We start from the raw sequence: 110237 nt of genomic DNA on the forward strand, positions 1-110237 counted from the left end.
CCGGCCTTCAGGCTCTCCCAGGGCACGTCGGCCAGGCTGGCGAGCTGGCCCGCGTTCGGCCCCACCTGGTAGTCCGTACCCTTGCCCGAGGGCTGGCACGCCGTCAGGCGCACCATCGCCGCGGCGGGGGCCTCAGTGGGGGAAGGTGCGGGCGCGGGGCGCGACACCGGCTGGTCCGAGCCGGTGTCGGCACCCGTGTCGAAGTCGGCCGCGCCCGATCCGCCGCCACCGCAGGCGGTCAGGCTGATCATCGCGACAGCGCCCATCAGGTGGCGCAGGTGGTGGAAACGGGGGAGCGAATACGTCATCTTGGAATCCGAAAGTACAGCAAGTGCTCTGTTGCCTCCCGGCGACGAGCTGGCGGTGATTCTCCCCGCAGATGAGGGGTGATCGGTAACAGGATGAGTAACCGAGCGCGGGAACTTGTAACGGCCGCCGCGCTTGGCCATTTCAGGGCTCCAGCGCACCCAGCGTACCGCTGTTTCCGCTCGAATTCCGCGGGAGGATCTCCCCGCGGGGCCCGATCTGCCATTTCACTTCGTGCAACCGAGCGCTTTCCGGCCCGACGACGCCGGCGCCGACCAGCGGCGAGCTCGCAATGGGCTTCAAGGTGGCCGCGTCGACGGGGGGGCGCGCGCCGCTCAGCAGGCGGCTCGCCCCGTGCAACTGGCCACCGACCTTGTGCCATGGCCCGGCATCGCTCCAGCGCGAGACGATCCAGTTGCGGTCGAGCCGGACGATGCCACCCGACTCGATGCCGGGTGCGTTGTCCTGGCCGTCACGCATGCGTGGATGCGGGATCGTGGCGTCGAACAGGAAGACGTTGTTCCACACCTGCGCCGTCTCCTGCGTCGTCGAGAGCTGGAACAGCACGCCGTAACCGTCGCCGGTCAGCCGCACCGTGTTGTGGAAGAAGTACAGCGTGCCCTTGCGGTAGTTGTCTTCGCTGCCGGCGTGGTCGCCGCCGTAGTGGATCGTCGAGCCTTTGCGGCCGTCCTTGACGATCACGTTGCCGTAGACGAAGGTCTCGCGGTAGCGCGGGTCCTGGCGTGCCACGTCCGCATAGTCTTCCGCCTCGACAAGGTCGATCGCACGCGCGCCGTCCTCAATGCGGTTGTAGCGCACCACGGCGCCGACCGAGCGGTCCTTGATGGCGTTGCCGCCCGCGCCGTCGCGCATTCGGCCGAAGCGGTTGAACTCGTAGACCACATCGACGCTTTGCACGTAGGCGGCATGTTCGCGGTCGCTGCCCGCGATGCCGTTGTCGTGCAAATGGTTGCCGGCGACGCGCAGCCGCTTGGTGACGGCGAAGTCGCCGTCCATTGTCGAGCGGCTGAAGATGCCTTGGCTGCAATCGCTGATCTCGTTGTCGGCGATCGTCACGCCGTCGCCGCGCTCGATCCAGACGCAGGCGCCGAATTTTTCGTAGCGCTGCGGCTGGCCTTTCGAGTCGGTGAAGCCGTTGTCCGGATGCGCGCCGCGGATGTGCAGGCCGCTGATCACGACGTTCTCGGGGAAGGCCTGCCAGGCCTGCGAGCCGAGGCGGTTGACCAGCACCACCGACCGCGCCTCGTGCAAGGGGTGCCCGTAGGCGAGGCCGCGGCGCGCCTGTGCGCCGTTGCCGTCGATCACCGGCCGGCGCCCCGCGTCGTCGCGCACGCCGCACACGCGCACCGGCGCATCGGGCGTGCCGCGGCCGGCGACGAGGATCTTGCCGCGGTAGGGCTGCGGCCGCGCGAAGATGCGCACCGTGTCGCCGCTGCCGAGGCGTTCCCACGGGACGTCGTCGAGCGTCGCGAGTTGCCCCGGCCCGGGCCCGACCTGGTAGTCGGTACCCTTGCCGGAAGGTGCGCACGGCTTGACGCCGGCCAGCGGATCCGGCTCGGCCGCGTTCGCGATCAGCGGCCAGGCGACCAGCAGCGGCGCCAGCAGGCGGGCGAGGGCGCGTGGTGCCGGCACGGTCAAGCGGCCGAGGTGTGCAGTCTGCGCGTGCGCTGCCCGACGGCGGCCAGCCGCAGCATGAACCCGCGCGTGCTCATCTCCCACGGCGCGACGCGCGGGATCTGCATCAGGTCGGTCTCGGTGCCGCCGCTGCCGTAGGCGGTGTTGACCGCGGCGCGGTAGCCGCATTCGCGCACGATCGCCGCGTGCCGCGCTGTGTAGTCCTGGTTCGGCTTGCCGTTCGGGTAGGCGAACAGCGTCAGCGTGCGGCCCGTGATCGATTCCAGCCGGCGCCGGTTGATGAGGATCTGCTCGCGCACCTCGTCGTCGCCGATCGACGTCAGGATGGGGTGGTCGTGCGTGTGTCCGCCGATCTCCATGCCGCTGGCGACGAGTTGCCGCACGTGGTCTTCCGTCATCATCAAGTCGGTCGGCAGCGCGATGCCGGCACTGTCGGCGAGCTTGCGGGTGATCTCGGCGCGCTGCGCTGGCGCCACCGGCTTGATCGCACGTGCGATGCGCTCGATCGCCGCACAGCGCGAGCCCGGCGCGTCCAGCTTCAGCGTGCCCAGGCCGAGCCAGGCCAGGTCGATGTGGTCGGACGGACAGCGGCGGATTACCTCGGAGACGGCGTCGTGGAACATGATGCCGCCGTCGAGCATGGCCGTGGCGATGAAGAAGGTGGCCGTCAGCCCGTGGCGGCGCAGGATCGGGCAGGCCACGTCGACGTTGTCGCGGTAGCCATCGTCGAAGGTGATCGCCACGGCGCGCGGCGGCAGGTCGCCCGCGTGCATGCGCTCCACGGCCTCGGCGAGCGGCAGCACGTTGAAGGCCCCGGCCAGCGCGGCCATCTGTGCGTCGAAGGTCGCCACCGGTGTGCCGAAATCGTGGATAGGGTCGGCCTGCGCGAGCACGCGGTGATACATCAGCACGGCCAATCGCCCCTGCCTGCCTCCCGGCGCGATCACGTTGCCGAGCCCTCGAATCAGCGCGTGCTCCAGTGTCATTTCCTGCTGTACTGCTCTTTGCCTTGCTCGTTCAGCGGCTCTGCGGACCGGTGCCACGCCCCTCGATCCAGCGCGCCAGCCATCCCAGTTGTTTCGGCCTGCGGCGCGCGAACTCGAGGATCAGTCTGGCGTCGTTTGCGGTCCAGGCGCCGAAGCTGATCGACGCGGCCGTGAGCAACAGCACATAGCCGGCCCCGACGGCGAACTTGACCAGCATGTGCGGCCACGCGAACGCCACGGCCGCGGCCACGCCGGCGGCCAGCGTGGCGGCGAGTGCCTGGCGGGTCAGTTCCTTCCACGGCAGCCGCGCACCGATGGTGCGGTTGACGATGCGCGCAACCACTGCGAGCGAAAGCACGCTGCCGATGGCGACCGACGCGGTCGCGCCCATCAGGCCGAACTTGGGCACCAGCGCCAGCGCCAGCCCGGCGCCCAGCGCCACCAGGATGCCCGCCGAGGTGGCGCGCACGCGCTGGTTGTCGGTGGTCGACAGCACCGCGCCGAACGCGCCCAGGCTGAGGCCGAGGCCGGTGGCCACCACCATCACCTGGAACACCGGGATGGCGGCCTGGTACTTCGCACCATAGATCAGTGTGATCAGGCCTTCCGCCCAGAACGCGCCGATACCGGCCAGCACCAGGCCGGCGAAGGTGAAGTAGCGCACCGAAGCGGCGAGCATCTCGCGCACGCGACCGACGCCGTCCTCGCCGTAGCCCTGCGCCATCAACGGCATCAGCACCGAGTTCAGCCCCGAGGTCAGCATCTCGGCGCCGCCGCGGCACAGCGCAGCGGCGATCGCGAAGTAACCGACGTCGGCGGCCGTCCACAGGTGGTTGAGCAGGTAGGTCTCGGCGGCGCGATTGCCGAAGGCGGCGATCAGGCACAGGATGATGGTCCAGAACAGGTGCTGGCCGAGGCGTGCGCGCAGCGCCGGGTCGACGGCTTCGCCGCTGGCCGTGATGCCGCGCCGCCGCACCAGCCAGCGCGCCACGACGGCGTAGCCGATGCTGACCGCGACGAAGGCCCACAGGAAGGGCAGCAGCCCCGCGTGCAACCAGTACAGCGCGGCGACCACGGCGATGTTGAGCACGCTGAGCGCGACCGTCGAACTGGCCTCGACGCCGAACTCGCGGTGGCCCTTCGCCGCCGAGACATCGAACAGGTAGACCGACTTGGCGAACACCGTGATGGCGACGACCACGGCGAAGACCACCAGGCCGGCCTGCCAATCGCTCGGCGTGAGCAGCGCGGCGCCCAGCCCCATCGCCGCGACGGTCGCCAGCGAACTGGCGAGCTGGCGCTTCCACAGCCAGCCGTGCACCGCGCCGACGTCGCCGGCGCGCCCGGCGCCGCGCAGTTCCGAGATGAAGCGGATCGCGGTGGTCGTCAGCCCGTTGTTGGCGATGATCACCAGCACGCCGCTGAGCCAGACGACGTAAGCGTAGCGCCCGAAGTCGTCCGGTCCGAGCGTGCGCGCGGCCAGTGCGTTGGCGACCAGGCCGAGGGTGAAGGCGATGTAGGTCGAGCCCGTGATGAGCAGCGCCGCGCCGATGATCGTTCCCTGGCGCGTGGGTGCGACCTTGCTCATCGGCTCTTGGGGGTTCGTGGAAGCGGCAGCGTCGGACACGGCAAATCGAAGGGAGCAGGCGGCGTGATTGAGGTTTTGGCAAGATGGCGCATCACTTCTGATCTATGACGGAACATGACGAACCCGACGCGCGGACTATGCCTGCGGCATGGCCGCTGAGGCAGCCCGCATCCGTGGGTTTCGGTTTCAGATGTCGGTTGTGCACGGGACAACTGTGCAGGAAGTCCATGTGCGCTAGCGTTCCACGCGCAGCAGGCGCCCATCGGGGCTGTCGGTCAGCACATAGAGCCAGCCGTCGGGGCCCTGGCGCACGTCGCGGATGCGCTCCGACAGGCCGGTCAGCAGGTGCTGCTGTTCGACGACGCGGTCGCCGTCGAGGCGTATGCGCAGCAGCGAACGCAGTCGCAGGCAGCCGACGAACAACTGGCCTTCCCAGCCCGGATAACGCGCGCTGGTGAGGAAGGCCATGCCGCTGGGCGCGATCGACTTCGGGCCCCACCAGGCGACGGGTGGCTCGATGCCTGGCTTGGCCGTGCCTTCCCCGATCGGGGCGCTGGTGTCGTACTCGGTGCCGTGGGTCACGACCGGCCAGCCGTAGTTCAGCCCGCGGCGGATCAGGTTGAGTTCGTCCCCACCCTGCGGCCCGTGCTCCAGCGCCCACAGTTCGTCGCTGCCGGGGCGGAAGGCGAGCGCCTGGATGTTGCGGTGGCCGATCGTCCAGATCGCGGCCCGTATGCTGTCGGGTTCGATGCGCACCAGCTTGCCGAGCAGGCTGGCCTCGCCCTGCGCGGCGTGGCGCTCGCCACGATCGCCGAAACCGACCAGCAGCGCGCCGTCCGGCGCGAATGCGAGGCGCGAGCCGAAGTGCAGGCCGTTGTCGCTCTTCTCCTGCTGACGCAGGATCACCTCGGCGCCGACGATGCGCTGCCCGTCGAGGCGGCCGCGCGCCACCGCCGTGCCGAGCTTGGTGGCGTCGCCGGGTGCGGGCTCGGCGAAGGTCCAGTAGATCAGGCCGTTGGTGGTGAATTGCGGGTCGAGGGCGACGTCCATCAGCCCGCCTTCGCCGTTCACGCCGACCGGCGGCAGCCCTTCGAGCGGCGCTGACAGCTCACCGTCCGGCGAGACGATGCGCATGTGGCCAGGCCGCTCGGTGACGAGCATGCGGCCGTCGGGCAGGAAGGCCAGCGCCCAGGGGTGCTGCAGGCCTTTGGCGACGGTCGCCGGGCGCAGGCCCTGATTGTCCAGGCGGCGCAGCAGTTTGGGCGTGGCCCAGATCGCCGCGGCGGCCAAGGCCACGACCACGGCGGCGAGGACCACGCGGCGGGTGCGAGTCGACAAGAGGCTTGCTCCTTCGGCCGGATGTGTGCTGGTGTGCTGGTGTGCAATAGGCCGCGATTCTTGCGTGATCGTGTCCCAGGCGGCCGCGCCGGGCCTGAACCCTGGGGGGTTGCGGTCCGCCCGGCGCGCCTAAACTGCGCTGCTTCATGTCAAGCACTTACCGCACGGAGTTGGCCGACCTGCGCGAGCACGACCGCGAGCTGCAAGGCCTGTGGGCGCGCAATCTGGACGGCTGCGACACCGCTGCGGCAGCGTGGAAGCTCGCGCACGGCTACCTCGGCAACCCGGCTGGGCAGGGTTTGACCGTGCTGCTGTTCGACGGCGACTGCGGCGCCGCGCTCGGCGCGCAAGGCCTGCATGAACGCCGTCTGCACCTCGGGCGCAAGGTGCTGCGTGCCGCCTGCATGGCCGACTTCGTGGTCGATGTCGCGCACCGTTCGCTCGGTCCGGCTCTGATGCTGATGAAGCGTGCCACCGAGCAGGCCGGCCAGGGCTTCGATCTGGTCTACGGCCTGCCCAACCGCAAGGCTGCCGCGGTGTGCGCGCGTGCCGGGTTGGTCAAGGTCGCGCAGGTGCATCGCTACGTCAAGCTGCTGCAGACGCGCGAGCGCTTCGCTTCGCGGCTGCCGTCGCCGGCGGCCAGCGCGGCCAGCGTGCTCGCCGACGGGCTGCTGACCCTGGCCGACCAGGGGCGGCGCTGGGGCCAGGCGTGGCGCTGGGCCGGCGTGGAACTCGCCTGGGGCGACGGCCGCGCGGCGGCTTTTGTCGATGCGGTGTGGGCGCGCCGTCGGGCGGGCCTGCTCTTGTCGGAGCGCTCGTCGGCGCTGCTCGCATGGCGCTTCGACGGCGGGCGGCGGGGCGGCTGGCGACTGTGCGGCGTCGCCGATGCTGCCGGCACGCCGGTCGGCTGGGCCGTCTGGCGCCCCGAGGGGAACGACGCCGAGATCGGCGATTTTTTCGTCGCCGACCCGATGAACGACGCAGCCGCATCGCTCACCGTGGTCGCCGCCGAGTTGCGCAGGCAGGGCCTGGCCGGGATCTCGATGGAGATGCTCGCGCCGCCGGCGGTGGAGGCGGCGCTGCTGGCCGCCGGGATGTCGCGCCGCGACGACGCGATGCCGGTGTTCGCGCGCGTCGCGCCGAGCGGCGTACTGCCGCAGGCCGGTCACTGGTACCTCACCCGTTTCGACAACGACTCCGACTGACCCTTTCATCTCCCATGTGCGGCATCGCAGGACTGTTCAGCTTCGGCGCGGCCGCGCCGCCGGCCCGGGACGAGCTGGCGCGCATGATCGGCGCGCTGCACCACCGCGGCCCGGACGGCAGCGCGACCTTCGTCGACGGGCCGCTCGGCCTGGCGCATGCGCGGTCTGGCCATCATCGACCTGGCCACCGGTGGGCAGCCGATCGCCAACGAGGACGAGTCGCTGCACGTCGTCTTCAACGGCGAGATCTTCAACTTCGTCGAACTGCGCGCCGGCCTGGAGCGCCGAGGCCACCGCTTCCGCACGCACTCGGACACCGAGGTCATCGTGCATCTGTACGAGGAACGCGGCGACGACTTCGTCGACGAGCTGAACGGCCAGTTCGCGATCGCGCTGTGGGACCGCCGCCGCCGCCGCCTCGTGCTGGCGCGCGACCGCACCGGCATCCGGCCGCTGTTCTACACCCGCGATCGCGGCCGGCTCGCCTTCGCTTCCGAGGTCAAGGCGCTGTTCACGCTGCCCGGCGTGACGCGCGCGCTCGATCCGGCCGGCCTGGCCGCCACCTTCAGCTACTGGGCGCCGCTGGCGCCGGGCTCGATCTTCGCGGGCGTGTCCAGCCTGCCGCCCGGGCACCGCATGATCGTCGACGACGCCGGCGTGCGCACCGAGCGCTACTGGGACTGGACCTTCCCCGAAACCGTGCCCGAGGCGCGCCCGGAGGACGAGTGCGCCGAGGAACTGCGCGCGCTGCTGATCGACGCGGTGCGGCTGCAACTGCGCGCCGACGTGCCGGTGGGCGCCTACCTGAGCGGCGGGCTCGATTCGTCGATCATCACGACGATCATCCGCAAGCACACCGCGACGCCGCTGCGCAGCTTCTCGCTGGCGTTCGAGAACCCGGAGTTCGACGAAAGCGCGCACCAGGACGAGCTGGTGCGCCACCTCGGCACCGACCATTCGCGCCGGCTGTGCCGCACCGGCGACATCGGTGCCGCCTTCCCGCGCGCCGTCTGGCATGCCGAGGCGGCGCTGGTGCGCACCGCGCCGACGCCGATGATGCTGCTCGCGCACAGCGTGCGCGAGGCCGGCTACAAGGTGGTGCTGACCGGCGAGGGCGCCGACGAGGTGTTCGCCGGCTACGACCTGTTCCGCGAGGCCAAGGTGCGGCGCTTCATGGCGCGCGCGCCGGGTTCGCGCTGGCGTGGACGCATCCTCGAGCGGCTCTATCCCTACCTGCGGCATTCGCCGGCGGCGGGGCGCGCCTTCACGCAGCGCTTCTTCAGCGAGGGGCTGGACGAGATCGGCGAACCCTGGTTCGCGCACCTGCCGCGCATGGCGACGGCACGCCGCGCCTTGCAGTTCCTGCGTCCCGAGTGGCACGAGCGGGCGATGGCCTGGGACGCACGCGCCGCGCTGCGCGCCACGCTGCCCGAGGCGATCGACCGCTGGCCGCCGCTCGGGCGCGATCAGTACGTCGAGGCGCACACGCTGATGTCGGGTTATCTGCTGTCCTCGCAAGGCGACCGCATGGCGATGGCGGCGTCGATCGAGGCGCGCTTTCCGTTCCTCGACCACCGCGTCATCGAGTTCGCCAACCGGCTGCCGCCGCAGTACAAGCTGCGCGGGCTGGCCGAGAAGCACATCCTGAAGAATGCGATGGCGGCCGAGCTGCCGGCCTCGATCACCCAGCGCGTCAAGCAGCCCTACCGGGCGCCCGACAGCGCGAGCTTCTTCGCCGACGGCAAGCCGCTCGACTACGTCGCCGAACTGCTGAGCCCGGCGGCGATCGACGCGGCCGGCGTGTTCGACGCCGCCTCGGTCGGCCGGCTGCTGGAGAAGTGCCGCAGCGGCCGCGCCGTCGGCTTCGGCGACAACATCGCCTTCGTCGGCGTGCTGTCGACCATGCTGCTGCACCGGCAGTTCATCGCGCCGGCCGACGGCCCGCGTGCCATGGTGGCCTGAACCATGCTGCTTCACCACGCCTTCGAAGCGACCTGCGAGCGCGTGCCGGGCAAGACGGCGATCGTCTGCGGCGCCGAGCGGGTCAGCTACGGCGAGCTGGCCGCGCGCGTGACCGCGCTGGCCGCGTTGCTGAAGCGCCGCGGCGTCGAGCGCGGCGACCGTGTCGCGCTGTTCCTCGAGAGCGGCGTCGAGTTCGCGGTGGCCGTGCACGCCGTGCTGCGGCTCGGCGCGGTGTTCATGCCGCTGTCGCCGCTGATCAAGGCCGACAAGCTCGCCTACATCCTGGTGGACACGCGCGCCAAGGCGCTGCTGACGCAGGCCCACCTGCGCGGCGTGTGGCACGACGCGCTGCGCCGCAGCCCGTGCGTGGAAAGCTGCGTGGCGGCCGGCGAGAGCGGGCTCGACGAGCGCCTGCTCGGCTGGCCCGCAGCGGGCGAGGCACGCGGCGCCGAAGCGCGCTGCGACGAACTGATCGACCAGGACCTCGCCGCCATCATCCACACCTCCGGCACCACCGGCCTGCCCAAGGGCGCGATGCTCACGCACCTGAACATGTGCAGCGCCTGGGCCTCGGTGCAGGCCTACCTCGGGCTGCGCGAGGACGACGTGATCGGCCTGATGCTGCCGCCGGCGTTCAGCTACGGGCTCTATCATGTGCTGATGGGGCTGGGCCTGGGCGCGACGCTGGTGCTGGAGCGCTCGGTGGCGTTTCCGGTCAGGGTGGCCGAGACGCTGGCGCGCGAGCGCGTCAGCATCTTTCCCGGTGTGCCGACGCTGCATGCGGCGCTGCTGGAGCTGTCGGGCATCGCGGGTTACGACCTCTCGGCGATGCGCATCGTCACCAATGCCGCCGCGGCGCTGCCCGACGTGCACCTGCACCGCCTGCGCGAACTGCTGCCGCAGGCGAGCCTCTATTCGATGTACGGCATGACGGAGTGCAAGCGCATCAGCTACCTGCCGCCCGAGCAGCTCGCGATCCGGCCCACAAGCGTCGGCCGCGGCATGCCCAACCAGGAATGCTGGCTGGTCGACGAGTTCGGGCGGCGCCTGCCCAACGGCTCGACCGGCGAGCTGGTGGTGCGCGGCAGCCACGTGATGCGCGGCTACTGGGAGAAGCCGGTCGAGACGGCCGAGCGCCTCAAGCCGGCCGGTGCGGTGCAGGGCGAGCGCGTGCTCTACACCGGCGACGTGTTCCGCACCGACGCCGAGGGCTGGCTGTACTTCGTCGCGCGCAGCGACGACATCATCAAGACGCGGGGCGAGAAGGTCGCGCCGCGCGAGGTCGAGAACGCCATCCAGGCGCTCGACGACGTGCTCGAATGCGCGGTCGTCGGCGTGGACGACGCACGGCTCGGCCAGGCGGTCAAGGCCTTCATCACGCTCAAGCCGGGCGCGGCGCTGTCCGAGCGCGACGTGATCCGCCACTGCCTGGCCCGGCTGGAAAGCTACATGGCCCCCCAAACGGTGGTGTTCCGCGACCACCTGCCGCGCACGGATTCCGGGAAAATTCGCAAGAGGGGCCTGCAGTGAACGCGGCCCGCACCACCACACGAAGACGCTTCACGAGGATCCGATGTCTCAGACCAAGGCCACGCTGCGCCAGTACATCCGCGACAACTTCATCCTGGGCAGCCAGGCGATGAATTTCGCCGACGGCGATTCGTTCATGGAGCTGCACATCCTCGACTCGACCGGCTTCCTCGAACTCGTGTCGCACCTGGAAGAGGCCTACGGCATCACCGTCGCCGACGAGGAGATGGTGCCCGAGAACCTCGACTCGCTCGACGCGCTCGATGCCTTCCTGCTGCGCAAGCGTGCCGCGTGAACATGAGCGAGCCGACCACCGCAGGAGCGGCCGAGCTCTCGCCCGACGTCCTGAGGATCGACCTCGCCGCCGAGGCCGACCGCATCGCGCGCTGGATGGTCGACACGCTGTCGACGAAGCTGCACCGCCGCGGCGTCGTCGTCGCGATGTCCGGCGGCATCGACAGCTCGTGCTGCGCGGCGCTGGCCGTGCACGCACTCGGGCCGAAGAAGGTGTTCGGCCTGCTGCTGCCCGAGCGCGACTCCAGCGACTTCAGCACGCGCCGCGCGCGGCTGCTCGCCGAGCACCTGGGCATCGAGTACCAGGTCAACGACATCGCCCCGGCGCTGGAAGGCCTGGGCTGCTACGCGCAGCGCGACGAGGCGATCCGCCGCGTCTTCCCCCAGTACGGCGAGGGCTGGAAGAACAAGATCGTGATCGCCGGCGGCACCGAGCGCGGCATCAACTACTTCAAGCTGGTGGTGCAATCGCCCGGGGGTGAACTGCTCGACAAGCGCCTGCCGCTGAAGGACTACCTGCAGATCGTCGCCGCCACCAACTTCAAGCAGCGCGTGCGCAAGACGATGGAGTACTTCCACGCCGACCGGCTGAACTACGCCGTCACCGGCACGCCGAACCGGCTCGAGTACGACCAGGGCTTCTTCGTCAAGAACGGCGACGGCGCGGCCGACCTCAAGCCGATCGCGCACCTGTACAAGACGCAGGTCTACGCGATGGTGCGCCACCTCGGCGCGCCGGAAGAGGTGTGCAACGCCGTGCCGACCACCGACACCTACACGCTGGCGCAGGGGCAGGACGAGTTCTACTTCGCTCTGCCGCACGCGCAGATGGACCTGGCGCTGTGGGCGCACAACCACGGCCGCCCGGCGGCCGAGCTGGCGCGTGCGCTCGGCATCGGTGAAGCGCGCGCGGCGCTGGTGTACGCCGACATCGAAGCCAAGCGCCGCAGCACGCACTACCTGCATGCGCGGCCCGAGCTGGTGGCGCCCATCGCCGAGATCCACGCCTGAGATCGCCGCGCCGGCCGGCAACATTCCGGCCGCAAAGCCACGCCACTGAGGGCTTTTACCGTTCCGGCCCGAGCCCGGGCGCGCTAGGGCTGCCCGGCGCGGCATACTCGACGGATGTACGAGAGTCACTTCGGGATCAGCGGGCCGCCGTTCCAGCTCAGCCCCGACCCGAGCTTTTATTTCGACAGCCAGGGCCACCACGACGCGCTGGCGGCGCTGCGCCGCGGGCTGGCCGAGCCGGCCGGCTTCGTGGTCGTCAGCGGCGAGATCGGTGCGGGCAAGACCACGCTGGCGCGCACGCTGCTGTCCGAATTCGATGCGGCCAAGCTGGTGGTCGGCCAGGTTCTGACCACGCAGCTCGACGATGCCGAGCTGATGCGTGCCGTCGCGATGGCCTTCGGCATCGAGGGCGACGCCGCCAACGCCACGGCCAGCGCCGAGGACATCGAGCGCGACCTGCAGGCCTTCCTGCTCGCGCTGGCCAAGGAAGGGCGGCGCGCGGTGCTGATCATCGACGAGGCGCAGAACCTCGAGCGCAGTTCGTTCCACTGGCTGGCGCGGCTGGAGAAGGGCCATTCGCCGACGCGCATCCCGCTCAAGGTCTGCTTGGTCGGTCAGCCCGAGTTGCGCGAGCTGATCGCCTCCGGCGACCTGCTCGACGTGCGCGAGCGCGTCGCGGTGCAGTGCCACCTCGGCCCGCTCGCGCCGGCCGAGACCGGCGCCTACATCCACCACCGCCTCGCCAAGGTCGGCTGGAAGGGCGTGCCGAGCTTCGAGCCCGGTGCCTTCGAGGAGATCCACCGCTGGACCGGCGGCATCCCGCGCCGCATCAACCTGCTGTGCAACCGGCTGATGCTGTCGCGCTTCCTGAGCGCGACGACCAGCATCGACGCCGCCGCGGTCGCCGAGATCGCACGCGACCTGCGCGCCGAGATCGGCGACAACTCGCCGCTGCCGGCACCGGCTGCCGCGCCGGCCGCCGCGGCGCCGGCGACGGCGGCGCTGCCGGTGCTCGACGACCTCGTCGCGACGCCGCCGTCCGAGCCGCTGGACATCCAGTTGCTCGATCCGGTCGAGCCGCCGCCCGCACCCCCGCTGCGGCCCAAGCCGCGCAAGGACAAGGCACCCGCGTCAGCAGCGCCGGTGCCGAGCAGCGTCGACGTCGAGATCGACATCGGCCTGGAAACCACCATCGACGAGCACCAGCCGCAGCCGACCCTGCCGACGCTGCGCGGCGGCGCCGGTGGCGCCGAATCGCGCCCGCTGCTGTGCGTGGTGGGCGGGCAGGGCGAGCACGTCAAGGCCGCCGCGCTGATGCACGCCATCGCGGCGCGGGCCGAGCTGCCGGTGACGCTGCTGGTGCGCTGCTACGCGAACAGCGCCTTCGAGCGCCACAAGGAGATGTTCTCCGGGCTCGACGTGGCCGGCCGGCTCGTCAACCTCGGCATCGCCGGCGGCACCTACGCCGGCCGCGCCGCCGAGCTGATGAAACGCTTCGAGTTCGTCGTCGACCACTGCCAGCCCTCGGCGGTGGTCGTGTTCGACGGCAGCGACGCCGCGCTGTCCTGCGGCCTGGTCGCCAGCCGCAAGGGCCTGCCGGTGCTGCACGTCGGCGCCGGGCTGCGCAGCGGCGCGAGCGGCGATGCCGCCGACATCACGCGGCGCCTGGCCGACCAGCTCTCCGACGTGCTCTACACCACCGAGGCGCAGGCCAACCAGCAACTGGCGCAGGAAGGTGTTGCCGCCGACCGCATCCGCTTCGTCGGCAACACGCTGGCCGACGCGCTGCAGATCGCGCTGCGCAGCAAGCTCGCCGTGCCCAACCCGCGCGAGCGCCTCGGCCTGCCGGCCAACCTGCTGAACGACCGCAACGGCTACGGCGTGGTGGTGCTCGACGCCGCCGCCAACGTCGGCGACCGCCAGGTGCTGGCCGAGCTGATCAACATCCTGCGCGCGGTGGCGCGCGACGTGCCGCTGGTCTGGCCGATGCACGCGCGCACGCGCGAGCTGCTCGCCAAGTTCAAGCTCGACGCGATCGTCGCCAGCGAGCGCATCGCCACGCTGCCCTCGCAGAGCTATCCCTCGCTGGTGCAACTGATGTCCAACGCCACCTGCGTGCTGACCGATTCGTGGAGCGTGCAGGAGGAGGCGACCATCCTCTCGGTGCCCTGCCTGAGCATCGGCCTGGGTCGCGAGCGCGCCATCACCGCCGCGATCGGCTCCAACCAGGTGGTCGGCCGCAACAAGGCGCTGGCCACGCGCGCGGTGTGGGACTGCATCTTCAACGGCGGCAAGCGCGGCCGCGCGCCCGACCTGTGGGACGGCAAGGCGGCCGAGCGCATCGCGCAGCACATGGCGGGTTTCCTGGCCGCGCGGCGCGGCGCGCCGGAGCGCCTCGACGCCTGACAGATTCCGCTCGGGCTGAGCCCTTCGACAAGCTCAGGGTGAACGGAGGCGTGTGAACTTCAGCACGCCGGTGGCCAGCGCGGTGCCGAACAGGATCACCGCGCAGCCCAGCGCCATCGCCGGCGTCAGCGCCTCGGCGAGGAACAGCCAGCCCCACAGCACCGCGAAGGCCGGGATCAGGAAGGTCACCGCGATCGCGTTGGCGGCGCCGACGTGCGCGATCAGCCGGAAGTACATCAGGTAGGCCAGACCGGTGCACAGCAGCGCGAGCAGCGCCACCATCAGCCAGGCCTTGGCCGACGGCATCGTGGCCGGCCACCACAGCAGCGCCGGCAGCGCCAGCAGCAGCGCCGCGGAAAGCTGGCTGCCCGCCGCCACCGCGAGCGGCGCCGCGCCGTGCAGGCGCTTCTTCGTGAAGTTGGCCGAGAAGCCGTAGAGCAGCGTCGCCGCCAGGCAGGCGACGATGGCCCAGCCCGAGCCGCCCGGCTTGAACGAGGCTTTCTCCCAGGCCAGGCCGATCACGCCGGCGAAGCCGATCGCCAGCCCGAGCGCGCGCGACGGCGTCGGCCGCTCGCCCAGCCACCAGGCCGCGATCAGCGCGCCCCACAGCGGCGTCGACGCGTTGAAGATCGACGCCAGCCCGGCGCTGATCGACAGCGCCGCGTAGCTGTAGAACAGAAAGGGCAGCGCCGAGTTGGTGACGCCGACCAGGAAGATCGCGCGCCAGTGGCGGCGCAGTTCGCCCGCCTGTCCGCGCCACAGCAGCAAGGGCATCAGCACCAGCGCCGCGCCGGCGACGCGCACCGCGGCCAGCGCCACCGCGCCGAACTCGCCCGCGCCCAGGCGCATGAACAGGAAGGACGCGCCCCACAGCGCGGCCAGCGCCACCAGTTCGGCTCCGTCGGCCGTCTTCATGCTGCGCGCGCTTCCAGCGCCAGCAGCGCGCGCTTGCGCTCGACGCCGCCGGCGTAGCCGGTCAGCGAGCCGTCGGCGCCGAGCACGCGGTGGCAGGGCACCACCAGCGAGGCCGGGTTGCGGCCCACCGCCGCGCCCACCGCGCGCACCGCCGCCGGCGCGCCGAGCGCGCGGGCCAGTTCGCCGTAGCTGCAGGTGCGGCCGCTCGGAATGTTCAGCAACGACCGCCACACCGCGCGCTGGAAGGGCGTGCCGTGCAGGTCCAGCGGCAGGTCGAAGCGCGCCAGCGTGCCGGCGAAGTAGCGCTGCAACTGCGCTGCCGCTTCGCGCAGCAGCGGGTCGTCGGCATCGTGCGGCGCGGCCAGCGCGCCGGGGTGGTGCTTCTGGCCCTCGAACCACAGGCCGGCCAGGCCGTTTGCGGTGCGCGCCAGCAGCACGCGGCCGAGCGGCGTGTCCATGATCGCCTGCGCGGTGCAGGCGGCGTTCAGCGTGTTCGTCAACGTGTTCATCGGGCCGTCTCCAGGCTGTTCCACAGGCGCAGCACCGCGTAGGCGCGCCACGGCCGCCAGGCCTGGGCGCGCGCGTCGGCGCCGCGCTGGTTGGTCGTGCCGAACAGGCGCCGCATCGCCTTGAGCACCGCGACGTCGTTGGGCGGAAAGGCATCGGGCCAGCCGAGCGCGCGCATCGCGATGTAGTGCGCGGTCCAGGGGCCTATGCCGGGCAGCTCGCACAGCGCGGCGATGAACTCGTCGGGCGCGGCCGCCGGCGTCGTCAGCGTTTCGAATCGGGGCCAGGCCTGCGCCAACGCGATCAGGGCGCCGGCGCGCTGGCGCACGATGCCCAGGCTCGCGATGTCGCCCGGCGCCGCCGCGGCGAGTCGCTCGGGCGCGGGGAACTGGTGCGTGACGTCCGGCCACGGCGTCGCCAGCGGCTCGCCGAATCGCATCACCAGCCGGCTCGCCAGCGTGCGCGCCGCCGCCACCGTGACCTGCTGGCCGAGCACCGCGCGCACCGCCAGCTCGAAGGCATCGACGCTGCCGGGCAGGCGGCTGCCGCTGGCGCCGGGCAGGTCGGCGAGCGCGCGGTCGATGGCCTCGGGTGCGGCGTCGAGGTCGAGCCAGCGGCGCGCCGCCGCCGCGACGCGCGCGCTCGCCGCCGCCAGCGCCGGCGCGAAGCGCAGCCGCACACGGGCGCGCTCCGCGTCGAAGCTCGCCTCCATCCAGCCCGGCGCTTCGGCCAGCGCGCCGGCGCGCACGCTGCGCCGCACGCAATGTTCACTCACCGTCTCGACGCCCGGCACCGCGCGCTGCGCGAGAAAGCGCATCAGCAGCGTGTGCTCGAACGGCGGGCGGTAGGCGAGCGTGATGCTCACCGCGTCGAGCGCGGCGTCGCCCGGCGCGTCGCGTTCCGCCGCGCCGCGCAAACGGCTCGGGCTCATGCGGTAGCGCTGCGCGAAGGCCGCGTTGAAGCGCCGCAGGCTGCGAAAGCCGCTGGCCAGCGCCACCTGCGCAACCGGCATCGCGCTGTCGCTCAGCAACTGCTTGGCGAGCAGCAGGCGGCGCGTCTGCAGGTACTGCATCGGCGTCACGCCCTGCTCGGCGGCGAAGATGCGGCGCAGGTGCCGGTCGCTGACGCCCAGGCGCGCCGCCAGCGCCGCGAGCGACGCCGGCTCGCCGCTGGCCGCCTGCGCGTTCAGTTCGAGCGCCGCCTGGCGCGCCAGCGTGCGCGAGGCGTCCATCACGCTCCACGGCAGCCCGGCGCCGGGCGCGATCTCGGGGCGGCATTTCAGGCAGGGACGGAACGCCGCCGCCTCGGCCTGCGCCGGCGTCTCGAAGAAGCGGCAGTTGCGCCGCTGCGGCGTGCGCACGCGGCAGATCGGCCGGCAGTACACGCCGGTGCTCGTGACGCCGACGAACAGGCGTCCGTCGAAGCGCGCATCGCGTGCGGCGAGGGCTTGCCAGGCGGCGTCGGCATCGAAGGTCATGCGAGGCATTATCGGCCGCGCCCGCCGCGGCGCTGGCCGTTTTCGGACATGCCCCCGGGCGCGCGCCGGCGGCGCGACGCAGGCCTCGGCGTGACGGCCTCAGGCGACCATGTAGGCCGCGGCGCCGGTGGAGAGCAGCTTGCCGTCGGCGCCGAGGAACTCCATGCGCGTGGAGGCGACGCGCGAGCCCAGGCGCAGCACCTGCGCGGTCAGCTCGAAGCGCTCGCCGATGGCCGGGCGCAGGTAGTCGATGCGCAGGTCGATGGTGCCGAGCTTGCCGAAGCGGTGCAGGCGCTGCGCCGGCGCCTCGTCCATGTGGCGCGCGCCGATCGCGGCCATCACCGCCAGGCCGCCGAGCCCGTCGAGCGCGGCACTGATCACGCCGCCGTGCAGGCGGTTGTAGGTGAAGTGGCCGATGAGCTCTTCGCGCATCGCGATCGCGCCCCTGACGCTGTCGCTGGACACGGCGACGATGCGCAGGCCGAGCATGCGGTTGAAGACGATGCGCTGCTCGAAGATCTCCTTGAGGCCGGCGATGAACTCGGGCTCGAACGCGGGCGGGGGGGGCGGGGTGGGGGAACGCATGACCGCCGATGATAGGGGCGCAGAAGCTGACCCCTGCCGCGCTTGACGCGGTGGCGTGTTGAACAGATACTTTCCTAAATTGGAAAGTATTGCCGACGCCATGAACGCTCTCACGCTGCACTACCACCCACTCTCGTCCTATTGCCACAAGGTGCTCATCGCGATCGACGTGCTGGGCATCGAGGTGGAGAAGCGCTTGCTCGATCCGGGGGATCCCGGGGAGCGGGCGGACCATCTGTCGCTGTGGCCCACGGGCAAGATCCCGCTGCTGATGGACGGGCTTCGACCCGTGCCCGAGTCGAGCATCATGATCGAGTACCTTCAGCGCCGTCACGCAGCGCCCGGCCGCACGCTCATCCCGGACGAGCCGGACGCCGCGCTCGACGTGCGCTTGTGGGACCGCGTTTTCGACCTGCACGTGATGACGCCGATGCAGGCGCTGACCGCCGACCTGCTGCGTCCGGAAGACGAGCGGGATGCACGGAGCGTGGCCCGGGCGCGGGAAGGGCTGTCGTCGGCCTATGCCTTCATCGACCGCCACCTGGAAGGGCGCACCTGGGTGTCGGGCGGCGCATTCAGCATGGCCGACTGCGCCGCCGCACCGGCCCTGTTCTATGCGGTGACCCACGTGCCCTTGTCGCCGCAGCATGCCCACCTGACGGCGTACTTCGAGCGCTTGATGGATCATCCGTCGGTGGCGCTCGCCGTCGATCAGGCGCGGCCTTACTTCAAGTTCTATCCCGGGCGCGCTGGGCTGGCCCGGCGCTTCTTCGACGCGACAGCCGTCTGAGATGCGAGCGATCTCCGAACCGGCAGGCCTCGACCGCATGTTCTTTGCGCTGGCCGACGTGCATCGCCGCGGCATGCTCGATCGCCTGAGCCGCGGCCCGGCGTCGGTGTCCGAACTGGCCGAGCCGCTGGGCATCGCGCTGCCCTCGGCCGTCAAGCACCTGGCCGTGCTCGAGGCGGGCGGCTTCGTCGTCTCGCGCAAAGTCGGCCGCGTGCGCACCTACAAGGCCGAGTCCAGGGCGCTCGATGCGATGGAGGCCTGGGTCACGAAGCGCAAGATGCTGCTCAACGCACAGTTCGACCGGCTCGATGCCTACCTGGCCGGGCACAAAGGCAAGGCCGCGACATGAAGCACCACCCGAGCACGCACACCGACTTCGTCATCGAGCGCCGGTTCGACGCCACGCCCGAGGCGGTATTCGAGGCCTGGGCCGACCCGGAGGCCAAGCGACGTTGGTCCGACTGCCACGCCGAGCACACGACCGACTACCGCCTGGACTTCCGGCCATTCGGGCACGAGACGCACCGCGTCGCCTATCCCGACGGACGTGTTCAGCAGATCGAGAAGGTGTTCTTTGACATCGTCGCCGCGCGGCGCATCGTCTTCGCCTACGACATCCAGCTCGACGCTCGCCGGCTGTCGGTTTCGCTCGTGACGGTCGAGTTCTTCGCCTACGAGCGCGGCACGCGCATGGTCTACAAGGAACAACTGGCTTACCTGGACGGACACGAGGATCGCGCCCGGCGCCTGCGTGGAACGGAAGAAAGCCTGGACCGGCTGGGCCTGGAACTGATGGCCCCCGGCGGGCAGGGGCAAGCCGGGGGCCGGCAATGAAAAAGCCCCGCATTCGCGGGGCTTCTCGCTCGTGCTGCGGGCCCGTGGCCCGCGCACTCACTTCAGGCTGAGGATCCAGGTGACCAGCTTCTTCGCTTCGGCGTCGTTCACCTGCGCGTTGGCCGGCATCGGGATCTGGCCCCAGGCGCCCACGCCTCCCTTGATGACCTTCTGCGCCAGCTTGTCGACGGCGTCTTTCTGACCGGCGTACTTGGCGGCGACTTCCTTGTAGGCGGGGCCGACGACCTTCTTGTCGACCGTGTGGCAGGCCATGCAGTTCTTGGCCTTGGCGAGGGCTTCGTCGGCCAGCGCGGGAGCGGACACGGTGACCGCGGCGGCGATCAGCGTGAGGGCGGGAACCAGCTTCATCGTCTTCCTTTCGAGATCAAACGGGGAAATCTGCGGAGGTTTCGACACCCCGGCAGCCACGCGGTCGGCTACAGTGGCATCAACGGATTGTAGGGGCAGCGGTTGACGCGCGAGCCCAAAAACAGTGCCGTGACGAAGGAGCAGCGGGAATGATTTTCATCATCATCGGCGTCGCGATCATCGCGCTGCATTTCCTCGGCTTCGGGCCGATGGCCGCCTGGACCTGGAACCTCGGCGGCGACCTGTGGAAGTTCTGCGTGCCCTTCGCGCTGGCCGCGGTGTGGTGGGCCTGGGCCGACGGCACCGGCATGACCAAGCGGCGCGAGATCGAGAAGATGGAGCAGCGCAAGCGCGACCGGCGCGAGAAGAACCTCGTCTCGCTGGGCATGGACAAGGTGGCCAAGCGCGCGAGGAAGGCCGGCAAGTAGTCGACTCCGCCGGCCCGCTCGCTCACGTCACTTCGGCTCGAATTTGTCGAGCACCGCGCCCGAGCTGGCGCTCGACGCGTTCATCGCGAACTTCGCCAGCACGCCGCGCGTGTAGCGCGGCGCCGGGCGCCGCCAGGCGGCGCGGCGTTTGGCGATCTCGTCGTCGGGCACGTTGAGCTGCAGCACCAGCGTGTGCGCGTCGATGGTGATCGAGTCGCCTTCCTTCACCAGCGCGATGGTGCCGCCCTCGTAGGCCTCCGGCGCCACGTGGCCGACCACCATGCCCCAGGTGCCGCCGGAGAAGCGGCCGTCGGTGATCAGGCCGACCGATTCGCCCAGGCCCTGGCCGATCAGCGCGCCGGTGGGTGCGAGCATCTCCGGCATGCCCGGGCCGCCCTTGGGGCCGAGGTAGCGCAGCACCATCACGTCGCCGGCCTTGATCTTGCCGGCCATGATCGCGGCCAGCGCCGACTGTTCGTCGTCGAACACGCGCGCCGGGCCGGTGATCTTCGGGTTCTTCAGGCCGGTGATCTTCGCGACGCAGCCCTCGGGGCTGAGGTTGCCCTTCAGGATCGCGAGGTGGCCTTGCGCGTAGATCGGCCCGGCCACGGGCTTGATCACCTTCTGCTCGCGCGACAGCTCGGGCACCTCGGCGAGGTTCTGCGCCACCGTCTTGCCGGTGATCGTGATGCAGTCGCCGTGCAGCAGCCCGGCCTTCAGCAGTTCCTTCATCACCGCCGGGATGCCGCCGGCGCGGTGCAGGTCGACCGCGAGGTACTGGCCGCTGGGCTTGAGGTCGCACAGCACCGGCGTGCGCTGGCGGATGCGCTCGAAGTCGTCGATGGTCCACTCGACGCCGGCGGCGTGCGCGATGGCCAGGAAGTGCAGCACCGCGTTGGTCGAGCCGCCGGTGGCCATGATCACCGCCACCGCGTTCTCGATCGCCTTCTTGGTGACGATGTCGCGCGGCTTGAGGTCGTTCTTCACCGCCTCGACCAGCACCTTCGAAGCACGCTCGACCATGCCGACGATCTCGCCCTCGACGTTGGCCATCGTCGAGGCGTAGGGCAGCGACAGGCCGAGCGCCTCGAAGGCCGAGCTCATCGTGTTGGCGGTGTACATGCCGCCACACGAGCCGCTGCCGGGGATGGCGTGGCGCTCGATCTGGCAGAAGTCCTCCTCGTTCATCCTGCCGGCGGTGAACTGGCCGACCGCCTCGAACACGCTGACGATGTTCAGGTCCTGGCCCTTGTAGCGCCCCGGCAGGATGGTGCCGCCGTAGATGTAGATCGCCGGCACGTTGGCGCGCAGCATGCCCATCATGCCGCCGGGCATGTTCTTGTCGCAGCCGCCGATCACCATCACGCCGTCCATCCACTGGCCGCCGACGCAGGTCTCGACGCAGTCGGCGATCACCTCGCGCGACACCAGCGAGTACTTCATGCCCTCGGTGCCCATCGCCATGCCGTCGCTGATGGTCGGCGTGCCGAAGATCTGCGGGTTGGCGCCGGCTTCCTTCAGCCCCGTCACCGCCGCGTCGGCCAGGCGCTGCAGGCCGGAGTTGCACGGCGTGATCGTCGAGTGGCCGTTGGCCACGCCGATCATCGGCTTCTTGAAGTCGCCTTCCTCGTAGCCGAGCGCGTAGTACATCGAGCGGTTGGGCGCGCGCGCGACGCCCTCGGTGATGTTGGCGGAACGGCGGTTGATCTTGCTGCTCATCGGGGGCTCCTGGCGTGCGGCTGGGGTCGAGGGCGGCATTGTCGGCGCCCGAGTGGGCGTGCGTCCAATCGAATCCGCGCGGCCGATTGATATGCTCGGCATATGAGTCGCGAGCTGCCCGCCCCGGACATCGAGCTGCGCGTGTGGCGCCAGTTCCTCGCGCTGGCCGAGACGCTGCACTTCGGCCGCGCCGCGCAGCGGCTGCACATGACGCAGCCGCCGCTGACGCAGGCGATCCAGCAGCTCGAGCGCCGCCTGGGCGTGCCGCTGTTCGAGCGCACGCGGCGCAGCGTCGCGCTGACGCCCGCCGGCGCGGCGCTGGTCGAGCCGGTGCGCCAAGTGCTGCGGCAGGCCGGCGCGCTGGCGCTGCGCGCGCGCGACGCGGCCGGCGGCGAGCTGGGGCGCATCCGCCTGGGCTTCGTCTCGACGGTCGGCTTCGGCCCGCTGCCCGGCTGGCTGCGTGCCTTTCGCGAGGCGCACCCGGGCATCACCGTCGAACTGCGCGAGGCCACCGGCGACGTGCAGGCCGAGGCCTTCGCGCAGCGCGAGCTGGACGCCGGCTTCGTGCTGCACGCGCCCGGCATCGCGCCGCCGCCGCCCTTGCAGCGCCTGTCGCTGGGCGTCGAGCCGATGCTGCTGGCGCTGCACGACGCGGCGCCGCGGCGCCTGGGCGCCGCGCAACTGCTGCGCGAGCCGCTGGTGATCTTCCCGCGCGCGATCGCGCCCTCGCTGTACGACGCGGTGCTGGCCTTCTATCACCGCCACGGCGCGACGCCGGCGATCGCGCAGGAGGCGATCCAGATGCAGACCATCGTCAACCTCGTCTCGGCCGGGCTGGGCGTGGCGCTGGTGCCGCGCGCGATGCGGCAGTTGCAGCGCCCGGGCATCGTCTACCGCGCGCTGCCCGCCGCGCTGGCCGACGGCGCGCCGCGCGCCGAGACCAGCCTGGTGTGGCCCAGCGACGCCTCGCCGGCGGTGCGGCGCTTCGTCGCCTTCGTGCGCGAGCAGGGGCCGCGCGAGCGGTAGGTTATCGTTCGCGCATGCTCGTTCATCCGCAGTTCAACCCGGTCGCGCTGCAGCTCGGGCCGGTGGCGATCCACTGGTACGGCCTGACCTACCTGGTCGCCTTCGGGCTGTTCCTCTGGCTGGCCGGCAAGCGCGCCGCGCTGCCGCAGTTCGCGCAGGCCGGCTGGACGCGCCGCGAGGTCGAAGACCTGCTCTTCTGGGGCGTGCTCGGCGTGGTGATCGGCGGGCGGCTGGGCTACGTGCTGTTCTACAAGCCCGGCTATTACGCGCAGCATCCCTTCGAGGTGTTCGCGGTGTGGAAGGGCGGCATGGCCTTCCACGGCGGGCTGCTGGGCGTGATCGCGGCGATGGCGCTGTATGCGCGCGTCAAGGGCAGGCCCTTCCTGCAGGTGATGGACCTGATCGCGCCGGCCGTGCCCACCGGCCTGGCCAGCGGGCGCGCCGGCAACTTCATCAACGGCGAGCTGTGGGGCCGCGCCGCCGACCCGGGCCTGCCCTGGGCGATGGTGTTCCCGCAGTCGGGCAGCCTGGTCCCGCGCCACCCCTCGCCGGTCTACCAGTTCCTGATGGAAGGGCTGCTGCTGTTCGTGATCCTGTGGCTGTACGCGCGCAAGCCGCGCGGGCCGGGGCAGGTGTCCGGGCTGTTCCTGATCGGCTACGGTGTTTTCCGCTTCATCGCCGAGTTCTTCCGCGAGCCAGACGCCTTCCTCGGCCTGCTGGCGCTGAACATGAGCATGGGCCAGTGGCTGTGCGTGCCGATGGTGCTGGCGGGCGCGTGGCTGTGGTGGCGCGGCGCGCGGCGTACCGCTTACTGACCCGACCCGATGCGACAGATCTTTCTCGACACCGAAACCACCGGCCTGAACGCCGAATCCGGCGACCGCATCATCGAGATCGGCTGCGTGGAGATGCTGAACCGGCGCCTGTCGGGCCGCAACCTGCACTTCTACCTGAACCCCGAGCGGCCGAACCACGAAGACGCGGTACGCATCCACGGCCTGACCGACGAGTTCCTCGCCGACAAGCCGCTGTTCGCCTCCATCGCCGACGAGCTGATGGACTACCTCGCCGGCGCCGAGATCCTGGCCCACAACGCGGCCTTCGACGTCGGCTTCCTGAACGCCGAACTGAAGCGCCTCGGCCGGCCGTCGTTCGAGTCGCAGGTGAGCCAGGTCACCGACACGCTGCTGATGGCGCGCGAGATGTTCCCCGGCAAATCGAACTCGCTGGACGCGCTGTGCAAGCGCCTCGAGGTCGACAACGCCAGCCGCAGCCTGCATGGCGCGCTGCTCGACGCCGGGCTGCTGGCCGAGGTCTACATCCGCATGACGCGCGGGCAGGACTCGCTGGTGATCGACGAGGTCGAGGCCGCCGGCGCCGAGGTGACGCTGGAGAGCATCGACCTGTCGGCCTTCGCGCTGCCGGTGATCGCCGCCGACGCGGCCGAGGCGCAGGCGCATGCGAAGCTGATCGCCGAGCTGGACAAGGCCAGCGGCGGCAAGACGGTGTGGAAGGCGCCGGGTGCCGAGCCGGCTATGGCATAATGTGCGGCTCTGCGGATCGCGAGGGCGGCTAGCTCAGGGGTAGAGCATCGCATTCACACTGCGGGGGTCGGGGGTTCGAAACCCTCGCCGCCCACCACCGATCCAGACAGACCATCGCGCACGGCCGGGACATCCCGGCCGTTTGCTTTTGCGGCTTTGCAGTTCGCGGCTTCGCGGCGCGACACAATCGCAGGCATGGACAGTGTCGATGCAGTGGTGATCGGTGCCGGCGTGGTCGGCCTCGCGGTGGGCCGGGCGCTGGCGCGCTCGGGCCTGGAAACCGTGGTGCTCGAACGCGCCGACGCCATCGGCACCGCCACCAGCGCGCGCAACAGCGAGGTGATCCACGCCGGCCTGTACTACCCGGCCGGTTCGCTGAAGGCGCGGTTGTGCGTGCAAGGGCGCGCGCAGCTCTACGACTTCTGCGCCTCGCACGGCGTGGCGCACGCGCGCTGCGGCAAGCTGGTGGTGGCCACCTCGGCGGCCCAGCATGCCGAGCTGGAAGCGACGCGCGCCAAGGCCGCGGCCAACGGCGTCGAACTGCAATGGCTGGGCGTGGACGAGGCGAGGGCGCTCGAGCCCGCGCTGCGCTGCACGGCCGCGCTGCTGTCGCCCGAGACCGGCATCGTCGACAGCCACGGCCTGATGCTCGCGCTGCAAGGCGATCTGGAGGCGGCCGGCGGCGCGCTCGCGCTGTGCTCGCCGGTCACGGCGCTGCGCTGCGGCGGCGCCGAGGGCCACGTGCTCGCCGTCGGCGGCCAGGCGCCGATGGAACTGCGCGCGCGCATCGTCGTCAACGCCGCCGGGCTGTGGGCGCCGGCGCTGGCGGCGGCCACGCAGGGCCTCGCGGCGCGGCACGTGCCGGCGGGCCGCCACGCCAAGGGCAACTACTTCTCGCTGGCCGGCCGCTCGCCGTTCTCGCGCCTGATCTACCCGGTGCCCGAGCAGGCCGGCCTGGGCGTGCATCTGACGCTCGACCTGGCCGGCCAGGCGCGTTTCGGGCCCGACGTGCAGTGGCTGCCCGAGGGGCCGCCCGATGCGATCGACTACCGCGTCGACCCGGCGCGCGCCGAGGGCTTCTACGCCGAGATCCGCCGCTACTGGCCGGACCTGCGCGACGGCGCGCTGCAGCCGGCGTACAGCGGCGTGCGTCCCAAGCTCGGCGGGCCGGGCAGCGCGGCGGCGGACTTCGTCGTGCAAGGCCCCGCGGCGCACGGCGTGGCCGGGCTCGTCAACCTGTTCGGCATCGAGTCGCCGGGGCTGACCTCGTGCCTGGCGCTGGCCGACGAGGTGTTGCGCTCAATCGGCTGAAGGCGTGGTCGAAGAAGGGGCCGAAGGCGGCGCCTGCCAGCGCCCGTCGAGCAGCACCTCGTGCGGGGTGAAGCGCGCCTTGTAGGCCATCTTCTCGCTGCCCGCGATCCAGTAGCCGAGGTAGACGTGCGGCAGCTTCAGCGCGCGCGTCTGCTCGATCTGCCACAGCACGTTGTAGGTGCCGTAGCTGGCGGCGTCGCCGGGCTCGTAGAAGGTGTAGACGGCCGACAGCCCGTCGTTGAGGATGTCGAGGATGGAGACCATCTTCAGCGCACCGGGCGAGCCGTCGGCGCCCGGCTCGCGGAACTCCACCAGGCGGCTGTTGACACGGCTTTGCAGCAGGAACTGGGTGTACTGGTCGATCGAGTCGTGGTCCATGCCGCCGCCGCTGTGGCGGCCGGCCTGGTAGCGCAGGTAGAGCTGGTAGTGCTCGGGCACGAAGCACAGGCGCAGCACGCGCGCCTTCAGGCTGGCGTGCTGCTTCCAGGCGCGCCGCTGGCTGCGCGTCTGCGCGAAGCCCGCCACCGGCACGCGCAGCGGCACGCAGGCGCGGCAGCCGTCGCAGTAGGGGCGGTAGGTGAACATGCCGCTGCGCCGGAAGCCGTTGGCCACCAGGCCCGAATAGGCGTCGGCGTGGATCAGGTGCGAGGGCGTGGCCACCTGCGAGCGCGCCATGCGCCCGGCCACGTAGCTGCACGGGTAGGGCGCGGTGGCGTAGAACTGCAGCGAGGCGAGCGGAAGCTCTTTCGGGTGCGTCACGGGCCGGAATCCTGCTCGGCGCCGGCGGCCGAAACATCCAGCCGGCGCCACAGCGACGCATCATAGGTCCAATCGGAAACCGGCTGCGCCGCCACGGCCGGCGCGAGGCGGCGCTCGAACTCGGCGCGCGGCAGTTCGCGCGCGCCCAGCGAGGCGAGGTGGGCGGTGCGCTGCTGGCAGTCGATCATCGCCACGCCGTGCGCGCGGCAGAAGCACACCAGCGCGGCCAGCGCGATCTTCGAGGCGTCGCTGCGCCGCGAGAACATCGACTCGCCGAAGAACATGCGCCCGAGGCCGACGCCGTACAGGCCGCCGACGAGTTCGCCGTCGATCCAGGTCTCGACGCTGTGCACCGCGCCTAGCGCGTGCCAGGCGGCGTAGGCCTCGACCATCTCGGGCACGATCCAGGTGCCGTCCTGCCCCTCGCGCGGCGTGCCGGCGCAGGCGTCGACGACGCGCCGGAACGCCGAGTCGAAACGCAACTCGCAGCCGGGCGTGCGGATGAACTTCGTGATGGTCTTGCGCAGCGAGCGCTTGAGGCGGAACTCGTCGGTCAGCAGCACCATGCGCGGGTCGGGCGACCACCACAGCACCGGTTGGCCCTGGCTGTACCAGGGGAACACGCCCTTCGAGTACGCCTCGTTCAAGCGCCGCGGCGTCAGCTCTCCGCCGGCGGCCAGCAGCCCCGGCGCGTCGGAGCCGGGGCCGAGCGCGCGGCGCGTGTCGGGCAGTGCATCCTGCGGGCCGCGCAGCCAGGGGACCACGTCGCCTCAGTTGCCGAAGGCCGCGATGCCGGTGATCGCGCGGCCGAGGATCAGCGCATGCACGTCGTGCGTGCCCTCGTAGGTGTTCACCACCTCGAGGTTGACGAGGTGGCGCGCCACGCCGAACTCGTCGCTGATGCCATTGCCGCCCATCATGTCGCGCGCCATGCGCGCGATGTCCAGCGCCTTGCCGCAACTGTTGCGCTTCATGATCGAGGTGACTTCCACCGAGGCCGAGCCCTCGTCCTTCATGCGGCCCAGGCGCAGGCAGCCTTGCAGGCCGAGCGTGATCTCGGTTTCCATGTCGGCCAGCTTCTTCTGGATGAGCTGGTTGGCCGCCAGCGGGCGGCCGAACTGCTGGCGGTCGAGCACGTATTGCCGGGCGCGCGCGAAGCAGTCCTCGGCCGCGCCGAGCGCGCCCCAGGCGATGCCGTAGCGCGCGCTGTTCAGGCAGGTGAACGGGCCCTTCAGGCCGCGCACCTCGGGGAAGGCGTTCTCCTCGGGGCAGAACACGCGGTCCATCACGATCTCGCCGGTGATCGAGGCGCGCAGGCCGACCTTGCCGTGCACCGCCGGCGCGCTCAGGCCCTTCCAGCCCTTTTCGAGCACGAAGCCGCGGATCTGGCCGCCCTCGTCCTTGGCCCAGACCACGAACACGTCGGCGATCGGGCTGTTGCTGATCCACATCTTCGAGCCGGAGAGTTCGTAGCCGCCGGCGACCTTCTTCGCGCGCGTGACCATGCCGCCGGGGTCGGAGCCGTGGTTGGGCTCGGTCAGGCCGAAGCAGCCGATCCACTCGCCGCGCGCCAGCCTCGGCAGGTACTTCTGCTTGGTCGCCTCGTTGCCGAAGGCGTGGATGGGCACCATCACCAGCGAGCTCTGCACGCTCATCATCGAGCGGTAGCCGGAGTCGACGCGCTCGACCTCGCGCGCGATCAGGCCGTAACAGACGTAGTTCAGGCCGGCGCCGCCGTAGGCCTCGGGGATGGTGGGCCCGAGCAGGCCCAGCTCGCCCATCTCGCGGAAGATCGCCGGGTCGGTCTTCTCGTGGCGGAACGCCTCCAGCACGCGCGGGGCGAGGCGGCCCTGGCAGTAGTCGCGCGCGGCGTCGCGCACCGCGCGCTCGTCGCCGCCGAGCTGCTGGTCGAGCAGCAGGGGGTCGTCCCACTGGAAAGCGGCGTGCTTCGTGGCCATGATCGAATCTCCATTTTCTCCAGACTGCGGGCATGGTATCGCAGCGACCATGAGCAACAGCACGAGCATCATCACCAGCACCTTCATCGCCGACACCGCGTTCGCCACGATCGCCGAGTGCATACGCCGCCATGCGCGCGAGCGGCCGGACGCGCCGGCGCTGGCCGACGACGAGCGCGCGCTGAGCTATGCGCAGCTCGACGCGCTGATGGACCGCGCCGCCGCCGCCTTGCAGCGCGACGGCATCGCGCCGGGCGAGGCCGTCGCGCTGTGCGCGGCGCCGTCGGCGATGCAGGCGGCACTGTTCCTCGGCGCGCTGCGCGCCGGCGTGGTGGTGGCGCCGCTGGCGCCCGGCAGCACGCCGGCCGCGCTGGCGCGCATGCGCGCCGATGCGCAGGCCAGGCGCCTGTTCACCGACGACGACGATCTGCAGGCCTGGCTCGCGCCGCAGGGCGCGACGCCGGCGCCGGTCGACATACGCCCCGAGTCGCCTTTCAACATCATCTATTCCTCGGGCACCACCGGCGAGCCCAAGGGCATCGTGCAGCCGCACGGCATGCGCTGGGCGCACGTCAAGCGCGGGCTGCCCTACGGCTACGGGCCCGGCGCGCTGACGCTGCTGGCCACGCCGCTGTACTCCAACACCACGCTGGTGGTGTTCTTCCCCTCGCTCGCCTTCGGCGGCGCGGTGCGCCTGATGGGCAAGTTCGACGCGCGCCGCTACTGCGAGATCGCGCAGGCGCAGCGCGCCACGCACACCATGCTGGTGCCTGTGCAGTACCAGCGCCTGATGACGCTGCCGGACTTCGACACCTTCGACCTGGGCGCCTTCCGCATGAAGTTCTGCACCAGCGCGCCGTTCCCGGCCGCGCTGAAGGCCGACGTGCTGGCGCGCTGGCCGGGCGGGCTGGTCGAGTTCTACGGCATGACCGAAGGCGGCGGCACCTGCATCCTCGAAGCGCACGCGCATCCACACAAGCTGCACACCGTCGGCCGTCCCGCGCCGGGCACCGACATGCGGCTGATCGACGAGTCCGGCCGCGAGCTGCCGGCGGGTGCGACCGGCGCGGTCGGAGAAGTCGTCGGCCATTCCCCCGGCATGATGGCCGGCTACCACGGCCGCCCGGAGGCGACGCGCGAGGCGGAGTGGTTCGATGCGCTCGGCAAGCGCTTCATCCGCACCGGCGACATCGGCCGCTTCGACGAAGACGGCTTCCTGACCCTGCTCGACCGCCGCAAGGACATGATCATCTCCGGCGGCTTCAACATCTACCCGAGCGACCTGGAAGCGGCGCTGCGCGAGCACCCGGCGGTGGCGGACGCGGCCGTGGTCGGCGTGCCGTCACCCGAGTGGGGCGAGACGCCGGTGGCCTTCGTCGTGCGCCGCGGCGATGTCGGCGCCGAGGCGCTGCGCGAGTGGCTCAACGCGCGCGTCGGCAAGACACAGCGGCTGGCGGCGCTGCACCTCGTCGACGAGCTGCCGCGCAGTGCGATCGGCAAGGTGTTGAAGCGGGAGCTGAAGGAGCGGGCTCAGACGCCGACGTCGTCCAGATCCCGATAAACGTCTCGCAGCCACATCTTCACGCGTTGCCGGTCCATCAGGCCGAGTGCGATCGGGCTGTCGGTGTGGGTGGCGTGCCAGAAGCTGCTGCTGTTGATGTCGATCTTCTGGATCGCGCTGTCGTGCAGCTTCTTCACCGAGACGATCTTGGCGCCCAGGCCGAGCGCGCGCGCCTGCTCGCCGGACTGCTCGAGCGCCGCGAAATCGGTGCCGCGCACCTGGTTGCGCACCAGCACGTACTTCAGGCTGGTGCCGAAGCGGTCGAGCAGCTTGCGCAGCAGGTCGACCGAGTCGCGGCCGGTGTCCATCACGTGCCAGTAGTGGATCGCGATGCCGCTTTCGTCGGCGAGGTTGAGCACGCCGGAATCGTCCATCCAGCGCACCAGCGGGTCGTGCGTCTGCGCAGCGAGGTCGACCAGGATGCGGCGCTCGGGCTGCTCGACGGCGGCTTCCATGATCGCGTCGAGCGCCTCGTAGCGGTCGACGATCACCGGCGAGGCGTAGCCGGCGTAGAAGCGCATCAGCGCGCCGTGCGAGCGGTCGGTGTCGAAGCCGAGGAAGGGCATCTGGTGGTCGATCAGGTATTGGGCCAGCACGCGCGCCAGCAGCGACTTGCCGACGCCGCCTTTTTCACCGCCGATGAAGTGGATCTTCGCCATCCCGCTTGCCTCTGCTCAGTGTTCGACCGGGCGATTCTGTCACGCCGACGGCCGGGTCAGAATCACGCCATGCGGAGGCTGCCGTGATCGAGAAAGTGCCCGCCGGCGTCGTGCTGGCCTGCTGCGCCGTGATGCTGCTGCGCCTGGCCCTGGGGCCAGCGCGGCGGCAGCGCTTCGACGCCTTCTTCGTGCGGCTGTGGCGCTGGCCGCGCTCGCGGCGCAAGGCCCGCAAGCTCGCCGACGACGCCATCGCCCGCGCGCGCGGCGTGCGCCGCGAGGGCAACGTCTACACGCCCGACTCGTTCGAGAACAAGCCGCCGCGCGACAGGATGCACTGAGCCCGGCGGCCTCAGCCGCGGCCGACGAAGGGCATGGTGGTGGCCATCACCGTCATGAACAGCACGTTGGCCTCCAGCGGCAGGCTGGCCATGTGCACCACCGCGTCGGCCACGTGCTTGACGTCCATGCGCGCCTCGACCTTGGTGCTGCCGTCGGCCTGCAGGATGCCGGCGGCCATGCGCTCGGTCATCTCGGTGGCGGCGTTGCCGATGTCGATCTGGCCGCAGGCGATGTTGTGGCGGCGGCCGTCGAGCGCGGTGCTGCGCGTCAGGCCGCTGATGGCGTGCTTGGTGGCGGTGTAGGGCGCCGAGAACGGCCGCGGCGCGTGGGCCGAAATCGAGCCGTTGTTGATGATGCGGCCGCCCTGCGGGCTCTGGCTCTTCATCAACCGGATCGCCTCCTGCGTGCACAGGAAGGGGCCGGTGAGGTTGACGTCGACGACGGCCTTCCACTGCTCGACGCTCAGGTCTTCCATCGGGACCGGCGGCGCGCCCATGCCGGCGTTGTTGAAGAGCAGGTCGAGGCGGCCGAAGGCTTGTTGCGTCCGGGCGAACAGCGCCTTCACCGAGGCCGGGTCGGCCACGTCGGTGGGCACGGCGAGCAGCCGGGCCGCGTCGCCGCCGGCCCGGGCGATGGTGTCGTTCAGCGCGTCGAGGCGGCGCCCGGCGAGCACGACGTGGTAGCCCGCCGCATGCAGGGCCAGTGCGCAGGCGCGGCCGATGCCGCTGCCGGCGCCGGTGACGAGGGCGACGCGGGGGGTGTTGCTCATGGTGGGTTTCCGTTGGGGGGAGGAAGCGCCGCCGCCGGGCTCGCTGCGCCATCGGCGAAGCAGTCGGCGAAGCTGAAGTACAGCGAGACGTAGAACACGGTGGACAGCAGCAGCGAGGCCGGCATCGCCAGCACCGCCACCACCTGCGGCGCCCCGAGCAGCGCGCCGGCGAGGTTGGCGGCCGCGCCGGTGGCCAGCACCAGCGCGCTCCAGGCGAGCGCGAACACCGCGAACGCGCCCTTGTTGCGCCAGATCGCCAGCGTGCTGGAGAACAGCGACTGCGCCGCGCCCTGCGCGCCCCAGTGCACCAGCGCCGGCGCATGCCAGAACGGGATCGACAGCAGCCCGGCCAGGCCGAAGCGCAGCGCCACGCCGAAGGCGAGCTGCGGGTCGGCGATGCGCCCGGCCACGTCCTCGGGCGTCGCCTTGCCGTCGGCCAGCACGTCCATCAGCCGTTCGAGCGCGCCGCCGTCGGCCCACTCGGCGAGGTTGATGATCAGCACGCTGCCGACCGCGTAGAGCACGCCCAGCGTGAGCATCGCGCGCAGCGGGCGCCGCCCGCGCCGCAGCGGGTCGACGAATACGCGTGGCAGCGGCACGCGGCCCTGCAGCGCCTCGCGCGTGCCGATCATGAAGCCGAGCGAGCCCAGCGGCAGCAGCGCGAGCAGCAGCAGCGGGCCGACCAGCGGCAGCAGCGTCAGCGCGAAGATGCCGAACAGGAAGGCGGCGAACAGCCCGCTGAAGGCGAGTGGCTGGCGGGCGAAGACGCGCCAGCCCTGGCGCACCCAGGCGTGGCCGGCCGTGGCGGGAACGGTCTGCAGTCTCATGGTCTGCTCGTCATGGCCGGGTGTAGTGCCACGGTGCGTCGCGGCGCGCGCGCAGCACGCGCTCGAAGTGCGCGGGGTCGTGCGGCGTCAGCAGTTGCGCGTCGCGCGGCAGGTGCAGGTCCCACAGGCGCGAGACCCAGAAGCGCAGCGCCGCGGCGCGCATCAGCGCCGGCAGCGCGCGCAGCTCGGCGCCGTCGAGCGCCCGCACCGCGTCGTAGGCGGCGACGAAGGCGTTGGCGCGGTCTTCGGCGAGGCGGCCGCTTTCCAGGTCGATGCACCAGTCGTTCAGGCACACCGCGAGGTCGAACAGCAGCGCGTCGACGCCGGCGAAGTAGAAGTCGAAGAAGCCGGCGAGGCGGTCGGCGCCGTCGTCGCCGGCCTCGAACATCACGTTGTCGCGGAACAGGTCGGCGTGGATCGCGCCGCGCGGCAGGCTCGTGCCGGCGGCCGAGGCGGCGAAGCGCTGCTGGAAGGCCAGTTCGTCGCGCAGCAGCGCGGCGAGGTCGGCCGTGACGAAGGGCTCGATCACCGGCACCGTCTCGGCCCACCAGGCCAGGCCGCGCAGGTTGGGCTGGGCGGGCGCGAAGTCGCGCGCGGCGAGGTGCATGCGCGCCAGCATGTCGCCCACCAGCGCGCAATGCGCCGCGTCGGGCGCGAGGCGGTGGCGGCCGCGCAGCCGGTCGACCACCGCGGCCGGCTTGCCGGCCAGCGTGTGCAGCAGCGCGCCGCTCGTGTCGGCATGCGGGCGCGGCACCGGGATGCCGCGCTCGGCCAGGTGCTTCATCAGCACCAGGTAGAAGGGCAGTTGCGCGTGCGTCAGGCGCTCGAACAGCGTCAGCACGTAGCGGCCACTGGCGGTGTCGGCGAAGTAGTTGGTGTTCTCGATGCCGGCGGCGATCGGCTGCAGGGCCGTCAGCGCGCCGGTGTCGAGCCGGGCGAACAGGCCGGCTGCCTCGTCGAACGAGACCTCGGTGTAGACCGCCATCCCGGTCAGAAGCTCAGCACGCTCCACACCCGCTTGCCGGCCGCGCCGCGCGAGGTGTTGACGCCCTCGCCGAGGTCGCGCGAGCCGTCGCCGGTGAGGATCTCGTAGCCGCGTGTCGTGCCCAGCTTGGGCGTCACGGTGATGCGCTGCGTGGCGCCGCGCGCGCGCAGCTCCTCGATGCGCGTGGCGTTGTCCTCGTGCACGATGTGCTGCACGCGCGGCTCGCCCTCGGCGGCGTTGGGCGTGGCGACGGGCGCCGCGGCCTGCGCGAACACGGTGGTGGCGGGCGCCGCGAGGGCCAGGGCGCTCAGCGCGGTCATCAAGGCGTGGCGGGCGTTCATGCGCTCATTCTAGGCGGCACCCTTGCTCCACAATCCCGCCATGACGACCAAGACCCTGCTGCTGGTGGATGGCTCCAGCTACCTGTATCGCGCCTACCACGCGCTGCCCGACCTGCGCAGCGCCGACGGCTTCCCGACCGGGGCGATCCACGGCATGGTGGCGATGCTCAAGCGCGCGCTGGCCGACGTGCAGCCGGCGCACGCGGCCTGCGTGTTCGACGCCAAGGGCGACACCTTCCGCAACCAGTGGTATGCCGAGTACAAGGCGCAGCGTGCGCCGATGCCGGAAGACCTGGCGCGCCAGGTCGAGCCGATCCACGAGGTGGTGAAGCTGCTCGGCTGGCCGGTGCTGGTCGTGCCCGGCATCGAGGCCGACGACGCGATCGGCACGCTGGCGCGCATCGCCGCGCGCGGCGGCCACGAGGTGGTGATCTCCACCGGCGACAAGGACCTGGCGCAGCTCGTCGACGAGCACGTGACGCTGATCAACACGATGAGCAACGAGAAGCTCGACGTGGCGGCGGTGAACGCCAAGTTCGGCGTGCCGCCGCAGCGCATCGTCGACTACCTGACGCTCACCGGCGACGCGGTCGACAACATCCCGGGCGTCGACAAGGTCGGCCCGAAGACCGCGGCGAAGTGGATCGCCGAGCACGGCTCGCTCGACGGCGTGATCGCCGCGGCCGGCTCGATCAAGGGCGTGGCCGGCGAGAACCTGCGCAAAGCGCTCGACTGGCTGCCCACCGGCCGCAAGCTGGTGACGGTGGCGACCGACTGCGACCTGAGCGCCGAGATGCCGGGTTTTCCGGCGCTGGACGCGCTCGTGCTCAAGCCGGTCGACAAGGCCGGGCTGCTCGACTTCTACACGCGCTACGGCTTCAAGAGCTGGAAGCGCGAGCTGGAAGGCGACGCCGAGCTGGCCGCCGAGGCGCCGCCGCCGCCCGCCGCGGCCGCCGTCGAGAAACGCTACGAGACCGTGCTGACGCGCGAGGCGCTGCACGCCTGGATCGCGCGCATCGAGGCGGCCGGGTTGAGCGCCATCGACACCGAAACCGATTCGCTCGACCCGATGCGCGCGCGCATCGTCGGCGTCTCGCTGTCGACGCAGGTCGGCGAGGCGGCCTACATCCCGCTGCGCCACGACTACGCCGGCGTGGCCGAACAGTTGCCGGCCGACGAGGTGCTGGCCGCGCTGAAACCCTGGCTGGAGGACGGCGCGCGCGCCAAACTCGGCCAGAACATCAAGTACGACACGCACGTGTTCGCCAACGCCGGCATCACGGTGCGCGGCTACGCGCACGACACGCTGCTGCAGAGCTACGTGCTCGAAGCGCACAAGCCGCACAGCCTGGAGAGCCTGGCGCTGCGCCACCTCGGGCGCGCCGGCCTGAGCTACGAGGACGTGTGCGGCAAGGGCGTGCACCAGATCCCGTTCGCGCAGGTCGAGATCGCGCGCGCCTCGGAGTATTCGTGCGAGGACAGCGACATGACGCTGCACGTGCACGAGGTGCTGTGGCCGCAGTTGCGGCAGCAGGCCGGCCCGCTCTACGTCTACGAGAAGATCGAGATGCCCAGCGCCGCGGTGCTCGGCCGCGTCGAGCGCAACGGCGTGCTGATCGACGCCGCCGTGCTGGCGCGCCAGAGCCAGGAGCTGGCCGAGCGCCTGATGGCGCTCGAACGCGAGGCGCACGAACTGGCCGGCCAGCCCTTCAACCTCGGCAGCCCGAAGCAGATCGGCGAGATCCTGTTCGGCAAGCTCGGCCTGCCGGTGAAGAAGAAGACCGCCAGCGGCACGCCGTCCACCGACGAGGAGGTGTTGGCCGAACTCGCCGCCGACTACCCGCTGCCGGCGCGGCTGCTCGAACACCGCGGCCTGGCCAAGCTCAAGGGCACCTACACCGACAAGCTGCCGCTGATGGTGAACCCCGACACCGGTCGCGTGCACACCAACTACGCGCAGGCGGTGGCGGTGACCGGCCGGCTGGCGAGCAACGACCCGAACCTGCAGAACATCCCGATCCGCACGCCCGAGGGCCGGCGCGTGCGCGAGGCCTTCGTCGCGCCGAGCGGGCACGCGATCCTGAGCGCCGACTATTCGCAGATCGAGCTGCGCATCATGGCCCACATCAGCGAGGACCCCGGGCTGCTGAAGGCTTTCGCCGACGGCATGGACGTGCACCGCGCCACCGCGAGCGAGGTCTTCGGCATCCCGCCCGATCAGGTGACCAGCGAGCAGCGCCGCTACGCCAAGACCATCAACTTCGGGCTGATCTACGGCATGGGCGCCTTCGGGCTGGCGCAGAGCCTGGGCATCGAGCGCGCCGCGGCGCAGACCTACATCGAGCGCTACTTCCAGCGCTTCGCCGGCGTCAAGCGCTACATGGACGAAACGCGCGCCTCGGCCAAGGCCAAGGGCTACGTCGAGACGCTGTTCGGCCGGCGCATCTACCTGCCCGACATCAACGGCGGCAACGGCCCGCGCCGCAACGGCGCCGAGCGCCAGGCGATCAACGCGCCGATGCAGGGCACCGCGGCCGACCTGATCAAGCTGGCGATGATCGAGGTGCAGGCGCTGCTCGACCGCGAGCGGCGCGCGACGAAGATGATCATGCAGGTGCACGACGAACTGGTCTTCGAGGTGCCCGACGGCGAGATCGGCTGGGCGCGCGAGGCGGTGCCGCGCGTGATGGCCGGGGTGGCGACGCTGAAGGTGCCGCTGCTGGCGGAAGTCGGCGTCGGGCCGAACTGGGACCGGGCGCACTGACGCCGCGGGGTGTCACGCGGCTGTCGCAATTCCTTCATAGACTGCCCGGATGAATGATCGGGCTCTCGTCGCGCTGCCCGCACTGCTCAGCCGCGAGCGCGCCATCCTCGCCTTCAACCGCCGCGTGCTGGCACAGGCGCAGCGCGCCGACGTGCCGCTGCTGGAGCGGCTGCGCTACGTGTGCATCGTCTCGTCGAACATGGACGAGTTCTTCGAGGTGCGCCTCGCCGACTTCCTCGAGGTGGCGCGCGAGGGCGAGGCGGGCGCCGGCACGGCGCTGCGGCGCGACCTCGCCGCGGTGGCGGCCGAGGCGCACGCGCTGATCGACGAGCAGTACACGGTGTTCAACGACGAGCTGACGCCGCTGCTGCAGCGCGAGGGCATCGTCATCCTCAACCACGCCGAGCGCGACGCCGCGCAGCGCGAGTGGGTCGACGGCTTCTTCCAGAAGCAGGTGCGGCCGCTGCTGGTGCCGGTCGGGCTGGACCCCTCGCACCCGTTCCCGCAGGTGGCCAACAAATCGCTCAACTTCATCGTGCGCCTGTCGGGCCACGACGCCTTCGGGCGCGCCAACGCGATCGCCATCGTCAAGGTGCCGCGTGTGCTGCCGCGCGTGATCCGCCTGCCCGACGCGCTGGCGCCGGGCCACCAGGCCTTCGTGCTGCTGACCAGCGTGATCCGCGCGCACCTGGCCGAGCTGTTCCCGGGCCGCGAGGTGGAGGCGTTCTCGCAGTTCCGCGTCACGCGCGACTCCGACCTCGAGGTCGACGAGGCCGACGTGAGGAACCTGCGCCAGGCGCTGCGCAGCGGGCTGACGACGCGCCACTTCGGCCAGGCGATCCGCCTGGAGGTGGTGAACACCTGCCCCGACGAACTCTCGGCCTTCCTGCTGCGCCAGTTCGCGCTGCCCGAGGCGGCGCTGTACAAGGTCAACGGGCCGGTCAACCTGGTGCGGCTGAACCAGCTCATCGACCAGGCCGACGCGCCGGCGCTGCGCTTCGCGCCGTACGAGCCGGCGTGGCCCGAGCGTCGCCTGCCGCGCGAGGCGTCGATCTTCGCGCGGCTGCGCGAACGCGACGTGCTGCTGCACCATCCCTTCGAGTCCTTCGAGCCGGTGGTGGCCTTCCTGCGCGAAGCGGTGGCCGACCCCGACGTGCTGGCGATCAAGCAGACCATCTACCGCACCGGCAGCGAATCGCCGCTGATGGAGGCGTTGATCGAGGCGGCGCGGCGCGGCAAGGAGGTGATGGTGGTGGTCGAGCTGAAGGCGCGCTTCGACGAGGAGGCCAACATCAACTGGGCCGAGCGGCTGGAGGCGGTGGGCGCGCAGGTCGTCTACGGCATCGTCGGCCTGAAGACGCATGCCAAGATGCTGCTGGTGACGCGCCGCGAAGGCAGCGCGCTGCGCCGCTACGCGCACCTGTCGACCGGCAACTACAACCCGAAGACGGCCAGGCTCTACACCGACGTCGGCTACCTGACCGCCGACCCCGACCTGACCACCGACGTCGACGCGGTGTTCCAGCAGCTCGCCAGCCTGGGCCGCACGCGGCCGCTGCGCAAGCTGCTGCAGGCGCCGTTCACGCTGCACCGGCGCACCGGCCAGATGATCGACCGCGTCGCCGAGGCGGCCCGCGCCGGGCGGCCCGCGCGCATCGTCGCCAAGATCAACGCGCTGACCGACGAGGCGCTGATCGAGAAGCTGATGCTCGCCTCGCAAGCCAGCGCGAGCATCGACCTGATCGTGCGCGGCGCCTGCATGCTGCCGCCGGGCGTGCCGGGCGCCACCGATCGCATCCGCGTGCGCTCGGTGGTGGGGCGCTTCCTCGAACACAGCCGGGTGCTGTACTTCCGCTGGGGCGAGGGCGAGGACGACGAGGCGCTGTGGCTGAGCAGCGCCGACTGGATGGGCCGCAACATGTTCCGCCGCATCGAGGTGGCCTGGCCGGTGCGCGACGCGGCGCTGCGCCAGCGTGTCATCGACGAGTGCCTGGTGCCCTGCCTGCACGACCGCCAGGACGCCTGGGCGCAGCGCGCCGACGGCAGCTACGAGCGCATCGCCGCCGACGGCGTCAGCGCGCAGCAGGCGCTGATGCGCCGCTACGCCGCCGGCGGGGCCTGAACGTGGACCTGATCCTGTGGCGCCACGCCGAGGCGGTCGAGCGCGAGGGCCTGCCCGATCTCGAACGCATGCTGACGAGCAAGGGCGAGCGCCAGGCGGCGCGCATGGCCGACTGGCTGAACCAGCGCATGGCGCATTCGACGCGCGTGCTGGTCAGCCCGGCGCTGCGCTGCCAGCAGACCGCCAAGGCGCTCGGGCGCAAGTTCCGCACCATCGAGGCGATCGCGCCCGAGGCCGGCCCGGGCGCCGTGCTGGCCGCGGCGCGCTGGCCCGACGCGAGCGAGCCGGTGCTGGTGGTCGGCCACCAGCCGACGCTCGGGCTGGTGGCCGCGCTGCTGCTGGCGGGCCAGGCGCAGCCCTGGTCGGTGAAGAAGGGCGCCGTCTGGTGGCTGCGCAGCCGCGACCGCGAAGGCAGCGCGCAGGTGGTGCTGCACGCGGCGCTGGGGCCGGACGCGCTGTAGCGGCCTTCGGGCCTCAGTCTCGCAACACCAGCTTCAGCACCCCGCCGCGCGCCCAGGCCTGCGCCTCCTCCTGCAGCAGGAACAGCGTGCGTGGGTGCGCTTCGGCCCAGCGTGCGCCGCAGGCCAGGCGCGCCTCGGTGCCGTGGCGCTCGATCCTGAGCGCGTCGTCGCGCACCTCGCCGCGCGCGTGGCACTTGATGATCGCCAGCCTCAGGCACAGCACCTGCCACGCGAAGGCTTCCTGCGTCAGCCCGGCCTCGACCTTGCGCAGCCCGCCGCGCTGGCCCAGCACCAGCTCGGCGACGCGGCGCTGCTGGCTCTGCGAGAAGCCCGCCGCGTCGACGTGCGCGAGCAGGTAGGCGCTGTGGCGGTGGTGGTCGTGGTGCGAGACCATCATGCCCATCTCGTGCAGCGCGCAGGCCCACAGCAGCTCGCGGCGCGCCTCGCGCCCGGCGCGCGGCTGCACCCGGGCGTAGAGCGCCTCGGCCACGCGCGAGACGCGCCGGGCCTGCTGCGCGTCGACCATGAAGCGGCGTTGCAGCTCGCGCACGGTGGCGTCGCGCAGGTCGTGGCCGTCCTGCGGCAAGGCGGTGGCGTGCAGCCGCTCGTCGAGGTCGAAGATCACGCCCTGGCGCAGCGCGCCGCGCGCCGGGTGCAGTGCCTCGATGCCGAAGTGCGCGGCCAGCGTGTAGAGGATCGCCAGGCCGCCGGCGATCACCGCGCGGCGGTCTTCCTTCAGCCCGGGCAGGTCGAGCCGGTCGATGCGGCCGCACTCGATGCAGCGCTCGATCAGCCAGCGCAGCCCGGCCGGCGTGATGCGCCCGTCGCTGACGCCGCCGGCGGCGAGCAGTTGCGACACCGCGCCCACCGTGCCCGAGGAGCCCAGCGCCTCGCGCCAGTGCGCGGGGGCGAAGGGTTCGAGCGCTTCCTCCAGCTCGGCGCCGGCGGCCACCTGCGCGGCGCGGAAGGCCTGCGCGGTGAGCCGCCCGTCGGCGAAGTAGCGCATCGACAGGCTGACGCTGCCGACCTGGAAGCTCTCGGCGCGCAGCGCCTTGCGGCCGTGGCCGAGGATCATCTCGGTGGAGCGCCCGCCGATGTCGATCACCAGGCGCGGCGCGTTCGAGGGCTGCAGCCGCGCCACGCCGGCGTAGATCAGGCGCGCCTCCTCGCGGCCGGAGATCACCTCGATCGGGCGGCCGAGCACGGTCTGCGCGCGTGTCAGGAAGACGTCGCGGTTGCGCGCCTCGCGCAGCGTCTGCGTGGCCACCGCGCGCACCTGCTGCGGCGCGAAGCCCTCGAGGCGCCGCGCGAAGCGCTCCAGGCAGGCCAGGCCGCGCGCGCTGGCCTCCTCGGTGAGCAGGCCGTTGGCGTCGAGCCCGCCGCCCAGGCGCACCGTCTCCTTCAGGTAGTCGACGCGCCGGTAGCGGTGCTGCGTGACCTGCCCGATCTCGAGCCGGAAGCTGTTCGAGCCCATGTCGATCGCGGCAAGCTGACCCGGCCAGCGGGTTTCGATGTCGTGCGGCTGCGCCGATGTCTTGGTCATGCGAGGATTGTCACCCGCTTCACCGCTTCACCCGGAGGTTCGTCCCATGCTGAAACAGGAACTCGACAGTCTGGTCCCGTCGCGCGACTTCTCGCGGCGCGGGTTCGTCAAGACCGCCGTGGGCAGCGGCTTCGCCGCCGCGGTGCTGCCGGTGACGGCGCAGGCCATCAAGACCGACAGCGATGGCCTGAGCGTCGGCGAGGTGATGATTCCGGTGGGCGACTTCAAGATGCCCGCCTACCGCGCCCAGCCGGCCGGCAAGAGCGGCCTGCCGGTGATCCTCGTGATCTCCGAGATCTTCGGCGTGCACGAGTACATCGCCGACGTGGCGCGGCGCTTCGCCAAGCTCGGCTACCTGGCGATCGCGCCGGAGCTGTTCGTGCGCCAGGGCGATGCGCAGTCGTACGGCGAGGTGTCGCGGCTGATCACCGAGGTGGTCGCCAAGGCGCCCGATGCGCAGGTGATGGGCGACCTCGACGCCTGCGTGGCCTGGGCCGCGGCGAACGGCGGCGACACCCGACGGCTGGGCATCACCGGCTTCTGCTGGGGCGGGCGCACCACCTGGATGTACGCCGCGCACAACCCGGCGCTGAAGGCGGGGGTCGCCTGGTACGGCGCCGTGGCGCGTGCCTTCCACACCGGCGACAAGACGGCGCTGGACGTGGCGGCCAAGGTCAAGGCGCCGGTGCTCGGCCTGTACGGCGCGGCGGACGAGGGCATCCCGGTCGACACGGTCGAGAAGATGATGGCGGCGCTGAAGGCGGCGGGCAACACCAAATCGGAGCTGGTGCTGTACCCCGACACGCCGCACGCCTTCCACGCCGACTACCGGCCGAGCTACCGCAAGGCGCCGGCCGAAGACGGCTGGAAACGCGCCGTCGCGTGGTTCAAGGCGAACGGCGTGTGAACGTCGGCCTCTCGCCCGACGGGTACGTCGGGCGATCCCCCGAGGGGAACGACGGCCGCGGCTCCATGCCCGCCTGCGCGGGCATGGACGGCCGAAGTGCCGGCCCCTTCTCGGGGCCGGCGGGGCCGGCTTGGGGGCGGCCCGGCGCTCGGCCCGCCGTTGCGCCGTCGCTCCGTCGCGCTGTCGTCGTGTCAGCGAACGACCAGCACCGGCACCGTCGAGTGCGTCAGCACCTTTTGCGTCTCGCTGCCCAGCAGCAGCGCGGTGACGCCGCGCCGGCCGTGCGAGGCCATCACCACCAGGTCGCACTCGGTGCGCTTGGCGTGGTCGATGATGGCCTCCCAGGGGTGCAGCGCCTCGACGCTGTGCGCCTGGCAGTCCACGCCGGCGGCCCTGGCGGCGTCGGCGACGTCGGCCAGCCGCTTGGCGGCGATGCGCTCCTGCGCGTCGAAGAACTCCTGCGGCGGCGTCGGCTGCATCTCCGAGATCGCGCTGTACGGAAAGGGCTCCTTCACGCTGATGGCATAGAGCTGCGCGCCGACCGACTTGGCCAGCGCCAGCGCGGTGTCTACGGCCTTGCGGGTGATGTCGGAGCCGTCGGTGGGTACGAGGATGCGCTTGAACATGCGTGTTCTCCAGTCGTGGTCGAATGGAACCAGTGTTCAACGCCAGCGTAGGCAAGCGCTTGACGATGGTCAACCGGTGGCAATCGGGCGCGCAGGGTCGCTGCACCACTCGCTCCACGAGCCGGGGTACAGGCACGAGCCGTCCAGGCCGGCATGCTCCATCGCCAGCAGGTTGTGGCAGGCGGTCACGCCCGAACCGCATTGGTGCACGGTCCGCGCCGGCGCGTCGCCTCCGAGCAGCGCCTCGTACTCGGCGCGCAGCGCGGCGGCGCTCTTGAAGCGCCCGTCGGCGCCGAGGTTGTCCTTGAAGAAGCGGTTCAGCGCGCCGGGGATGTGGCCGGCGGCCGGGTCCAGCGGTTCGACCTCGCCGCGAAAGCGCTCGCCGGCGCGTGCGTCGATCAGGCGCACGCGGCCGAGCCGCTCCAGCAGCGCGTCGGCGTCGAGGGTGGGCGCGAGCGGCGCACGCTCGGGGTAGGGCGCGCCGGCCGTTGCGGCCGGCGCGAGGGCATCGACGGCGCCGCCCGCGGCGCGCCAGGCGTCGAGGCCGCCGTCGAGCACCGCCGCCGCCTCGTGGCCCATCCAGCGCAGCATCCACCACAGCCGCGCGGCATACGGGCCGCCCTGGCGGTCCAGCGCCACCACCTGCGTCGCCGGCGTGATGCCGAGCCGGCCCAGCGTGGCCGCGAAGGCGGCGCGTTCGGGCAGCGGATGGCGGCCGTTGCGGCCGTTCTTCGCGCCGCTCAGGTCGCGGTCGAGGTGCAGGTAGAACGAGCCGGCGGCATGCGCCTCGCGCCAGGCGCGCTCGCCGGCCCCGGTGTCGGCGAGGTCGAAGCCGCAGTCGACGATGACCGGCGGCGCGCCGCCGGCCGCGAGCAGCGCGCGCAGCTCGGCGGCGGCGATCAGGGTGGTGAAGACGGGATTCATGGTGTCAGCCCTCCAGGGTCGATTGGCGCGCGTCCGGCGGCGCGGTCTGCTGGCGCAGCAACGAGGCGCCCAGCCCCGCGCCGACGATCAGCCCCATGCCGGCCACGGCCATCCAGGTGACGCGGTCGCCGAACAGCGCCACGCCGTAGACGAACGCGAAAGCGATGCCGAGGTACTGCAGGCTGGCGACCACCAGCGTGCGCCCGGTGGCGTAGGCGCGTGTCATCAGCAACTGCGCGACGCTGGCCAGCAGCCCCACCGCCAGCAGGGAGGCCGGGCCTTCGAGCGTGCGGTGCGGCGTGGCGCCGGTCCACAGCATGCTCAGCGCGCCGGCCGCCACGCCGCCGGACGAGAAGTAGAAGACGATGCGGTACTCCGGCTCGCCGGCGCGGCTCAGCGCCGTCACCTGCAGGTAGGCGGTGGCCGCGACCATGCCCGAGAGCAGGCCGATCAGGCCGTGCCAGAGCTGGTCCTGCTCCATGGTCGGGCGCAGGATCAGCGCGACGCCGGCGAAGCCGGCCAGGATGGTGGCGATCAGGCGCGTGTCGACGCGCTGGCCGCCGAGCATGACCGCGCCGCCGACGAGGAACAGCGCCATCCACACCGACGACATGTAGTTCAGCGTCATCGCCGTGGCCAGCGGCAGGTTGCCGATGGCGTAGAACCACAGGCACAAGGCGCTGACGCCGCTGATGCTGCGCCAGAAGTGCATCGCCGGCACGGCGGTGCGCAGCGTGCCGCCCCGCCAGCGCGCCATCGCGCCCATCAGGGCCATGCCGAGCAGGCCGCGGTAGAAGACGATCTCGCCGGTGGCGTAGTGGGCCGAAGCCAGCTTGACGCACACGCCCATCGTCGCGAACAGCAGCGACGCCACGACCATCAACCAGGGAGCAGACATGCGGGCGATTGTGCCCGCAGGCCTGCGGCGTTCAGCCCTTCAGCCTGTCGCCCATCGTCCTGCGGTACCACTCGTGGAAGTGCTGCATGCCGTCTTCCATCGGGCTCTGGTAGGGGCCGACCTCGTCGTCGCCGCGCTCCAGCAGCGCGCGGCGGCCGGCGTCCATGCGCTCGCCGATCTCGTCGTCCTCCTTGCAGGTCTCCCAGTAGGCGGCCTGCTCGGCCTCGATGAACTCGCGCTCGAAGGCGGCGATCTCCTCGGGGTAGTAGAACTCCACCATGTTGAGCGTCTTGGTCGGGCCCTTGGGCAGCAGCGTGGAGACCACCAGCACGTGCGGATACCACTCGACCATGGTCGTCGGGTAGTAGGTCAGCCAGATCGCGCCGTGGCGCGGCGGCTTGCCGTCGCGGTAGGCGAGCAGGGCCTCGTGCCACTTGCGGTAGGCCGCCGAGCCGGCCTTGGCGGCCAGCGCCTGGTTGGGGCCGACGGTCTGCACCGAGTGGTGCCGGCCGAACTCCCAGCGCAGGTCTGCGCAGGTGACGAAGCCGCCCAGCCCGGGGTGGAAGGGCGCGACGTGGTAGTCCTCGAGGTAGACCTCGATGAAGGTCTTCCAGTTGTAGTTGCACTCGTGCAGGTGCACGCTGTCGAACACGTAGCCCGAGAAGTCGAGGTCGGCCTTGGGGCCCAGGCGCGCCAGGTCGGCGTTGACGTCGCGCCCGCCGGCCTCGAACAGCAGGCCGTTCCAGTTCTGCACCGGGTAGTTGCGCAGGTTCAGGCAGGGGTCGTCGGCGAAGTGCGGCGCGCCCAGCAGCTTGCCGCCGGTGTCGTAGGTCCAGCGGTGCAGCGGGCAGACGATGTTGCTGCCGGTGTGGCCGCGGCCGCGCAGCATCAGCGCCTGGCGGTGCCGGCAGACGTTGGACACCAGCTCGATGCCCTTGGGCGTGCGCACCAGCACGCGCCCCTCGCCCTCCTGCGGCAGGGCGTGGAAATCCCCCACTTCGGGCACCGCCAGCTCGTGCCCGAGGTAGCGCGCACCGGACTCGAAGATCAGCGCCATCTCGTGCCGGTACAACTCGGCATCGAAATAGGTGGAGACGGAAAGCTGCGAGCGGCTGCGCTGCAGCGCCTCGATCGGGACGCTCAGGTCGGACATGATCCCCAGGATCTCCAAAAACCGATGTCGAACCGCCACCCCGGCGCGCCGGACGTGGGCCTTCGGTCACCGCGGTCTGCGGCGGGCCGCGGATTGTACCCAGGGGGGGTGACCGGGCATGAAAGCCGCACCGGCGTGCTGACTACAATCGCGCCTTCAGGATTGCGCATGGCAAAAAGCTCGACATCCCCCGCCCACGCTGCCGCCGCGCCGGCCAGCTACGAAGACGCCCTGCGCGAGCTGGAAGGCCTCGTCGCCGGCATGGAGGGCGGCCAGTTGCCGCTCGACCAGATGCTGGCCGGCTACCGCCGCGGCGCCGAGCTGCTGGCCTTCTGCCGCGGCAAGCTCGAGGCGGTCGAGGCGCAGGTCAAGGTTCTCGAGGACGGGCAGCTCAAGCCCTGGATCTCCGGATGAGGCTGCAGCAATTCGACGCCTGGGCCGCGCAGGAGCTGGCCACGGTCGAGTCCGCGTTGTCGGCCTGGGTGCCGGCCGACGCGCCGGCCGGCCTGGGCGACGCGATGCGCTACGGCGTGCTCGACGGCGGCAAGCGCGTGCGCCCGCTGCTGGTGCTGGCCGCCGCGCAAACCGTCGACGGCGAGCGCGAGGCGGCGCTGCGCGCGGCCTGCGCGGTCGAGCTGATCCACGCCTATTCGCTGGTGCACGACGACATGCCCTGCATGGACGACGACGTGCTGCGCCGCGGCAAGCCCACCGTGCACGTGAAATACGGCGAGGCGCAGGCCATGCTGGCCGGCGACGCCATGCAGGCGCTGGCCTTCGAGGTGCTGACGCCCGACGCGGGCGTCGCGCCGGCCTTGCAGGCGCGCCTGTGCTCGCTGCTGGCGCGCGCCGCCGGCCAGGCCGGCATGGCCGGCGGCCAGGCCATCGACCTGGCCAGCGTCGGCCAGCCGCTGAGCGAGCAGCAACTGCGCGACATGCACCGCCGCAAGACCGGCGCGCTGCTGCGCGCCAGCGTGCTGATGGGCGCCGCCTGCGGCCCGGTGGGCGCGGCGGCGTGGGAGGCGCTGGGCCGCTACGGCGACGCCATCGGCCTGGCCTTCCAGGTGGTCGACGACATCCTCGACGTGACCCAGGCCTCCGAGACGCTCGGCAAGACCGCCGGCAAGGACCTGGACAACAACAAGCCGACCTACGTCAGCGTGCTCGGACTGGAGCGCGCCCGCGCCCATGCCCAGGAGTTGCGCGCGCAGGCCCACGCGGCGCTGGCGCGCAGCGGCCTGGCCGACACCAGCGCGCTGGCGCTGCTGGCCGACAAGGTGGTCGAACGGGACAACTGACGATGAACTACCTGCTGCTGCCGAACATCAACAGCCCGGCCGAGCTGCGCAAGCTCTCGCGCCTGGAGCTCAAGCAGCTCGCCGCCGAGCTGCGCGACTACGTGCTGACCAGCGTCTCCAAGACCGGCGGCCACCTGTCGTCCAACCTCGGCACGGTGGAGCTGACGATCGCGCTGCACTACGTGTTCGACACGCCGAACGACAGGCTGGTGTGGGACGTGGGCCACCAGACCTATCCGCACAAGGTGCTGACCGGCCGGCGCGAGCGCATGGGCACGCTGCGCCAGTACGGCGGCCTGTCGGGCTTCCCGCGCCGCGACGAGAGCGAGTACGACACCTTCGGCACCGCGCACTCGTCGACCTCGATCTCCGCCGCGCTCGGCATGGCCACCGCCGCGCAGGCCAAGGGCGAGAACCGCCACGCGGTGGCGATCATCGGCGACGGCGCGATGACCGCCGGCATGGCCTTCGAGGCGCTGAACAACGCCGGCATGCCGCACGTCGGCCACGTGCCCCGGCTGCTGGTGGTGCTCAACGACAACGACATGTCGATCAGCCCGCCGGTGGGCGCGTTGAACAAGCACCTGGCGCGGCTGATGAGCGGCAAGTTCTACGCCGCCGCGCGCGAGGGCGCGAAGAACGTGCTGAAGAACGCGCCGCCGCTGTTCGAGCTGGCGCGCCGCTTCGAGGAGCACGCCAAGGGCATGGTCGTGCCCGGCACGATCTTCGAGGAGTTCGGCTTCAACTACGTCGGCCCGATCGACGGCCACGACCTCGACGCGCTGATCCCGACGCTGGAGAACCTGCGCGACAAGCCCGGCGCGCAGTTCCTGCACGTGGTCACCAAGAAGGGCTACGGCTACAAGCTCGCCGAGGCCGACCCGGTGAAGTACCACGGCCCCACGCCCTTCGACCCGGCGCAGGGCATCCAGAAGCCGGCGGTGCCGCCCAAGACCACCTTCACGCAGGTGTTCGGCCAGTGGCTGTGCGACATGGCCGAGGCCGACAAGCGCCTGGTCGGCATCACGCCGGCGATGCGCGAGGGCTCGGGCATGGTGGAGTTCCACAAGCGCTTCCCCGAGCGCTACTTCGACGTCGGCATCGCCGAGCAGCATGCGGTGACCTTCGCCGCCGGCCTGGCCTGCGAGGGGCTCAAGCCGGTGGTGGCGATCTATTCCACCTTCCTGCAGCGCGCCTACGACCAGTTGATCCACGACGTGGCGCTGCAGAAGCTGCCGGTGGTGTTCGCGCTCGACCGCGCCGGCATCGTCGGCGCCGACGGCGCGACGCACGCGGGCGCCTACGACATCGCCTTCCTGCGCTGCATCCCGAACATGAGCGTGCTGACGCCGGCCGACGAGAACGAGTGCCGCCAGGCGCTGTACACCGCCTTCCTGCAAGACCACCCGGTGGCGGTGCGCTACCCGCGCGGCAGCGGCGCCGGCGTGGCCGTCGAGACGGCGATGACGGCGCTGCCCTTCGGCCGGGGCGAGGTGCGCCGGCGCGGCTCGCGCATCGCGATCCTCGCCTTCGGCACGCTGCTGTACCCGGCGCTGGCGGCGGCGGACAAGCTAGACGCCACGGTGGCCAACATGCGCTTCGCCAAGCCGCTCGATGTCGCCTTGGTGACGGAGCTGGCGAAGAGCCACGACGCCATCGTCACGGTGGAAGAGGGCTGCACGATGGGCGGCGCCGGCAGCGCCGTGCTGGAAGCGCTGGCCGCGGCCGGCCTGCAAACCCCGGTGCTGACGCTGGGCCTGCCCGACGAATTCATCGAGCACGGCGACCCGGCCAAGCTGCTGGCGCTGTGCGGGCTCGACGCCGCGGGCATAGAGCAGTCCATCCTCAAGCGCTTCGGCGCCAAGCCGGCGCTGGTGCGCGCGGTGAACCACTGAACTCCGTCCATAACCTTCCTCGCCCGCTGGGGCGCGATTGATGCGATCCTTGCGCCCATGAGCAACCTGAAGGACGCCCTGCACATCCCCGACACGCAAAGCGAGCGTGACGAGCGCCACCTGGCGATCCAGCGCGTCGGCGTGCGCGGCGTGCGCTACCCGATGCAGTTGCGCCTGGGCGCGGCCGAACTCGCCACCGTGGCCGACTGGGATCTCGACGTCGCGCTGCCGGCCGAGCAGAAGGGCACGCACATGTCGCGCTTCGTCGCGTGGCTGGAGTCGCTCGACCGCGCGCTCGACGCCGCCGAGCTGCGCCGCCAGATGGGCGTGATGCTGGAGAAGCTGCATGCGGCCAGCGGCCGCATCGAGGCGCGCTTCCCGTTCTTCCTGCGCAAGCGCGCGCCGGTGTCGGGCGTCGAGAGCCTGCTCGAATACCAGGGCCGCTGGATCGTCGAGGCGGCGAACGGCGCGGTGGCGGTGTGGGCCGAGGCGGTGGTGCCGGTCAAGAGCCTGTGCCCCTGCTCGAAGGAGATCTCCGACTACGGTGCGCACAACCAGCGTTCGCACGTCACGGTGCGCGTCGAACTGCTCGGCGAGATGCCGTGGCAGGAACTGGTGCGCTTCGCGGAAGACTCCGCCTCCAGCGAGATCTGGCCGATGCTCAAGCGCGCCGACGAGAAGTGGGTCACCGAGCGTGCCTACGAGAACCCGAAGTTCGTCGAGGACCTGGTGCGCGACGTGGCGCTGCGCCTGAACGCCGACCCGCGCGTCGGCCGCTACGTGGTGGACGTGGAGAACTTCGAGTCCATCCACGCGCACAGCGCGGTCGCCCGCATCGAGCGAAGCTAGTCGGCCTCTTCCAGCGCGAGGCCCAGCAGCGCCGGGTCGCCGCGCCCGGCGCGCACCAGCGCCGGCGCGTCGCCGGTGAGATCGACCACCGTGGTCGGCTGCATCGGGCAGGCGCCGGCGTCGACCACCGCCTGCAGCAGCTTCTGGAAACGCTCGCGGATCTCGTGCGGGTCGTTCATCGGCTCGCTCTCGCCGGGCGCGATCAGCGTGGTCGCGATCAGCGGCTGGCCCAACTGCTCCAGCAGCGCCTGCGTCACGGCGTGTTCGGGCACGCGCAGGCCGATGGTGCGGCGCGAGGGGTGCGACAGCCGCCGCGGCACCTCCTTGGTGGCTTCCAGGATGAAGGTGAAGGGCCCGGGCGTGCCGAGCTTGAGCAGCCGGTACTGGCGGTTGTCGACGCGCGCGTAGCTGGCCAGCTCGCTCAGGTCGCGGCACAGCAGCGTCAGGTGGTGCCGGTCGTCGACGCCGCGGATGCGCCGCAGCGCCTCGGCGGCGGCCTTGTCGTCGAGGTGGCACACCAGCGCGTAGCTGGAGTCGGTGGGGATCGCCACCACGCCGCCGCCGTGCAGTATCTGCACCGCCTGCTTGAGCAGGCGCGGCTGCGGGTTGTCGGGGTGGACCTCGAAGTACTGCGACATCAATGCGCGCGCTGGATGCGCTCTGCTAGCCAGTCCCACACCGGCGTCAGCCGCGCCGGCAGCGCCGGCAGCGCGCCGAGGTCGGTGTGGCTCTCGTCGGGGCTGTGGAAATCGCTGCCGCGCGAGGCCGCCAGGCCGTATTCGAGCGCGGTCTCGGCGTAGCGCACCACCTCGGCGGCGCTGTGGCTGCCGGTGACGACCTCGACGCCGCGCCCGCCGTGCGCGATGAATTCGGTGAACAGGGCGTGCTCCTCGTTGGCTGTGAAGCGGTAGCGCGCCGGATGCGCGATCACCGCCAGCCCGCCGGCGTCGGTGATCCAGCGCACCGCGTCGCGCAGGCTGGCCCAGCGGTGCGGCACGAAACCCGGCTTGCCCTCGGTGAGGAAGCGGCGGAACACCTCGTTGGTGTCGGCGCACACGCCGGTCTCGACGAGATGGCGGGCGAAGTGCGTGCGCGAGATCAGCTCGGGGTTGGAAACGTACTTCAGCGCGCCCTCGAAAGCGCCCGGGATGCCGGCCCTGGCCAGGCCCCCGGCCATTTCCAGCGCACGCTCGCGGCGCCCGCCGCGCGTGGCCGCCAGGCCTTGTTGCAGCGCGCCGTCGTCGGCGTCGAAACCGAGGCCGACGATGTGCACCGTCTGGCCGCAGAAGCTCACCGAGATCTCCACGCCGCTGAGGTAGGGCAGACCGAGCGCGCGCGCCGCCTCGGCCGCGCCGTGCTGGCCGCCGAGCTCGTCGTGATCGGTCAGCGCCCACAGCTCGACGCCGTGATCCTTGGCGCGCTGCGCCAGCGCCTGCGGGCTCAGCGTGCCGTCGGAGACGCAGGAGTGGCAGTGCAGGTCGGCGTTCATCCAGGGGCTCGGGTGCATCGAGCCCTGGATTGTAGAGACGCCCTCAGCGCGCGATGCGCACGATGCGTCCGCCGCCGCCGTCGGTGAGCGCGTAGAGCGCGCCGTCCGGGCCCTGGCGCACGTCGCGGATGCGCGTCGAGAGCTGGCCGAGCGAGAGCTTCTCGCGCGCCGTGATGGAGGTGTTGTTGCTGCCGAGCGTGAGGCGCCACACGCCGGTGCCGGCCAGCGCGCCCATGAAGAGGTTGCCTTTCCACTCCGGGAGCAGGTCGCCGGTGTAGAAGGCCATGCCCGAGGGCGCCTGCGAGGTCGGCACCCAGTAGGCCAGTGGCTCGACGTAGGCCGGCGCGTGCTTGCCCTCTGTGCCGCCGATGCGGCAACTGGTGTTGTCGCTGCCCGGGTAGCTGGCGCCGTAGTCGCAGCCGTAGCTGACATTGGGCCAGCCGTAGTTCTGCCCGGCGCGCGAGATGTTGATCTCGTCGCCGCCCTGCGGGCCGTGCTCGCAGACCCACAGCTCGCCGGTCGTCGGGTGCAGCGCCGCGCCCTGCGGGTTGCGGTGGCCGTAGCTCCAGATGCCGGGCAGCGCGCCGGCGAGGCTGGGGTTGCCGGCCGGGATGGAGCCGTCGCGGTTGATGCGCACCACCTTGCCCAGCGTCTTGCCCAGGTCTTGCGCCGGGCTGCCCTGCTGGCGCTCGCCCAGCGTGATGAACAACGTCTTGTCGCCGCGGAACACCAGGCGCGAGCCGAAATGGCCGTCGCCGTTCACCTTGGGGCTCTGCCGGAAGATCACCGCGAGGTTCTGCAAGGCCGTGCCGGCCAGTTGCGCACGCGCCACCGCGGTGCCGGCGCCGCCGGTGCCGGCTTCGGAGTAGCTGAAGTAGACCCACGGCGTGGTGCCGAAGTCGGGGTCGATCGCCACGTCGAGCAGGCCGCCCTGGCCGCTGCTGGCCACGGCCGGCAGGCCGCTCACCGGTGTCTTGGTCTTGCCGTCGGCGCTGACGATCAGCATGCCGCCGGCCTTGAGCGTGACGAGCAGCCGGCCGTCGGGCAGGAAAGCCATGCCCCAGCCGCTGTCGATGCCGGTGGCGAAGTTGCTCGCGCTGATCGCGCCGGAGGGCGGCGGAGCGGGCGGCGGCGGGGCCGGGGGAGGCGGCGCAGGCGGGGGCGGCGCAGGCGGGGGCGGCGCGGGAGGCGGCGGCGACGGCGGCGTCGGCGACGGGGGCGTCGGCGCGGGCGGTGTCGGCGCGGGCGGTGTCGGCGCGGGCGGCGGCGGGGCCGGCTCATTCCCCGTGGGCGGCGGCGCCGCGTTGCTGCCGCCGCCGCAGGCGGCCGTGCCGCCGCCGGCCAGCGCCAGCAGCCAGGCGAGCGTGGTGCGGCGGTCGGGATGCATTGCCTCGTCGTTCATGGCGGTGGGCTCCAGCGGCAGCGAATCCGCGCAGTATCGCCACGCGCGATGACCCTGGCGCTACCAGTTGAAACCGCTGCGGCGGCGCATCAGCGTGTCAGCGCGCCTCGTCGCAGCCCTCGATCACCATCTGCACACGCTCGCGGCCGTTGAACTCGTCGACGCTGAGCCGGTAGGCGAGCCGCGCGCGCGCGCCCAGCGGCTCGCTGCGGCCGAACCAGATCGCGTCGCGCAGCGCGCCGCCGTGGCGCACGGCGAGCTTGAGGTGGCGCTCGCCGACCAGGCGCTGCGAGACGATCTCGACCTCGTCGCAGAACACCGGCGGCTCGAAGGCCTGGCCCCACACCTGCGCGTCCAGCGCGCGCACCGTGGCGGCGTCGAACTGCGCCGGCTCCAGCGGCCCGTCGGTCAGCAGCGTGCGCGCCAGCGTGGCGGCGTCCAGCGATTCGCGCGCCACCTGCTCGAAGGCGGCGGCGAAGGTCGGCAGGCCGGCCTCGGCGAGCGTCGCGCCGGCCGCCATCGCGTGGCCGCCGAAGCGGCGCAGCAGGCCGGGGTGGCGCTTGCTGACCAGGTCGAGCGCGTCGCGCAGGTGAAAGCCTGGGATCGAGCGGCCCGAGCCCTTCAGCAGCCCGTCCTGCCCGCGCGCGAACACGAAGGTCGGGCGGTGCACGCGGTCTTTCAATCGCGCCGCGACGATGCCGACCACGCCCTCGTGGAAACCTTCGTCGAAGATCGCCAGCGCGGCCGGCGCGTCGCCTTTGGGCATCAGCGCCTCCAGCATCGCCTCGGCCTGCTCGCGCATGCCCGACTCCAGCTCGCGGCGCTCGCGGTTGATGCCGTCCAGTGTCTTCGCCAATTCGGCGGCGTGCGCGGCGTCGTCGGTCAGCAGGCACTCGATGCCCAGCGTCATGTCGGCCAGCCGGCCGGCGGCGTTGATGCGCGGCCCGAGCGCGAAGCCGAAGTCGAAGGCGCTGGCGCGGCGCGCGTCGCGTCCGGCGGCGGCGAACAGCGCGGCCAGCCCGGCGTGCAGGCGCCCGGCGCGGATGCGGCGCAGGCCCTGCGCCACCAGGCGGCGGTTGTTGGCGTCCAGCCTGACCACGTCGGCCACCGTGCCCAGCGCCACCAGGTCGAGCAGCGCGTCCAGGCGCGGCTGCGACTCGGCGCTGAAGGCGCCGCGCTCGCGCAGCTCGCCGCGCAGCGCCAGCAGCACGTAGAACATCACGCCGACGCCCGCGAGGTTCTTGCTCGCGAAGCCGCAGCCCGGCTGGTTGGGGTTCACGATCACGTCGGCCTCGGGCAGCACGACGCGCCCATCCTGCTGCGCCGGCAGGTGGTGGTCGGTGACCAGCACCGCGATGCCCTGGGCGCGCGCATGCGCCACGCCTTCCAGGCTGGCGATGCCGTTGTCCACCGTCAGCAGCAGAGCGGGGCGCTGCGCGGCGGCGAGGTCGACGATCGCCGGCGTCAGCCCGTAGCCGTGCACCGCGCGGTCCGGCACCACGTAGGCCAGCGCCTCGCGCGGCATGCCCAGCAGCGCCAGGCCGCGGATCGCCACCGCGCAGGCGGTGGCGCCGTCGCAGTCGTAGTCGGCGACGATGCAGATGCGCTCGCGCCGTTCGATGGCGTCGGCGAGCCGCTTCGCCGCGTCGGCCGCGCCGGCCAGCGTGGCCGGCGGCAGCAGGCGGGCCAGGCCGTCGTCGAGTTCGTCGGCGCTCTTCACGCCGCGCGCGGCGAACAGGCGCGCCAGCAGCGTCGGCACGCCGGCCTGTTCGAGCGCCCACACCGTGCGCGGCGGCGCCTCGCGGCGCGTGATCGTGAGTGCGCTCACAAGGCCTCCAGCACGTCGGCCGGCGTGGGGTGCGAGAAGCGCCGCTTCAGCGCCGTCCACCACGAGCCGCCGGCTGGGTGGGCCAAGCGCTGCGCGAAGCGCTCGCCGGCCAGCGTCAGCGCGACCGGCGCGCCGTGCCCGGCCGCCTCGGCCAGCGGCGCCAGCGCCTGCGCGTCGAGCGTGCGCCAGGCCTCGGCCCAGGCGGCCCAGTCCTCGGCCAGCAGCGGCGCGCGCAGGCGCGCGTCGACCGTCGTCGTGTCGCCGCCGTCGGGCTGCCAGCGGCCGCAGCCGCTGATCCAGAAGGAATTGACCGCCAGCGCGCCGCGCGCCTCGCGCGCTTCGTTGATCGGGTGGGTGTACAGCAGCATCTGCACCTCGTTCTGCAGGCGGCGCAGCAGGCGTGCCTCGCGCCCCTCGGGCAGCCAGCGGTCGACGTTGCGGCCGATCGCGCGGTCGAGCGACGCGGTCGGCAGCCCGGCCAGGCTCTCGTGCGCCGCATACCAGCGCAGCGGCGCGCCCCAGGCGAGCGCGAAGCCCTCGCTCTCGAACAACGCGCGCACGGCGTCGAGCAGCGCGCGCGACTCGGCCTCGTCGAGCTGCAGGGCCTGCGGATCGGTGAGCACGATCTCGTCGCGCCCGACGTGCCAGTGCACCGGCGTGAGCAGCCCCCAGGCGAGGTCCAGCACCTCGATGCCGTCTTCGCGCGCCGCCTGCGCGGCGAACGGCAGCGCGCCGGCGCCGCCCTGCCAGCCGCGCGCGGCGGCCAGCGCGGCTTCGTGCGGCGGGGTCAGGCTGTACTCGTCGGTGCCGAGGCGCGCGGCCGGCGCCAGCAGCGCGAGCAGGCGGTCCAGGTTCGGCAGGCTCAGGTCGCGGACCGTGTGCCGGCCCGCCTCCGACAGGGCCGATGCGAACGGAACGAGCAGGTGCATCGCACGATTATCCGGTGTGCTCGGGTAGCATGCGCCCGACATGAACTGGCCCTACGAACTGCAGATCGGCTGGCGCTACACCCGCACGGGCCGCACGGGGCGGCGCAACGGCTTCATCTCGTTCATCTCGGCGGTGTCGATGGCCGGCATCGCGCTCGGCGTGGCCGCGTTGATCATCGTGCTGTCGGTGATGAACGGCTTCCAGAAGGAGGTGCGCGACCGCATGCTGTCGGTGATCGCGCACGTCGAGGTGCACGCGGCGGGCGACGCCGCGCTGCCCGACTGGCGCATCGTCGCCGCGCAGGCGCGCAAGCATCCGCAGGTGATAGGCGCGGCGCCCTTCGTCGCGGCGCAGGGGCTGGTCTCGCACGGCGAGGCGATGCGCGGCACGCTGGTGCGCGGCATCTCGCCCGACGACGAAGCGAGCGTGACGCCGCTGGCCGCGAAGCTGCGCAGCGAGATCGACCGCCTCGCGCCCGGCGGCTGGAACGTGCTGCTCGGCGCCGACCTGGCGCGCGGCCTGGGCGTGCGCGAGGGCGACAAGGTGGCGCTGGTCACCCCCGGCGGGCAGGTCACGCCGGCCGGCGTGGTGCCGCGCCTGAAGCAACTCACCGTGGCGGGCACCTTCGAGTCCGGCCACGCGGAGTACGACACCGGCCTGGTGCTGATGCACCTCGACGACGCGGCGCGCCTGTTCCGCGTCGGCGGGCCCACCGGCGTGCAACTGCGGCTGAAGGACGTGCAGGCCGCGCGCAGCGTCGCCGACGAGCTGGCGCGCAGCTTCGGCCCCGGCTACGAGCTGCGCGACTGGACGCGCAGCAACCGCGCCTGGTTCGACGCGGTGCAGGTCGAGAAGCGGCTGATGTTCATCATCCTGACGCTGATCGTCGCGGTGGCGGCCTTCAACCTCGTCTCGACGCTGGTGATGACGGTCACCGACAAGCGCGCCGACATCGCCATCCTGCGCACGCTGGGCGCCAGTCCGCGCTCGGTGATGGGCGTGTTCATGGTGCAGGGCGCCACCGCCGGCACGATAGGCACGCTGGCCGGCGTGCTGGTGGGCACGCTGGTGGCCCTGCACATCGACACCATCGTGCCGGCGATCGAGCGGGCGCTGGGCGTCGCCTTCCTGCCCGGCAGCGTCTACGTGATCAGCCGCATGCCGAGCGACCCGCAGCGCGCCGACATCGTGCCGATCGCGCTGATCTCGCTGCTGCTGGCCTTCGTCGCCACGCTCTACCCGAGCTGGCGCGCCAGCCGCGTGCAACCCGCCCAGGCGCTGCGTTATGAGTAGTGAACGCCGCCAGCCCTACGAGCTGCAGATCGGCGTGCGCTACCTGCGCGCGGCGCGCGGCGGGCGCCCGGACGGAAACGACAGCGGCTTCATCTCCTTCATCGCCGGCGTGGCGATGCTGGGCATCGCGCTGGGCGTGGCGGCGCTGATCGTGGTGCTGTCGGTGATGAACGGCTTCAGCCGCGAGGTGCGCGAGCGCATGCTGTCGGTGATCGCGCACGTGCAGGTGTTCGAGGCCGACGGCCGCGCGCTGCCCGACTGGCAGGCCACCGCCGCGCTCGCGAAGCGCGAACCCGAGGTGGTCGCGGTGGCGCCCTTCGTCGCCGCGCAGGCGCTGCTCGGCCGCGGCGACGAATTGCAGCCGGCGCTGCTGCGCGGCATCGACGTGGAGGCCGAGGCTCGGGTGTCCGACCTGGCCGCGCGGCTGCACGACGAGGTGCTGGCGACGTTGCAGCCCGGCGCCGGCCAGGTGGTGCTGGGCGCCGAGCTGGCGCGCAAGCTGTCGGCCCGGGCCGGCCAGCGCGTCACGCTGGTGCTGCCCGACTCGGCCAAGCCCGGCGGCGTGCCGCGCCTGCTGCCGCTGACGGTGGCCGGCACCTTCGAGGCCGGCCACTACGAGTACGACAGCACGATGGCGCTGATGCGTCTGGACGACGCGCGCGCGCTGCTCGGCCTGGCCGGCCCCAGCGGGCTGCAACTGCGCCTGGCCGATCGCGACCGCGCCGGCGAGGTCGGCTGGCGCCTGGCCGGCGAGCTGGGCCCCGGCCTCGTCGTCAGCGACTGGACGCGCACCAACCGCTCCTGGTTCGAGTCGGTGCAGATCCAGAAGCGCATGCTGTTCCTGATCCTCGCGCTGATCGTCGCGGTGGCGGCCTTCAACCTCGTCTCGATGCTGGTGATGACGGTGACCGACAAGCAATCCGACATCGCCATCCTGCGCACGCTGGGCGCGACGCCGCGCTCCATCATGGGCATCTTCGTCGTGCAGGGCGCGGCCTCGGGCGTGATCGGTACGCTGGCCGGGCTGCTGATCGGCCTCGTCGTCGCCTTCAACGTCGGCCGCATCGTGCCGGCCATCGAGGCCCTGCTGGGCAGCACGCTGCTGCCGGCCAACATCTACCTGATCGACCACATGCCGAGCGAACCGCGCCTGTCCGACATCGTGCCCATCGTGCTGATCTCGCTGCTGCTGGCCTTCGTCGCCACGCTCTACCCGAGCTGGCGCGCCAGCCGCGTGCAACCCGCCCAGGCGCTGCGCCATGAGTGACACGAACCCCGTCGCCGCCGAGGCCATCGTGCAGGCGAACAACCTGAGCAAGCGCTTCAGCGAGGGCGGGCTCGACGTGCCGGTGCTGCACGGCATAGCCCTGGCCGTGCGGCGGGGCGAGACGGTGGCGGTGGTCGGCGCCTCGGGCTCGGGCAAGAGCACGCTGCTGCACCTGCTCGGCGGCCTGGAGGCGCCCACCAGCGGCACCGTGCTGCTGGCCGGGCGCAACCTCGCGTCGCTGGGCCCGGCCGAGCAGGGGCAGTGGCGCAACCAGCACCTCGGCTTCGTCTACCAGTTCCACCACCTGCTGCCGGAGTTCACCGCGCTCGACAACGTCGCGATGCCGCTGCGCATACGCCGCCAGGGCATCGCCGAAGCGCGCGAGCGCGCCGCGGCCGTGCTGGCGCAGGTGGGCCTGGCGCAGCGCACGCTGCACCGGCCGGCGCAGCTCTCCGGCGGCGAGCGCCAGCGCGTGGCGATCGCGCGCGCGCTGGCCGGCGCCCCGGGCTGCGTGCTGGCCGACGAGCCCACCGGCAACCTGGACCGCGACACCGCCGACGCCGTGTTCGCGCTGATGCTCGAACTGGCGCGCGGCCAGGGCACCGCCTTCGTGCTGGTGACGCACGACGAGGCGCTGGCGCGGCGCTGCGACCGCGTGCTGCGGCTGGTGAAGGGGCGCTTCGAGGGCTGAGCCGGCTCAGCAGCGCCGGCGCTCCGGCAGCGCCACCATCACCGGCTGGCCCGGCGTCGTGCAGCCGGTGTCGCAGCACTTGCCGGGCTGCCGGTTCTGCGTGATGGCGCGCCGCTCGTCGTGCAGCACGCCGCGTTCGAGCAGCCGCTCCACCAGCTCGACCTTGGAGCCGACCGGGTAGTTGCGCCAGATCTCCTGCTTCATCGCCGCTGGCGAGCCGCCGCCGTGCAGGCTGATCAGCGAGTACCAGCCGCCCTGGTACGAGGCGGTCAGGTCCTCGATGAAACGCGCCGTCTGGATGCGCTTGTCGTAGGGGATGTCGGGTGCCGCCTGCAGCACCTCCGACAGCCGGGCGGCGGTGGCGGGGTTGTGGTCCTCGTCCGGCCCCGGCAGCGCGACGATCAGCCCGCCCGACACCTCGTGCGCGAGGCGGTGCATGTCGTAGATCTTCGTGGCCAGCAGCAGCTTGCCGATGTTGCTGAACACCGGCTCGGGCATGAACGAGCCGCTGTGCGGGTCGCGTTCGGCGTACACGCTCGCGGCCACGCCGCAGGCGAAGAAGCTCTCGGTGATCGTGATCAGCTCGACCATCGGCTCGCGCAGGTTGCTCTTGGCGCCCGGGTCCAGCCCGTTGGCCTCGCACATCAGCGCGCCGGCGCCGATCAGCAGGTCGCCGAAGCCGGCGCGCGCGCCGATGCAACTGTGGCGGTGGTGCGTGGCGTAGCTGTAGGTCAGCACGTGGCTGTGTTCCCATTCGCCGGCGAAGAACACGCGCTCCCAGGGCACGAAGACGCGGTCGAAGATCACCACCGCGGTGGACTGCCCGTACTTGCGCGAGAACAGCGCGTCGCCGTGCTCCAGCTTCTCGCCGGGCCGCCCGGCGGGGCGCGCGACGATGGTGATGCCGGGCGCGTCGACGCGAACGGCGCAGCACACCGCGAAGTCGGCGTCTTCCGGCCCCATGTTGCGGCTGGGCATCACGAGGAACTCGTGCATGTACGGGGCGCCGGTGACGATGGCCTTGGTGCCGCTGATGACGATGCCCCGGGCATTGCGCTCGACGACGTGCACGTAGGTGTCTGGGTTGGCCTGCTGGTGCGGTTTGCGGCTGCGGTCGCCCTTGGCGTCGGTCATCGCGATGCCCAGCGACAGGTCCTGGTCCTGCGCATGGGCGAGGTAGGCCTCGAAGCGGGCGCGGTGCTCGGTGCCGCCCTTGGCGTCGTCGATGCGGGCCGTCGCCTGGGCGATGCCGTTCAGCGCGTCGTGCGCCAGGTAGCGCTGCGCGCAGCCGGTCTCCTGGCACAGCAGCCGCACGGCTTCGAGCTTGTTCAGCAGGTCGCCGGCCGATTCGTTCACGTGCAGCATGCGGTTGACCACCCGCTTGCGCCGCGACTGGGTTGCCAGCGCCACCGGCGCCAGCTCGGCGCGCAGCGCGAAGTCGTAGGTGAACGCGAGCGCATTGACGCCGGGGCGCAGCGCCGGCTCGTCGGCCACGCTGGCCACCTCGCGGCCATCGACGAAGACCCGGGGCGCACAGCGGCGCAGCGACTCGCGGTAGGCGTCGCCGGACATCAATTCGACCTGGCTGGCGGCGGGTGTGGACATGGCGGTGTGCGGATGAATCGAACGAAGACGCAATGATTAAACACTGTTCAAAATATGCGATCAACGTTTACACTGACGCCGATGGATGCCCCGTCCGCTCCCCGCAGCGCCGCTCGCAGCGCCGCCCGGAAATCCTCCGGCGCCAGGCCGCGCGAGCTGCGCCACCAGGCGCTGGCCGACGCGAGGCGCCGCTCGGTGCTCGACGCCGCGCGCGCCGCCTTCTTCGAACTGGGCATGGAGAAGACCAGCATGCGCGAGATCGCGCAGCGCGCCGGCTACACCGTGGGCGCGCTGTACAGCTACTTCGCCAGCAAGGAAGAGGTCTACGGCGCGCTGCTGGCCGAGTCGCTCGAACGACTGAACGCGCGCGTGCGGCAGGCGGTGGAGGGCTGCGCCGACGAAGCCCGGCGCGCGCGTCGCTCGGCCACGGCCTTTTTCGACTTCTATCGCGAGAACCCGCGCGACCTCGACCTCGGCTTCTATCTCTTCCAGGGCATGACCCCGCGCGGCCTGACGCCCGAACTGAACGAGAAGCTCAACGCGCGCCTGCGCGACGCGCTGCAACCCACCCAGAATGCGTTGAAGGCGCTCGGGCTGCCGGCCAGGAAGGCCCTCGAGGAAGTGACGGCGCTGTTCGCGCACACCGTGGGCCTGCTGGTGCTCAGCCACACGGGCCGCATCCGCATGTTCAGGCAGGCATCGCAGGACTTGTTCGATGCCTATCTCCGGCAACTGCTCGCCCGCGCCGGCGCGGGCCAGGAGGCATGACGATGGACACGATGAACGCCGCAGCCGGCGCGCTGGTGCTGGTGGACTACCAGGCCCGGCTGCTGCCGGCCATCCACGACGGCGCCGCGGCGGTGGCCCACGGCGTGCTGCTGGCGCGCGCGGCGCATGCGCTGGGCATCCCGGTGATCGGCACCGAGCAGAACCCCAAGGGCCTGGGCCCGAACGTCGAGGCCATCCGCGCCGAATGCCGGCTCACGCTCGCCAAGACGCATTTCGACGCCTGCGCCGATGGTCTCGTGCCGGTGCTGCACGAGGCCCGGCCGGGCTGTCGCGAGGTGGTGGTCGCCGGCTGCGAGGCGCACGTGTGCATGATGCAGACCGCGCTGGGCCTGCTGCGCGCCGGGCTGCGCGTCTGGGTGGTCGCCAACGCCAGCGGTTCGCGCCGCCCGAGCGACCACGCCGCCGCGATGGCACGCCTCGCGCAGGCCGGCGCCACGATCGTGACGCACGAGATGGTGCTGTTCGAGTGGCTCGCGGACTGCAAGCACCCGCGCTTCCGCGAGGTGCTGGAGATCGTCAAGAGCGCTGCGTGAATGAGGGGGCCGCGCGGACGAAGCGCTGCTCCGTGACCGTGTTCCCCCATTGGTTGCCGGCCTTCTCGTCGGCCAGCTCGAAGCCGAAGGACTCGTAGAGCCGTCGGGCCGCGTCCAGCCCCTTGAACGTCCAGAGCTGGATTGCCGCGAAACCGCACCGGTCGCAAAAGGCGATCGCCTCCTGCATCAACCGGCGCCCGGCGCCGGCGCCGCGGCAACCATCGTCGAGAATGAACCAGCGCAGATGAGCCTGCCCGTCACCCAGGTCCTGGCCGTCGATGGCGATCGAGCCCACGATACGGTCGTTCTGCGTCGCCCTCCAGATGCCGTTACACGGCTGGTCCAGGCGGCCCACGAACTCCGCGACGCCGCTGGCGACCTGGCTCTCGAAGAACTGGCCGAAGCCGGAATGGCGCGCATAGAACACCGCGTGCATCTCGGTGATCCGCCCGACCAGCCCGGGACGGTATCCGGAACTCACGCTGACGACCATCACCGCAGCACGCCCGCACGTTCGACGATGCGGTTCGCCGCCGCGTTGTCCAGGCCCAGGCCCAGCGTCCCGAACATCGAACCCCATGCGCCGGCCGCATCCGGGCAGCGCGTGGCGAGGAAAGCGTCCACCACCTCCGGGCTGCTGTAGCGCATCAGGTCGGCGGCCTGCAGGGCGCGGGCCACGCTCTCGGTCATCGGGCGCGCCAGGAATTCGTCGCCCACCGCGGCGTGCACCAGGCGCTCGGTGGCCCCCAGCAGCGCATCGAAGCGGCGGTCCCGGCCCTTCAGCGGGTTCAGCTCCGCGAACAACGCGTCGACGGTGCGCAGGTCTTTGAGCATCGCGCGGCGAACGTCCATGCACATCATGTTGGCCGTGCCTTCCCACACGCTGTTCAGCGGCGCCTCGCGGTAGATGCGGGCCATCGGGTTCTCCTCGATGAAGCCGTTGCCGCCGTGGCACTGCAAGGCTTCGTTGGCGATGGCCGGCGCGCGCGAGCAGTTGAAGTACTTTGCGGCCGGCGTGGCGACGCGCGCGAGCAGTTTTTCTTGCTCGTCCGTCTTCATCCGGTCGGTGGCGCGAGCCACGCGCAGAGCCATCAGCGTGGCGGCCTCCACCTCGACGGCCATGTCGGCCAGCACGTTGGCCATCATCGGCCGCGCGGCGATCGGGGTGCCGAAGGCCTTGCGGGTGGTGGTGTGGCGCAGCGCCAGCGTCAGCGCCTGGCGCATCAGGCCGGCCGAGCCGACCGCGAAGTCCAGCCGCGTCAGGTGCGAGTGCGACAGGATCTCGCGGATGCCGCGGCCTTCCTCGCCGACGCGGATGGCCAGCGTGCCGGCGAATTCGACTTCGCTCGACGCGTTGGACTTGTTGCCGGCCTTGTCCTTCAGCCGTTGCACGAAGAAGCGGTTGAAGTTGCCGTCGGGCAGGGTGCGCGGCAGGAAGAAGCAGGTCACGCCGCCGTTCACCTTGGCCAGCGTGAAGAAGCCGTCGGACTGTGGCACCGAGCAGAACCACTTGTGGCCGGTCAGCTCGTACCAGTGCGCCGTCGCGCCGTGGTAGTCGTCCGAGTGCGAGAAGCGGGCGGTGGTCTGGGTCTCGCGCAGGTCCGATCCGCCCTGCTTCTCGGTCATCGCGTAGCCGATCACGACCGAGGGCTTGTCGCCCACCTCGCGGCGGCTGAATTCGTATTCGGTGCCCTTGCTCTTCTCGGCCCAGACCGCCAGCGCCGGCTCGGCGGCGAAACCGGCGAACGAGGCATAGGCCATGCCGGTGGGGCAGGCGGTGCCGTGCTCGACCTGGTTCCACAGATAGGACAGCACGGCGCGCGCGATGTGGCCGCCCGCCTCGTGCGTGCGCCAGCACAGGTTGGGTACTTCGTGCTTCCATGCCAGCGACATCAGCGCGTGCCAGCTCGGATGGAACTCGACCCAGTCGATGCGATGGCCGAAGCGGTCGTGCGTCTTCAGCTCGGGGGTGTGGCGGTTGGCCAGGCGCGCCAGCTCCTGCACGTTCTCGTCGCCGGCCAGCGCGCCGAGGGCGGCGCAGCGTCCGGCCGCCCAGGGCGCCTCGCGGGCGATGGTGGCGCGCAGCACCGCATCGCCGTCGAAGGCGTTGAAGCCGCTGGCGGGCAGGGCCTGGTTGAGCACCTCATGGGTGCCGTGACGCTGGATGGAGGTTTCGAGGATGGCGGGCGAAAGGGGCTTGTTCATGACGCTCTCCGGTGGAGTGGCTTGACCGTGGCGGCGGGCACCGCCACGCTGGTGCAGGCCAGCGCGGCGATCTGGTCGGCCAACTGGGCGACCTCGCGCCGGTAGGCCTCGGTGTCCTGGTGCTGCTGGCGGCTCAGCGGCGACAGCGGGCCGATCAGGCCTTCCATGAAGCCGCCGACGATGACGGTGGCGGCGATGTCGGGCCGCACGTCGGGCCGCACCTCCTTGCTAGCCTGGCCGGCCTCGATGATCGAACGCACCACCTCGCTGATCGCCGCGCGGTAGGTCAGGCGCGCCTCGTCGATCTCCTTGTCGCAGGGTTCGGCGATCAGCGCGTAGGCCAGGCGCGGATTGCGCATGGCGCGGCGCACGAAGGTCGCCACCGCCGAGTGCAGCCGGCCCAGCGCGGCGCCGCCCGAATCGGCGATGTCGGCCAGCACGTCGACCTCGCGCTGCGAGACCGCCGACAGGACCTCGGCGAACAGCTCCGCCTTCGAGGGGAAGTAGCGGTAGACGGTGCCCGTGGCGATGCCGGCCGCCGCCGCGACGCTGGCGACCTGCGCCTCCTTCCAGCCCCCTTCGCCGACCAGCGCGCGGGCGGCCTGCAGGATGCGGCTGCGGTTGTCCTGCAGGCGTGCCTCGACGGCGGGGGTCTGACGGTAGGCCATGAAGAAATGAACCTTAGTTCACAATTGATGTGAATCCTAGTTCATTCTTTTCCGGCCTGCAAGCCGCCCTCGGGTGGACCTAGTCCGCCCCGCCGGCGCCGCGGGATCATGCGTCGCTGCGCGGAATGACGGCCAGCAGGTCGGTGACGCCGATGTCCACGCCGGACTGGAACAGCAAGGTGGACGCCTGGCCGCGATGATGGGTCTGGTGATTGAAGAAGTGCTGGAGCAGGGCGTCCAGGCGCCTTCTCGACTGGACGCCGGCCATGTTGCCGTAGCTGAGGTCGGACGAGAGGTGCTCGGGCTGGAGTTCCGCGACCCAGCGCGTGATGAGCGCATCGAGTTCACGGCGATAGCTACGCAGGCCCGCGAGATCCGGCGCCAGGCGCTGGGTCAGCGAAGACGGCTGTGGAAACCGGGAGAGGGCGCCCAGGCTGTCAAACGATGGTTCGAACCGGGCGAAGCGATGCAGCCAGATCGTGTCCGCGGTCGCGATGTGATTGAGCGTTCCCAGTATGGAGCCGAAGAAGGCGCCTTTGTCGGCAGCCAGCGTCGCGGCGTCGAGCGTCGCGGCCGCGTCGTACATGCGCTCGTTCATCCAGCGGTTGTATTCCGCCATCAGCGATGCGGCCTGCGGGGTCATGGCGATGCCTGGTTCGGGTCGAACGGCATGCCGTGGCGTGTCCGGCTGAACGAAGGGTCAGCCCGCACCGCGCGACGACAGATGAGCAACCCCGGCGCCGAGCAGCAGGATCAGCGCGAGCACGTCTGCGATGACGACGCGGTGCAATTGAGCGTTGATGGGCCCGACGATCCAGGCCAGGGCCAGGAAGGACACCACGCTGGCCAGGCCCACGAGCAAAGCGATCGGCTGTAGCGACACACGGAACGCGGCAACCGCGAGCAGCAGTCCGATGATGCCGAACAGGATGGCGCGGTGTCGAAGCAGAAGTTCCAGATTGGGTTCCGAGACGGATACGCCGTACAGCCCGGCCAGACGCGGCGGACCCAGCACGCCAACGACCGGAAGCAGGTGAATGATGGCGACGACGATGAGTGCGGTGGCGATGAAGTGGCGCATGGGTTGGAGTCCGGCAAGCGTCTGCTAAGCCACCCGCCCGAACCACGCCACCGACAGCGCCGCCGCGGCGGCCACCAGCAGCGCGCCGAGCGCCGCGAACAGCGCGCTGATCTCGGTCTCCTTCTTCTCCACCACCAGCCGCGTCGACAGGCCCTGGTAGACCTTCTTCAGGTCTTCGGCGGTGCCGGCGTAGAAGTAGTCGGCGCGGGTGATCTGGGCCACGGCCTTGAGCGCGTCCTCGTCGAGGCGCACGCGCATCGACCAGCCCTCGAAGCCGATGGTCTCGCCCTCCTTGGTGCCTATGCCCACGGTGTAGACGCGCACGCCGCGGTCGGCGGCCATGCGGGCGGCTTCCACCGGGTCGGGGCCGGTGGTGCGCTGGCCGTCGGTGAGCATGATGATCGCCGCCGAGCCGTAGGAGCCCGGCTCCACCGGCGTGAAGTCGGGCCGGGGCTTGTCGTTCGGCCCCGGCGGCATGGCCTTCTGGCCGGTGATCTGCGACAGGTCGATGCCGGCCTCGGGGAACAGCGCCGCCAGCGACAGCACGATGCCGCTGCCGGTGGCGGTGCCGCGCTGCAACTGGAAGCGGTCGATCGCGGCGAACACGTCGTCGCGGCTGTGCGTGGGCGGCTGCACGATGGCCGCGGTGCCGGCGAACTGCACCACCGCCACGCGCACGCTGCGCGGCAGCTCGGCGACGAAGGCCTTGGCCGCCTCCTGCGCGGCCACCAGCCGGTTCGGTTGCACGTCGGCGGCGCGCATGCTGCCCGACACGTCCATCGCCAGCACGATGGTCTCCTGCTGCGAGGGCAGCGTGATCACCGCGGCCGGCCGCGCCGCCGCGACCAGCAGCACGGCGATCGCCAGCAGCATCAGCGCCGGCGGCACGTGGCGCTTCCAGCCCGCCGACTTGCCCATCGCCTGCTTGACCAGCGCGAGGTTGGCGTAGCGCAGCGCGGTCTTCTTGCGCCGCGCCAGCAGCCACAGGTAGCCGAGCACCAGCAGCGGCACGGCCACGAGCAGCCACAGCATCTCGGGCCAGATGAAGTTGAGCGGCATGCTGCCTTTCACGACGCCCTCCGCGACGGGTTGTGCATCAGGTGCGCCGGCACGCTGCCCGAGGCCAGCCGGGCGCGCTGGCGGCGCAGGTCGACGAAGCGCGCGACGGCGTCGAGCAGGTCGTCGTCGGTGGCGAGTTCGAGCGTGTCCACGCCGGCCTGCGCGAGCGCGGCCAGCAGGGCCTCCTCGCGCACGCGCGCGGCGGCGGCGAAGCGCGCGCGAAAGCCCGGGTCGTGCGTGTCCACCAGCAACTGCTCGCCGGTCTCGGCGTCGCGCATCGTCACCAGGCCGAGGTCGGGCAGCTCGCGCTCGAGCGGGTCGGACAGGCGCACCGCGGTCACGTCGTGGCGCCGCGCGAGTTCCGCCAGCGCCTGTTCCCAGCCCGGCGGGCTGATGAAGTCGGACACCACGAACACCGTGCCGCGCCGCCTGACGATGCGCTGGCCGGCGAGCAGCAGGTCGCGCAACTGCGTGGCGCCGGGCGGCGCCTCGGCCGGCCGCTGCGCCATGCGCTGCAGCAGGCTCAGCACGTGCAGGCGTCCGCCGCGCGCCGGGATCACCGTGTCGACCTCGCTGCCGTAGAGCAGCGCGCCGACGCGGTTACCGTGGCGCGTCAGCAGCCGCGCCAGCACGCCGACGAACTCGCGCGCCACGCCGCGCTTGGCGCGGCTGCCGGAGCCGAAGTCGACGCTCGCGCTGAGGTCGACCAGGAACCACGCCGCCACCTCGCGGTCTTCGGTGAACTGGCGCACGTAGGGCTGCTGCAGCCGCGCGGTGACGTTCCAGTCGATGTGGCGCACGTCGTCGTGGTGCTGGTATTCGCGCAGGTCGGCCAGGTCGAGCCCGGCGCCGCGCATCAGCGTGCGGTAGTCGCCCTGCAGCAGGCCGTCGAGACGGCGGATCACCGTCCACTCCAGGCGGCGGAGCAGGGTGTCCGAGTCGGAGGCCTCAGCGGCCGGAGGCGCCTGGCTGTTCATGCGGAGCGAGCGGCTTGTCGGGTGCGGGAATCTTCTGCATCACCTGCTGCACCAGGCGATCGGGCGAGAGGCCGTCGGCCAGCGCCTCGTAGCTCAGCACCAGGCGATGCCGCATCACGTCGGCCACCAGCCCGGTCATGTCTTCCGGCAGCGCGTAGCCGCGGCCGCGCATGAAGGCCAGCGCGCGCGCGCCTTCGATCAGCCCGATGGTGGCGCGCGGGCTGGCGCCGAAGCTGAGGTACTTGGTCATGTCGGCCAGGCCGTACTGCGCCGGCCGGCGCGTCGCGCTGACCAGCTTCACCGCGTACTGCATCAGCGAGGGGTCGACGTAGACCTTGCGGCAGGCCTGCTGCAGCTCGGCGAGCTGGCCCATGCTGGCCACCGCCTGCACCTGCACCGGCGCGCCGGTGACGCGCTGCGCGACGACGAATTCCTCCTCCTCGCTCGGGTAGTCGACCAGCACCTTCATCATGAAGCGGTCGACCTGCGCCTCGGGCAGCGGGTAGGTGCCCTCGGTCTCGATCGGGTTCTGCGTGGCCATCACCAGGAAGGGCTCGGGCACCTTGTGCGACACGCCGGCGATCGTCACCTGGCGCTCCTGCATCACCTCGAGCAGCGCGCTCTGCACCTTGGCCGGCGCGCGGTTGATCTCGTCGGCCAGCAGCAGGTTGGCGAACACCGGCCCGAGCGAGGTGTCGAACTCGCCCGTCTTGGGGCTGTAGATGCGCGTGCCGATCAGGTCGGCCGGCACCAGGTCGGGCGTGAACTGGATGCGCTTGAACTGGCCGCGCAGCGTCTGCGCCAGCGTCTTGACCGTCAGCGTCTTGGCCAGGCCCGGCACGCCCTCGACCAGCAGGTGCCCGCCGGCCAGCAGCGCCACCATCACGCGCTCGAGGAACTCGTCCTGCCCGACCACGACGCGCTTGACCTCGTAGAGCACGCGCTCCATCAGCGTGGCGGCGCCGCCTTCGGGGTGGGAGGTGGATTCCATGCGGCTCCTTCGGAGTGTCAGAACGGTGGCATGCCCGCGCCCGCCGCGGCGTTCTCGATCGGCACCGCGAAGCCGATGCCGACGAACACGCGCTGGCGCGTGGGGTTCATGATGGCGGTGACGATGCCGACCACCTCGCCGTCCATCGTCACCAGCGGGCCGCCCGAGTTGCCGGGGTTGGCCGCGGCGTCGAACTGGATCAGGTTGGTCAGCGTGCGTTCGCCCTCGGGCGAGCGGAACTCGCGCTTCAGCCCGGAGACGATGCCCTCCGAGGCCGAGGGCCCGACGCCGAACGGGAAGCCGACCGCCATCACGCGGTCGCCGGGCGCGAGGTCGGTGGTGCTGCGCATCGTGGCGGCGGCCAGGTCGTCGGGGATCTTGTCGGCGCGCAGCACGGCGAGGTCGTGCTCGGGCATCACGGTCAGCAGCCGGGCGTCGCTCTCCAGGCCGTCCATGAAGGTCACGCGCACGCGCTCGGCGCCCATCACCACGTGCAGGTTGGTCAGGATGGTGCCGTTGTCGACGATCACCACGCCGGTGCCGACGCCGCGCTCCTCGAAGCCGGGCAGCTCGCCGGCGTCGCGCCGGGCATGCGGGTCTTCGGCGCCGGCCGGCTCGCGGCGCGCCTTGCGCTCTGGGCGCGGCTTGTCGCCTTCGCGGTCGTAGCCGATCACGCGCACCACCGAGGGGATGATCTTGTCGTAGGCCCGCGCCGCCGCCGAGGCGAGCGGCTTCTCGGCGATCGATTCGCGCACCAGGTGGTCGATCTGCTCGAAGCTCAGCGGCGCGGGCGGGCGCGGGCCGTTGCGCCACAACAGTGCAACGGGCAGGAGCAGCAGCACGGCGGCGATCCACAGCGCGCGTTCGTGGCGGGCGGCGAAGCTGCGCAGGCGGGAAGGGCGGCGCGCGGCCGCCGGCGCCTCGGGGGCGCTCGCCGGCGCGGGCGGCGGCTCGGCGGAAGCGGCCACCCCTCGGCGAGATCGGCTGTACAGCGGTGCCTTCTTCATCGGCTGCTCCGGTGCGGCGCCCTGGGGACGGGATGCGCTGCAACGGTAGCACGTCCGCGCGGCCCGTGTCACAGGCAAGGCATCATCGGGCCCATGTGGATCGACACGCACTGCCACCTCGACGCGCCCGAGTTCGACGCCGACCGCGACGCGGTGGCCGCGCGCGCCCGCGCCGCCGGCGTGGCGGCGATGGTGCTGCCGGCCGTGGAAGCGGGCAACTTCGCCGCGGTGCGCGAGCTTGCGCATGCGCACGGCCTGGCCTACGCGCTCGGCATCCACCCGCTGTTCGTGGCGCGGGCGGCCGAGGAAGACCTGGAGCGCCTCGACGCCGAACTCGCGCGCCTGCGCGGCGATGCGCGGCTGGTGGCCGTCGGCGAGATCGGCCTCGACCACTTCGTGCCGGGGCACGACCGCGAGCGCCAGGAGCGCTTCTACGCGGCGCAGCTCGCCATCGCGCGGCGCCACGGCCTGCCGGTGATCCTGCACGTGCGGCGCTCGGCCGACGCGCTGCTGAAGCACCTGCGCCGCATCGAGGTCGGCGGCGGCATCGCCCATGCCTTCAACGGCAGCGCGCAGCAGGCGCGCGGCTTCGTCGAGCGCGGCCTGAAGCTCGGCTTCGGCGGCGCGGCCACCTTCGAGCGCGCCTTGCAGATCCGCGAGCTGGCGCGCACGCTGCCGCTGGAGGCCATCGTCACCGAGACCGACGCGCCCGACATCCCGCCGCAGTGGCTGTACCGCAGCGCCGCGCAGCGCGCCGCCGGGGCGAGCAGCCGCAACGAACCCGCCGAGCTGCCGCGCATAGGCGCCGTGCTGGCCGGCCTGCGCGGCATGGCGGTGGATGAGTTCGCCGCGGCGACGGCGGCCAATGCGCGCGCCGCGCTGCCGGGGCTGTGCGCATGAGCGATCTGCTGCAAGGCCTGGCCCCGGTGATCGTGCGCGACACGCGGCTGGTGGTGCTGGGCAGCTTCCCGGGCGTGGCCTCGCTGCGCGCGCGGCAGTACTACGCCCATCCGCGCAACCAGTTCTGGCCGCTGCTGTCGGCGATCTGGGGTGTCGATCTCGTCGCGCTGCCCTATGCCGAGCGCCTGGCCGAAGTGCGGCGGCGCGGCCTGGGCATCTGGGACGTCTACGCCCACTGCCGGCGCGAGGGCAGTCTGGACAGCGCGATCGAAGACAGCGTGCCCAACGACCTGGCGAGCCTGAAGCTCCGCGCGCCCCGGCTCGAGGCCGTGGCGCACAACGGCGGCGAATCGGCGCGCGCGATGGCGATCACGCGCACGCTCGGCGTGGCGGTGCTGCGCCTGCCTTCCACCAGCCCGGCCAATGCGAGCTGGAGCTTCGAGCGCAAGCTCGCGGCCTGGCGCGCGGCCTTCTCGACACACGGACTGGCATGACGACGAAGAAGAAGGCCGCGCCCGCGCTGGCGCCGGCCACGCTCTCCGAGCACGACGGCGTGCGCTACCTGCACCTGGGCACGCCCTGGGTGCAGGGCGCGATGCGGCTGCGCAAGCCCGAGCACATCGAGCTGGAGTACGTGCAGCGCATGATGGCCTGGATGCTGCTGCGCCCGGCCGCCGAGCTGGCGCGCGGCCACGCGGTGCAGCTCGGCCTGGGCGCCGGCGCGATCACGCGCTTCACGCACGGCGTGATGAAGATGAGGACGACCGTGATCGAGATCAATCCAGGCGTCATCGCCGCGAACCGCCTGTACTTCCGCCTGCCCGCCGACGGCGCGCGCCTGCGCGTGCTGGAGATGGACGCGCAGCACTGGCTGGACGCGGTGGCCGAGCCGGGCTCGGTGGACGCGCTGTGCGTCGACCTGTACGACCACGAAGCCGCCGCCCCGGCGCTGGACGACGAGGCCTTCTACCGCGCCTGCGCGCGCGTGCTGGGCGAGGGCGGCGTGATGAGCGTCAACCTGTTCGGCCGCCACGCCAGCTTCGCGCGCAGCGCCAGGCGCATCGCCGCCGCCTTCGACGGCGGCAGCGTGGTCTCGCTGCAACCCACGCGCGAGGGCAACACCGTCGTGCTGGCGCTCAAGCGCGCCGGCCTGCCCGAGCGTGAAGAACTCGCCGCGCGCGCGCAACAGCTCGACACCCGCTACGGCTTGCCGGCGCGAAAATGGCTGCGCATGATCCGGCCTTTGCCGGACGCCGTGGTGGCTCGCGCATGAACGCTCCCGATCTCGCCCTCGACAAACCGCACGTCGGCCCGCTCGACTGGCGCGTGCTGCTGCGCTGGCTGCGCAAGGACGGCATGCTCAGCGACGAGGTGGCGCGCGCCACCGAGAAGCGCTTCCACGGCACCGACAGCCGCCAGCACCCGCTGGTGCGCCTCGCCGGCCTGGGCCTGCTGCGCGACAAGGAGCCGGGCAAGGGCCGCGTGCTCGACGTGGAGGCGCTCACCGAATGGCTGGCCGAGCGCGTCAAGCTGCCCTACCTGCGCATCGACCCGCTCAAGGCCGACGTCGGCCGCGTCGCCGAGGTGATGTCGATCAGCTACGCCGAGCGGCGCCGCGCGCTGCCGCTGAACGTCGGCCCGCGCGACGTGACCATCGCCACCTGCGAGCCCTGCGACCTGGGCTGGGTCGGTGAGATCGAGGCGCACACCGGCAAGCCGGTGCGGCTGGTGGTGGTGAGCCCGGCCGAGCTGCAGAAGTACACCACCGAGTTCTATTCGCTGTCGCGCTCGGTGCGCGCCGCGATCAAGACCGGCGAGACCTCGGCGATCGCCAGCTTCGAGCAGCTCGTCGAGCTGGGCCGCAGCAACAAGCAGCTCGACGCCAACGACCAGGGCGTGGTGCAGGTGGTCGACTGGCTGTGGCAGTACGCCTTCGACCAGCGCGCCAGCGACATCCACCTCGAGCCGCGCCGCGAGCGCTCGGTGATCCGCTTCCGCATCGACGGCGTGATGCACAACGTCTACCAGGTGCCGCCGGGCGTGCTGAACGCGATGATCGCGCGCATCAAGCTGCTCGGCCGCATGGACGTGGTCGAGAAGCGCCGCCCGCTGGACGGCCGCATCAAGACGCGCAACCCGGCCGGCGAGGAGGTGGAGATGCGCCTGTCGACGCTGCCCACCGCCTTCGGCGAGAAGATGGTGATGCGCATCTTCGACCCCGAGACCACCGTCAAGTCGATCGACGCGCTGGGCTTCGGCGCGCACGACGGCAGGCGCTGGGAAGGCCTGGTGACACAGGCGCACGGCATCATCCTCGTCACCGGGCCTACCGGCTCGGGCAAGACCACCACGCTGTACTCGACGCTGCGCCGCCTGGCCACCGACGAGGTGAACGTCTGCACCGTCGAAGACCCGATCGAGATGATCCAGCCGGCCTTCAACCAGACGCAGGTGCAGCCGGCCATCGAGCTGAACTTCGCCGAGGGCCTGCGCGCGCTGATGCGGCAGGACCCGGACATCATCATGGTCGGCGAGATCCGCGACCTCGAAACCGCCGAGATGGCGATCCAGGCCGCGCTGACCGGCCACCTCGTCTTCAGCACGCTGCACACCAACGACTCGGTGTCGGCCATCACCCGGCTGGAAGACCTGGGCGTGCCGCCCTACCTGATCGGCGCCACGGTGATCGGCGTGCTCGCGCAGCGCCTGGTGCGCACGCTGTGCCCGGCCTGCAAAAAGCCCGACGAGGCGCTGTCGCGCGACGCGCTGGACGAACTCGTCAAGCCCTGGCGCCTGAGCGGCGCGGTCAAGCCCTACAAGCCGGTGGGCTGCCTCGAATGCCGCATGACCGGCTACCGTGGCCGCGCCGGCCTGTACGAACTGCTGACCATCGGCGAGGAAGAACGCCAGTGCATCACCCCCACCACCGACCTGGCGCGCCTGCGCAAGCAGGCGCTGCACGGCGGCCTGCGCCCGCTGCGCGTGGCCGGCGCGATGAAGGTGGCCGAAGGGCTGACGACCATGGAAGAAGTGCTGCGCGCCACGCCCGGCTGGGCGTGACTTCATGCTACGTGTAAACCACACAGGGAGCCGGGGCATCGCTGCCTAGAATCCGCCGCGAACCATTCCGTCTTCGGAGGAGAAAGCGGTGAAGATCAAAAGCCAGCGCGACTTCTGGTCGGGCCTGATGTTCGTGGTCGTCGGCCTGGGCTTCGCCTGGGGCGCCACCGAATACAGCTTCGGCACCTCGGCCCGCCCCGGCCCCGGCTACTTCCCCTTCGGCCTGGGCATCCTGACGGCGCTGCTCGGCGCCATCGTGCTGTTCCAGGCGCTGACCATCGAGACCGAAGGCGGCGACCCGGTCGGCGCCTTCGCCTGGAAGCCGCTCGGTTTCATCGTGCTGACCGTCGCGATCTTCGGCTGGGCGCTGCCGCACCTGGGCATGGTGATCGCGCTGCCGCTGCTGGTGGTGATCGCGGCGCTGGCCGGCGACGAGTTCCACTGGGGCGAGGCACTGGTCAACGCCGCCATCCTCACGGCGGGCTGCTGGCTGGTTTTCATCGTCGGCCTGAGCCTGACGATCCCGCTGTGGCCGTCGTTCATCGGCAACTGAGGACGACGCCATGGAACTGCTCTCGAACCTGGCGCTCGGCTTCGGCGTCGCCTTCACCTTCCAGAACCTGCTGTACGCGCTGGGTGGCTGCATCCTGGGCACGCTGATCGGCGTGCTGCCCGGCCTCGGCCCGGTGGCCACCATCGCGATGCTGCTGCCGTCGATCTACGCGCTCGACGCGACGCCGGCGCTGATCATGCTGGCCGGCATCTACTACGGTGCGCAGTACGGCGGCTCGACCACCGCGATCCTGATCAACGTGCCGGGCGAGTCCAGCTCGGTGGTCACCGCGATCGACGGCTACCAGATGGCGCGCCAGGGCCGCGCCGGCGCGGCGCTCGCCGCGGCCGGCCTGGGCTCGTTCTTCGCCGGCTGCGTCGGCACGGTGATCATCGCCGCCTTCGCGCCGCCGCTGACCGAGCTGGCCTTCAAGTTCGGCCCGGCCGAGTACTTCTCGCTGATGGTGCTGGGCCTGATCGGCGCCGTAGTGCTGGCCTCGGGCTCGCTGATCAAGGCGATCGCGATGATCCTGCTCGGCCTGCTGCTGGGCCAGATCAACACCGACGTGATCTCCGGCACGCCGCGCTACAGCTTCGACATTCCCGAGCTGACCGACGGCATCAACTTCGTCGCCATCGCGATGGGCGTGTTCGGCTTCGGCGAGATCATCGCCAACCTGGGCAAGCCGGCCGAGCACCGCGAGGTGTTCACGAAGGACGTGAAGGGCCTGTGGCCGACGGTGCAGGACTTCAAGGACGCCTTCCCCGCCGTGCTGCGCGGCACCGCGCTGGGCTCCCTCCTCGGCGTGCTGCCCGGCGGCGGCGCGCTGCTGGCCGCGTTCGCGGCCTACACGCTGGAGAAGAAGTCGCGCGGCCGCCCCGGCGAGGTGCCGTTCGGCAAGGGCAACATCCGCGGCGTGGCCGGCCCCGAGTCGGCCAACAACGCCGGCGCGCAGACCAGCTTCATCCCGATGCTGACGCTGGGCATCCCGCCCAACGCGGTGATGGCGCTGATGGTCGGCGCGATGACCATCAAGGGCATCCAGCCCGGCCCGCAGGTGATGACCAGCAACCCGCAGCTCTTCTGGGGCCTGATCGCCTCGATGTGGGTCGGCAACCTGATGCTGATCATCCTGAACCTGCCGCTGATCGGCATGTGGATCAAGCTGCTGACGGTGCCTTACCGCTTCCTGTTCCCGGCCATCATGTCGTTCTGCTGCATCGGCCTGTACACGCTGAACAACAACCCCTTCGACGTCTACATGGGCGCGGGCTTCGCGGTGGTCGGCTACCTCTTCTACAAGCTCGCGTGCGAACCGGCGCCGCTGCTGCTGGGCTTCATCCTCGGGCCGATGATGGAAGAGAACCTGCGCCGCGCGCTGCTGCTGTCGCGCGGCGACTGGAGCACCTTCCTGACGCGCCCGCTGTCGGCCGGCCTGCTGGTGGCCGCGGCGCTGATGGTCGTGGTGGTGATGCTGCCGTCGATCAAGAACAAGCGCGAAGAGGCCTTCCAGGACGCGGATTGACCCGCGCGTGAGCGACGCGCCACCGTCGTCGCTGGCCCCGCTGAAGGGGCCGGTGTTCCGCATGCTGTGGACGGCCTGGCTGGCCGCCAACGTGACCATGTGGATGAACGACGTGGCGGCGGCGTGGCTGATGACCACGCTGACCGACAGCGCCGTGATGGTGGCGCTGGTGCAGGCGGCCTCCACGCTGCCGGTGTTCGTGCTGGGCCTGCCCAGCGGCGCGCTGGCCGACATCGTCGACCGGCGCCGCTACTTCGCCGTCACGCAGTTGTGGGTGGCCAGCGTCGCGCTGCTGCTGTGCCTGGCTTCGCTGGCCGGCGCGCTGTCGGCGCCGCTGCTGCTGGCGCTGACCTTCGCCAACGGCATCGGCCTGGCGATGCGCTGGCCGGTGTTCGCCGCCATCGTGCCGGAAGTGGTGCCGCGCCACGAGCTGCCGGCGGCGCTGGCGCTCAACGGCGTGGCGATGAACATGTCGCGCGTCATCGGCCCGGTGCTGGCCGGCGCGCTGCTGGCCGGCGCGGGCAGCGCGGCGGTGTTCGCGCTCAACGCGGTGTTGGCGGTGGTGGCCTTCGCGCTGATCCTGCGCTGGAAGTCGCAGCGCAAGGTCAGCGCGCTGCCCGGCGAGCGCTTCCTCGGCGCGATGCGCGTCGGGCTGCAGCACGTCACGCAGTCGCCGCGCATGCGCGTGGTGCTGATCCGCATCTTCCTGTTCTTCCTGCAATCGACCTCGCTGACCGCGTTGCTGCCGCTGGTGGCGCGCAAGCTGCACGACGGCGGCGCCGGCACCTTCACGCTGCTGCTCGCCTCGATGGGCGGCGGCGCGGTGGCCGCGGCGCTGTACCTGCCGCGCCTGCGCCAGAACATCGGGCGCGACGTGTTCGTGCGCTGGGGCACCGTGACGCATGCGCTGGCCTCGGTGGCGGTGGTGTTCGCGCCCTCGATCTGGCTGGCGGTGCCGGCGATGGCGGTGGCCGGCATGGCCTGGATCTCCACCGCCAACTCGCTGACGCTGGCCGCGCAGATGGCGCTGCCGAACTGGGTGCGCGCGCGCGGCATGTCGATCTACCAGATGGCGTTGATGGGCGGCAGCGCCGCCGGCGCGGCGCTGTGGGGCCAGGTGGCGAGCTGGAGCAGCGTGCCGGCGAGCATCGTCGCGGCCTCCGTGGCCGGGCCGCTGGTGCTGCTGGCGACGCGCCGCCTGACCGTCGACGGCGGCGAGGACGAAGACTTCAGCCCGGCCCGCCCCGGCGGCGCGCCGCCGCTGCCGCTGGTGGAGCCGCAGCCCGACGAGGGGCCGGTGATGGTGACGGTGGAGTACCTGATCGCGCCCTCGCGCGCCGACGCCTTCATGGCCGTGATGGAAGACACGCGCCGCGCGCGGCTGCGCCAGGGCGCGCTGTCGTGGGGGCTGTTCCGCGACCCGGCGGTGCCGGGCCGCTACATCGAATACTTCCTCGACGAGACCTGGGTCGAGCACCTGCGCCGCCAGGAGCGCTTCACCGCCGCCGACGTGGGGCTGCGCGAGAAGCGGCTGGCCTTCCACCTCGGCACCGAGCCACCGAAAGTACATCGCTACATCGGCGAATCCATCGACTAGCATCGCGCGATGCAGCACGTGCACCCCTTGCGCGAGAGTCTTCACCACGAGGTGCACGCGCGTCCCTACGAGCGCATGAACGCGCCGCTGCTGCTGTCGCACGTGGCGCTGGTGGGCAACGCGGGCGACGCCGAGCGCGCGCACCTGGCCGCGCTGCTGGCGGCGCGCCAGCTCGCGGTGCCGGCCGAGGGCGCCAGCCACCTCAGCGCCGACATCGGCGGCCTGCGCCTGCGCTGGGAGAAACACGGCGAGTTCCACACCTGCACCTTCTGGCGCCAGGGCGCCGGCGCGGCCGACGGCTTCGCCGCGCCGCCGATCGCCGCCGTGCCGGCCGACTGGCGCGCCGCGCTGCCCGGGCAGTGGCTGGTCGGCCTGCACATGCTGGTGCTGCCGGCGCCGCCCTTGCGCCACGAGCCGCCCGCGCCGGTGCGCACGCTGCTCGACGAGGACGCGCTGGTCGGCGCCAGCGTGATGGACGACTCGGCCGAGGTCTACACCGATTTCCGCATCCACGGCGACGGCTTCACGCGCTGGATCGTCGTCGCCGGCGACATGACGCCGCGCCGCCTCGGCCGGCTGGTGCAGCGCATCCAGGAGATCGAGACCTACCGCATGATGGCGCTGCTGGGCCTGCCGGTGGCGCGCGAGGTCGGCGGCGCGCTGGCGGGCGCCGAGCGCGACCTGGCCGACGTGGCCGAGCGCATCCGCACCGCGCGGCGCGACGACGAACCCGAGCTGCTGCGCCAGCTCACGCAGCTCGCCGCGCGCGTCGAGGGCCTGTACGCGCGAACCCACGCGCGTTTCTCGGCCAGCGCGGCCTACTTCGAGCTGGTGCAGCGGCGCATCGACGAGCTGCGCGAGGAGCGCGCGCACAACCTGCAGACGCTGCGCGAGTTCATGGACCGCCGCCTGCTGCCGGCGATGCAGACCTGCGCCTGGGCCGGGCGGCGGCTGCAGGCGCTGTCGGAGCGCGTCTCGCGCGTCTCGAACCTGCTGCGCACGCGCGTCGAGATCGAGCAGCAGGCCAGCAGCCGCGCGCTGCTCGACGCGATGAACCGGCGCCAGAAGGCGCAACTGCTGCTGCAAAGCGCGGTGGAGGGGCTGTCGGTCGCGGCCGTCACCTACTACGGCGCCGGGCTGGTCGGCTACGCCGCCAAGGGCGCCAAGGCGGCCGGCCTGAACCTCTCGCCGGATCTCGCCGTCGCGCTGGCCATCCCGCTGATCGCACTCGGCGTCTGGCTCGGCGTGCGCCGCCTGCACCGGCAGGCGCACGCCGCCGCCGACACCACCCACCAGGAGCATTGAATGACCCGCCACGCCTTCGACTGGAGCGCCGGCTACCCCAGCCAGCGCCTGCCGGTGTTCGGCCGCAACATCGTCTCGACCTCGCATCCGCTGGCCGCGCAGGCCGGCCTGCGCACGCTCTGGCAGGGCGGCAACGCGGTCGATGCGGCGATCGCCGCGGCGGCCGCGATGACCATCGTCGAGCCGTGCAGCAACGGCCTGGGCTCGGACGCCTTCGCGATCGTGTGGGACGGGCGGCAACTGCAAGGCCTGAACGCCAGCGGCACCGCGCCGCAGGGCTGGACGCCCGAGTACTTCCGCGGCCGGCTCGGCGCCGATGCGCGCGCCCCGGCCCGGCGCGGCTGGGACAGCGTCACCGTGCCCGGCGCGGTGTCGGCCTGGGTGGCGCTGTCGGAGCGCTTCGGCAGCCTGCCCTTCGCCGACCTGCTCGAGCCCGCGATCGAGATCGCCGAGCGCGGCTACGCCGTGCCCTGGGTGGTGCGGCAGAAATGGGCGATGGCCGCGGCGCTGCCCGAGATCACGCGGCAGCCCGGCTTCGCCGAGGCCTTCCTGCCGCACGGCCGCGCGCCCGAAGTCGGCGAGCTGTTCCGCTTCCCGGCGGCGGCGCGCACGCTGCGCCTGATCGCGCAGAGCTACGGCGAGGCCTTCTACCGCGGCGAGGTGGCGCAGGCCATCGAATTGCATGCGCGCGCCCACGGCGGCGCGATGACGGCGGCGGACCTCGCCGCCTACCGCCCCGAGTGGGTGGCGCCTATCGCCAAGGCCTACGCCGGCCACGAGCTGCACGAGATCCCGCCCAACGGCCAGGGCATCGCGGCGCTGATCGCGCTGGGCATCCTGTCGCACTTCGACCTGGCGGGCCTGAAGCCCGACGGCGTCGAGGCGCAGCACCTGCAGATCGAGGCGATGAAGCTCGCCTTCGCCGACACCTACCGCTACGTGTCGGACCGCCGCACGATGGACGTCACGCCCGAGCAGATGCTGGACGAGGCCTACCTCGCCGGGCGCGCCAGGCTGATCGACCGCCGGCGCGCGCAGGACTTCGGCGCCGGCAACCCGGTCAAGGGCGGCACCATCTACCTGACCGCCGCCGACGAGCGCGGCATGATGGTCAGCTTCATCCAGAGCAACTACATGGGCTTCGGCTCGGGCGTGGTGGTGCCGGGCTACGGCGTCTCGCTGCAGAACCGCGGCCACGGCTTCAGCCTGCGCGCGGGCAGCCCCAACCTGGTGGCGCCGGGCAAGCGGCCCTTCCACACCATCATCCCGGCGTTCCTGACGAAGCAGGGCGCGCCGCAGATGAGCTTCGGCGTGATGGGCGGCAACATGCAGCCGCAAGGCCATCTGCAGACGCTGGTGCGCATGCTGAGCTTCCGCCAGGAGCCGCAGGCCGCCTGCGACGCGCCGCGCTGGCGCTTCAACCAGGGCCGTTCGATCAACGTCGAGGCGACGCTGCCGGCGGCCACGCGCGAGGGCCTGCGCGCGCTCGGCCACCAGGTCGAGGACTTCCAGGACAGCTACCAGGACTTCGGCGCCGGCCAGTTCATCTGGCGCCTCGGCGATCCGGCCGTCGAGGGCTACGTGGCGGCGAGCGATGCGCGCCGCGACGGGCTGGCGGCGGCGTACTGAACCGCGCGTACCGGGATGGCCTCAGGCCGGCCAGCCCATCGCCTCGCCCATGCGGATGGCGTGGCCGGGCGTCCAGCCGGGCTCGAAGCGCAGCGTGCCGCGAGGGAACAGCAGCACGACCGTCGAGCCGAGCAGGAAGCGGCCCATCTCGGCGCCGCGCCCGAGCGCGACCTCGCCGTCGCGGTAGCGCCACTCGCGCAGCGTGCCCGGGCGCGGCGGGTTGACCACGCCGTGCCACACCGTGGCCATGCTGCCGACGATGGTGGCGCCCACCAGCACCAGCACGAAGGGCCCGTGCGCGGACTCGAACACGCACACCACGCGCTCGTTGCGCGCGAACAGGCCGGGCACGCCGCGCGCGGTGGTCGGGTTGACCGAGAACAGCGCGCCCGGCACGTGGATCATGCGCAGCAGCCGGCCGGCGCAGGGCATGTGGATGCGGTGGTAGTCGCGCGGGCTCAGGTACAGCGTCGCGAAGCTGCCGCCCTCGAAGCGCGCCGCCAGTTCGGCGTCGCCGCCGACCAGCGCGGTGGTCGTGTAGTCGTGGCCCTTGGCCTGGAAGATGCGATCGTGCGCGATCGCGCCGAACTGGCTGATCGCGCCGTCCACCGGGCACAGCCAGGGCGCCTCGGCCAGCGGGCGGGCGCCGGGTTTCAACGCGCGCGTGAAGAACTCGTTGAAGCTGGCGTAGCTCGTGATGTCGGGGTCGGCCGCCTCGCTCATGTCGACGCCGTAGCGCGCGACGAAGCGGCGGATCGCCGCGCTGGTCAGGCCGCCCGCCGCGCGGCTGGCCGCGGCGCCGGCGAACGAGGTCAGCCACTGCTTGGGCAGCAGGTACTGCGGCAGGACGGCAAGGCGGTCGGCGAGGCTCATGGGCGGGCGGATTCTATCGGCGGGCGATGGCATCGTCGGGCCCCATGCCCCGCTTCGGCACGCGCGCCCCGCGTCGCGCTGCCGCTGGCCGAGGACTTCGCGTCGCTGTTCCTGTGCACCGGCCGCGAAGCGTTCACGGCCCACCGGCCCACGCGCAGGGGCCGGTCTTCATGAACCTCATCGAGCGGTGAAGCCGTGATGCTTGACGACCTTGTCGTAGAGCATCCGCCCGACGGCATTCGTCTCGTGCGTTTGCCAATAGACCCGGGTTGCCACCGCCGCCTTGGCCCGGGCGCAGACGGCTTCGACCCGGGTCATGCCGCGATGGAACAGGTAGTGGGCGAGGCCGACGAGACGGCCTTGATCGTCCTGAGCGACCAATGCAAAGACCGGCTCGTGCGGGTCGAAGAATCGCCGCCAGGCGGTCTGGGTGATGTGTTCGGGCAGCGCCGTGTCGCCGTGCCGTCCATAGAAAAGGCGTTGTAGCCCTCCCAGAGAGGACGCCAGGATGAATCGTCTTCTTGCGTGGGCGGGCGAATGGCAGGAGAGAGCATGACTCTGGACTCCACCTTTGCGCGCGGCGAATGTCAGTCCGGCCGCTCGAACAGCCTGCCGGCGCGTGACGCGCCCCGCTCAGAGATCGGTGCGCAGCTTCCAGATCTCCGGGAACAGCACCGTATCGAGCATCTTGCGCAGGTAGCCGACACCGCTGGTGCCGCCGGTGCCGCGCTTGAAGCCGATGATGCGCTCGACGGTGGTGACGTGGCGGAAGCGCCAGAGGCGGAAGGCGTCTTCGAGGTCGGTCAGTTCCTCGCCGAGCTGGTACAGGTCCCAGTGCCGCTCGGGGTCGCGGTAGACCGCCAGCCAGGCCTGCTCGACGGCGTCGCTGGCCGGGTAGGGCTGCGTCCAGTCGCGTTCGAGGTGGCTGGCCGGCACGGGCAGGCCGCGGCGCGCCAGCAGGCGCAGCGCTTCGTCGTAGAGCGAGGGCGCGCGCCACGCCGCTTCCACCCTGGCCAGCAGGTCGGGGCGGTGCGAGTGCGGCCTGAGCATCGCGGCGTTCTTGTTGCCGAGCATGAACTCGATGCAGCGGTACTGCCAGCTCTGGAAGCCGCTGCTGTTGGCGAGGTAGGGGCGGATCGCCGAGTACTCCGGCGGCGTCATCGTCGCCAGCACGTCCCAGGCGTGCACCAGTTGCTCCATGATCCTGCTGACACGCGCCAGCATCTTGAAGGCGCTGCCCAGCTCGTCGCGCGCGATGCAGGCCAACGCGGCGCTCAGCTCGTGCAGCATCAGCTTCATCCACAGCTCGCTGGTCTGGTGCTGCACGATGAAGAGCATCTCGTTGTGGTCGGGCGAGAGCGGCTTCTGCGCGTTCAGCACGGCGTCGAGCTGCAGGTAGTCGCCGTAGCTCATGTCGCGCGAGAAGTCGAGCTTCGCGCCCTCGTCGTGCACGATCCTCTCGGTGTCGCTCATGCCAGCCCCTCGTCCGACGCCGTCATGTCACGGCCGCCTTCTGGTTGAAGCGCGCCTGCCGCCACTCGCCGGTGTCCAGCACCTGGCGCAGGTGCTCGACGGCGTCCCACACCTCGGCGAAGCGGGTGTACAGCGGCGTGAAGCCGAAGCGCAGCACGTCGGGGGCGCGGAAGTCGCCGATCACGCCGCGTGCGATCAGCGCCTGCACGATCGCGTAGCCGCCCTCGCGGCGCGCGAGGTTGACCTGGCTGCCGCGCAGCGCGTGTTCGCGCGGCGTGACCAGTTCGAGGCCGTGGCCGGCGCAGCGCTGTTCGACCAGCGCGATGAACAGGTCGGTCAGCGCCAGCGACTTGCGGCGCAGCGCCGCCATGCCGCCGGCCGGCTCGGCGGCCAGCAGCGTGTCGATGCCGGCGTCCAGCGCGGTCAGGCCCAGCACCGGCGGCGTGCCGCAGGCGAAGCGCGCGATGCCGCCGGCGGGGCGGTAGTGCGGCGAAAAGTCGAACGGCGCCACATGGCCGAACCAGCCCGACAGCGGCTGCCACAGGTCGTCGCGCTCCATGCGTTGCAGATGGCGCGGATGCACCCACAGGAAGGCCGGTGCGCCCGGGCCGCCGTTGAGGTACTTGTAGCCGCAGCCGACGGCGAAGTCGGCGTCGGCCGCGTTCAGGTCCACCGGCACGGCGCCGGCGGAATGCGCCAGGTCCCACAGCGCGAGCGCGCCGCAGTCGTGCGCCGCGCGGGTGAGCGCCGCCATGTCGTGCATGCGCCCGCTGCGGTAGTTCACGTGGGTGAGCATCAGCACGGCCAGCGAGGGGCCGAACTGCGCCGCGATCTCGTCGGGCTCCACCAGGCGCAGCTCGAAGCCGTGCTGCCGCGCCAGGCCCTCGGCGATGTAGAGGTCGGTGGGGAAGTTGCTGCGCTCCGAGACGATCACGCGCCGCGCCGCATCGCCGCTGCCGCGCCGTTGCCCGACCAGCAGCAGCGCCGCTGCCAGCACCTTGTAGAGATTCACCGAGGTCGATTCGCCGGCCAGCGTCTCGCCCGGCTGCGCGCCGATCACGCGGCCGATCTTGTCGCCCACGCGCTGCGGCAGCGTCACCCAGTTCGCGCTGTTCCAGCTCCGGATCAGGCCCTCGCCCCATTCCTGCCGCACCGCCCGCGCCACGCGCTGCGGCGCGGCCGCGGGCAGCACGCCCAGCGAGTTGCCGTCGAGGTAGATCACGCCCTCGGGCAGCGTGAACTGCGCGCGCAGCGCGGCCAGCGGGTCGCTCGCGTCCAGCGCCAGCGCGTCTTGTCGGGTCGTCATGCAAGCTCCCTCAGGATGGCGCGCACCGGGCTCGCGCAGGCCTGGGCCAGCTTGAGCGGCAGCGCGATCAGTTCGTAGTCGCCGGGCGGCACCTCATCGAGCACCAGGTTTTCCAGCACGCGCAGGTCGTGCTTCAGCAGCAGATGGTGGCTGTCCAGCGTCTTGCTCGTGGCCGGGTCGACCGACTGGCTGTCGATGCCCACCAGCCGCACGCCGCGCGCGGCGAGCAGCGCGATGGTCTCGGGCGCGTAGGCGGCGAAGTCGTCCGACCACGCGGTCGGCGCGCGTTCGCAGGTGCGCACCAGCACGCGCGGCGGAAGCGCGTCGAGCGCGTGGGCGACGTGTTCGGGTTTCACCAGCGCGCCGCAGCCGATCGCGTGGATCACGCGGCACGGGCCGATGAAGGGCGCCAGCGGCAGCTCGCCGATGGCCGGCGCGCCGTCGGCGTAGTGCAGCGGCGCGTCGGCGTGGGCGCCGAGGTGCGGCGAGAGCGTGATCGCGCTGAGGTTGACCGGGCAGCCGGGGCCGATGCGCGCCGTCCAGCGCTGCTCGTAGGCCTGGTCGCCGGGGAAGGGCGGCGTGGCCGGGCCCAGCACGGGGGAGATGTCCCACAGACGGCTCATGGTGGCTTCAGTATAAATGCTTGACACTTGAAATATCAAACCATAAAGTTGATTCGACACGACGGAGACGACGGCATGCGCATCACCTGCATCGGCGGCGGCCCGGCCGGCCTGTACTTCGCGCTGCTGATGAAGCTGCAGGACGCCGCCCACGAGGTGACGGTGATCGAGCGCAACGCGCCCACCGACACCTTCGGCTGGGGCGTGGTGTTCTCCGACCAGACGCTGGGCGCCCTGAAGCGCGCCGACGCCAAGACCGCCGGCCGGATTCTCGACGCCTTCAACCACTGGGACGACATCGACGTGCACTTCCGCGGCCGCACGCTGCGTTCGTCCGGGCACGGCTTCTGCGGCATCGGCCGCATGCGGCTGCTCGACATCCTGCGGGAGCGCTGCGAGGAACTGGGCGTGGCGATGCGCTACCGCAGCGAGTGCGTCGACGACGCCGGCATCGACGCCGACCTGATCGTCGCCTGCGACGGCCTGAACAGCCGCTTTCGCGGCAAGTACGCCGCCACCTACCAGCCCGACATCGACCTGCGCCGCTGCCGCTTCGTCTGGCTGGGCACGCACAAGCTGTTCGACGCCTTCACCTTCGCGTTCGAGAAGACCGAGTGGGGCTGGTTCCAGGCGCACGCCTACCGCTTCGACGCGACCACCTCGACCTTCATCGTCGAGACGCCCGAGGAAGTGTGGCGCGCCGCCGGGCTCGAGCAGATGAGCAAGGAGGAGGGCATCGCCTTCTGCGAGAAGCTGTTCGCCAGGTACCTCGACGGCCACGCACTGATGAGCAACGCGGCGCACCTGCGCGGCTCGGCGCAGTGGATCCGCTTCCCGCGCGTGGTGTGCAAGCGCTGGGTGCATCACAACGGCCGCGCGCCGGTGGTGCTGATGGGCGACGCGGCGCACACCGCGCACTTCTCGATCGGCTCGGGCACCAAGCTGGCGCTGGAGGACGCGATCGCGCTGGCCGAGCGCATCGCCGCGCACCCCGGCGAGCTCGCTGCCGCGCTGGGCAGCTACGAGGCGCAGCGCGGCGTCGAGGTGCTGAAGATCCAGAACGCGGCGCGCAACTCCACCGAGTGGTTCGAGAACGTGGCGCGCCACGCCAAGCTGGAGCCCGAGCAGTTCGCCTACGCGCTGCTGACGCGTTCGCAGCGCATCTCGCACGAGAACCTGCGCCTGCGCGACGCGGGCTACGTCGGCGCGCTGGAAGGCTGGCTGGCGGGCAGGGCGGGTTTGTCGAACGAGCCGGTGCCGCCGATGTTCACGCCCTTCACGCTGCGTGGGCTGACGTTGAAGAACCGCGTCGTGGTGTCGCCGATGGCGCAGTACAGCGCGGCCGAGGGTGTGCCCGGCGACCACCACCTCGTGCACCTGGGCGCGCGCGCGATGGGCGGCGCGGGCCTGGTCTTCGCCGAGATGACCTGCCCCAGCGCCGACGCGCGCATCACGCCGGGCTGCCCCGGGCTGTGGAACGACGCGCAGACGCAGGCCTGGAAGCGCATCGTCGACTTCGTGCACGGCCATTCCACGGCGAAGATCGCGATGCAGCTCGGCCATGCCGGTCCCAAAGGCTCGACGCGCGTGCCTTGGGAGGGTGAGGACCTGCCTTTGGCGGACGGCAACTGGCCGCTGCTCGCCGCCTCGCCGCAGCAGTACCTCGACGGCGTCAGCGCCTGGGCGCGCGCCGCGACACGCGACGACATGGCGCGCATCCGCGACGACTTCGTCGCCGCGACCCGGCGCGCCGACGAGGCCGGCTTCGACTGGCTGGAACTGCACTGCGCGCACGGCTACCTGCTGTCGGCCTTTCTCTCGCCGCTGACCAACCAGCGCGACGACGAGCACGGCGGCTCGATCGAGAACCGCCTGCGCTTCCCGCTCGAGGTGTTCGCCGCGATGCGCGCGGCGTGGCCGCGGCACAAGCCGATGTCGGTGCGCCTGTCGGCGCACGACTGGGTGCCGGGCGGCAACACGCCGGCCGACGCGGTGGAGATCGCACGCGCCTTCCAGCGCGCCGGCTGCGACCTGATCGACGTGTCTTCCGGCCAGGTCAGCAAACAGCAGCGGCCGGTCTACGGCCGCATGTACCAGACGCCCTTCGCCGACCTGATCCGCAACGAGCTGGGCATCGCGACGATGGCGGTCGGCGCGATCAGCGAGGCCGACCACGTCAACAGCATCGTCGCCGCCGGCCGCGCCGACCTGTGCGCCATCGCGCGGCCGCACCTCGCCAACCCGGCCTGGACGCTGCTCGAGGCGGCCCGCATCGGCCACACCAGCGGCGTCGGCGCCGACTGGCCGGTGCCCTACCTCTCGGGCAAGGCGCAGCTCGAACGCAACCTGGAACGCGAGCGCCAGTTGGCCGCGGCGAACGCCGGCCTGTCGGCGCAGGAACAGGCCAACCTGGCGCAAGGAGTCTGACGATGACGCTCGTCGATGCCGAATCGCGGGTCGAGGCCGATCACCACCAGGCCATCAAGCTGTGGCTGCGCCTGCTCGCGTGCACCACGCGCGTCGAGAACGTGGTGCGCCAGCGCCTGCGCAGCGAGTTCGGCACCACGCTGCCGCGCTTCGACCTGATGGCGCAGCTCGACCGCGAGAGTCAGGGCCTGAGCATGGGCGAGCTGTCGGCGCGCTTGATGGTCACCGGCGGCAACGTCACCGGCATCGTCGACCAGCTCGAAGGCGAGGGGCTGGTGGTGCGCGAAGACCACCCCAGCGACCGGCGCGCCTACCGCGTGCGCCTCACCGCCGCGGGCCGGCGCCAGTTCCGCCGCATGGCGGCCGTGCACGAGACCTGGATCGTCGAGATGTTCGACGGCTGGAATGCCGCGCAGAAGACCCAGGTGCACGGCCTGCTCGCCACGCTGAAGCGGCACCTCGCGGACTTGGAAAACCAACGACAGGAGAACGCATGACGCCCCACCTCGCCGGCGGCAACCGCCGCACGACGGCCGAGCTGAAGCCGGCTCATTTCGGCTGGCGCGTCGAGCGCCGCGTCGGCGTGGTCACGCTGAACCGGCCCGAGCGCAAGAACCCGCTGACCTTCGACTCCTATGCCGAGCTGCGCGAGCTGTTCCGCACGCTGGCCTACGCCGACGACGTGCGCGCCGTGGTGGTGCAGGGCGAGGGCGGCAATTTCTGCTCGGGCGGCGACGTGCACGAGATCATCGGCCCGCTGACCGGCATGACCATGCCCGACCTGCTCGCCTTCACGCGCATGACCGGCGATCTCGTCAAGGCGATGCGCGCCTGCCCGCAGCCCATCGTCGCGGCGGTCGACGGCGTGTGCGCCGGCGCGGGCGCGATCGTCGCGATGGCGTCCGACCTGCGCGTCGGCACGGCGCGCAGCAAGGTGGCCTTCCTGTTCACGCGCGTCGGCCTGGCCGGCTGCGACATGGGCGCGTGCAGCATCCTGCCGCGCATCGTCGGCCAGGGGCGCGCCTCGGAGCTGCTCTACACCGGCCGCGCGCTGCCGGGCGACGAGGCGCAGGCCTGGGGCTTCTACAACCGCCTGGCCGAGCCGGAGGCCCTGGGCGGCGCCGCGCTCGACTGGGCCGCCGAACTCGCCGCCGGCCCGAGCTTCGGCCACGCGATGACCAAGCGCATGCTGCATCAGGAGTGGGCGATGGGCGTGGACGAGGCGATCGAAGCCGAGGCGCAGGCGCAGGCGATCTGCATGGCGACGCAGGATTTCGAGCGCGCCTACCACGCCTTCGTCGCGAAGCAGAAGCCGCGCTTCGAAGGCGACTGAGATGAAACACGATCACCTGGCCTGGCCGTTCTTCGAAGACAGGCACCGCGAACTCGCGGCGCACCTGGGCGCGTGGGCGGCCGCACACCTGAACGGCGCCAGCCACGCGGCGGACGTCGACGCGCAGTGCCGCGCCTTCGTGCGCCAGCTCGGCGCGGCCGGCTGGCTGCGCCACGCGGTGGCCGGCACGGCCTACGGCGGCGCCGGCGAGGCCATCGACACGCGCGCGATCTGCCTGCTGCGCGAGACGCTGGCCTTCCACCACGGCCTGGCCGACTTCGCCTTCGCGATGCAGGGCCTGGGCTCGGGCGCGATCTCGCTGGCCGGCACGCATGCGCAGCGCCAGCGCTTCCTGCCGCGCGTCGCCGAGGGTGCGGCGCTGGCGGCGTTTGCGCTGTCCGAGCCCGAGGCCGGCTCCGACGTGGCGGCGATGGCCTGCGCCGCGCGCGACGACGGCGACGCCTACGTGATCGACGGCGAGAAGACCTGGATCAGCAACGGCGGCATCGCGGACGTCTACGTGCTGTTCGCGCGCACCGGCGAGCAGCCGGGGAGCCGCGGCATCAGCGCCTTCATCGTCGAGGCCGGCACGCCGGGCTTAGAGATCGCCGAGCGCATCGCCGTGATCGCGCCGCACCCGCTGGCGCGGCTTCGCTTCACGAACTGCCGCGTGCCGAAGGCGAACCGCCTCGGCGAGCCGGGGGAGGGCTTCAAGATCGCGATGCGCACGCTCGACGTGTTCCGCACCTCGGTGGCGGCGGCCGCGCTCGGCTTCGGCCGCCGCGCGCTGCACGAGGGGCTGGAGCGCGCGAAGTCGCGTCCGATGTTCGGCCAGCGCCTGGCCGACTTCCAGTTGACCCAGGCCCGGCTCGCGCAGATGGCCACCACCATAGACGCCGCCGCCTTGCTCACCTACCGCGCCGCCTGGCAGCGCGACCAGGGCCGCACGGTGACGCGCGAGGCCGCGATGGCCAAGATGGCCGCCACCGAAGGCGCGCAGCAGGTGATCGACGCGGCGCTGCAGTTGTGGGGCGGCGCCGGCGTGGTGCACGGCAACGTGGTGGAGTCGCTCTACCGCGAGATCCGCGCGCTGCGCATCTACGAGGGCGCCACCGAGGTGCAGCAACTGATCATCGGCAAGGACTTGTTGAAGGAGGCTTGAAAGATGGCGTCAGCCCACGTCGACACCTTCGCCGCGCGCAACCTGCCGCCGCGCGAGCAGTGGCCCGAGTTCCTGTTCGACTCGCCGGAACTGCAGTTCCCCGAGCAGTTGAACTGCGCCACCGAGCTGCTCGACCGCTGGGTCGAGCGCGGGCAAGGCGATCGGTTGTGCGTGCAGGGCGCCGGCGTGCGCTGGAGCTATGCCGATCTGCAAGCGCAGAGCAACCGCATCGCCCGCGTGCTGGTCGAAGACATGGGCCTGGTGCCCGGCAACCGCGTGCTGCTGCGCGGCGCCAACTCGCCGATGCTCGCGGCCTGCTGGTTCGCGGTGATCAAGGCGGGCGGCATCGCGGTGGGCAGCATGCCGCTGCTGCGCGCCAAGGAGCTGACGCAGATCGTCGTCAAGGCCGAGATCACGCATGCGCTGTGCGACGCGCGGCTGGCCGAGGAACTGGCGCTGGCGCGCCCGGCCTGCCCGACGCTGGCGCGGGTGCTGCACTTCCACTCGCCGGATGCCGATGCGCTCGACGCGCGCGCCGCCGCCAAGCCGGCGAGCTTCGAGAACGTACGCACCGCCAAGGACGACACCTGCATCATCGCCTTCACCTCGGGCACCACCGGCCAGCCCAAGGGCACGATGCATTTCCACCGCGACGTGATGGCCGCCTGCGCCTGCTGGCCGCGCCACGTGCTGCGGCCCACGCGCGACGACGTCTTCATCGGCAGCCCGCCGCTGGCCTTCACCTTCGGGCTGGGCGGGCTGCTGCTGTTCCCGCTCTCGGTGGGCGCGTCCACCGTGCTGCTCGAGAAGGCCTCGCCCGACGCGCTGCCGGCGGCGATCGCGCAGTACCGCGCGACGGTGTGCTTCACCGCGCCGACCTCGTACCGCGCGATGGCCGGCGCGGTGCTGGCCCCCGGCGCCGGGCACGACCTGTCGTCGCTGCGCAAGTGCGTCAGCGCCGGCGAGGCCCTGCCCGCCGCGACGCGCGCGCTGTGGAAGCAGGCCAGCGGCATCGAGATGATCGACGGCATCGGCTCCACCGAGATGCTGCACATCTTCATCTCGCACGACGAGGCGCACGCCAGGCCCGGCGCCACCGGCACCGCGGTGCCCGGCTACCTGGCCTGCGTGCTCGACGAGCAGGGCCGGCCGCTGCCACCCGGGCAGGTGGGCCGCCTCGCGGTGAAGGGGCCCACCGGCTGCCGCTACCTCGCCGACGAGCGCCAGCGCAACTACGTGCACGACGGCTGGAACCTCACCGGCGACGCCTACATGGTCGACGACGAGGGCATGTTCGTCTACCAGGCGCGCACCGACGACATGATCGTCAGCGGCGGCTACAACATCGCCGGGCCGGAGGTGGAGAGCGCGCTGCTGCTGCACCCCAAGGTGGCCGAGTGCGGCGTGATCGGCGTGCCCGACGCCGAACGCGGCCAGATCGTCAAGGCCTTCGTCGTGCCCAAGCCGGGCGTGGAGCCCGGCGATGCGCTGGCGCGCGAGCTGCAGGACCATGTGAAGCAGGCCATCGCGCCCTACAAGTACCCGCGCGCCGTCGAGTTCCGCACCGCGCTGCCGCGCACCGAGACCGGCAAGCTGCAACGCTTCAGGCTGAGGCAGGCATCGTGATGCAAGTGCTGCACCCCCCGGGCTGGGACAAGCCCAAGGGCTACGCCAACGGCGTCGCCGCCGAAGGGCGGCTGGTGTTCGTCGCCGGCCAAATCGGCTGGAACGCGGCGTGCCGCTTCGACAGCGACGACTTCGTCGCGCAGACGCGCCAGGCGCTGGCCAACGTGGTCGCGGTGCTGGCCGAGGCGGGCGCGAAACCCGAGCACATCGTGCGCATGACCTGGTACGTGACCGACAAGCGCGAGTACCTCGCGCGCGGCCGCGAGATCGGCGCGGTGTTCCGCGAGCTGATCGGCGTGTACCACGCGGCGATGAGCGCGGTGCAGGTGGCCGCGCTGATGGAAGACCGCGCCAAGGTGGAGATCGAGGTCACGGCCGTCGTGCCTTCTTCCTGATCCGTAGAATCCCGCGGGCCATGACTTCGCCCGCGGCCGCCACCGCCGCTCCCGCCCCCGTGCTGCCCGGCCTGGCGCTCGCCGCCGCCGGTGCGATCGCCTTCTCGGGCAAGGCCATCATCGTCAAGCTCGCCTACCGCTACGGCGTCGACGCGGTGACGCTGATCATGTACCGCATGCTGTTCGCGCTGCCGCTGTTCGTCGTGCTGGCGTGGTGGGCGGGGCGCGGCAAGCCGGCGCTGACGCGGCGCGACTGGCTGGCGGTGCTTGGCCTGGGCTTCAGCGGCTACTACCTGTCGAGCTTTCTCGACTTCGCCGGGCTGGCCTACGTCAGCGCCAGCTTCGAGCGGCTGGTGCTCTACCTCAACCCGACCTTCGTGCTGCTGCTCGGCTGGGTGTTGTTCGGCCGCCGCGCCAGCGCGCGCCAGTTGATCGCGATGGCGGTCAGCTACGGCGGCGTGCTGCTGGTTTTCGGCCACGAGCTGCAACTCGCCGGGTCCGACGTGGCGCTGGGCGCCGCGCTGGTGTTCGGCAGCGCGCTGAGTTATGCGGTCTACCTCGTCTACAGCGGCGAGGAGGTCAAGCGCCTCGGCTCGCTGCGCCTCACGGGCCTGGCCACCAGCGTGGCCTGCGTGCTGTGCATCGCGCAGTTCGTGCTGCTGCGTCCGCTCTCGGCGGCGACCAGCGTCGCGCCCGAGGTGATCTGGCTGTCGCTGCTGAACGCCACGCTGTGCACCTTCGCGCCCGTGCTGATGGTGATGATGGCGATAGAGCGCATAGGCGCGACGCTGGCCGCGCAGACCGGCATGCTCGGGCCGATGTCGACCATTCTGATGGGTGTGTGGCTGCTCGGCGAGCCGTTCACGGTGTGGGTGGCGCTGGGTACCTTGGCCGTGCTGACCGGCGTATGGCTGCTCGCGCGCTGGCGCTGACTTTTTCGAGGCAACGAACATGGATCTGGGCATCTCGGGCCGCTGGGCTCTGGTCTGCGCGGCGAGCAAAGGGCTAGGCAAAGGCTGCGCGATGGCGCTGGCCGGCGAGGGCGTCAACGTGGTGATCACCGCGCGCGGGGTCGAGGCGCTCGAAGCCGGCGCCGCCGAGATCCGCGCCGCGCACCCTGGCGTGCAGGTGGTGGCGGTGGCGGGCGACATCGCCACGCCCGAGGGCCGCGCCGCGGCGCTGGCGGCCTGTCCGCAGGTGGACATCCTCGTCAACAACGCCGGCGGCCCGCCGCCGGGCGACTTCCGCGACTGGGACCGCGAGGTCTGGCTGAAGGCCATCGACGCCAACATGCTCGCACCCATCGAGCTGATCAAGGCCACGGTCGACGGCATGGCCGCGCGCGGCTTCGGGCGCGTGGTGAACATCACCTCGGGCGCGGTGAAGGCGCCGATCGACATGCTGGGCCTGTCGAACGGCGCGCGCAGCGGCCTGACGGGCTTCGTCGCCGGGCTGGCGCGCCAGCCGCACCTGGCCTCGGCCAACGTGACCATCAACAACCTGCTGCCCGGCTGGTTCGACACCGATCGTGTGCGCACCACGCTGCAGGCCGCCGCCGCGAAGAGCGGGCAGAGCGCGCAGGCGCTGATCGAGAAGCGCCGCGCCGGCATTCCGGCGCAGCGCATGGGCCGTGCCGACGAGTTCGGCGCGGCCTGCGCCTTCCTGTGCAGCGCGCAGGCGGCCTACCTCACCGGCCAGAACATCCTGCTCGACGGCGGCGCCTACCCGGGCACCTTCTGATCAGGCCCGGCACGCCGCGCGCACGCCGAACGACGAGACCACGATGCCCGCGGCGATCAGCGCGAAGGCCGCGGCGTGGAACCAGCGCGGCGCCTCGCCCAGCAGCGCGGCCGACAGCAGCGCGGCGAACACCGGCGTGAGGTTGGAGAAGAAGGTCGCCACCGCCGGCCCCACCGTGGCCACGCCCAGCCCCCAGGCGCGGTAGGCGATCAGCGAGGGCCCCACCGCCACGTACAGCAGCGCGGCGCAGACGGCCGGCGTCCAGGCGATGGCGACCGGGGTCAGCGGCGCTTCGACCGCGGCGGCGAGCGTCGCCCAGGCGCTGCCGAACAGCATCTGCACGAACAGGAACTCGGCCCAGTTCCAGGCCGGCCGTTCCTGCCCGCGCAAATGCGCCGGCGGCCGCGCCAGCATCCAGCTGTAGCCGGCCCACAGCAGCACGGCCAGCAGCATGAACAGGTCGCCCGGCACCAGGCGCACCTCGCGCAGCGCGGCGAGGCTGCCGCGCGAGATCACCAGCAGCACGCCGGCCAGCGACAGCACCGCGCCGAGCAACTGGCGCGGCGTCGGCCGCTCGCCGAAGAACAGCAGCCCGACCAGCAGCATCCACACCGGCGAGCTGGCGGCGATCAGCGTCACGTTCAGCGCCGTGCTGGTCTGCACCGCCAGGTATTGCAGCGCGTTGTAGCTGCCCACGCCGAGCAGACCGAGCAGCGCGAAGTGCTTCCAGCGCGAGGCGATCTGCCGCGTGTCGCGCAGCACGCGCCAGCCCAGCGGCAGCAGCAGCACGAGCGCCAGCCACCAGCGCATCGCGTTGAGCGCGATCGGCGGCACCGAGCCGACCAGCGCGCGCCCGACCACCGCGTTGCCGGCCCACAGCAGCGGCGGCAGCGTCAGCAGCAGGGCGAGGCGCGGGGTGAGAGGCGAACTCAAGGAAGCGGAGGGCGCCGCGCCCCGTGGAGCGGCAGCGCGCAAAGGCTGGCACGATAGCGGATTCGCGCCATTCACTCCCGAGGACTCCAACGATGCCCCAGACCGTCAAGGCCATCCGCGTCGCCGCTTACGGCGGCCCCGAAGCGCTGCAACTCGAAACGCTGAGCGTCGGCGAGCCCGGGCCGGGCGAGATCCGCATCCGCCACCATGCCTGCGGCCTGAACTTCATCGACGTCTACCAGCGCACCGGCCTGTACGCCAACCCGCTGCCGCTGGCGCTGGGCATGGAGGGCGCCGGCGTCGTCGAGGCGGTGGGCGAGGGCGTCACGCACCTGAAGCCCGGCGACCGCGCCGCCTACGCCAGCAACCCGCCGGGCGCCTACAGCGAGGCGCGCGTGATGCCGGCGAAGTCGGTGTGCCGGCTGCCCGACGAGATCGACTTCGAGACCGGCGCGGCGATGATGCTCAAGGGCCTGACGGTGCAGTACCTGCTGCGCCAGACGCAGCCGGTGGGCGGCCTGCAGGCGGGCGACTTCGTGCTTTTCCACGCGGCGGCCGGCGGCGTCGGCCTGATCGCCTGCCAATGGGCCCGGGCGATGGGGCTGAAGCTGATCGGCACCGCCGGCAGCGACGAGAAATGCCGCCTGGCGCTGGAGCACGGCGCGGCGTTCGCGATCAACTACCGCAAGGAAGACTTCGTCGAGCGCGTCAGGCAGATCACCGGTGGGCAGGGCCTGAAGGTGGTGTACGACTCGGTGGGGGCCGACACCTTCGTGCGCTCGCTCGACTGCCTGCGCCCCTTCGGGCTGGGCGTGAACTTCGGCAACGCCTCGGGCAAGGTGCCGCCGCTCGACCTCGGCCTGCTGGCCGCCAAGGGCTCGCTCTACGTGACGCGGCCGACGCTGTTCGTGCACATCGCCACGCGCGAGGCGACGCAGGCGATGGCCGACGACCTGTTCGGCATGGTCAAGAGCGGCGCGGTGAAGATCCGCATCGACCAGCGCTATGCGCTGAAGGACGCGGCGCAGGCGCACCGCGACCTGGAAGCGCGCAACACCACGGGGTGCAGCGTGCTGCTGCCGTAGACATCCCGTTCGGGCCAAAGCCCTTCGACAAGCTCAGGGCGAACGGGATACCTCCCGATCATCCTGAGCAGGGTCTGAGCTTGTCGAAGACCCGTGTCGAAGGGCAAGCTCAGGGCGAACGGAATACCTCCCGATCATCCTGAGCAGGGTCTGAGCTTGCCGAAGACCCGTGTCGAAGGGCAAGCTCAGGGCGAACGGAATACCTCCCGATCATCCTGAGCAGGGTCTGAGCTTGCCGAAGACCCGTGTCGAAGGACAAGCTCAGGGCGAACGGAGGAGGTCTGTCAGGCGTTGACCGGCTTCCAGTAGCGCTGCTCGAGCGCCTTCGCGTCCGTGAGCCGCAGCTTGAGCAGCAGGCGTTCGCCGAAGGTCAGCGGTTGCAGCCGGCCGTCGGGCAGCGCCAGCACCGGGCCGAGGATGGGCTCGTCCTCGATGCGCGATTCCTGGTAGGCGCGCACGGGCAGGGTCTCGTCGTTCATGCGGTGTCTCCGTCCTGCTTGTGTGTAACAGGAGGTATTTTACCGATCGGTCGAACACTGCGCGAAGCGCTGTTACGTAACCGTGGCCTCTGGCGCCACACCCACGGCGGCGCGGTAGGCATGCCACGACGCATGGCCCAGCACCGGCCCGACCACCAGCAGGCCGAGGAAGCCGGGCAGCAGCGCCAGCACCACCAGCAGCGTCAGCGTGGCGCCCCACACCAGCATGGGCCAGGGCTGCGTCAGGCACAGGCGCAGGCTGGTCAGCGCGGCGCTCACCGCATCGACCGAGCGGTCCAGGATCATCGGGATCGAGACCACGCTGATCGCGAAGATCAGCCCGGCGAACAGCGCGCCCACGCCGATGTAGGCGACGATGAAGCCGAGGTGCTCGGGGTCGAACAGCGCCGCCAGCGAGCCCTTGAAGTCGGGCATGCCGTCGAAGCTGACGGCGAACACGATCAGCGAGGCGCGCCCCCAGAGCATCTCCAGGATCAGCAGCACGCCGCCGAAGATCGCCATCGTGCCGGCGCGCGACTCCCAGGCGATCAGCGAGGCGCCCAGGTCGGGCGGCTCGCCGCGCTCCAGCCGCCGGCTGGCGTCGTACAGGCCCAGGCACAGGAAGGGCCCCATCAGCAGGAAGCCGGCCGACAGCGCCAGCACCCAGGCCGGCGCGTGGCGGTAGGTCCACAGCAGCGCCCAGCCCATCACCGCGAAGGCGGTGCCGTAGAACAGGCCGATCTGCGGCGCGCGCAGGAAGTCGCGCCAGCCCAGGTGCAGCCAGCGCAGCACGTCGTCGGCGCGCAGCGGGTTCAGCGGCAGCTCGAGGATCGAGGGCGCGGGCGCGGGCGCGGGCGGGGGCGGAGCGTCGTCGGCGGGCGTGTCGTTCATGGCGGCCATTGAGCCGTGCCGAGGGGCGGCGCGCATCCGGGCGCGCCCTAGCTGGGCAAGGACGAGGATCGCGTTCGCATCGCTGTCCGGTGGCACGCCTCCTGCTGGCGGCAAGGCACCCAGGCTTGGCGCCGCACCGCCGCGGTGCGGCGCCGGGCCGGGTGTGTACCCCTTCGAACCCGCGCCGCACGGCGGCGCCGCTGGAGACCCCGATGACACATCGACGCCGTTTGTTGGTGGCCGCCGCTGCGGCCTGGTTGCTGCCCCTGCAGGCGCAGGCGCAGGCCGCGCTGGAGCAGATCATGGCGCGCAAGACGATCCAGATCGCCATTCCCACCGACTTCCCGCCTTATGGCTTCGTCGGCACCGACCTGAAGCCGCGGGGCCTGGACATCGACATGGCCGGCTACATCGCCGACAAGCTGGGCGTCAAGCTCGAGCTGGTGTCGGTGACCAGCGCCAACCGCATCGCCTACCTGCAGACGAAGAAGGCCGACCTGGTGATCTCCACGCTGGGCAAGAACCCGGAGCGCGAGAAGGTCATCGACTTCACGGCCGCGTATTCGCCCTTCTTCCAGGCGGTGTTCGCGCCGAAGAGCCTGCCGATAGGCGCCGCCGCCGACCTGGCGGGCAAGACCGTGGGCGTGACGCGCGGCGCGATCGAGGATCTGGAGCTGACGAAGATCGCGCCGCCCAGCGCCGACATCAGGCGCTTCGAGGACAACAACGCCACCGTCGCGGCCTTCGTCTCGGGCCAGGTGCAGGTGATCGCCACCGGCGCATCGGTGGCCGGCAACATGATGGCGCGCAACCCGGACCTGGGCGCCGAATACAAGTTCGTGCTGAAGGACTCGCCCAACTTCATCGGCGTCGCCAAGGGCGAGGATGCCTTGCGTGCCAAGGTCAACGAGATCATCGCCTCGGCCAAGGCCGCGGGCGAGCTGGACCGGCTCGCGAAGAAGTGGCTGGGGCGTCCGGCAGGCACGCTGCCGGACTGAGCCGGCGCGCGGCAGCGCGCCCCGGCGTCAATCGTCGTCGCGCCGGTGCGTGCTGCGCCAGATCGAGCGGATGAGCCACACGCCGCCGAGCGCGGCGGCGCTGAAGCCGAGGAAGCCGAAGGCCGGCAGGCCGAACAGCGTCGGGCCGCCCTTGACCGTCATCACGATCGACGAGCCGATGATCATCGCGGCGATCACCATCGCCAGCGCGAGGCGGTTGGCGGCGCGGTCGAGCTGGTCGCCGACGCGCTTGAGGTGCGCGATGTCGATGTGCAGTTGCAGCCGGCCGCGGCGCAGGTTGCGCAGCGCGCGCGACACGTCCTGCGGCAGCCGCTCGGCGGTGGCCAGCGCGCCGCGCAGCGTGTTCCAGGCGCGCGTGCCCAGGGCGCGCGGCGTGTAGCGCGCGCGCAGCACCTGGCGCAGCATCGGCAGCGCCTCCTGGGCCATGTGGAAGCCCGGGTCCAGGCCGCGGCCCATGCCTTCCAGCGAGATGAAGGCCTTGATCAGCAGCGCCAGGTCGGCCGGCAGCGCGAGGCGGTGCTCGCGCAGGATGGTGGTCACGTCGGCGAGCATCTGGCCGAGGTGCAGCTCGGCCAGCGGCGTGCCGTGGTACTGGTCGACGAAGGCCTCGATCTCCATCTCCAGTTGCGTCAGGCTGGCGCCGTGGCTGTCGCCGGCCCAGTCGAGCAGCACGTCGGCCACCGCCTGCGGCTCGCGCTGCACCAGCCCGAGCAGCAGCGAGAGCAGTTCCTCGCGGCGCCGCGCGGTCAGGCGGCCCACCATGCCGAAGTCGATGAAGGCGATGCGGTTGCCGGGCAGGTAGAAGACGTTGCCGGGGTGCGGGTCGGCGTGGAAGAAGCCGTCCTCGACGATCATCTTCAGCACCGCCTGCGCGCCGCGGCGCGCGAGCAGCGGCCTGTCCAGCCCCTCGGCGCGGACGCGTTCCAGGTCGTCGCCCTGGATGCCGGCGATGTACTCCTGCACGTTGATGCGCTCGTGCGTGTGCTGCCAGTGCACGCGCGGGATCTGCATGTAGGGCAGCACCGCCAGGTTGGCGGCGATGCGCTCGGCGTTGTGGCACTCGGCGGCCAGGTCCATCTCGCGCTGCAGCGAGCGGGCCAGCTCGCGCACCAGTTCGCGCGGGCGGTAGGGCCGCAGCGTCGGCATCTCGGCCTCGGCGATCGCGGCCAGGCGCTCGAGCAGGCGCAGGTCGGCCTCGACCACCTCGCGGATGCCGGGGCGGCGGATCTTCACCACCACCTCGGCGCCGTCGTTCAGCCGGGCGCGGTGCACCTGCGCGATCGACGCGGCGGCCAGCGGCTCGGGCTCGAAGTGCTCGAACACCGCTTCCGGCTCGTCGCCCAGGTCTTCGCGCAACTGCTCGCGCAGCGCCTCCAGCGGCAGCGCCGGCACCTGGCTGTGCAGGCGCGAGAACTCGGCGATCCACTCCGGGCCGAACAGGTCGGCGCGGCCGGCCAGCACCTGGCCGAGCTTGACGAAGGTCGGCCCCAGCTCCTCCAGCGCCAGCCGCACCTGCACCGGCGGCTCCAGGCGGGCCAGGTCGGCGGCGTGCTCGCGGCGCAGCACGTGGCCGGCGCGCTCCAGCGCGTCGGCCAGGCCGAGGCGGCGCACCGCGTCGCCGAAGCCGTGGCGAATCAGCACGCCGGCGATCTCGTTCATGCGCCCCAGATCGCGCGCGGCGCCAAGCGTCTCGATCAGCATGGGCGCGAGTATCGCGTGCCGGCCCGGACCCGGGGGCTTGACGCAGGACAGGTCGTCATGCCGCAATGCGGGACAGAGCCACTGACCTCGACAACATGCCGCGCTCCTTGCACGCCTGCCTCAGCCTGATCGTCGCCGTCTTCACGGTCGCCGCCACCACCGCCCACGCCGCCCCGCTGCCCAAGACCGATGCCGAGCGCAACTGCTGGCAGCGCTACACACGCGAGCGCACCCGCGTCGACCTGAAGGGGCTGACGGCGGTCAGTTTCTCCAACCTGCGCAACGGCTACCGCGTGCGCAGCCCCTTCCTGGTGGAGTTCGGCATCAAGGGCATGGGCGTGGTGCCGGCCGGCAAGGTGCTGGAGAACACCGGCCACCACCACATCCTGGTCGACACGGCGATGCCGCCCTCGGTGACCGACAAGCTGCCCTTCAACGACGGCCACCGCCATTTCGGCAAGGGCCAGACCTTCGCGGTGCTCGACCTGCCGCCGGGCAAGCACACGCTGCGGCTGTTGTTCGCCGACCACGATCACCGGCCGTATTTCGTGTTCAGCCCCGAGATCACCGTGGAGGTGACGGGCAAGCGCACGGCCGAGCCGCTGCGCATCGACCCGGCCGACCTGGAGGCGAGCTGCGCCGCCTGGTACCAGGACGAGCAGGCGCGTCCGCGCGCGCCGGGCGAGTGGGTGACGGTGACCAACGTGCGCGACGGCGAGGCGCTGGTCAGCCCGTTCACGCTGCAGTTCGGCGTCGAGGGGTACGGCGTCTGCGCCAAGGGTCAGAGCGCCGAGCGCACCGGGCACTTCATGCTCGACGTGCTGCGCGACGGCCGCGTCGTGCAGGCCAGCGACCTGTCCAACGGCGCGACCCAGGCCAACGTGTTCGTGCCGCCGGGCAGCTACCAGCTCAGGCTGCGCTTCGTCGACGGCAAGACCCAGCGCGACCTGCTGCCGCCCTACGAGCAGGGCGTGGTGGTGACGGCGCAGGAGCGCTTGTAGCGCCGTCAACTGCGGCGCACGCGCCGCAGTTCGTCGAGGATCAGCAGCGCCGCGCCGATGGTGATCGCGCTGTCGGCGATGTTGAACGACGGAAAGGCGCGGCCGGCGTAGTGCACCTGGATGAAGTCGACCACGTAGCCGTGCAGCAGGCGGTCGATCACGTTGCCCAAAGCGCCGCCGAGGATCAGCGACAGCGCCCATGCGAACAGGCGCTGGCCGCCGTGGCCGCGCAGCATCCAGACGATGAACACCGCCGCCGCGACGCCCAGGCCGACGAAGAACCAGCGCTGCCAGCCCGACGCGCCGGCCAGGAAGGAGAAGGCCGCGCCGGTGTTGTGCACGCGCACGACGTTGAAGAACGAGGTGACGGTGCGGCTGTCGCCGAGCTGGAAGTAGCCCAGGATCAGCGTCTTGGTGAACTGGTCGAGCAGGATCACGGCCAGCGCGATGCCCAGCCAGGGCAGCAGCGACGATGAACCCGACGAGGATTTGCCCCAAGCCATGATCAGGCCACCGCGCGCGTTTCGCCGGCGCCGTAGAGGTTGCTGGTGCAGCGGCCGCAGATCGTCGGGTGCGCCGCGTCGCGGCCGACGTCGTCGCGCCAGTGCCAGCAGCGCTCGCACTTGACGGCGCTCGACGGCGTGACCGCCACGGCGAGCTGGTCGCCCGAGGCCAGCGCCACCGCCGAGGTGATGGTGACGAAGCGCAGGTCCTCGCCCAGCGCGGCCAGCAGCGCGTGGTCGGCGGCCGGCGCGGTGATGGTCAGGTTGGCCTGCAGCGACGAGCCGACCCTGCCTTCGGCGCGCACGGCCTCGATCTCCTTGTTCGCGAGGTCGCGGATCTCGCGGATGCGCGCCCACTTGGCCAGCAGCGCCTCGTCGGGGGCGTCGAAGGTCCAGTAGGTCTCGGTGAAGATCGAAGGCGACGCGCCCGGCGCGAACACCTTCCACGCCTCCTCGGCGGTGAAGCTGAGGAAGGGCGCCATCCAGCGCAGCATCGCGTGCGTGAGCTGCCACAGCGCGGTCTGCGCCGAGCGGCGCGCCAGCGAACCCGGCGCGCTGGTGTACAGGCGGTCTTTCAGCACGTCGAGGTAGAAGGCGCCCAGGTCTTCCGAGCAGAACACCTGCAGCTTGGCCACCACCGGGTGGAACTCGTAGACCTCGTAGTGCGCCAGCACCTCGGCCTGGAACTGCGCCGCGCGCGCCAGCGCCCAGCGGTCGATCTCCAGCATCTGCGCGGGCGGCACCGCATGCCTGGCCGCGTCGAAGTCGCTGGTGTTGGCGAGCAGGAAGCGCAGCGTGTTGCGGATGCGCCGGTAGGCGTCGACCACGCGCGCGAGGATCTTGTCGTCGCCGGCGATGTCGCCCGAGTAGTCGGAGGCCGCCACCCACAGGCGGATGATCTCCGCGCCCAGCGTCGAAGACACCTTCTGCGGCTCGATGCCGTTGCCCAGGCTCTTGCTCATCTTGCGGCCCTGGCTGTCGACCGTGAAGCCGTGCGTCAGCAGGCCGCGGTAGGGCGCGCGGTCGAACAGCGCGCAGGCCAGCAGCAGCGAGCTGTGGAACCAGCCGCGGTGCTGGTCGTGGCCTTCGAGGTAGAGGTCGGCTTCCGGGCCCTGCGCGTGGTAGCCGCCCGGATGCTGGCCGCGCAGCACGTGCCAGAAGGTCGAGCCGGAGTCGAACCACACTTCGAGGATGTCGCTGCTCTTGGTGTAGTGCGGTGCGTCGGCCGCGCCGAGGATCTGCTCGGCGCTCACGCGGCTCCAGGCCTCGACGCCGCCCTGCTCGACGATGTCGGCCGCCTGGTCGATGATCTCCATCGTGCGCGGGTGCAGCTCGCCGGTGTCCTTGTGCAGGAAGAAGGGCAGCGGCACGCCCCAGCTTCGCTGGCGGCTGATGCACCAGTCGGGCCGGTTGGCGATCATGTCGCGCAGCCGCGCGCGGCCGTTCTCGGGGAAGAAGCCGGTCTGGTCGATCGCGTCCAGCGCCATCTGGCGCAGCGTGCGCGGCGCCTTGTCCTTGGTGAACACGCCGGGGCCCTCGTCCATGCGGATGAACCACTGCGCCGCGGCGCGGTAGATCACCGGGCTCTTGTGGCGCCAGCAGTGCGGGTAGCTGTGCGTGATGGCCTCGGTGGCGAACAGGCGCCCGGCGCTCTTCAGCGCCTCGATGATCACCGGCACGGCCTTCCAGATGTTCTGGCCGCCGAACAGCGGGAAGTCGGCCGCGTAGCTGCCGTGGCCCTGCACCGGGTTGAGGATGTCGTCGTAGCGCAGCCCGTGCTGCACGCAGGAGTTGAAGTCGTCCAGGCCGTAGGCCGGCGAGCTGTGCACGATGCCGGTGCCGTCGTCGGCGGTGGCGTAGTCGGCCAGGTACACCGGCGAGAGCCGGTCGTAACCCGCGTCGACGTGCGCGAACGGGTGCTTGAAGTGGATGCCGCCGAGCTTCTCGCCCGTCACCGTGGCGAGCACGTTCCCGGTCAGGCCGTAGCGCGCCAGGCACTTCTCGACCAGCGAGGCGGCCAGCACCAGCAGGCCGCGCTCGGTGTCGACCAGCGCGTACTCCAGCGTCGGGTTCAGGTTCAGCGCCTGGTTGGCCGGGATGGTCCAGGCGGTGGTGGTCCAGATCAGCGCGAAGGCGTCTTTCTCCAGCGCCGTCAGGCCGAAGGCGCTGGCCAGCCGCTGCGGCTCGGCGCACAGGAAGGCGACGTCGATGGTCTGGCTCTTCTTGTCGGCGTACTCGATCTCGAACTCGGCCAGCGACGAGCCGCAGTCGAAGCACCAGTACACCGGCTTCAGGCCGCGGTAGACGAAGCCGCGCTCGATCACGCGCTTGAAAGCGCGGATCTCGCCGGCCTCGTTGGCCGGGTCCATGGTCGCGTAGCGGTCGGCCCAGTCGCCCAGTACGCCCAGGCGCTTGAAGTCGGCCATCTGCAGGGCGATCTGCTCGGTGGCGTAGGCGCGGCTCCTGGCCTGCATGTCGTCGCGGCTCAGGTTGCGGCCGTGTTTCTTCTCGATCGCGTTCTCGATCGGCAGGCCGTGGCAGTCCCAGCCCGGCACGTACTGCGCGTCGAAGCCCTTGAGCTGGCGCGCCTTGACGATCATGTCCTTGAGCACCTTGTTGACGGCGTGGCCCATGTGGATCGCGCCGTTGGCGTAGGGCGGGCCGTCGTGCAGCACGAACAGGGGCGCGCCGTGGCGCGCGTCGCGCAGCTTCTTGTAGATGCCTTGTTCGTCCCATTCCTTCACCCAGGCGGGCTCGCGGCGGGCGAGGTCGCCGCGCATCGGGAAGGGCGTGTCGGGCAGGTTGAGCGTCGCGCGGTAGTCGGCGGAGGCGGTGTCGGTCATGGCAGCGGGGGCGCCGCGAACGGCGCGCCGGAAGGGAGGAGGAACGGCGCGGTCAGGGCGCCGGCGTTCGTGGCGGGCGAACGCTAAATTCGGTCGCGCGTCGTCTGGCGCCGCTGCGAGGCGTGGGCCGCGAGGAAGGCGCGCGCGTCGTCGGCGTCCTGGCGGATGGCGGCGGTCAGCGCCTCGAGCGAGTCGAAGCGCGCCTCGTCGCGCAGTTTGTGCAGCAGTTCCACGCGCACGATCTTACCGTAGCCCCCTTCGGCGCCCAGGCCGGCGGGCCAGTCCAGGCAGTGCACTTCGAGCAGCACGCGGCCGCTGTCGTCCACGGTCGGGCGCCGGCCCAGGCTGGCGACGCCGTCCAGAGGCTCGTCGGCCAGGCCGTGCACCCGCACCGCGAAGATGCCCAGCGCCGCCGGCTTGGGGTGCGAGAAGCGCAGGTTCAGCGTCTTGAAGCCGAGGTCGCGGCCGAGCTTCCTGCCGTGCACCACGTGGCCAGACAGGCTGTAGGGCCGGCCCAGCAGCACCGCGGCGTGTTTCATGTCGCCGCCGGCCAGCGCCTCGCGCACCGCCGAGCTGGAGACGCGCTCGCCGCGCACCTCGTAGCTCAGCATGCGCGCCACGTCGAAGCCGGCGCGCTGCCCGGCGGCGTCGAGCAGCGCGTAGTCGCCGGCGCGTTTGGCGCCGAAGCGGAAGTCGTCGCCGACCAGCACGTACTTCGCGCCCAGGCCCTCGACCAGCACGTCGGCCACGAAGGCCTGCGGCGACTGCGCCGCGAAGCGTGCGTCGAAGCGCAGCACGACGGCCTGCTCGATGCCGCAGCGCTCCAGCTCGGCGAGCTTGTCGCGCAGCGTGGCGATGCGCGCCGGCGCGAGTTCGGGCTTGTTCGCGGCGGCCGCGAAGTAGTCGCGCGGATGCGGCTCGAACGTCATCACGCAGGAGCGCAGGCCGCGGTGCTGCGCCTCGTTGCGCAGCAGCGCCAGCATCGCCTGGTGGCCGCGGTGCACGCCGTCGAAGTTGCCGATGGTCAGTGCGCAGGCGTCGGCGATGCCGGGGTGGTGAAAGCCGCGGAAGACTCGCATGCGGACGATTATCGGGGCGGCTCGATCTGCGCAGGCTCGATCCAGCGCCACTGTCCCGGCGCCAGATCGGCCGGCAGTTGCAGTGCGCCGAAGGCGCTGCGGTGCAAGGCGTCGACGCGGTTGCCCGCGGCCGCCACCATGCGCTTGACCTGGTGGTACTTGCCTTCGGTGAGGGTCAGGCGCAGGCCGTGCGTGCCCTCGGCCTCGACGGCGGCGGCGCGCACCGGCGCCGGCTCGTCGTCGAGCAGCACGCCCTCGCGCAGCGCGGCGAGCTGGCGTTCGTCCACCGCGTGCTTGCAGCGCACGTCGTACACCTTGGGCACGTGGTGCTTGGGCGAAGTGAGGCGGTGGATCAGCGCGCCGTCGTCGGTGAGCAGCAGCAGCCCGGTGGTGTCTTCGTCGAGCCGGCCCACCGGCTGCACGCCGCGCGTGCGCAGCGGCGCGGGCAGCAGGCTCAGCACGCTGGGGTGATGCCTGGGCTTCTGCGAGCACTCGTAGCCGGCCGGCTTGTGCAGCATCACCAGCGCCTTCTCGCGGTAGGGCCAGCGCTGGCCCTGCACGCCGAACTCCAGGCCCTCGGTGTCGACTTCGCGCCAGGGGTCGTCGCAGACCTCGCCGGCCAGGCTGACGAAGCCGGCGGCGACCAGGCTCTCGCACTCGCGGCGCGTGCCGAAGCCCTGCGAGAACAGCACCTGGGCGAGCGTGGGGCGGCGCGCGCGGCTCATGCGAAGTCGGCGGCGCAGGGCAGTTCGGGCAGCCGCGTCGCGGCGCGCACGCCGTTCAGCACCGCGCGCGCCGTGACTTCCGCCGCCAGCGCGCCGAGCAGCGTGAGATCGGCGCCGCGCCCGGCCGCGCCGGTGGCCAGCGCGAACAGCGTGTCGCCGTCGCCCATGGTGTGCACCGGGTTGATCGAGCGGGCCAGGCCGTCGTGCGCCATCTGCGCGAGCTTGTTGGCCTGCGCCTTCGTCAGCACCGCATCGGTGGCGATCACGCCGAGGGTCGTCGCCGCGCCGGGCTGCACGCGCGCCGGCAGCTCGCCGGAAAGCATGGCGTTCATCGTGCCCAGCAGCCGCGTGCCGTCGGCCGTGCGCGCGCCGGCCACGACACGGCCATCGGCCGGATCGATCACGTCGCCGACCGCATTGACGGTCACCAGCGCCGCGACCGTGAAGCCGCCGACGCGCAGCGAGGCCGTGCCGATGCCGCCTTTCATCGCCCGCGCGATGCCGAACAGCTTGCCGACGCTGGCTCCCGCGCCGGCGCCGACGCTGCCCTGCGCCGGCGGTTGCGTGCTGGCGGCCACGCAGGCCGCGTAACCCGCGTCGGCATCGGGCCGGATGCGCGCATCGCCGAGCCACAGGTCGAACAGGATCGCCGCCGGCACGATGGGCACGCGTGCCGGCCCGACCGCGACGCCGATGCCGCGCTCTTCCAGCCAGCGCATCACGCCGCCGGCTGCGTCGAGCCCGAAGGCGCTGCCGCCGGCCAGCAGCACGGCGTGCACCTGGGCTACGCTGTTCAGCGGCGAGAGCAGCTCGGTCTCGCGCGTGCCGGGCGCGGCGCCGCGCACGTCGACGCCGCAGGTGGCGCCTTGCGGCGTCAGCACCACGGTGCAGCCGGTGGGGCGGCGCGTGTCGGTGAAGTGGCCGACGCCGACGCCGGCCACGTCGACGATCGAATCGGCGCTCGGAACGTTCATGCCGGCATCGTAGCCGGCGGCACGATCAGGCGAACACGCCTGCCGTGTCCTGCATGCGCGCGGACACTTCGCCGAGGTGGTGCAGCGTGTCGCCGAAGCTCGTCTCCAGCACCGTCAGGCGCTTGAAGTAGTGGCTGGCGATGTACTCGTCGGTCACGCCGATGCCGCCGTGCAACTGGATGCACTGCTGGCCGACGAAGCGCATGGACTGCCCGAGCTGCACCTTGGCCTGGGCGATCGCGCGGCGGCGCACCGGCGCGGGCTCGCCGAGCTTGAGGCTGGCGTAGTAGCTCATCGAGCGGCCGAGTTCGAGCTGCATCTTCACGTCGGCGATGCGGTGGCGCAGCGCCTGGAAGCTGGCGATCGCGACGCCGAACTGCTTGCGCGTGTTCATGTACTCGGCGGTGATCGCGGTCAGGCGCTCCATCACGCCGACGCCTTCGGCGCACAGTGCGGCGATGCCGGCGTCCACCGCCTGTTCCAGCAGCGGCAGCGCGTCGAGCGCGACCAGCGTGGCCGGCGTGTCCGCCAGCGTCAGCTCGGCGGCGCGTGCGCCGTCCTGCGTCGGGTAGCCGCGCACGGCCAGGCCGGCGGCGCCCTTGGCGACGAGGAACAGCGCGATGCCTGCCGCGTCGGCATCGGCCCCGGCGGTGCGCGCCGGCACGATGAAGGCGTCGGCTTCGTCGCCGGCCGGTACGAGGCTCTTGGCGCCGCTGAGCGCCCAGCCGTCGCCGGCTTTGGCGGCCTTGGTGGTCACGTGGGCCAGCCGGTAGCGCGCCGCGCGCTCCTGGTGCGCCAGCACCACCAGCGCCGAGGCGTCGGCGATCTTCGGCAGCCACTGCGCCTGCACCTCGGCCGGCGCGCCCGACAGTAGCGTGGGCGCGACGATGGCGCCGTGCGCATAAGGCGCGTTGACCAGCCCGCGGCCCAGTTCCTCGTTGACCACCATGGCCTCGATCGGGCCGAAGCCCATGCCGCCATGCGCCTCGGGGATCGCCAGGCCGGTCAGGCCCAGTTCGGCCAGTTCGCCGTAGACGTCGCGCGTCGCGCCGCCGGCCTTGGCGATGGCGTGGCGGCGCTCGAAGCCGAAGCCCTTGTCGACCCAGCGCCGCACGGCGTCGCGCAGCGATTCCTGGTCTTCGGTGAAGTCGAAATCCATGTCAGGCCTCCTGCTGGGCCGCCCCGAAGGAGGCCTGCGCCCCCTTGGGGGGCAGCGAACGAATGTGAGCTTGGGGGTGCATGTTTTCAGCTCCCGAGCACCGTGGCGGAGACGATGTTGCGCTGGACCTCGTTGGATCCGCCGTAGATCGTCGTCTTGCGGTAGTTGAAGTAGGTGGCGGCCAGCGGCGCGCAGTGCGCCGCGCCGACGTGGTCGCCCTGCCAGCCGGCTTCCATCGCCTCTTTCACGAAGGGCACGCTGTACGGCCCGGCGGCCAGCATCATCAGCTCGGTGTAGCGCTGCTGGATCTCGCTGCCGCGGATCTTCAACAGGCCCGCCACGTCCAGCGCCGCCTTGCCGCTCTTCTCGGCCGACAGCACGCGCAGCACCATCATCTCGAGCGCGACGACGTCGACTTCCAGCTTCGCGATCTCGTCGCGGAAGCGCGTGTCCTCGTACACGCCCTCGGCCTTGGCGATGCGCTTCAGGCGCTCCAGCTCGCGCTTGGCGCGGTTCACGTCGGCGATGTTGGTGCGCTCGTGGGCGAGCAGGTGCTTGGCGTAGGTCCAGCCCTTGTTCTCCTCGCCGACGAGGTTCTCGGCCGGCACCTCGACGTTGTCGAACCAGACCTCGTTCACCTCGTGGCCGCCGTCGAGCATGATGATGGGCCGCACGCTGACGCCCGGGCTCTTCATGTCGATCAGCAGGAAGCTGATGCCGGTCTGCGGCTTGCCCGAGGTGTCGGTGCGCACCAGGCAGAAGATCCAGTCGCCGTGCTGGCCGAGCGTGGTCCAGGTCTTCTGGCCGTTGACGATGTACTTGTCGCCGCGGCGTTCGGCGCGGCACTTCAGCGACGCGAGATCGCTGCCTGCGCCCGGCTCGCTGTAGCCCTGGCTCCACCACACCTCGCCGCTCATGATGCCGGGCAGGTGGCGCTTCTGCTGCTCGGGCGAGCCGAAGGCCATGATCACCGGCGCCACCATCACCGGCCCGAAGGGCACGACGCGCGGCGCGCCGGCCAGCGCGCATTCCTCTTCGAACAGGTGGCGCTGGATCACGTTCCAGCCCGGCCCGCCGAACTGCTTGGGCCAGGCCCAGCCGTGCCAGCCCTTGGCGCCGAGGATCCTGGCCCAGCGCTGCATGTCGTCCTTGCTCAGGTGCAGGGCGTTGTGCACCTTGTGGCTGATGTCCTTGGGCAGGTTCTGCGCCACCCAGGCGCGGATCTCCTGCCGGAACGCCTGTTCCTCGGGCGTGAAATTCAGGTCCATGCGTGTCTCCAATGCGGCCCGCGGGCCAGCACGTGTTTTAGCACGATCGTGCGGAAATCCTCTGTCCCTGCCGCGACAGACCTGCCGCAGGCATGTCCCCGGCGGTGGCGCTCAGTAGCGCTTGTCGAGCACCAGCACGTCGGCGTCGCGCTTCATCTGGAAGCGCGACAGGAAGCTGTTGCCCAGCAGCACCATTTCCATCGGCGCCGGCACCACGGTGGCGGCGACGTCGTAGACCGTCACGTCGCCGACGCGCACCTCGCGCAGCGTGACGCGGTGCGCCACCACGTCGCCGTTGGCGGTGCGGGCGATGCCGCGTTCGCCCTTGCTGAAGTCCAGGCCGATGCTGCGCGCGACCGTCTCGCCGATCGCGATGTTGGTGGCGCCGGTGTCGACCACGAAGCGCACGCTGCGGCCGTTGATCGTGCCGCCGGTGACGAAGTGCCCGCCCGGGCCGGCCGACAGCACGATCTGCGTGCCGCCGCCGGCGCTGGCCGAGCCGCCGAGGTTGACCTGCGCGCCGCCGAGCAGCAGCGTCTGGCGCTTGCCGCCGACCTCGACGAGCGTCTGGCTGCCGTCGACGCTGATCACCTTGACGCCGGAGACGGTGGCGCCGGCCGCCACGGTGCGCGGCGTGCCGTCGATCACCAGCAGCGCCTTGTTGCCCAGGCTGCCGCTCATCGAGACGTTCTGCGCGAAGGCCAGGGCCGGCAGCAGCGCCCCGAGTGCGGCAAGGCGGCGCATGCTCAATCGCGCAGGTTCGTGAAGGACACCGGCGCGTCGGGCACGGTTTTCCTGATCAACTGCATCGCGAGCTGCAGGTCGTCGCGCTTGGCGCCGCTGACACGCACCGTGTCGCCCTGGATCGCGGCCTGCACCTTCATCTTGCCCTGCTTGATGGCGGCCTGGATCTTCCTGGCGTTGTCGCCGTCGACGCCGCTCTTGACCGTCAGCACCTGCTTGACCTTGTCGCCGCCGATCTTCTCGATCTTCGCGCTGCGGTCGAGGAAGCGGATGTCCACGCCGCGCTTGGTCAGCTTGGCCAAGAGGATGTCGGTGACCTGGCCGATCTGGAAGTCCGAATCGGCGTGCAGCGTGATCGCCTTGTCGGCCAGTTCGGCGCCGGCCGAACTGCCCTTGAAGTCGAAACGCGTGCCGATTTCCTTGGCGGTCTGGTCGACGGCGTTGCGCACTTCGACCAGATTCGGCTCGATGACGGTGTCGAAGCTTGGCATGGAGGAAAATTCTCGCATGCAAATCGAGTCGGGCGTGAGCCTGAAACCGTTCAATACCTTCGGATTGCCGGCGGTTGCGCAATCCTTGGTGCGCATCAAGAGCGATGCCGACGTGCGCCGCGTGGTCGACCACCCGGAACTGGGCCGCGCGCCCAAGTTCATCCTCGGCGGCGGCAGCAACATCATCCTGACGCGCGACATGCCGGCCGTGGTGCTCAAGGTCGAGGTGACCGGCAAGCATCTGGTGGAAGAGCGCGCCGACGCCTGGATCGTCGAGGCCGGCGCCGGCGAGAACTGGCACGAGCTGGTGGCCTGGACGCTGGCCCAGGGCTGGCCCGGGCTGGAGAACCTGGCGCTGATCCCGGGCACGGTGGGCGCCGCGCCGGTGCAGAACATCGGCGCCTACGGGCTGGAGCTGAAAGACCGCTTCGAGGCGCTCGACGCGGTCGACCTCGTCACCGGGCGCAGCGTGACGCTGGGCCCCGGCATCTGCGCCTTCGGCTACCGCGACAGCGTCTTCAAGCACGCGCTGGCCGGGCGCACGCTGGTCACGCGCGTGCGGCTGCGCCTGCCCC

General features: G+C 71.5%; 107 protein-coding genes, 1 tRNA gene and 1 pseudogene (2 of these 109 cut by a window edge). 52 read left to right on the forward strand and 57 right to left on the reverse strand.

The genetic code is table 11. The annotated features are described in order from the left end of the window. From QM792_RS08820 to QM792_RS08840, 5 genes are all read right to left on the reverse strand, one after another. Window positions 1-251, reverse strand: partial view of a hypothetical protein gene (locus tag QM792_RS08820; protein ID WP_415149268.1) — the 5' portion only. 1348 nt of this gene lie to the left of the window's left edge; 251 of the gene's 1599 nt are visible here — the first part of the coding sequence; it begins with the start codon at window positions 249-251; its stop codon lies beyond the left edge, outside the window. A 199-nt stretch (window positions 252-450) separates the two neighbouring features. Next, complete coding sequence (locus QM792_RS08825; RefSeq protein ID WP_415149270.1) at window positions 451-1959, reverse strand: hypothetical protein; 1509 nt, start codon at window positions 1957-1959, stop codon at window positions 451-453. Between the two features lie 2 nt (window positions 1960-1961). Then, complete coding sequence (locus QM792_RS08830) at window positions 1962-2948, reverse strand: polysaccharide deacetylase family protein (RefSeq protein WP_415149271.1); 987 nt, start codon at window positions 2946-2948, stop codon at window positions 1962-1964. A gap of 31 nt (window positions 2949-2979) precedes the next feature. After that, complete coding sequence (locus QM792_RS08835) at window positions 2980-4536, reverse strand: oligosaccharide flippase family protein (protein WP_415149273.1); 1557 nt, start codon at window positions 4534-4536, stop codon at window positions 2980-2982. A gap of 234 nt (window positions 4537-4770) precedes the next feature. After that, on the reverse strand, window positions 4771-5874 hold the full coding sequence (locus tag QM792_RS08840) for a PQQ-dependent sugar dehydrogenase (protein WP_415149275.1): 1104 nt from the start codon (window positions 5872-5874) through the stop codon (window positions 4771-4773). A 146-nt stretch (window positions 5875-6020) separates the two neighbouring features. Here QM792_RS08840 and QM792_RS08845 point away from each other — a divergent pair, with 146 nt between their 5' ends. The 6 genes from QM792_RS08845 to QM792_RS08870 all read left to right on the forward strand — a co-directional run bounded on the left by QM792_RS08845 (window position 6021) and on the right by QM792_RS08870 (window position 14282). Next, window positions 6021-7079 carry a hypothetical protein gene (locus QM792_RS08845; protein WP_415149276.1) on the forward strand — a complete coding sequence of 353 codons (1059 nt, stop codon included), beginning with the start codon at window positions 6021-6023 and terminating at the stop codon, window positions 7077-7079. Between the two features lie 156 nt (window positions 7080-7235). Continuing rightward, a complete protein-coding gene (gene asnB, locus QM792_RS08850; RefSeq protein WP_415149278.1) occupies window positions 7236-9041 on the forward strand; it encodes an asparagine synthase (glutamine-hydrolyzing) in 1806 nt (601 codons plus the stop codon). A gap of 3 nt (window positions 9042-9044) precedes the next feature. Next, window positions 9045-10571, forward strand: coding sequence for a class I adenylate-forming enzyme family protein (locus QM792_RS08855; RefSeq protein ID WP_415149280.1), 1527 nt, complete (start codon window positions 9045-9047; stop codon window positions 10569-10571). Window positions 10572-10614: 43 nt separating this feature from the next. Beyond that, complete coding sequence (locus QM792_RS08860; protein ID WP_415149281.1) at window positions 10615-10866, forward strand: acyl carrier protein; 252 nt, start codon at window positions 10615-10617, stop codon at window positions 10864-10866. 2 nt (window positions 10867-10868) lie between these two features. Further along, on the forward strand, window positions 10869-11876 hold the full coding sequence (gene nadE / locus QM792_RS08865) for an NAD(+) synthase (RefSeq protein ID WP_415149283.1): 1008 nt from the start codon (window positions 10869-10871) through the stop codon (window positions 11874-11876). Between the two features lie 114 nt (window positions 11877-11990). Continuing rightward, complete coding sequence (locus tag QM792_RS08870) at window positions 11991-14282, forward strand: UDP-N-acetylglucosamine 2-epimerase (RefSeq protein ID WP_415149285.1); 2292 nt, start codon at window positions 11991-11993, stop codon at window positions 14280-14282. 33 nt (window positions 14283-14315) lie between these two features. On the opposite strand, the gene QM792_RS08875 is transcribed toward QM792_RS08870, so the two are convergent. From QM792_RS08875 to QM792_RS08890, 4 genes are all read right to left on the reverse strand, one after another. Beyond that, complete coding sequence (locus QM792_RS08875) at window positions 14316-15197, reverse strand: DMT family transporter (RefSeq protein WP_415149287.1); 882 nt, start codon at window positions 15195-15197, stop codon at window positions 14316-14318. Next, entirely contained in the window at window positions 15194-15706 is a 513-nt protein-coding gene (locus QM792_RS08880; protein ID WP_415149289.1) for a methylated-DNA--[protein]-cysteine S-methyltransferase, read from the reverse strand. Before QM792_RS08880 ends, QM792_RS08875 begins: the two co-directional genes overlap by 4 nt. Beyond that, window positions 15703-17181: an Ada metal-binding domain-containing protein gene (locus tag QM792_RS08885; protein WP_415149291.1), complete on the reverse strand. Its 1479-nt coding sequence runs from the start codon at window positions 17179-17181 to the stop codon at window positions 15703-15705. Before QM792_RS08885 ends, QM792_RS08880 begins: the two co-directional genes overlap by 4 nt. Before the next feature lie 99 nt (window positions 17182-17280). Continuing rightward, window positions 17281-17766, reverse strand: a complete 486-nt coding sequence (locus QM792_RS08890; RefSeq protein WP_415149293.1) for a thioesterase family protein — start codon at window positions 17764-17766, stop codon at window positions 17281-17283. Between the two features lie 100 nt (window positions 17767-17866). Between QM792_RS08890 and QM792_RS08895 the strand changes: the two genes are divergently transcribed. The 3 genes from QM792_RS08895 to QM792_RS08905 are packed head-to-tail and all read left to right on the forward strand — an operon-like array spanning window position 17867 to window position 19390. Further along, the gene (locus QM792_RS08895; protein ID WP_415149294.1) at window positions 17867-18556 is read left to right on the forward strand and encodes a glutathione S-transferase family protein; all 690 of its coding nucleotides are present in this window, start codon (window positions 17867-17869) and stop codon (window positions 18554-18556) included. 37 nt (window positions 18557-18593) lie between these two features. Then, the gene (locus tag QM792_RS08900; RefSeq protein WP_415149296.1) at window positions 18594-18905 is read left to right on the forward strand and encodes an ArsR/SmtB family transcription factor; all 312 of its coding nucleotides are present in this window, start codon (window positions 18594-18596) and stop codon (window positions 18903-18905) included. Further along, window positions 18902-19390 (forward strand): SRPBCC family protein, encoded by a 489-nt coding sequence (locus QM792_RS08905; protein ID WP_415149298.1) that lies wholly within the window; start codon window positions 18902-18904, stop codon window positions 19388-19390. The genes QM792_RS08900 and QM792_RS08905 overlap by 4 nt, the downstream gene beginning before the upstream one ends. Before the next feature lie 57 nt (window positions 19391-19447). Here QM792_RS08905 and QM792_RS08910 read toward each other — a convergent pair whose 3' ends face one another. Then, on the reverse strand, window positions 19448-19759 hold the full coding sequence (locus QM792_RS08910) for a c-type cytochrome (protein WP_415149299.1): 312 nt from the start codon (window positions 19757-19759) through the stop codon (window positions 19448-19450). Window positions 19760-19908: 149 nt separating this feature from the next. Here QM792_RS08910 and QM792_RS08915 point away from each other — a divergent pair, with 149 nt between their 5' ends. After that, window positions 19909-20187 (forward strand): TIGR04438 family Trp-rich protein, encoded by a 279-nt coding sequence (locus QM792_RS08915; RefSeq protein WP_415149301.1) that lies wholly within the window; start codon window positions 19909-19911, stop codon window positions 20185-20187. A 27-nt stretch (window positions 20188-20214) separates the two neighbouring features. Here the strand turns inward: QM792_RS08915 and ilvD are convergent, their stop codons facing one another. Continuing rightward, window positions 20215-21906 (reverse strand): dihydroxy-acid dehydratase, encoded by a 1692-nt coding sequence (ilvD, locus tag QM792_RS08920; protein ID WP_415149302.1) that lies wholly within the window; start codon window positions 21904-21906, stop codon window positions 20215-20217. A 102-nt stretch (window positions 21907-22008) separates the two neighbouring features. Here ilvD and QM792_RS08925 point away from each other — a divergent pair, with 102 nt between their 5' ends. The 5 genes from QM792_RS08925 to QM792_RS08945 all read left to right on the forward strand — a co-directional run bounded on the left by QM792_RS08925 (window position 22009) and on the right by QM792_RS08945 (window position 25787). Next, window positions 22009-22932, forward strand: a complete 924-nt coding sequence (locus QM792_RS08925) for a LysR family transcriptional regulator (protein WP_415149303.1) — start codon at window positions 22009-22011, stop codon at window positions 22930-22932. A 14-nt stretch (window positions 22933-22946) separates the two neighbouring features. Then, window positions 22947-23747, forward strand: a complete 801-nt coding sequence (gene lgt / locus QM792_RS08930) for a prolipoprotein diacylglyceryl transferase (RefSeq protein WP_415149305.1) — start codon at window positions 22947-22949, stop codon at window positions 23745-23747. Between the two features lie 9 nt (window positions 23748-23756). Next, the gene (dnaQ, locus tag QM792_RS08935) at window positions 23757-24476 is read left to right on the forward strand and encodes a DNA polymerase III subunit epsilon (protein ID WP_415149307.1); all 720 of its coding nucleotides are present in this window, start codon (window positions 23757-23759) and stop codon (window positions 24474-24476) included. Between the two features lie 22 nt (window positions 24477-24498). Continuing rightward, window positions 24499-24573 (forward strand) — tRNA-Val (locus QM792_RS08940). 98 nt (window positions 24574-24671) lie between these two features. Further along, window positions 24672-25787, forward strand: a complete 1116-nt coding sequence (locus QM792_RS08945; protein ID WP_415149309.1) for an NAD(P)/FAD-dependent oxidoreductase — start codon at window positions 24672-24674, stop codon at window positions 25785-25787. Here QM792_RS08945 and QM792_RS08950 read toward each other — a convergent pair. Genes QM792_RS08950 through QM792_RS08960 form a run of 3 tightly spaced genes read right to left on the reverse strand, consistent with a single transcriptional unit; the run spans window position 25776 to window position 28504 of the window. Next, entirely contained in the window at window positions 25776-26546 is a 771-nt protein-coding gene (locus QM792_RS08950; protein ID WP_415149311.1) for an arginyltransferase, read from the reverse strand. The genes QM792_RS08945 and QM792_RS08950 overlap by 12 nt on opposite strands. After that, a complete protein-coding gene (aat, locus tag QM792_RS08955) occupies window positions 26543-27310 on the reverse strand; it encodes a leucyl/phenylalanyl-tRNA--protein transferase (RefSeq protein WP_415149313.1) in 768 nt (255 codons plus the stop codon). Before aat ends, QM792_RS08950 begins: the two co-directional genes overlap by 4 nt. A gap of 6 nt (window positions 27311-27316) precedes the next feature. Next, entirely contained in the window at window positions 27317-28504 is a 1188-nt protein-coding gene (locus tag QM792_RS08960; RefSeq protein ID WP_415149315.1) for an acyl-CoA dehydrogenase, read from the reverse strand. Between the two features lie 49 nt (window positions 28505-28553). On the opposite strand from QM792_RS08960, the gene QM792_RS08965 reads away from it, so the two are divergent. Next, window positions 28554-30065: a class I adenylate-forming enzyme family protein gene (locus QM792_RS08965; protein ID WP_415149317.1), complete on the forward strand. Its 1512-nt coding sequence runs from the start codon at window positions 28554-28556 to the stop codon at window positions 30063-30065. On the opposite strand, the gene QM792_RS08970 is transcribed toward QM792_RS08965, so the two are convergent. Further along, entirely contained in the window at window positions 30035-30724 is a 690-nt protein-coding gene (locus QM792_RS08970; RefSeq protein ID WP_415149318.1) for a mobilization protein, read from the reverse strand. The genes QM792_RS08965 and QM792_RS08970 overlap by 31 nt on opposite strands. A gap of 83 nt (window positions 30725-30807) precedes the next feature. Between QM792_RS08970 and QM792_RS08975 the strand changes: the two genes are divergently transcribed. After that, window positions 30808-31062 (forward strand): hypothetical protein, encoded by a 255-nt coding sequence (locus QM792_RS08975; protein WP_415149319.1) that lies wholly within the window; start codon window positions 30808-30810, stop codon window positions 31060-31062. A gap of 11 nt (window positions 31063-31073) precedes the next feature. Here QM792_RS08975 and QM792_RS08980 read toward each other — a convergent pair whose 3' ends face one another. The 4 genes from QM792_RS08980 to QM792_RS08995 are packed head-to-tail and all read right to left on the reverse strand — an operon-like array spanning window position 31074 to window position 33985. Further along, window positions 31074-31832: an SDR family oxidoreductase gene (locus QM792_RS08980; protein ID WP_415149321.1), complete on the reverse strand. Its 759-nt coding sequence runs from the start codon at window positions 31830-31832 to the stop codon at window positions 31074-31076. Next, window positions 31829-32659: a BPSS1780 family membrane protein gene (locus QM792_RS08985; RefSeq protein ID WP_415149322.1), complete on the reverse strand. Its 831-nt coding sequence runs from the start codon at window positions 32657-32659 to the stop codon at window positions 31829-31831. The genes QM792_RS08980 and QM792_RS08985 overlap by 4 nt, the downstream gene beginning before the upstream one ends. 10 nt (window positions 32660-32669) lie before the next feature. After that, the gene (locus QM792_RS08990; protein ID WP_415149323.1) at window positions 32670-33644 is read right to left on the reverse strand and encodes a homoserine kinase; all 975 of its coding nucleotides are present in this window, start codon (window positions 33642-33644) and stop codon (window positions 32670-32672) included. 5 nt (window positions 33645-33649) lie between these two features. Then, window positions 33650-33985: a hypothetical protein gene (locus QM792_RS08995; RefSeq protein ID WP_415149325.1), complete on the reverse strand. Its 336-nt coding sequence runs from the start codon at window positions 33983-33985 to the stop codon at window positions 33650-33652. Window positions 33986-34025: 40 nt separating this feature from the next. Here QM792_RS08995 and polA point away from each other — a divergent pair, with 40 nt between their 5' ends. From polA to sixA, 3 genes are read left to right on the forward strand one after another with little or no spacing between them, the layout of a single operon-like run. Then, window positions 34026-36749: a DNA polymerase I gene (gene polA / locus QM792_RS09000; RefSeq protein WP_415149327.1), complete on the forward strand. Its 2724-nt coding sequence runs from the start codon at window positions 34026-34028 to the stop codon at window positions 36747-36749. Window positions 36750-36798: 49 nt separating this feature from the next. Continuing rightward, window positions 36799-38871 carry a polyphosphate kinase 1 gene (gene ppk1, locus QM792_RS09005; RefSeq protein ID WP_415149329.1) on the forward strand — a complete coding sequence of 691 codons (2073 nt, stop codon included), beginning with the start codon at window positions 36799-36801 and terminating at the stop codon, window positions 38869-38871. 2 nt (window positions 38872-38873) lie between these two features. Then, window positions 38874-39332 carry a phosphohistidine phosphatase SixA gene (gene sixA, locus QM792_RS09010; protein ID WP_415149331.1) on the forward strand — a complete coding sequence of 153 codons (459 nt, stop codon included), beginning with the start codon at window positions 38874-38876 and terminating at the stop codon, window positions 39330-39332. A 13-nt stretch (window positions 39333-39345) separates the two neighbouring features. On the opposite strand, the gene ppx is transcribed toward sixA, so the two are convergent. Continuing rightward, a complete protein-coding gene (gene ppx / locus QM792_RS09015) occupies window positions 39346-40875 on the reverse strand; it encodes an exopolyphosphatase (protein WP_415149332.1) in 1530 nt (509 codons plus the stop codon). Window positions 40876-40921: 46 nt separating this feature from the next. Here ppx and QM792_RS09020 point away from each other — a divergent pair, with 46 nt between their 5' ends. Further along, complete coding sequence (locus QM792_RS09020; protein ID WP_415149334.1) at window positions 40922-41782, forward strand: dienelactone hydrolase family protein; 861 nt, start codon at window positions 40922-40924, stop codon at window positions 41780-41782. A gap of 191 nt (window positions 41783-41973) precedes the next feature. On the opposite strand, the gene QM792_RS09025 is transcribed toward QM792_RS09020, so the two are convergent. From QM792_RS09025 to QM792_RS09040, 4 genes are all read right to left on the reverse strand, one after another. After that, window positions 41974-42408, reverse strand: a complete 435-nt coding sequence (locus QM792_RS09025; protein ID WP_415149335.1) for a universal stress protein — start codon at window positions 42406-42408, stop codon at window positions 41974-41976. Between the two features lie 69 nt (window positions 42409-42477). After that, the gene (locus QM792_RS09030) at window positions 42478-43332 is read right to left on the reverse strand and encodes a sulfurtransferase (RefSeq protein ID WP_415149337.1); all 855 of its coding nucleotides are present in this window, start codon (window positions 43330-43332) and stop codon (window positions 42478-42480) included. Between the two features lie 4 nt (window positions 43333-43336). Then, window positions 43337-44230: a DMT family transporter gene (locus QM792_RS09035; RefSeq protein WP_415149338.1), complete on the reverse strand. Its 894-nt coding sequence runs from the start codon at window positions 44228-44230 to the stop codon at window positions 43337-43339. A gap of 31 nt (window positions 44231-44261) precedes the next feature. Next, complete coding sequence (locus QM792_RS09040) at window positions 44262-45383, reverse strand: aromatic ring-hydroxylating oxygenase subunit alpha (RefSeq protein WP_415149339.1); 1122 nt, start codon at window positions 45381-45383, stop codon at window positions 44262-44264. Between the two features lie 168 nt (window positions 45384-45551). Here QM792_RS09040 and QM792_RS09045 point away from each other — a divergent pair, with 168 nt between their 5' ends. The 4 genes from QM792_RS09045 to folE2 are packed head-to-tail and all read left to right on the forward strand — an operon-like array spanning window position 45552 to window position 49425. After that, window positions 45552-45797: an exodeoxyribonuclease VII small subunit gene (locus tag QM792_RS09045; protein WP_415149341.1), complete on the forward strand. Its 246-nt coding sequence runs from the start codon at window positions 45552-45554 to the stop codon at window positions 45795-45797. Then, a complete protein-coding gene (locus QM792_RS09050) occupies window positions 45794-46681 on the forward strand; it encodes a polyprenyl synthetase family protein (protein ID WP_415149342.1) in 888 nt (295 codons plus the stop codon). Before QM792_RS09045 ends, QM792_RS09050 begins: the two co-directional genes overlap by 4 nt. Before the next feature lie 2 nt (window positions 46682-46683). Beyond that, window positions 46684-48576 carry a 1-deoxy-D-xylulose-5-phosphate synthase gene (dxs, locus tag QM792_RS09055; RefSeq protein ID WP_415149344.1) on the forward strand — a complete coding sequence of 631 codons (1893 nt, stop codon included), beginning with the start codon at window positions 46684-46686 and terminating at the stop codon, window positions 48574-48576. 57 nt (window positions 48577-48633) lie between these two features. Next, on the forward strand, window positions 48634-49425 hold the full coding sequence (gene folE2, locus QM792_RS09060; protein WP_415149346.1) for a GTP cyclohydrolase FolE2: 792 nt from the start codon (window positions 48634-48636) through the stop codon (window positions 49423-49425). Here folE2 and QM792_RS09065 read toward each other — a convergent pair. From QM792_RS09065 to QM792_RS09075, 3 genes are read right to left on the reverse strand one after another with little or no spacing between them, the layout of a single operon-like run. After that, a complete protein-coding gene (locus QM792_RS09065; RefSeq protein WP_415149347.1) occupies window positions 49422-50063 on the reverse strand; it encodes an L-threonylcarbamoyladenylate synthase in 642 nt (213 codons plus the stop codon). The two genes, folE2 and QM792_RS09065, sit on opposite strands and share 4 nt — an antisense overlap. Further along, window positions 50063-50932, reverse strand: a complete 870-nt coding sequence (locus tag QM792_RS09070; RefSeq protein ID WP_415149349.1) for a 3',5'-nucleoside bisphosphate phosphatase — start codon at window positions 50930-50932, stop codon at window positions 50063-50065. The genes QM792_RS09065 and QM792_RS09070 overlap by 1 nt, the downstream gene beginning before the upstream one ends. 25 nt (window positions 50933-50957) lie before the next feature. Beyond that, window positions 50958-51971, reverse strand: a complete 1014-nt coding sequence (locus QM792_RS09075; RefSeq protein ID WP_415149351.1) for a PQQ-dependent sugar dehydrogenase — start codon at window positions 51969-51971, stop codon at window positions 50958-50960. Here QM792_RS09075 and QM792_RS09080 point away from each other — a divergent pair. Further along, window positions 51970-52368, forward strand: a complete 399-nt coding sequence (locus tag QM792_RS09080) for a hypothetical protein (protein ID WP_415149353.1) — start codon at window positions 51970-51972, stop codon at window positions 52366-52368. The genes QM792_RS09075 and QM792_RS09080 overlap by 2 nt on opposite strands. A 45-nt stretch (window positions 52369-52413) precedes the next feature. Here the strand turns inward: QM792_RS09080 and recJ are convergent, their stop codons facing one another. After that, a complete protein-coding gene (recJ, locus tag QM792_RS09085) occupies window positions 52414-54144 on the reverse strand; it encodes a single-stranded-DNA-specific exonuclease RecJ (RefSeq protein ID WP_415149355.1) in 1731 nt (576 codons plus the stop codon). After that, a complete protein-coding gene (locus tag QM792_RS09090) occupies window positions 54141-55073 on the reverse strand; it encodes a hypothetical protein (RefSeq protein WP_415149356.1) in 933 nt (310 codons plus the stop codon). Before QM792_RS09090 ends, recJ begins: the two co-directional genes overlap by 4 nt. Before the next feature lie 40 nt (window positions 55074-55113). Here QM792_RS09090 and QM792_RS09095 point away from each other — a divergent pair, with 40 nt between their 5' ends. From QM792_RS09095 to QM792_RS09105, 3 genes are read left to right on the forward strand one after another with little or no spacing between them, the layout of a single operon-like run. After that, window positions 55114-56367: a lipoprotein-releasing ABC transporter permease subunit gene (locus tag QM792_RS09095; RefSeq protein ID WP_415149358.1), complete on the forward strand. Its 1254-nt coding sequence runs from the start codon at window positions 55114-55116 to the stop codon at window positions 56365-56367. Then, window positions 56360-57634, forward strand: coding sequence for a lipoprotein-releasing ABC transporter permease subunit (locus tag QM792_RS09100; protein WP_415149359.1), 1275 nt, complete (start codon window positions 56360-56362; stop codon window positions 57632-57634). Before QM792_RS09095 ends, QM792_RS09100 begins: the two co-directional genes overlap by 8 nt. After that, a complete protein-coding gene (locus QM792_RS09105) occupies window positions 57627-58325 on the forward strand; it encodes an ABC transporter ATP-binding protein (protein WP_415149361.1) in 699 nt (232 codons plus the stop codon). Before QM792_RS09100 ends, QM792_RS09105 begins: the two co-directional genes overlap by 8 nt. Window positions 58326-58331: 6 nt before the next feature. Here QM792_RS09105 and QM792_RS09110 read toward each other — a convergent pair whose 3' ends face one another. Further along, window positions 58332-59930 (reverse strand): 4-hydroxyphenylacetate 3-hydroxylase family protein, encoded by a 1599-nt coding sequence (locus tag QM792_RS09110; RefSeq protein ID WP_415149363.1) that lies wholly within the window; start codon window positions 59928-59930, stop codon window positions 58332-58334. A gap of 81 nt (window positions 59931-60011) precedes the next feature. On the opposite strand from QM792_RS09110, the gene QM792_RS09115 reads away from it, so the two are divergent. Both QM792_RS09115 and QM792_RS09120 read left to right on the forward strand, forming a co-directional pair. Beyond that, window positions 60012-60698 (forward strand): TetR/AcrR family transcriptional regulator, encoded by a 687-nt coding sequence (locus QM792_RS09115; RefSeq protein WP_415149365.1) that lies wholly within the window; start codon window positions 60012-60014, stop codon window positions 60696-60698. 2 nt (window positions 60699-60700) lie between these two features. Continuing rightward, window positions 60701-61252, forward strand: a complete 552-nt coding sequence (locus tag QM792_RS09120) for an isochorismatase family protein (protein WP_415149367.1) — start codon at window positions 60701-60703, stop codon at window positions 61250-61252. On the opposite strand, the gene QM792_RS09125 is transcribed toward QM792_RS09120, so the two are convergent. The 9 genes from QM792_RS09125 to QM792_RS09165 all read right to left on the reverse strand — a co-directional run bounded on the left by QM792_RS09125 (window position 61236) and on the right by QM792_RS09165 (window position 69240). Beyond that, entirely contained in the window at window positions 61236-61745 is a 510-nt protein-coding gene (locus QM792_RS09125; protein WP_415151602.1) for a GNAT family N-acetyltransferase, read from the reverse strand. The two genes, QM792_RS09120 and QM792_RS09125, sit on opposite strands and share 17 nt — an antisense overlap. Then, complete coding sequence (locus QM792_RS09130) at window positions 61745-63457, reverse strand: acyl-CoA dehydrogenase family protein (protein WP_415149368.1); 1713 nt, start codon at window positions 63455-63457, stop codon at window positions 61745-61747. The genes QM792_RS09125 and QM792_RS09130 overlap by 1 nt, the downstream gene beginning before the upstream one ends. Continuing rightward, on the reverse strand, window positions 63454-64125 hold the full coding sequence (locus QM792_RS09135) for a TetR/AcrR family transcriptional regulator (protein ID WP_415149370.1): 672 nt from the start codon (window positions 64123-64125) through the stop codon (window positions 63454-63456). Before QM792_RS09135 ends, QM792_RS09130 begins: the two co-directional genes overlap by 4 nt. A gap of 106 nt (window positions 64126-64231) precedes the next feature. Next, window positions 64232-64768 (reverse strand): DinB family protein, encoded by a 537-nt coding sequence (locus QM792_RS09140; RefSeq protein ID WP_415149372.1) that lies wholly within the window; start codon window positions 64766-64768, stop codon window positions 64232-64234. A gap of 57 nt (window positions 64769-64825) precedes the next feature. Beyond that, window positions 64826-65206: a phosphopantetheine adenylyltransferase gene (locus tag QM792_RS09145; protein WP_415149374.1), complete on the reverse strand. Its 381-nt coding sequence runs from the start codon at window positions 65204-65206 to the stop codon at window positions 64826-64828. Between the two features lie 24 nt (window positions 65207-65230). Continuing rightward, complete coding sequence (locus tag QM792_RS09150) at window positions 65231-66265, reverse strand: VWA domain-containing protein (protein WP_415151603.1); 1035 nt, start codon at window positions 66263-66265, stop codon at window positions 65231-65233. Between the two features lie 8 nt (window positions 66266-66273). Next, window positions 66274-67242: a DUF58 domain-containing protein gene (locus tag QM792_RS09155; RefSeq protein WP_415149376.1), complete on the reverse strand. Its 969-nt coding sequence runs from the start codon at window positions 67240-67242 to the stop codon at window positions 66274-66276. Continuing rightward, window positions 67214-68233: an AAA family ATPase gene (locus QM792_RS09160; RefSeq protein WP_415149377.1), complete on the reverse strand. Its 1020-nt coding sequence runs from the start codon at window positions 68231-68233 to the stop codon at window positions 67214-67216. Before QM792_RS09160 ends, QM792_RS09155 begins: the two co-directional genes overlap by 29 nt. 17 nt (window positions 68234-68250) lie before the next feature. Further along, window positions 68251-69240, reverse strand: a complete 990-nt coding sequence (locus QM792_RS09165; protein WP_415149379.1) for a S1C family serine protease — start codon at window positions 69238-69240, stop codon at window positions 68251-68253. Window positions 69241-69333: 93 nt separating this feature from the next. On the opposite strand from QM792_RS09165, the gene QM792_RS09170 reads away from it, so the two are divergent. The 9 genes from QM792_RS09170 to QM792_RS09210 all read left to right on the forward strand — a co-directional run bounded on the left by QM792_RS09170 (window position 69334) and on the right by QM792_RS09210 (window position 79809). Next, window positions 69334-70140, forward strand: coding sequence for a TatD family hydrolase (locus QM792_RS09170; RefSeq protein ID WP_415149381.1), 807 nt, complete (start codon window positions 69334-69336; stop codon window positions 70138-70140). Continuing rightward, window positions 70137-70634, forward strand: a complete 498-nt coding sequence (locus QM792_RS09175) for a DNA-deoxyinosine glycosylase (protein ID WP_415149382.1) — start codon at window positions 70137-70139, stop codon at window positions 70632-70634. The genes QM792_RS09170 and QM792_RS09175 overlap by 4 nt, the downstream gene beginning before the upstream one ends. Further along, entirely contained in the window at window positions 70631-71413 is a 783-nt protein-coding gene (locus tag QM792_RS09180) for a spermidine synthase (protein ID WP_415149384.1), read from the forward strand. Before QM792_RS09175 ends, QM792_RS09180 begins: the two co-directional genes overlap by 4 nt. Then, window positions 71410-73200 carry a GspE/PulE family protein gene (locus tag QM792_RS09185; RefSeq protein WP_415149386.1) on the forward strand — a complete coding sequence of 597 codons (1791 nt, stop codon included), beginning with the start codon at window positions 71410-71412 and terminating at the stop codon, window positions 73198-73200. The genes QM792_RS09180 and QM792_RS09185 overlap by 4 nt, the downstream gene beginning before the upstream one ends. 88 nt (window positions 73201-73288) lie before the next feature. After that, a complete protein-coding gene (locus tag QM792_RS09190) occupies window positions 73289-73753 on the forward strand; it encodes a tripartite tricarboxylate transporter TctB family protein (RefSeq protein WP_415149387.1) in 465 nt (154 codons plus the stop codon). Window positions 73754-73763: 10 nt separating this feature from the next. Further along, on the forward strand, window positions 73764-75278 hold the full coding sequence (locus tag QM792_RS09195; protein WP_415149389.1) for a tripartite tricarboxylate transporter permease: 1515 nt from the start codon (window positions 73764-73766) through the stop codon (window positions 75276-75278). A 7-nt stretch (window positions 75279-75285) separates the two neighbouring features. Beyond that, entirely contained in the window at window positions 75286-76875 is a 1590-nt protein-coding gene (locus QM792_RS09200) for an MFS transporter (protein ID WP_415149391.1), read from the forward strand. A 9-nt stretch (window positions 76876-76884) separates the two neighbouring features. Then, complete coding sequence (locus QM792_RS09205; protein ID WP_415149393.1) at window positions 76885-78180, forward strand: DUF3422 family protein; 1296 nt, start codon at window positions 76885-76887, stop codon at window positions 78178-78180. Then, window positions 78181-79809 (forward strand): gamma-glutamyltransferase family protein, encoded by a 1629-nt coding sequence (locus QM792_RS09210; RefSeq protein WP_415149394.1) that lies wholly within the window; start codon window positions 78181-78183, stop codon window positions 79807-79809. A gap of 21 nt (window positions 79810-79830) precedes the next feature. Here QM792_RS09210 and asd read toward each other — a convergent pair whose 3' ends face one another. The 5 genes and pseudogenes from asd to kynB all read right to left on the reverse strand — a co-directional run bounded on the left by asd (window position 79831) and on the right by kynB (window position 84084). After that, on the reverse strand, window positions 79831-80682 hold the full coding sequence (gene asd, locus QM792_RS09215) for an archaetidylserine decarboxylase (RefSeq protein ID WP_415149396.1): 852 nt from the start codon (window positions 80680-80682) through the stop codon (window positions 79831-79833). Between the two features lie 177 nt (window positions 80683-80859). Then, window positions 80860-81236 (reverse strand): annotated as a pseudogene (locus tag QM792_RS09220) (GNAT family N-acetyltransferase). Window positions 81237-81315: 79 nt separating this feature from the next. Continuing rightward, window positions 81316-82155 (reverse strand): tryptophan 2,3-dioxygenase, encoded by an 840-nt coding sequence (gene kynA / locus QM792_RS09225; protein WP_415149397.1) that lies wholly within the window; start codon window positions 82153-82155, stop codon window positions 81316-81318. A gap of 22 nt (window positions 82156-82177) precedes the next feature. Continuing rightward, a complete protein-coding gene (gene kynU / locus QM792_RS09230; RefSeq protein WP_415149399.1) occupies window positions 82178-83461 on the reverse strand; it encodes a kynureninase in 1284 nt (427 codons plus the stop codon). Continuing rightward, entirely contained in the window at window positions 83458-84084 is a 627-nt protein-coding gene (gene kynB / locus QM792_RS09235; protein ID WP_415149400.1) for an arylformamidase, read from the reverse strand. Before kynB ends, kynU begins: the two co-directional genes overlap by 4 nt. A 75-nt stretch (window positions 84085-84159) precedes the next feature. Here kynB and QM792_RS09240 point away from each other — a divergent pair, with 75 nt between their 5' ends. From QM792_RS09240 to QM792_RS09275, 8 genes are read left to right on the forward strand one after another with little or no spacing between them, the layout of a single operon-like run. After that, window positions 84160-86511: a bifunctional salicylyl-CoA 5-hydroxylase/oxidoreductase gene (locus tag QM792_RS09240; protein ID WP_415149401.1), complete on the forward strand. Its 2352-nt coding sequence runs from the start codon at window positions 84160-84162 to the stop codon at window positions 86509-86511. Between the two features lie 2 nt (window positions 86512-86513). Next, window positions 86514-87008 (forward strand): MarR family winged helix-turn-helix transcriptional regulator, encoded by a 495-nt coding sequence (locus tag QM792_RS09245; protein ID WP_415149403.1) that lies wholly within the window; start codon window positions 86514-86516, stop codon window positions 87006-87008. Further along, entirely contained in the window at window positions 87005-87844 is an 840-nt protein-coding gene (locus QM792_RS09250; protein ID WP_415149404.1) for an enoyl-CoA hydratase family protein, read from the forward strand. Before QM792_RS09245 ends, QM792_RS09250 begins: the two co-directional genes overlap by 4 nt. A gap of 1 nt (window position 87845) precedes the next feature. After that, window positions 87846-89006 (forward strand): acyl-CoA dehydrogenase family protein, encoded by a 1161-nt coding sequence (locus QM792_RS09255; RefSeq protein WP_415149406.1) that lies wholly within the window; start codon window positions 87846-87848, stop codon window positions 89004-89006. Window positions 89007-89009: 3 nt separating this feature from the next. Next, window positions 89010-90632, forward strand: coding sequence for an AMP-binding protein (locus QM792_RS09260; RefSeq protein ID WP_415149408.1), 1623 nt, complete (start codon window positions 89010-89012; stop codon window positions 90630-90632). Further along, the gene (locus tag QM792_RS09265) at window positions 90632-91027 is read left to right on the forward strand and encodes a RidA family protein (protein WP_415149410.1); all 396 of its coding nucleotides are present in this window, start codon (window positions 90632-90634) and stop codon (window positions 91025-91027) included. Before QM792_RS09260 ends, QM792_RS09265 begins: the two co-directional genes overlap by 1 nt. 20 nt (window positions 91028-91047) lie before the next feature. Beyond that, window positions 91048-91959 (forward strand): DMT family transporter, encoded by a 912-nt coding sequence (locus tag QM792_RS09270; protein WP_415149412.1) that lies wholly within the window; start codon window positions 91048-91050, stop codon window positions 91957-91959. Between the two features lie 19 nt (window positions 91960-91978). Next, on the forward strand, window positions 91979-92767 hold the full coding sequence (locus QM792_RS09275) for an SDR family oxidoreductase (RefSeq protein WP_415149414.1): 789 nt from the start codon (window positions 91979-91981) through the stop codon (window positions 92765-92767). On the opposite strand, the gene QM792_RS09280 is transcribed toward QM792_RS09275, so the two are convergent. Further along, window positions 92768-93700, reverse strand: coding sequence for a DMT family transporter (locus QM792_RS09280; RefSeq protein ID WP_415149415.1), 933 nt, complete (start codon window positions 93698-93700; stop codon window positions 92768-92770). It abuts the gene before it with no gap. A gap of 92 nt (window positions 93701-93792) precedes the next feature. Between QM792_RS09280 and QM792_RS09285 the strand changes: the two genes are divergently transcribed. Next, window positions 93793-94785, forward strand: a complete 993-nt coding sequence (locus QM792_RS09285; protein ID WP_415149417.1) for a quinone oxidoreductase family protein — start codon at window positions 93793-93795, stop codon at window positions 94783-94785. A gap of 284 nt (window positions 94786-95069) precedes the next feature. On the opposite strand, the gene QM792_RS09290 is transcribed toward QM792_RS09285, so the two are convergent. Then, entirely contained in the window at window positions 95070-95264 is a 195-nt protein-coding gene (locus tag QM792_RS09290) for a hypothetical protein (protein WP_415149419.1), read from the reverse strand. 72 nt (window positions 95265-95336) lie between these two features. Next, on the reverse strand, window positions 95337-96155 hold the full coding sequence (locus QM792_RS09295) for a DUF2189 domain-containing protein (protein WP_415149421.1): 819 nt from the start codon (window positions 96153-96155) through the stop codon (window positions 95337-95339). A gap of 212 nt (window positions 96156-96367) precedes the next feature. Between QM792_RS09295 and QM792_RS09300 the strand changes: the two genes are divergently transcribed. Next, the gene (locus tag QM792_RS09300; RefSeq protein WP_415149422.1) at window positions 96368-97153 is read left to right on the forward strand and encodes a transporter substrate-binding domain-containing protein; all 786 of its coding nucleotides are present in this window, start codon (window positions 96368-96370) and stop codon (window positions 97151-97153) included. A 27-nt stretch (window positions 97154-97180) separates the two neighbouring features. Here QM792_RS09300 and QM792_RS09305 read toward each other — a convergent pair whose 3' ends face one another. After that, window positions 97181-98875: an ABC1 kinase family protein gene (locus QM792_RS09305; protein WP_415149424.1), complete on the reverse strand. Its 1695-nt coding sequence runs from the start codon at window positions 98873-98875 to the stop codon at window positions 97181-97183. A gap of 95 nt (window positions 98876-98970) precedes the next feature. Here QM792_RS09305 and QM792_RS09310 point away from each other — a divergent pair, with 95 nt between their 5' ends. Beyond that, window positions 98971-99876 (forward strand): DUF4399 domain-containing protein, encoded by a 906-nt coding sequence (locus tag QM792_RS09310; RefSeq protein WP_415149425.1) that lies wholly within the window; start codon window positions 98971-98973, stop codon window positions 99874-99876. 5 nt (window positions 99877-99881) lie between these two features. Here the strand turns inward: QM792_RS09310 and lspA are convergent, their stop codons facing one another. The 9 genes from lspA to QM792_RS09355 form a co-directional block, all read right to left on the reverse strand. Further along, on the reverse strand, window positions 99882-100379 hold the full coding sequence (gene lspA / locus QM792_RS09315; RefSeq protein WP_415149426.1) for a signal peptidase II: 498 nt from the start codon (window positions 100377-100379) through the stop codon (window positions 99882-99884). A 2-nt stretch (window positions 100380-100381) separates the two neighbouring features. Beyond that, window positions 100382-103222: an isoleucine--tRNA ligase gene (gene ileS, locus QM792_RS09320; protein WP_415149428.1), complete on the reverse strand. Its 2841-nt coding sequence runs from the start codon at window positions 103220-103222 to the stop codon at window positions 100382-100384. Between the two features lie 83 nt (window positions 103223-103305). Continuing rightward, window positions 103306-104301, reverse strand: coding sequence for a bifunctional riboflavin kinase/FAD synthetase (locus QM792_RS09325; RefSeq protein WP_415149429.1), 996 nt, complete (start codon window positions 104299-104301; stop codon window positions 103306-103308). A gap of 8 nt (window positions 104302-104309) precedes the next feature. Next, window positions 104310-105026, reverse strand: a complete 717-nt coding sequence (locus tag QM792_RS09330) for a pseudouridine synthase (RefSeq protein WP_415149431.1) — start codon at window positions 105024-105026, stop codon at window positions 104310-104312. Next, window positions 105023-106000, reverse strand: a complete 978-nt coding sequence (locus tag QM792_RS09335) for a P1 family peptidase (protein ID WP_415149432.1) — start codon at window positions 105998-106000, stop codon at window positions 105023-105025. Before QM792_RS09335 ends, QM792_RS09330 begins: the two co-directional genes overlap by 4 nt. A gap of 25 nt (window positions 106001-106025) precedes the next feature. Beyond that, window positions 106026-107159, reverse strand: a complete 1134-nt coding sequence (locus tag QM792_RS09340) for an acyl-CoA dehydrogenase family protein (protein ID WP_415149434.1) — start codon at window positions 107157-107159, stop codon at window positions 106026-106028. An 86-nt stretch (window positions 107160-107245) separates the two neighbouring features. After that, window positions 107246-108427: an acyl-CoA dehydrogenase family protein gene (locus QM792_RS09345; protein ID WP_415149435.1), complete on the reverse strand. Its 1182-nt coding sequence runs from the start codon at window positions 108425-108427 to the stop codon at window positions 107246-107248. Between the two features lie 111 nt (window positions 108428-108538). Further along, window positions 108539-109171: a TIGR02281 family clan AA aspartic protease gene (locus QM792_RS09350; protein ID WP_415149437.1), complete on the reverse strand. Its 633-nt coding sequence runs from the start codon at window positions 109169-109171 to the stop codon at window positions 108539-108541. 2 nt (window positions 109172-109173) lie between these two features. Further along, entirely contained in the window at window positions 109174-109662 is a 489-nt protein-coding gene (locus tag QM792_RS09355; RefSeq protein WP_415149438.1) for a YajQ family cyclic di-GMP-binding protein, read from the reverse strand. A 16-nt stretch (window positions 109663-109678) separates the two neighbouring features. Here QM792_RS09355 and murB point away from each other — a divergent pair, with 16 nt between their 5' ends. Next, window positions 109679-110237 carry the 5' portion of a UDP-N-acetylmuramate dehydrogenase gene (gene murB / locus QM792_RS09360; RefSeq protein WP_415149440.1) on the forward strand. Its footprint extends 458 nt past the window's final position, so 559 of the gene's 1017 nt are visible here — the first part of the coding sequence; it begins with the start codon at window positions 109679-109681; its stop codon lies off the right edge, out of view.

Source organism: Piscinibacter sp. (assembly GCF_047600445.1).
Taxonomy (GTDB): domain Bacteria; phylum Pseudomonadota; class Gammaproteobacteria; order Burkholderiales; family Burkholderiaceae_C; genus Piscinibacter.

Bases quoted from the DNA above. Each gene is read 5' to 3' on its own strand.
- QM792_RS08830 (WP_415149271.1), bottom strand. From the start codon at position 2,948: ATGACACTGGAGCACGCGCTGATTCGAGGGCTCGGCAACGTGATCGCG.
- QM792_RS08835 (WP_415149273.1), bottom strand. From the start codon at position 4,536: ATGAGCAAGGTCGCACCCACGCGCCAGGGAACGATCATCGGCGCGGCG.
- QM792_RS08845 (WP_415149276.1), top strand. From the start codon at position 6,021: ATGTCAAGCACTTACCGCACGGAGTTGGCCGACCTGCGCGAGCACGAC.
- asnB (WP_415149278.1), top strand. From the start codon at position 7,236: ATGCGCGGTCTGGCCATCATCGACCTGGCCACCGGTGGGCAGCCGATC.
- QM792_RS08855 (WP_415149280.1), top strand. From the start codon at position 9,045: ATGCTGCTTCACCACGCCTTCGAAGCGACCTGCGAGCGCGTGCCGGGC.
- QM792_RS08860 (WP_415149281.1), top strand. From the start codon at position 10,615: ATGTCTCAGACCAAGGCCACGCTGCGCCAGTACATCCGCGACAACTTC.
- nadE (WP_415149283.1), top strand. From the start codon at position 10,869: ATGAGCGAGCCGACCACCGCAGGAGCGGCCGAGCTCTCGCCCGACGTC.
- QM792_RS08870 (WP_415149285.1), top strand. From the start codon at position 11,991: ATGTACGAGAGTCACTTCGGGATCAGCGGGCCGCCGTTCCAGCTCAGC.
- QM792_RS08875 (WP_415149287.1), bottom strand. From the start codon at position 15,197: ATGAAGACGGCCGACGGAGCCGAACTGGTGGCGCTGGCCGCGCTGTGG.
- QM792_RS08880 (WP_415149289.1), bottom strand. From the start codon at position 15,706: ATGAACACGTTGACGAACACGCTGAACGCCGCCTGCACCGCGCAGGCG.
- QM792_RS08885 (WP_415149291.1), bottom strand. From the start codon at position 17,181: ATGACCTTCGATGCCGACGCCGCCTGGCAAGCCCTCGCCGCACGCGAT.
- QM792_RS08890 (WP_415149293.1), bottom strand. From the start codon at position 17,766: ATGCGTTCCCCCACCCCGCCCCCCCCGCCCGCGTTCGAGCCCGAGTTC.
- QM792_RS08895 (WP_415149294.1), top strand. From the start codon at position 17,867: ATGAACGCTCTCACGCTGCACTACCACCCACTCTCGTCCTATTGCCAC.
- QM792_RS08900 (WP_415149296.1), top strand. From the start codon at position 18,594: ATGTTCTTTGCGCTGGCCGACGTGCATCGCCGCGGCATGCTCGATCGC.
- QM792_RS08905 (WP_415149298.1), top strand. From the start codon at position 18,902: ATGAAGCACCACCCGAGCACGCACACCGACTTCGTCATCGAGCGCCGG.
- QM792_RS08910 (WP_415149299.1), bottom strand. From the start codon at position 19,759: ATGAAGCTGGTTCCCGCCCTCACGCTGATCGCCGCCGCGGTCACCGTG.
- QM792_RS08915 (WP_415149301.1), top strand. From the start codon at position 19,909: ATGATTTTCATCATCATCGGCGTCGCGATCATCGCGCTGCATTTCCTC.
- ilvD (WP_415149302.1), bottom strand. From the start codon at position 21,906: ATGAGCAGCAAGATCAACCGCCGTTCCGCCAACATCACCGAGGGCGTC.
- QM792_RS08925 (WP_415149303.1), top strand. From the start codon at position 22,009: ATGAGTCGCGAGCTGCCCGCCCCGGACATCGAGCTGCGCGTGTGGCGC.
- lgt (WP_415149305.1), top strand. From the start codon at position 22,947: ATGCTCGTTCATCCGCAGTTCAACCCGGTCGCGCTGCAGCTCGGGCCG.
- dnaQ (WP_415149307.1), top strand. From the start codon at position 23,757: ATGCGACAGATCTTTCTCGACACCGAAACCACCGGCCTGAACGCCGAA.
- QM792_RS08945 (WP_415149309.1), top strand. From the start codon at position 24,672: ATGGACAGTGTCGATGCAGTGGTGATCGGTGCCGGCGTGGTCGGCCTC.
- QM792_RS08960 (WP_415149315.1), bottom strand. From the start codon at position 28,504: ATGGCCACGAAGCACGCCGCTTTCCAGTGGGACGACCCCCTGCTGCTC.
- QM792_RS08965 (WP_415149317.1), top strand. From the start codon at position 28,554: ATGAGCAACAGCACGAGCATCATCACCAGCACCTTCATCGCCGACACC.
- QM792_RS08970 (WP_415149318.1), bottom strand. From the start codon at position 30,724: ATGGCGAAGATCCACTTCATCGGCGGTGAAAAAGGCGGCGTCGGCAAG.
- QM792_RS08980 (WP_415149321.1), bottom strand. From the start codon at position 31,832: ATGAGCAACACCCCCCGCGTCGCCCTCGTCACCGGCGCCGGCAGCGGC.
- QM792_RS08985 (WP_415149322.1), bottom strand. From the start codon at position 32,659: ATGAGACTGCAGACCGTTCCCGCCACGGCCGGCCACGCCTGGGTGCGC.
- QM792_RS08990 (WP_415149323.1), bottom strand. From the start codon at position 33,644: ATGGCGGTCTACACCGAGGTCTCGTTCGACGAGGCAGCCGGCCTGTTC.
- QM792_RS08995 (WP_415149325.1), bottom strand. From the start codon at position 33,985: ATGAACGCCCGCCACGCCTTGATGACCGCGCTGAGCGCCCTGGCCCTC.
- polA (WP_415149327.1), top strand. From the start codon at position 34,026: ATGACGACCAAGACCCTGCTGCTGGTGGATGGCTCCAGCTACCTGTAT.
- ppk1 (WP_415149329.1), top strand. From the start codon at position 36,799: ATGAATGATCGGGCTCTCGTCGCGCTGCCCGCACTGCTCAGCCGCGAG.
- ppx (WP_415149332.1), bottom strand. From the start codon at position 40,875: ATGACCAAGACATCGGCGCAGCCGCACGACATCGAAACCCGCTGGCCG.
- QM792_RS09020 (WP_415149334.1), top strand. From the start codon at position 40,922: ATGCTGAAACAGGAACTCGACAGTCTGGTCCCGTCGCGCGACTTCTCG.
- QM792_RS09025 (WP_415149335.1), bottom strand. From the start codon at position 42,408: ATGTTCAAGCGCATCCTCGTACCCACCGACGGCTCCGACATCACCCGC.
- QM792_RS09030 (WP_415149337.1), bottom strand. From the start codon at position 43,332: ATGAATCCCGTCTTCACCACCCTGATCGCCGCCGCCGAGCTGCGCGCG.
- QM792_RS09035 (WP_415149338.1), bottom strand. From the start codon at position 44,230: ATGTCTGCTCCCTGGTTGATGGTCGTGGCGTCGCTGCTGTTCGCGACG.
- QM792_RS09040 (WP_415149339.1), bottom strand. From the start codon at position 45,383: ATGTCCGACCTGAGCGTCCCGATCGAGGCGCTGCAGCGCAGCCGCTCG.
- QM792_RS09045 (WP_415149341.1), top strand. From the start codon at position 45,552: ATGGCAAAAAGCTCGACATCCCCCGCCCACGCTGCCGCCGCGCCGGCC.
- QM792_RS09050 (WP_415149342.1), top strand. From the start codon at position 45,794: ATGAGGCTGCAGCAATTCGACGCCTGGGCCGCGCAGGAGCTGGCCACG.
- dxs (WP_415149344.1), top strand. From the start codon at position 46,684: ATGAACTACCTGCTGCTGCCGAACATCAACAGCCCGGCCGAGCTGCGC.
- folE2 (WP_415149346.1), top strand. From the start codon at position 48,634: ATGAGCAACCTGAAGGACGCCCTGCACATCCCCGACACGCAAAGCGAG.
- QM792_RS09065 (WP_415149347.1), bottom strand. From the start codon at position 50,063: ATGTCGCAGTACTTCGAGGTCCACCCCGACAACCCGCAGCCGCGCCTG.
- QM792_RS09070 (WP_415149349.1), bottom strand. From the start codon at position 50,932: ATGCACCCGAGCCCCTGGATGAACGCCGACCTGCACTGCCACTCCTGC.
- QM792_RS09080 (WP_415149353.1), top strand. From the start codon at position 51,970: ATGCCCCAGCCGCTGTCGATGCCGGTGGCGAAGTTGCTCGCGCTGATC.
- QM792_RS09075 (WP_415149351.1), bottom strand. From the start codon at position 51,971: ATGGCTTTCCTGCCCGACGGCCGGCTGCTCGTCACGCTCAAGGCCGGC.
- QM792_RS09090 (WP_415149356.1), bottom strand. From the start codon at position 55,073: ATGCACCTGCTCGTTCCGTTCGCATCGGCCCTGTCGGAGGCGGGCCGG.
- QM792_RS09095 (WP_415149358.1), top strand. From the start codon at position 55,114: ATGAACTGGCCCTACGAACTGCAGATCGGCTGGCGCTACACCCGCACG.
- QM792_RS09100 (WP_415149359.1), top strand. From the start codon at position 56,360: ATGAGTAGTGAACGCCGCCAGCCCTACGAGCTGCAGATCGGCGTGCGC.
- QM792_RS09105 (WP_415149361.1), top strand. From the start codon at position 57,627: ATGAGTGACACGAACCCCGTCGCCGCCGAGGCCATCGTGCAGGCGAAC.
- QM792_RS09110 (WP_415149363.1), bottom strand. From the start codon at position 59,930: ATGTCCACACCCGCCGCCAGCCAGGTCGAATTGATGTCCGGCGACGCC.
- QM792_RS09115 (WP_415149365.1), top strand. From the start codon at position 60,012: ATGGATGCCCCGTCCGCTCCCCGCAGCGCCGCTCGCAGCGCCGCCCGG.
- QM792_RS09120 (WP_415149367.1), top strand. From the start codon at position 60,701: ATGGACACGATGAACGCCGCAGCCGGCGCGCTGGTGCTGGTGGACTAC.
- QM792_RS09125 (WP_415151602.1), bottom strand. From the start codon at position 61,745: ATGGTCGTCAGCGTGAGTTCCGGATACCGTCCCGGGCTGGTCGGGCGG.
- QM792_RS09130 (WP_415149368.1), bottom strand. From the start codon at position 63,457: ATGAACAAGCCCCTTTCGCCCGCCATCCTCGAAACCTCCATCCAGCGT.
- QM792_RS09135 (WP_415149370.1), bottom strand. From the start codon at position 64,125: ATGGCCTACCGTCAGACCCCCGCCGTCGAGGCACGCCTGCAGGACAAC.
- QM792_RS09140 (WP_415149372.1), bottom strand. From the start codon at position 64,768: ATGACCCCGCAGGCCGCATCGCTGATGGCGGAATACAACCGCTGGATG.
- QM792_RS09145 (WP_415149374.1), bottom strand. From the start codon at position 65,206: ATGCGCCACTTCATCGCCACCGCACTCATCGTCGTCGCCATCATTCAC.
- QM792_RS09150 (WP_415151603.1), bottom strand. From the start codon at position 66,265: ATGCCGCTCAACTTCATCTGGCCCGAGATGCTGTGGCTGCTCGTGGCC.
- QM792_RS09155 (WP_415149376.1), bottom strand. From the start codon at position 67,242: ATGAACAGCCAGGCGCCTCCGGCCGCTGAGGCCTCCGACTCGGACACC.
- QM792_RS09160 (WP_415149377.1), bottom strand. From the start codon at position 68,233: ATGGAATCCACCTCCCACCCCGAAGGCGGCGCCGCCACGCTGATGGAG.
- QM792_RS09165 (WP_415149379.1), bottom strand. From the start codon at position 69,240: ATGAAGAAGGCACCGCTGTACAGCCGATCTCGCCGAGGGGTGGCCGCT.
- QM792_RS09170 (WP_415149381.1), top strand. From the start codon at position 69,334: ATGTGGATCGACACGCACTGCCACCTCGACGCGCCCGAGTTCGACGCC.
- QM792_RS09175 (WP_415149382.1), top strand. From the start codon at position 70,137: ATGAGCGATCTGCTGCAAGGCCTGGCCCCGGTGATCGTGCGCGACACG.
- QM792_RS09180 (WP_415149384.1), top strand. From the start codon at position 70,631: ATGACGACGAAGAAGAAGGCCGCGCCCGCGCTGGCGCCGGCCACGCTC.
- QM792_RS09185 (WP_415149386.1), top strand. From the start codon at position 71,410: ATGAACGCTCCCGATCTCGCCCTCGACAAACCGCACGTCGGCCCGCTC.
- QM792_RS09195 (WP_415149389.1), top strand. From the start codon at position 73,764: ATGGAACTGCTCTCGAACCTGGCGCTCGGCTTCGGCGTCGCCTTCACC.
- QM792_RS09205 (WP_415149393.1), top strand. From the start codon at position 76,885: ATGCAGCACGTGCACCCCTTGCGCGAGAGTCTTCACCACGAGGTGCAC.
- QM792_RS09210 (WP_415149394.1), top strand. From the start codon at position 78,181: ATGACCCGCCACGCCTTCGACTGGAGCGCCGGCTACCCCAGCCAGCGC.
- asd (WP_415149396.1), bottom strand. From the start codon at position 80,682: ATGAGCCTCGCCGACCGCCTTGCCGTCCTGCCGCAGTACCTGCTGCCC.
- kynA (WP_415149397.1), bottom strand. From the start codon at position 82,155: ATGAGCGACACCGAGAGGATCGTGCACGACGAGGGCGCGAAGCTCGAC.
- kynU (WP_415149399.1), bottom strand. From the start codon at position 83,461: ATGACGACCCGACAAGACGCGCTGGCGCTGGACGCGAGCGACCCGCTG.
- kynB (WP_415149400.1), bottom strand. From the start codon at position 84,084: ATGAGCCGTCTGTGGGACATCTCCCCCGTGCTGGGCCCGGCCACGCCG.
- QM792_RS09240 (WP_415149401.1), top strand. From the start codon at position 84,160: ATGCGCATCACCTGCATCGGCGGCGGCCCGGCCGGCCTGTACTTCGCG.
- QM792_RS09245 (WP_415149403.1), top strand. From the start codon at position 86,514: ATGACGCTCGTCGATGCCGAATCGCGGGTCGAGGCCGATCACCACCAG.
- QM792_RS09250 (WP_415149404.1), top strand. From the start codon at position 87,005: ATGACGCCCCACCTCGCCGGCGGCAACCGCCGCACGACGGCCGAGCTG.
- QM792_RS09255 (WP_415149406.1), top strand. From the start codon at position 87,846: ATGAAACACGATCACCTGGCCTGGCCGTTCTTCGAAGACAGGCACCGC.
- QM792_RS09260 (WP_415149408.1), top strand. From the start codon at position 89,010: ATGGCGTCAGCCCACGTCGACACCTTCGCCGCGCGCAACCTGCCGCCG.
- QM792_RS09265 (WP_415149410.1), top strand. From the start codon at position 90,632: ATGCAAGTGCTGCACCCCCCGGGCTGGGACAAGCCCAAGGGCTACGCC.
- QM792_RS09270 (WP_415149412.1), top strand. From the start codon at position 91,048: ATGACTTCGCCCGCGGCCGCCACCGCCGCTCCCGCCCCCGTGCTGCCC.
- QM792_RS09275 (WP_415149414.1), top strand. From the start codon at position 91,979: ATGGATCTGGGCATCTCGGGCCGCTGGGCTCTGGTCTGCGCGGCGAGC.
- QM792_RS09285 (WP_415149417.1), top strand. From the start codon at position 93,793: ATGCCCCAGACCGTCAAGGCCATCCGCGTCGCCGCTTACGGCGGCCCC.
- QM792_RS09290 (WP_415149419.1), bottom strand. From the start codon at position 95,264: ATGAACGACGAGACCCTGCCCGTGCGCGCCTACCAGGAATCGCGCATC.
- QM792_RS09295 (WP_415149421.1), bottom strand. From the start codon at position 96,155: ATGAACGACACGCCCGCCGACGACGCTCCGCCCCCGCCCGCGCCCGCG.
- QM792_RS09300 (WP_415149422.1), top strand. From the start codon at position 96,368: ATGACACATCGACGCCGTTTGTTGGTGGCCGCCGCTGCGGCCTGGTTG.
- QM792_RS09305 (WP_415149424.1), bottom strand. From the start codon at position 98,875: ATGCTGATCGAGACGCTTGGCGCCGCGCGCGATCTGGGGCGCATGAAC.
- QM792_RS09310 (WP_415149425.1), top strand. From the start codon at position 98,971: ATGCCGCGCTCCTTGCACGCCTGCCTCAGCCTGATCGTCGCCGTCTTC.
- lspA (WP_415149426.1), bottom strand. From the start codon at position 100,379: ATGGCTTGGGGCAAATCCTCGTCGGGTTCATCGTCGCTGCTGCCCTGG.
- ileS (WP_415149428.1), bottom strand. From the start codon at position 103,222: ATGACCGACACCGCCTCCGCCGACTACCGCGCGACGCTCAACCTGCCC.
- QM792_RS09325 (WP_415149429.1), bottom strand. From the start codon at position 104,301: ATGCGAGTCTTCCGCGGCTTTCACCACCCCGGCATCGCCGACGCCTGC.
- QM792_RS09330 (WP_415149431.1), bottom strand. From the start codon at position 105,026: ATGAGCCGCGCGCGCCGCCCCACGCTCGCCCAGGTGCTGTTCTCGCAG.
- QM792_RS09335 (WP_415149432.1), bottom strand. From the start codon at position 106,000: ATGAACGTTCCGAGCGCCGATTCGATCGTCGACGTGGCCGGCGTCGGC.
- QM792_RS09340 (WP_415149434.1), bottom strand. From the start codon at position 107,159: ATGGATTTCGACTTCACCGAAGACCAGGAATCGCTGCGCGACGCCGTG.
- QM792_RS09345 (WP_415149435.1), bottom strand. From the start codon at position 108,427: ATGGACCTGAATTTCACGCCCGAGGAACAGGCGTTCCGGCAGGAGATC.
- QM792_RS09350 (WP_415149437.1), bottom strand. From the start codon at position 109,171: ATGCGCCGCCTTGCCGCACTCGGGGCGCTGCTGCCGGCCCTGGCCTTC.
- QM792_RS09355 (WP_415149438.1), bottom strand. From the start codon at position 109,662: ATGCCAAGCTTCGACACCGTCATCGAGCCGAATCTGGTCGAAGTGCGC.